General features: G+C 35.3%; 106 protein-coding genes and 1 pseudogene (2 of these 107 running past the window's edge). 41 read left to right on the forward strand and 66 right to left on the reverse strand.

From position 1 onward, the window contains the following. From G3A47_RS01375 to G3A47_RS01385, 3 genes are all read right to left on the reverse strand, one after another. Window positions 1-758, reverse strand: partial view of a PDDEXK-like family protein gene (locus tag G3A47_RS01375; protein ID WP_166919697.1) — the 5' portion only. The gene continues 379 nt to the left of window position 1, outside the view; 758 of the gene's 1,137 nt are visible here — the first part of the coding sequence; it begins with the start codon at window positions 756-758; its stop codon lies beyond the left edge, outside the window. Window positions 759-942: 184 nt separating this feature from the next. Further along, a complete protein-coding gene (gene mobC / locus G3A47_RS01380; protein WP_166919699.1) occupies window positions 943-2,961 on the reverse strand; it encodes a conjugal transfer protein MobC in 2,019 nt (672 codons plus the stop codon). A gap of 248 nt (window positions 2,962-3,209) precedes the next feature. Beyond that, window positions 3,210-4,286 (reverse strand): ligand-binding sensor domain-containing protein, encoded by a 1,077-nt coding sequence (locus G3A47_RS01385; RefSeq protein ID WP_166919701.1) that lies wholly within the window; start codon window positions 4,284-4,286, stop codon window positions 3,210-3,212. A gap of 311 nt (window positions 4,287-4,597) precedes the next feature. Here G3A47_RS01385 and G3A47_RS01390 point away from each other — a divergent pair, with 311 nt between their 5' ends. Further along, window positions 4,598-5,164 carry a hypothetical protein gene (locus tag G3A47_RS01390; protein ID WP_166919703.1) on the forward strand — a complete coding sequence of 189 codons (567 nt, stop codon included), beginning with the start codon at window positions 4,598-4,600 and terminating at the stop codon, window positions 5,162-5,164. Between the two features lie 9 nt (window positions 5,165-5,173). Here the strand turns inward: G3A47_RS01390 and mobB are convergent, their stop codons facing one another. Continuing rightward, on the reverse strand, window positions 5,174-6,469 hold the full coding sequence (mobB, locus tag G3A47_RS01395) for a conjugal transfer protein MobB (protein WP_166919705.1): 1,296 nt from the start codon (window positions 6,467-6,469) through the stop codon (window positions 5,174-5,176). A 2-nt stretch (window positions 6,470-6,471) separates the two neighbouring features. Next, window positions 6,472-6,909 (reverse strand): conjugal transfer protein MobA, encoded by a 438-nt coding sequence (mobA, locus tag G3A47_RS01400; protein WP_166920991.1) that lies wholly within the window; start codon window positions 6,907-6,909, stop codon window positions 6,472-6,474. Between the two features lie 741 nt (window positions 6,910-7,650). Between mobA and G3A47_RS01405 the strand changes: the two genes are divergently transcribed. Genes G3A47_RS01405 through G3A47_RS01420 form a run of 4 tightly spaced genes read left to right on the forward strand, consistent with a single transcriptional unit; the run spans window position 7,651 to window position 9,784 of the window. Next, window positions 7,651-8,418, forward strand: a complete 768-nt coding sequence (locus G3A47_RS01405) for a ParA family protein (RefSeq protein ID WP_166919707.1) — start codon at window positions 7,651-7,653, stop codon at window positions 8,416-8,418. A gap of 5 nt (window positions 8,419-8,423) precedes the next feature. Then, on the forward strand, window positions 8,424-8,861 hold the full coding sequence (locus G3A47_RS01410; RefSeq protein WP_166919709.1) for a DUF3408 domain-containing protein: 438 nt from the start codon (window positions 8,424-8,426) through the stop codon (window positions 8,859-8,861). A gap of 11 nt (window positions 8,862-8,872) precedes the next feature. Then, entirely contained in the window at window positions 8,873-9,145 is a 273-nt protein-coding gene (locus G3A47_RS01415) for a DUF3408 domain-containing protein (protein ID WP_166919711.1), read from the forward strand. 3 nt (window positions 9,146-9,148) lie between these two features. After that, window positions 9,149-9,784 carry a conjugal transfer protein TraD gene (locus tag G3A47_RS01420; protein WP_166919713.1) on the forward strand — a complete coding sequence of 212 codons (636 nt, stop codon included), beginning with the start codon at window positions 9,149-9,151 and terminating at the stop codon, window positions 9,782-9,784. Between the two features lie 45 nt (window positions 9,785-9,829). Here G3A47_RS01420 and G3A47_RS01425 read toward each other — a convergent pair whose 3' ends face one another. After that, the gene (locus G3A47_RS01425) at window positions 9,830-12,967 is read right to left on the reverse strand and encodes a DEAD/DEAH box helicase (protein ID WP_243860367.1); all 3,138 of its coding nucleotides are present in this window, start codon (window positions 12,965-12,967) and stop codon (window positions 9,830-9,832) included. A 99-nt stretch (window positions 12,968-13,066) separates the two neighbouring features. Between G3A47_RS01425 and G3A47_RS01430 the strand changes: the two genes are divergently transcribed. The 13 genes and pseudogenes from G3A47_RS01430 (at window position 13,067) to G3A47_RS01490 (ending at window position 24,533) form a co-directional block, all read left to right on the forward strand. Further along, window positions 13,067-13,372: a DUF4134 domain-containing protein gene (locus G3A47_RS01430; RefSeq protein ID WP_166919715.1), complete on the forward strand. Its 306-nt coding sequence runs from the start codon at window positions 13,067-13,069 to the stop codon at window positions 13,370-13,372. An 11-nt stretch (window positions 13,373-13,383) separates the two neighbouring features. Continuing rightward, window positions 13,384-13,713, forward strand: coding sequence for a DUF4133 domain-containing protein (locus G3A47_RS01435; RefSeq protein WP_166919716.1), 330 nt, complete (start codon window positions 13,384-13,386; stop codon window positions 13,711-13,713). Beyond that, window positions 13,710-15,791: pseudogene (locus tag G3A47_RS01440) on the forward strand (TraG family conjugative transposon ATPase); the annotation flags it as partial. The gene G3A47_RS01435 and the pseudogene G3A47_RS01440, both read left to right, overlap by 4 nt. A gap of 586 nt (window positions 15,792-16,377) precedes the next feature. Beyond that, window positions 16,378-18,156: a group II intron reverse transcriptase/maturase gene (gene ltrA / locus G3A47_RS01445; protein ID WP_243860383.1), complete on the forward strand. Its 1,779-nt coding sequence runs from the start codon at window positions 16,378-16,380 to the stop codon at window positions 18,154-18,156. A gap of 59 nt (window positions 18,157-18,215) precedes the next feature. Then, on the forward strand, window positions 18,216-18,701 hold the full coding sequence (locus tag G3A47_RS01450; RefSeq protein WP_166919720.1) for a TraG family conjugative transposon ATPase: 486 nt from the start codon (window positions 18,216-18,218) through the stop codon (window positions 18,699-18,701). Window positions 18,702-18,727: 26 nt separating this feature from the next. Beyond that, window positions 18,728-19,360: a DUF4141 domain-containing protein gene (locus tag G3A47_RS01455; protein ID WP_166919722.1), complete on the forward strand. Its 633-nt coding sequence runs from the start codon at window positions 18,728-18,730 to the stop codon at window positions 19,358-19,360. A 3-nt stretch (window positions 19,361-19,363) separates the two neighbouring features. Beyond that, entirely contained in the window at window positions 19,364-20,359 is a 996-nt protein-coding gene (gene traJ / locus G3A47_RS01460) for a conjugative transposon protein TraJ (RefSeq protein ID WP_166919724.1), read from the forward strand. Between the two features lie 11 nt (window positions 20,360-20,370). Further along, window positions 20,371-20,994 carry a conjugative transposon protein TraK gene (gene traK, locus G3A47_RS01465; protein WP_166919726.1) on the forward strand — a complete coding sequence of 208 codons (624 nt, stop codon included), beginning with the start codon at window positions 20,371-20,373 and terminating at the stop codon, window positions 20,992-20,994. Window positions 20,995-21,004: 10 nt separating this feature from the next. Further along, window positions 21,005-21,283, forward strand: coding sequence for a nitrogen regulatory IIA protein (locus G3A47_RS01470; RefSeq protein WP_166919728.1), 279 nt, complete (start codon window positions 21,005-21,007; stop codon window positions 21,281-21,283). Continuing rightward, entirely contained in the window at window positions 21,273-22,586 is a 1,314-nt protein-coding gene (gene traM / locus G3A47_RS01475) for a conjugative transposon protein TraM (RefSeq protein WP_166919730.1), read from the forward strand. Before G3A47_RS01470 ends, traM begins: the two co-directional genes overlap by 11 nt. Before the next feature lie 21 nt (window positions 22,587-22,607). After that, the gene (gene traN / locus G3A47_RS01480; RefSeq protein WP_166919732.1) at window positions 22,608-23,498 is read left to right on the forward strand and encodes a conjugative transposon protein TraN; all 891 of its coding nucleotides are present in this window, start codon (window positions 22,608-22,610) and stop codon (window positions 23,496-23,498) included. Window positions 23,499-23,584: 86 nt separating this feature from the next. After that, window positions 23,585-24,079, forward strand: a complete 495-nt coding sequence (locus G3A47_RS01485; RefSeq protein ID WP_243860368.1) for a conjugal transfer protein TraO — start codon at window positions 23,585-23,587, stop codon at window positions 24,077-24,079. A gap of 13 nt (window positions 24,080-24,092) precedes the next feature. Then, window positions 24,093-24,533, forward strand: a complete 441-nt coding sequence (locus G3A47_RS01490; RefSeq protein ID WP_166919736.1) for a DUF3872 domain-containing protein — start codon at window positions 24,093-24,095, stop codon at window positions 24,531-24,533. Window positions 24,534-24,584: 51 nt separating this feature from the next. Here the strand turns inward: G3A47_RS01490 and G3A47_RS01495 are convergent, their stop codons facing one another. From G3A47_RS01495 to G3A47_RS01530, 8 genes are all read right to left on the reverse strand, one after another. Beyond that, a complete protein-coding gene (locus G3A47_RS01495; protein WP_166919738.1) occupies window positions 24,585-25,574 on the reverse strand; it encodes a nuclear transport factor 2-like protein in 990 nt (329 codons plus the stop codon). A gap of 319 nt (window positions 25,575-25,893) precedes the next feature. Continuing rightward, window positions 25,894-26,691 (reverse strand): PRTRC system ThiF family protein, encoded by a 798-nt coding sequence (locus G3A47_RS01500; RefSeq protein WP_166919740.1) that lies wholly within the window; start codon window positions 26,689-26,691, stop codon window positions 25,894-25,896. Continuing rightward, window positions 26,688-27,416 (reverse strand): PRTRC system protein B, encoded by a 729-nt coding sequence (locus tag G3A47_RS01505; RefSeq protein ID WP_208328328.1) that lies wholly within the window; start codon window positions 27,414-27,416, stop codon window positions 26,688-26,690. The genes G3A47_RS01500 and G3A47_RS01505 overlap by 4 nt, the downstream gene beginning before the upstream one ends. 13 nt (window positions 27,417-27,429) lie before the next feature. Continuing rightward, entirely contained in the window at window positions 27,430-28,584 is a 1,155-nt protein-coding gene (locus G3A47_RS01510; RefSeq protein WP_166919742.1) for a hypothetical protein, read from the reverse strand. A 17-nt stretch (window positions 28,585-28,601) separates the two neighbouring features. Next, window positions 28,602-28,820, reverse strand: coding sequence for a PRTRC system protein C (locus G3A47_RS01515; RefSeq protein WP_166919744.1), 219 nt, complete (start codon window positions 28,818-28,820; stop codon window positions 28,602-28,604). Between the two features lie 26 nt (window positions 28,821-28,846). Next, window positions 28,847-29,440 carry a PRTRC system protein E gene (locus tag G3A47_RS01520; RefSeq protein WP_166919746.1) on the reverse strand — a complete coding sequence of 198 codons (594 nt, stop codon included), beginning with the start codon at window positions 29,438-29,440 and terminating at the stop codon, window positions 28,847-28,849. 54 nt (window positions 29,441-29,494) lie between these two features. Then, a complete protein-coding gene (locus G3A47_RS01525) occupies window positions 29,495-30,568 on the reverse strand; it encodes a DUF932 domain-containing protein (RefSeq protein WP_166919748.1) in 1,074 nt (357 codons plus the stop codon). 44 nt (window positions 30,569-30,612) lie between these two features. Further along, complete coding sequence (locus G3A47_RS01530; RefSeq protein WP_166919750.1) at window positions 30,613-30,990, reverse strand: single-stranded DNA-binding protein; 378 nt, start codon at window positions 30,988-30,990, stop codon at window positions 30,613-30,615. A gap of 510 nt (window positions 30,991-31,500) precedes the next feature. On the opposite strand from G3A47_RS01530, the gene G3A47_RS01535 reads away from it, so the two are divergent. From G3A47_RS01535 to G3A47_RS01560, 6 genes are all read left to right on the forward strand, one after another. After that, on the forward strand, window positions 31,501-33,165 hold the full coding sequence (locus G3A47_RS01535) for a T9SS type A sorting domain-containing protein (protein WP_166919752.1): 1,665 nt from the start codon (window positions 31,501-31,503) through the stop codon (window positions 33,163-33,165). A 6-nt stretch (window positions 33,166-33,171) separates the two neighbouring features. Then, on the forward strand, window positions 33,172-36,405 hold the full coding sequence (locus G3A47_RS01540; RefSeq protein ID WP_166919754.1) for an RHS repeat domain-containing protein: 3,234 nt from the start codon (window positions 33,172-33,174) through the stop codon (window positions 36,403-36,405). A gap of 9 nt (window positions 36,406-36,414) precedes the next feature. Continuing rightward, window positions 36,415-40,596 carry a DUF6443 domain-containing protein gene (locus G3A47_RS01545; RefSeq protein WP_166919756.1) on the forward strand — a complete coding sequence of 1,394 codons (4,182 nt, stop codon included), beginning with the start codon at window positions 36,415-36,417 and terminating at the stop codon, window positions 40,594-40,596. Then, window positions 40,583-41,236: a hypothetical protein gene (locus G3A47_RS01550; RefSeq protein WP_166919758.1), complete on the forward strand. Its 654-nt coding sequence runs from the start codon at window positions 40,583-40,585 to the stop codon at window positions 41,234-41,236. Before G3A47_RS01545 ends, G3A47_RS01550 begins: the two co-directional genes overlap by 14 nt. 287 nt (window positions 41,237-41,523) lie before the next feature. Then, window positions 41,524-41,907 (forward strand): hypothetical protein, encoded by a 384-nt coding sequence (locus tag G3A47_RS01555; RefSeq protein WP_166919760.1) that lies wholly within the window; start codon window positions 41,524-41,526, stop codon window positions 41,905-41,907. Between the two features lie 458 nt (window positions 41,908-42,365). After that, window positions 42,366-43,199, forward strand: a complete 834-nt coding sequence (locus G3A47_RS01560) for a tetratricopeptide repeat protein (RefSeq protein ID WP_166919762.1) — start codon at window positions 42,366-42,368, stop codon at window positions 43,197-43,199. Window positions 43,200-43,242: 43 nt separating this feature from the next. Here G3A47_RS01560 and G3A47_RS01565 read toward each other — a convergent pair whose 3' ends face one another. The 3 genes from G3A47_RS01565 to G3A47_RS01575 form a co-directional block, all read right to left on the reverse strand. Then, window positions 43,243-43,989, reverse strand: a complete 747-nt coding sequence (locus tag G3A47_RS01565) for a trypsin-like serine peptidase (protein ID WP_166919764.1) — start codon at window positions 43,987-43,989, stop codon at window positions 43,243-43,245. A 253-nt stretch (window positions 43,990-44,242) separates the two neighbouring features. Further along, entirely contained in the window at window positions 44,243-44,488 is a 246-nt protein-coding gene (locus G3A47_RS01570; protein ID WP_166919766.1) for a hypothetical protein, read from the reverse strand. Window positions 44,489-44,510: 22 nt separating this feature from the next. Then, window positions 44,511-45,275 carry an XRE family transcriptional regulator gene (locus G3A47_RS01575; RefSeq protein WP_166919768.1) on the reverse strand — a complete coding sequence of 255 codons (765 nt, stop codon included), beginning with the start codon at window positions 45,273-45,275 and terminating at the stop codon, window positions 44,511-44,513. 85 nt (window positions 45,276-45,360) lie between these two features. On the opposite strand from G3A47_RS01575, the gene dinB reads away from it, so the two are divergent. From dinB to G3A47_RS01600, 5 genes are all read left to right on the forward strand, one after another. Continuing rightward, window positions 45,361-46,518: a DNA polymerase IV gene (gene dinB, locus G3A47_RS01580; RefSeq protein WP_208328329.1), complete on the forward strand. Its 1,158-nt coding sequence runs from the start codon at window positions 45,361-45,363 to the stop codon at window positions 46,516-46,518. 2 nt (window positions 46,519-46,520) lie between these two features. Continuing rightward, window positions 46,521-49,580: a DNA polymerase III subunit alpha gene (locus G3A47_RS01585; RefSeq protein WP_166919770.1), complete on the forward strand. Its 3,060-nt coding sequence runs from the start codon at window positions 46,521-46,523 to the stop codon at window positions 49,578-49,580. Beyond that, on the forward strand, window positions 49,577-50,953 hold the full coding sequence (locus tag G3A47_RS01590; RefSeq protein ID WP_166919772.1) for an exonuclease domain-containing protein: 1,377 nt from the start codon (window positions 49,577-49,579) through the stop codon (window positions 50,951-50,953). The genes G3A47_RS01585 and G3A47_RS01590 overlap by 4 nt, the downstream gene beginning before the upstream one ends. Window positions 50,954-51,382: 429 nt before the next feature. Further along, window positions 51,383-52,432: a restriction endonuclease gene (locus G3A47_RS01595; RefSeq protein WP_166919774.1), complete on the forward strand. Its 1,050-nt coding sequence runs from the start codon at window positions 51,383-51,385 to the stop codon at window positions 52,430-52,432. 119 nt (window positions 52,433-52,551) lie between these two features. Continuing rightward, complete coding sequence (locus tag G3A47_RS01600) at window positions 52,552-53,691, forward strand: hypothetical protein (RefSeq protein WP_166919776.1); 1,140 nt, start codon at window positions 52,552-52,554, stop codon at window positions 53,689-53,691. A gap of 20 nt (window positions 53,692-53,711) precedes the next feature. Here G3A47_RS01600 and G3A47_RS01605 read toward each other — a convergent pair whose 3' ends face one another. Further along, window positions 53,712-53,945: a hypothetical protein gene (locus G3A47_RS01605; protein WP_166919778.1), complete on the reverse strand. Its 234-nt coding sequence runs from the start codon at window positions 53,943-53,945 to the stop codon at window positions 53,712-53,714. Between the two features lie 228 nt (window positions 53,946-54,173). On the opposite strand from G3A47_RS01605, the gene G3A47_RS01610 reads away from it, so the two are divergent. Continuing rightward, on the forward strand, window positions 54,174-55,946 hold the full coding sequence (locus tag G3A47_RS01610) for a GmrSD restriction endonuclease domain-containing protein (protein ID WP_166919780.1): 1,773 nt from the start codon (window positions 54,174-54,176) through the stop codon (window positions 55,944-55,946). 257 nt (window positions 55,947-56,203) lie between these two features. Here the strand turns inward: G3A47_RS01610 and G3A47_RS01615 are convergent, their stop codons facing one another. The 6 genes from G3A47_RS01615 to G3A47_RS01640 all read right to left on the reverse strand — a co-directional run bounded on the left by G3A47_RS01615 (window position 56,204) and on the right by G3A47_RS01640 (window position 66,200). Further along, window positions 56,204-59,143 carry a hypothetical protein gene (locus G3A47_RS01615; protein ID WP_166919782.1) on the reverse strand — a complete coding sequence of 980 codons (2,940 nt, stop codon included), beginning with the start codon at window positions 59,141-59,143 and terminating at the stop codon, window positions 56,204-56,206. Between the two features lie 435 nt (window positions 59,144-59,578). Further along, window positions 59,579-60,595 (reverse strand): 5'-methylthioadenosine/S-adenosylhomocysteine nucleosidase family protein, encoded by a 1,017-nt coding sequence (locus G3A47_RS01620; RefSeq protein ID WP_166919784.1) that lies wholly within the window; start codon window positions 60,593-60,595, stop codon window positions 59,579-59,581. Then, window positions 60,595-63,126: a GAP1-N1 domain-containing protein gene (locus G3A47_RS01625; RefSeq protein WP_166919786.1), complete on the reverse strand. Its 2,532-nt coding sequence runs from the start codon at window positions 63,124-63,126 to the stop codon at window positions 60,595-60,597. The genes G3A47_RS01620 and G3A47_RS01625 overlap by 1 nt, the downstream gene beginning before the upstream one ends. Next, window positions 63,116-63,967, reverse strand: a complete 852-nt coding sequence (locus G3A47_RS01630) for a TRAFAC clade GTPase domain-containing protein (protein WP_166919788.1) — start codon at window positions 63,965-63,967, stop codon at window positions 63,116-63,118. The genes G3A47_RS01625 and G3A47_RS01630 overlap by 11 nt, the downstream gene beginning before the upstream one ends. Window positions 63,968-63,969: 2 nt before the next feature. After that, window positions 63,970-64,935, reverse strand: coding sequence for a TRAFAC clade GTPase domain-containing protein (locus tag G3A47_RS01635; RefSeq protein WP_166919790.1), 966 nt, complete (start codon window positions 64,933-64,935; stop codon window positions 63,970-63,972). Between the two features lie 2 nt (window positions 64,936-64,937). Next, window positions 64,938-66,200: a GTPase-associated system all-helical protein GASH gene (locus G3A47_RS01640; RefSeq protein WP_166919792.1), complete on the reverse strand. Its 1,263-nt coding sequence runs from the start codon at window positions 66,198-66,200 to the stop codon at window positions 64,938-64,940. Window positions 66,201-67,085: 885 nt separating this feature from the next. On the opposite strand from G3A47_RS01640, the gene G3A47_RS01645 reads away from it, so the two are divergent. Then, entirely contained in the window at window positions 67,086-68,261 is a 1,176-nt protein-coding gene (locus G3A47_RS01645) for a tyrosine-type recombinase/integrase (RefSeq protein WP_166919794.1), read from the forward strand. Between the two features lie 362 nt (window positions 68,262-68,623). Here G3A47_RS01645 and G3A47_RS01650 read toward each other — a convergent pair whose 3' ends face one another. The 18 genes from G3A47_RS01650 to G3A47_RS01735 all read right to left on the reverse strand — a co-directional run bounded on the left by G3A47_RS01650 (window position 68,624) and on the right by G3A47_RS01735 (window position 79,060). Continuing rightward, complete coding sequence (locus G3A47_RS01650) at window positions 68,624-69,463, reverse strand: hypothetical protein (protein ID WP_166919795.1); 840 nt, start codon at window positions 69,461-69,463, stop codon at window positions 68,624-68,626. 5 nt (window positions 69,464-69,468) lie between these two features. Then, a complete protein-coding gene (locus G3A47_RS01655; protein WP_166919797.1) occupies window positions 69,469-69,669 on the reverse strand; it encodes a hypothetical protein in 201 nt (66 codons plus the stop codon). A 100-nt stretch (window positions 69,670-69,769) separates the two neighbouring features. Continuing rightward, a complete protein-coding gene (locus G3A47_RS01660; protein ID WP_166919800.1) occupies window positions 69,770-70,909 on the reverse strand; it encodes a P-loop NTPase family protein in 1,140 nt (379 codons plus the stop codon). 1 nt (window position 70,910) lies between these two features. Then, complete coding sequence (locus tag G3A47_RS01665; RefSeq protein WP_166919801.1) at window positions 70,911-71,393, reverse strand: hypothetical protein; 483 nt, start codon at window positions 71,391-71,393, stop codon at window positions 70,911-70,913. A gap of 12 nt (window positions 71,394-71,405) precedes the next feature. Then, the gene (locus G3A47_RS01670; RefSeq protein ID WP_166919803.1) at window positions 71,406-71,960 is read right to left on the reverse strand and encodes a hypothetical protein; all 555 of its coding nucleotides are present in this window, start codon (window positions 71,958-71,960) and stop codon (window positions 71,406-71,408) included. Beyond that, window positions 71,957-72,301, reverse strand: coding sequence for a hypothetical protein (locus tag G3A47_RS01675; RefSeq protein ID WP_166919805.1), 345 nt, complete (start codon window positions 72,299-72,301; stop codon window positions 71,957-71,959). The genes G3A47_RS01670 and G3A47_RS01675 overlap by 4 nt, the downstream gene beginning before the upstream one ends. Beyond that, complete coding sequence (locus G3A47_RS01680) at window positions 72,298-72,993, reverse strand: glycoside hydrolase family 19 protein (protein ID WP_166919807.1); 696 nt, start codon at window positions 72,991-72,993, stop codon at window positions 72,298-72,300. The genes G3A47_RS01675 and G3A47_RS01680 overlap by 4 nt, the downstream gene beginning before the upstream one ends. 102 nt (window positions 72,994-73,095) lie before the next feature. Beyond that, entirely contained in the window at window positions 73,096-73,734 is a 639-nt protein-coding gene (locus G3A47_RS01685; RefSeq protein ID WP_166919809.1) for a peptidoglycan-binding domain-containing protein, read from the reverse strand. Window positions 73,735-73,843: 109 nt separating this feature from the next. Then, window positions 73,844-74,269: a hypothetical protein gene (locus G3A47_RS01690; protein WP_166919810.1), complete on the reverse strand. Its 426-nt coding sequence runs from the start codon at window positions 74,267-74,269 to the stop codon at window positions 73,844-73,846. After that, window positions 74,269-74,748: a hypothetical protein gene (locus G3A47_RS01695; RefSeq protein ID WP_166919812.1), complete on the reverse strand. Its 480-nt coding sequence runs from the start codon at window positions 74,746-74,748 to the stop codon at window positions 74,269-74,271. The genes G3A47_RS01690 and G3A47_RS01695 overlap by 1 nt, the downstream gene beginning before the upstream one ends. A gap of 12 nt (window positions 74,749-74,760) precedes the next feature. Beyond that, entirely contained in the window at window positions 74,761-74,964 is a 204-nt protein-coding gene (locus G3A47_RS01700) for a hypothetical protein (RefSeq protein WP_166919814.1), read from the reverse strand. Then, window positions 74,952-75,725: a hypothetical protein gene (locus G3A47_RS01705; RefSeq protein WP_166919816.1), complete on the reverse strand. Its 774-nt coding sequence runs from the start codon at window positions 75,723-75,725 to the stop codon at window positions 74,952-74,954. The genes G3A47_RS01700 and G3A47_RS01705 overlap by 13 nt, the downstream gene beginning before the upstream one ends. Next, window positions 75,713-76,072: a hypothetical protein gene (locus G3A47_RS01710; protein WP_166919818.1), complete on the reverse strand. Its 360-nt coding sequence runs from the start codon at window positions 76,070-76,072 to the stop codon at window positions 75,713-75,715. The genes G3A47_RS01705 and G3A47_RS01710 overlap by 13 nt, the downstream gene beginning before the upstream one ends. 14 nt (window positions 76,073-76,086) lie before the next feature. Then, entirely contained in the window at window positions 76,087-76,452 is a 366-nt protein-coding gene (locus G3A47_RS01715; protein WP_166919820.1) for a hypothetical protein, read from the reverse strand. Window positions 76,453-76,530: 78 nt separating this feature from the next. After that, the gene (locus G3A47_RS01720; RefSeq protein WP_166919822.1) at window positions 76,531-77,097 is read right to left on the reverse strand and encodes a hypothetical protein; all 567 of its coding nucleotides are present in this window, start codon (window positions 77,095-77,097) and stop codon (window positions 76,531-76,533) included. A 60-nt stretch (window positions 77,098-77,157) separates the two neighbouring features. Continuing rightward, a complete protein-coding gene (locus G3A47_RS01725; protein WP_166919824.1) occupies window positions 77,158-77,781 on the reverse strand; it encodes a hypothetical protein in 624 nt (207 codons plus the stop codon). 20 nt (window positions 77,782-77,801) lie between these two features. Then, entirely contained in the window at window positions 77,802-78,344 is a 543-nt protein-coding gene (locus G3A47_RS01730) for a hypothetical protein (protein ID WP_166919826.1), read from the reverse strand. 14 nt (window positions 78,345-78,358) lie between these two features. Beyond that, window positions 78,359-79,060, reverse strand: a complete 702-nt coding sequence (locus G3A47_RS01735; protein WP_166919828.1) for a hypothetical protein — start codon at window positions 79,058-79,060, stop codon at window positions 78,359-78,361. A gap of 481 nt (window positions 79,061-79,541) precedes the next feature. On the opposite strand from G3A47_RS01735, the gene G3A47_RS01740 reads away from it, so the two are divergent. Next, entirely contained in the window at window positions 79,542-80,990 is a 1,449-nt protein-coding gene (locus G3A47_RS01740; protein WP_166919830.1) for a hypothetical protein, read from the forward strand. A gap of 13 nt (window positions 80,991-81,003) precedes the next feature. Then, entirely contained in the window at window positions 81,004-81,603 is a 600-nt protein-coding gene (locus G3A47_RS01745; RefSeq protein ID WP_166919832.1) for a DUF6705 family protein, read from the forward strand. 323 nt (window positions 81,604-81,926) lie between these two features. On the opposite strand, the gene G3A47_RS01750 is transcribed toward G3A47_RS01745, so the two are convergent. The 9 genes from G3A47_RS01750 to G3A47_RS01790 all read right to left on the reverse strand — a co-directional run bounded on the left by G3A47_RS01750 (window position 81,927) and on the right by G3A47_RS01790 (window position 87,426). Next, window positions 81,927-82,241, reverse strand: coding sequence for a hypothetical protein (locus tag G3A47_RS01750; protein WP_166919834.1), 315 nt, complete (start codon window positions 82,239-82,241; stop codon window positions 81,927-81,929). A 61-nt stretch (window positions 82,242-82,302) separates the two neighbouring features. Then, window positions 82,303-82,581, reverse strand: a complete 279-nt coding sequence (locus G3A47_RS01755; RefSeq protein WP_166919836.1) for a hypothetical protein — start codon at window positions 82,579-82,581, stop codon at window positions 82,303-82,305. A gap of 96 nt (window positions 82,582-82,677) precedes the next feature. Then, entirely contained in the window at window positions 82,678-82,917 is a 240-nt protein-coding gene (locus G3A47_RS01760; protein ID WP_166919838.1) for a hypothetical protein, read from the reverse strand. Between the two features lie 11 nt (window positions 82,918-82,928). Further along, on the reverse strand, window positions 82,929-83,171 hold the full coding sequence (locus tag G3A47_RS01765) for a hypothetical protein (protein ID WP_166919840.1): 243 nt from the start codon (window positions 83,169-83,171) through the stop codon (window positions 82,929-82,931). 28 nt (window positions 83,172-83,199) lie between these two features. Next, window positions 83,200-83,364 (reverse strand): hypothetical protein, encoded by a 165-nt coding sequence (locus G3A47_RS01770; protein ID WP_166919842.1) that lies wholly within the window; start codon window positions 83,362-83,364, stop codon window positions 83,200-83,202. A gap of 11 nt (window positions 83,365-83,375) precedes the next feature. After that, window positions 83,376-86,333 carry a primase-helicase family protein gene (locus G3A47_RS01775; RefSeq protein ID WP_166919844.1) on the reverse strand — a complete coding sequence of 986 codons (2,958 nt, stop codon included), beginning with the start codon at window positions 86,331-86,333 and terminating at the stop codon, window positions 83,376-83,378. A 124-nt stretch (window positions 86,334-86,457) separates the two neighbouring features. Next, window positions 86,458-86,628 carry a hypothetical protein gene (locus G3A47_RS01780; RefSeq protein WP_166919846.1) on the reverse strand — a complete coding sequence of 57 codons (171 nt, stop codon included), beginning with the start codon at window positions 86,626-86,628 and terminating at the stop codon, window positions 86,458-86,460. Next, window positions 86,628-86,870 carry a hypothetical protein gene (locus G3A47_RS01785; RefSeq protein ID WP_166919848.1) on the reverse strand — a complete coding sequence of 81 codons (243 nt, stop codon included), beginning with the start codon at window positions 86,868-86,870 and terminating at the stop codon, window positions 86,628-86,630. Before G3A47_RS01785 ends, G3A47_RS01780 begins: the two co-directional genes overlap by 1 nt. A 190-nt stretch (window positions 86,871-87,060) precedes the next feature. Next, on the reverse strand, window positions 87,061-87,426 hold the full coding sequence (locus G3A47_RS01790) for a hypothetical protein (RefSeq protein WP_208328330.1): 366 nt from the start codon (window positions 87,424-87,426) through the stop codon (window positions 87,061-87,063). A gap of 179 nt (window positions 87,427-87,605) precedes the next feature. Here G3A47_RS01790 and G3A47_RS01795 point away from each other — a divergent pair, with 179 nt between their 5' ends. Beyond that, window positions 87,606-87,749 (forward strand): hypothetical protein, encoded by a 144-nt coding sequence (locus G3A47_RS01795; RefSeq protein WP_166919850.1) that lies wholly within the window; start codon window positions 87,606-87,608, stop codon window positions 87,747-87,749. Between the two features lie 47 nt (window positions 87,750-87,796). On the opposite strand, the gene G3A47_RS01800 is transcribed toward G3A47_RS01795, so the two are convergent. From G3A47_RS01800 to G3A47_RS01810, 3 genes are read right to left on the reverse strand one after another with little or no spacing between them, the layout of a single operon-like run. Continuing rightward, the gene (locus tag G3A47_RS01800; RefSeq protein ID WP_166919852.1) at window positions 87,797-88,105 is read right to left on the reverse strand and encodes a hypothetical protein; all 309 of its coding nucleotides are present in this window, start codon (window positions 88,103-88,105) and stop codon (window positions 87,797-87,799) included. A gap of 9 nt (window positions 88,106-88,114) precedes the next feature. Beyond that, window positions 88,115-88,465 carry a hypothetical protein gene (locus G3A47_RS01805; RefSeq protein WP_166919854.1) on the reverse strand — a complete coding sequence of 117 codons (351 nt, stop codon included), beginning with the start codon at window positions 88,463-88,465 and terminating at the stop codon, window positions 88,115-88,117. Window positions 88,466-88,477: 12 nt separating this feature from the next. Further along, window positions 88,478-88,924: a hypothetical protein gene (locus tag G3A47_RS01810; RefSeq protein WP_166919856.1), complete on the reverse strand. Its 447-nt coding sequence runs from the start codon at window positions 88,922-88,924 to the stop codon at window positions 88,478-88,480. 170 nt (window positions 88,925-89,094) lie between these two features. On the opposite strand from G3A47_RS01810, the gene G3A47_RS01815 reads away from it, so the two are divergent. Then, complete coding sequence (locus G3A47_RS01815) at window positions 89,095-89,478, forward strand: hypothetical protein (protein ID WP_166919858.1); 384 nt, start codon at window positions 89,095-89,097, stop codon at window positions 89,476-89,478. Between the two features lie 803 nt (window positions 89,479-90,281). Here the strand turns inward: G3A47_RS01815 and G3A47_RS01820 are convergent. The 3 genes from G3A47_RS01820 to G3A47_RS01830 all read right to left on the reverse strand — a co-directional run bounded on the left by G3A47_RS01820 (window position 90,282) and on the right by G3A47_RS01830 (window position 93,176). Then, complete coding sequence (locus tag G3A47_RS01820) at window positions 90,282-91,949, reverse strand: alpha/beta fold hydrolase (RefSeq protein ID WP_166919860.1); 1,668 nt, start codon at window positions 91,947-91,949, stop codon at window positions 90,282-90,284. A gap of 142 nt (window positions 91,950-92,091) precedes the next feature. Continuing rightward, entirely contained in the window at window positions 92,092-92,247 is a 156-nt protein-coding gene (locus tag G3A47_RS01825; RefSeq protein WP_166919862.1) for a hypothetical protein, read from the reverse strand. An 83-nt stretch (window positions 92,248-92,330) separates the two neighbouring features. Next, window positions 92,331-93,176, reverse strand: coding sequence for a hypothetical protein (locus G3A47_RS01830; protein ID WP_166919864.1), 846 nt, complete (start codon window positions 93,174-93,176; stop codon window positions 92,331-92,333). Window positions 93,177-93,757: 581 nt separating this feature from the next. Between G3A47_RS01830 and G3A47_RS01835 the strand changes: the two genes are divergently transcribed. The 6 genes from G3A47_RS01835 to G3A47_RS01860 all read left to right on the forward strand — a co-directional run bounded on the left by G3A47_RS01835 (window position 93,758) and on the right by G3A47_RS01860 (window position 106,213). Then, the gene (locus G3A47_RS01835) at window positions 93,758-96,832 is read left to right on the forward strand and encodes a type I restriction endonuclease (protein ID WP_166919866.1); all 3,075 of its coding nucleotides are present in this window, start codon (window positions 93,758-93,760) and stop codon (window positions 96,830-96,832) included. Between the two features lie 6 nt (window positions 96,833-96,838). Next, window positions 96,839-98,461 carry an HsdM family class I SAM-dependent methyltransferase gene (locus G3A47_RS01840; RefSeq protein WP_166919868.1) on the forward strand — a complete coding sequence of 541 codons (1,623 nt, stop codon included), beginning with the start codon at window positions 96,839-96,841 and terminating at the stop codon, window positions 98,459-98,461. Next, window positions 98,448-99,776, forward strand: coding sequence for a restriction endonuclease subunit S (locus G3A47_RS01845; RefSeq protein WP_166919870.1), 1,329 nt, complete (start codon window positions 98,448-98,450; stop codon window positions 99,774-99,776). The genes G3A47_RS01840 and G3A47_RS01845 overlap by 14 nt, the downstream gene beginning before the upstream one ends. Before the next feature lie 2 nt (window positions 99,777-99,778). Next, window positions 99,779-102,754: an RNA-directed DNA polymerase gene (locus G3A47_RS01850; protein ID WP_166919872.1), complete on the forward strand. Its 2,976-nt coding sequence runs from the start codon at window positions 99,779-99,781 to the stop codon at window positions 102,752-102,754. 85 nt (window positions 102,755-102,839) lie between these two features. Continuing rightward, entirely contained in the window at window positions 102,840-104,837 is a 1,998-nt protein-coding gene (locus G3A47_RS01855; RefSeq protein ID WP_243860369.1) for an McrB family protein, read from the forward strand. Next, entirely contained in the window at window positions 104,837-106,213 is a 1,377-nt protein-coding gene (locus tag G3A47_RS01860; RefSeq protein ID WP_166919874.1) for a 5-methylcytosine restriction system specificity protein McrC, read from the forward strand. The genes G3A47_RS01855 and G3A47_RS01860 overlap by 1 nt, the downstream gene beginning before the upstream one ends. Before the next feature lie 82 nt (window positions 106,214-106,295). On the opposite strand, the gene G3A47_RS01865 is transcribed toward G3A47_RS01860, so the two are convergent. The 9 genes from G3A47_RS01865 to G3A47_RS01905 form a co-directional block, all read right to left on the reverse strand. Next, complete coding sequence (locus tag G3A47_RS01865) at window positions 106,296-106,511, reverse strand: hypothetical protein (protein WP_208328331.1); 216 nt, start codon at window positions 106,509-106,511, stop codon at window positions 106,296-106,298. A gap of 188 nt (window positions 106,512-106,699) precedes the next feature. Beyond that, window positions 106,700-106,927 (reverse strand): hypothetical protein, encoded by a 228-nt coding sequence (locus tag G3A47_RS01870; RefSeq protein WP_166919876.1) that lies wholly within the window; start codon window positions 106,925-106,927, stop codon window positions 106,700-106,702. A gap of 77 nt (window positions 106,928-107,004) precedes the next feature. Then, window positions 107,005-107,145 (reverse strand): helix-turn-helix domain-containing protein, encoded by a 141-nt coding sequence (locus G3A47_RS23640; RefSeq protein WP_208328332.1) that lies wholly within the window; start codon window positions 107,143-107,145, stop codon window positions 107,005-107,007. Between the two features lie 314 nt (window positions 107,146-107,459). After that, on the reverse strand, window positions 107,460-108,767 hold the full coding sequence (locus G3A47_RS01880) for a Fic family protein (RefSeq protein WP_166919878.1): 1,308 nt from the start codon (window positions 108,765-108,767) through the stop codon (window positions 107,460-107,462). Between the two features lie 410 nt (window positions 108,768-109,177). Further along, window positions 109,178-110,938 carry an alpha-keto acid decarboxylase family protein gene (locus G3A47_RS01885; protein WP_166919880.1) on the reverse strand — a complete coding sequence of 587 codons (1,761 nt, stop codon included), beginning with the start codon at window positions 110,936-110,938 and terminating at the stop codon, window positions 109,178-109,180. Window position 110,939: 1 nt separating this feature from the next. Then, the gene (locus tag G3A47_RS01890) at window positions 110,940-112,664 is read right to left on the reverse strand and encodes a flavin monoamine oxidase family protein (RefSeq protein WP_166919882.1); all 1,725 of its coding nucleotides are present in this window, start codon (window positions 112,662-112,664) and stop codon (window positions 110,940-110,942) included. A 549-nt stretch (window positions 112,665-113,213) separates the two neighbouring features. Continuing rightward, window positions 113,214-114,011, reverse strand: coding sequence for a DUF475 domain-containing protein (locus G3A47_RS01895; protein ID WP_166919884.1), 798 nt, complete (start codon window positions 114,009-114,011; stop codon window positions 113,214-113,216). 41 nt (window positions 114,012-114,052) lie between these two features. Further along, entirely contained in the window at window positions 114,053-115,288 is a 1,236-nt protein-coding gene (locus G3A47_RS01900) for a cation:dicarboxylate symporter family transporter (protein ID WP_166919886.1), read from the reverse strand. Window positions 115,289-115,332: 44 nt separating this feature from the next. Continuing rightward, window positions 115,333-115,343, reverse strand: the final stretch of a protein-coding gene (locus tag G3A47_RS01905; protein ID WP_166919888.1) for a CitMHS family transporter. Its footprint extends 1,282 nt past the window's final position; 11 of the gene's 1,293 nt are visible here — the last part of the coding sequence; its start codon lies beyond the right edge, outside the window — the gene reads right to left on this strand; the stop codon is at window positions 115,333-115,335.

Here is a 115,343-nt window from a genome sequence, read left to right on the forward strand (position 1 = left end):
AATACTTCCATTTTAGGGTTAAAGTATTTTTCAGAAAGGTAATCAAACGTTGCAGAATAGTTTTGTGAAATTACTTTAGCAGCACGTAAATTTTCTATTTTAGATAGTACCTCGGTAATTTCAGTTTGGTTTTTTATGCTCATATCTTGGTGCGTTAGTTGCTTTACATGATTGATATATTGAATTATTGTTTCTCTTACAATAGGATGGCGTGACGAAATTGCTACACATTCTTCCAGCCATTTAATTATATGATCTTGATATGAAATTGATAAATAAGAGATTCCTTCTCCACTTTGTAAAGTGGCTTGATCTCCAAATAGTGTCAAATACAGTATTTGGTAGCCATTCCGGTACATTTGAGCATACTTGTCATATCTTTTTAATTGTTCAGGCTGATCTTTTGCATAAATTTTATTTTCTATGATTATAGCATTCTGCCGATTATCCTCAATTAGAATATCGATCCGTCCATGTCGGGTTGAGTGTTCGGTATGAATTCTTGCGCTTTCAAAATTGAAATTTTTGATTGCAAAAAAATCTCCCAGTGTTTCAATAAAACACTTTAATAAATCCGATTTTAATCCGTGTGTTCCAACGGGATTTAAAAACTCAGAAATAATTGCAGAATGTGTGTTTTCATAATGATTGACCCCACATATCCGGAACATATTAAATCGACTACCAGTTGCGTCTAAAATTTCTGTATTTTTTTTATTTATAATCTTAACTTGATTAAGCAAGTTTACTATATCCATAGAATTATCTTTTTCATGTAAAATTTACTGTTCAGAAACTGTCCCTAGTAGAAATAATTTTCCCTAGATCTCCCCAGTATAATTAAATTTATTTTAGTGATAAATATACCCTTTTATAAATAATTGAAAGAATATAATGTAAGAAAATTACTCAGTCAACTTATAGGCTCTGGAAATATTTGTTTTACTTATCCCCTTTAATATTATCCTTTGATACTAAATATTGTAAATCAGGATCATTTTTTATACGCATCATTTCACTTTCCACAATATTCAAAACGTCCGATTTTATCTGCTTGTAATTTGCTTCAATTTCGTGCTTCATTTGATCTTCTCCATACCGATCAACAAACGAGCGAATCTTCGGAATCTTTTTAAAGGTTTTGGTTTCAGCAGCAACCTTATCATTATCTACTACAATTTCAGCATGAAAAATCTTTTGTTCAATACGTTCATCAAAATTGTCTGATACAGATCCTACAAACATTCCTTGCGTTAGGGTTGATATTTTAGAAGCCGGTATCAGACTGTCTAACTGTGTGGAAATAGAAGTAGATTTATCATTTCGATTGATGGTCATACTTTGTCTTTTTTGCAATACTTTCCCAAATCGTTCCGAGAGACTCTTTGCTGTTTCTCCAACAACTTGACCGCTAAATACGTTACCAACGGTATTCTGAATGACCTTACTTTCCTTATCTCCATAATCTCTTGTCAATTGTGAAAAATCCTGAAAACCAAGACATACAGCAACTTTATTTGATCTGGCAGTTGCAATCAAATTGTCAAGTCCTCTGAAGTAAATTGTAGGTAACTCATCAATGATAACAGAACTCTTAAGCTGTCCTTTTTTGTTAATGAGTTTTACAATCCTTGAATTGTATAATCCTAATGCTGCCGAATAAATATTCTGACGGTCTGGATTATTGCCTACACATAAAATCTTTGGTTCTTTGGGATTGTTAATGTCGAGTGAAAAATCATCCCCTGTCATAACCCAATAAAGCTGTGGGGAAATCATCCTTGATAAAGGAATTTTAGCCGAAGCAATCTGTCCTTGCAACTGGTCTTGCGCTCCACCTTTCCACGCATCCATGAACGGGGATAGATAATTTTCTAATTCTGAATAAGTGGTTAGGATCGTAAAAACGTCTTCATATTTTTTATTGAGCAATTCAATTGCGTGTGGAAAAGTGCAATACTTCCCGTCCTGATAGATTTTCAGGTACCAAATGATAGCTGCCAAAAGTATAATTGGGCTTTCCACAAAAAAATCCCCCTGCTTCTGTATCCAAGACCTGTTCAAATTTAACATGATCGTATAAGCTGCCTCATAAGCATCTGAAATATCAGTCATAAAATCAGGATTAAGCGGATTGCAACGATGGCTTTTACGGGGATCATCGAAGTTTATGACATAAAACTTAGGGGCTACATTATACTTGTCGGAATGCTTTAGTAAATGATTGTAAGCGATTGTAGAAAGGTCATCAAACTTAAAATCATAGATATACATCGAGAACCCCTTTTCTATCTGTTGCTTGATGAAATTATTTACGACAGCATATGATTTACCTGATCCAGGAGTTCCCAGTACAATAGTTGCTCTAAAAGGATTAACGATATTGATCCAGCCATCGTTCCATTTGCCTTTATAATAAAATTTAGTAGGTAAATTGATCGAATATTCGTTTTCCATTAGCTTGGTTTCCTGTTGAAAGCTCTCGTTCTCATTATTGAAAACATCCTCCATCAGGTTATTTTTCAATAACCTGCTCATCCATACTCCTGCCATCATTAAAGCGATATAACCTAATGAGATAGTAAAGATATAGAGGAATGTACCTCTTGCTAGAGATAGGTTTAATAACGGAGTGTTAAGAAAGAAAAGGATAAAACCAATGCCCAAAGCCACGTTAATTTTAGACCACGTTACTTTTTCATTCTTTACACCTTTTGTCCCTAAACAGCTCAAAGCAAGCAAAACTAAAGCGAATACTTTGGTATAAAGGGTATGTGAGAACAAACCTGCCGTCTTGTCGAAATTGTCTAATATCTTGTTGATTACTTCCAACGTCCAGTCACGTTGTAAAAAGAAACCGTAGCAAAACCAATAAAGGTGCATCAGTACAAAAAGAATACTTACTGCCCTCATAAAAGCCATTATTTTCGCCAAACCTCTTAAATCATCTTCACCCTGCATATTATAAATACTTTAAAATTCTGGTGTCAATTTAAAATCTTACAGGCATTGCTGTTAGATTATGGCAGTATATGGCTTTATGTGGTATCTTTTAGGTTTTGTACTACATAAAAATATTATCCAAATAAATCGGATAATTCTCTAAATGTTCTCCCCTAATTCCTTTGTAAAGATCAATCAAAACACCGAACTTAAATTTAGTAGAAAAGTCGCTATTTTATCAAATTGCTGTTGTGTGTTCGTGTTTTTTAAAATTGTTTATCAAATGTTTTCCCATTAAATTTATAAACACCACCTTCTGCCATTCCAAAAAGCAAGTTTTTGTTTTGGTCTTTATAAATGCTCCAAATCATTTGAGAACTCAATTTTGAGTCAATTTTGTAATTTGTCAACTTTTTACCGTCATATTTCCAAGCTCCTGAATCTCGATCTCCAAACCAAATGTTTCCTTTAGAATCTTCTTCAATGACAAAAACGGACTGCAATCCCTTATTTTTAGTAAATTGTTGCGTTTTAGTGTTTGCTTCAAACTCATTCATTGGGATTAATTTTCCTTGTTCTTTCGAGAAATGAGTTAAAGAATTTCCCTGTTTAAGTATTACGCCAATTCCATTATTTCCAAACCAAATTCGACCTTTTGAATCTGCTAATACACTTCTTATATGCAAAAGCTCATTATCTTTCAGGTTAAAGGTTTTATGGTCAAAAATAGTTACCTTTTTACCATCATAGTTAAACAGTGCTGCGTAGGTTGCAATCCAAACTTTTCCGTCTTGCTCCATTGATATGTCTGTTACACCATAGGAATTATTCAGATTTACATTTTTAGGCTTTGGAAAGATTAAATAGTTCATATTCTTTCCATCAAAACGACTTATTCCGTCTTCTTCGCCTGCGTAAAACCATAAATCTCCAATGGTTTTATTCCATTCATATTTTGGTTCATTATTTTTTATCGGATAATGAGTCAAAGTTCCTTTGTCATACGCACTTACACCTTTTGAAGTTCCAATCCAAATTTTGCCTTTATTGTCTTCCTGAATTGAACGGATTTGATTGTCTGATAAACCTTCATTGATTGTAAAGTATTCAAATGATGTGCCATTATAGAGACTCACACCTTCACTATTACTTCCAAACCAATAATTACCTTTACTGTCTTGAAAGATAGCACGTATTCCTGAAGTGAATTTCAAGGTGTTAGTTTTTGAAGTCGCAACCAATTCTGGCTTGCTTGTTTCTTTTTCTGTTGATTTCTTTTCAAAACAAGAAAAGTTCAGTTTCAATATGAGTATTAAAAAAATCAATTTTATTCCTTTGTTCATTTTAGGTTTTTGAAATATGATGCACAACAAATTATATGTGTAATAAAAATACACGAATATCTCAAATGTAGATTGGAATGGCGTAAATGCATACCATTTTACAGTTTTTGTTAAATATAAAATTTTAATATAATAGTTGTTTTACTTTAGAACATAATTTATTAAAATAGAAACAATTACGACAATGATTCATTCAGCAAACATTGTTTTTTTCTGATGTGTATCCATTTTTTTACTAATTTTATACAACTGAAAAACAATTACTTAAAGCAGAATACAATTTGATTCATTAATCTCAAAAAACGATACCTATGAATTCGAATTATCCAGATGCATATCCCGGCGAAACTGAAGAAGAGTATTTAATCAGACTGGAACAAGAAAGTAAAAGTTCAGTTGGGCTTATTTTTTTAATCTCTTCTGCACTATACTTTTTCTTAAAAACAGGAGTTATTTATGGTTTGTTTATGTGTGCGGGCTATCTCCTGTCTCAAAAAATGTGGGGTTTAGAAACAGATAAAGTAAAAATCTGGGGTTTTACTGCCTTGTTTGCTTACCTTATACTTTCTTTCGTTTTTTTCCTAAAAGGAGCTATCATTAGTTTGCGATCAAAAAAAAGTCCGTTTTGGATGTTCCTATGGATAGTATGTGTCCTGCCATGTTGTGTCGTTCCCGCTTTTATTGTAAAAACTGCAATAGCCAGTATGTTTCTCATTACAGACCGTGACAATCCATGGTGTCTTGGGCTTAGCTGGGGAGCATTTGTAATTGTTGCTTTATATGTGTACAACATCTATCAGTTCAAAACACCAAATGCACCAAGAATCTTTTATTGGAGCTTTGCTCTGGGAGTTAAAGCTTTTCGAGCAAACAATTAATTTAGAAAACTATCTCGTATTCTTTCTTTCCTTCTTCGTCTTTCGAATAAAATCAACTTCCTGATAATCTTCGTCCTTGTTTAGTGGTAATAATCCTGCTAAACTCTCAATTATTCCGCTTTTTTCGGTAATAAATTCAGATGTATCTTTATTTAGAAAAGCGAACAACTTATGTGGTTCTTCATTTATAAAATCATCTTTGGCCTCCCACTTTAGTGCCTTTGGGAATGGAGCTTTAACTTCTTCATTTTCACTTTTAATATCATGATTCCATGAATTATTAAAAATGTTAGCTGAGAACTCTTTCCCGAGTCTGGAACCGTTCCAAACACTTTTAGAGTTATGGTCAATGAAGGTAATACCATAAACACGTCCAACTTCATTTCGACGAACAACGGTGCTAATCCCTAACTCTATCAGTTGTCTTTTAAAACTCAACTCATCCTTGGTTGAATTGATTGCTTGGTTAACAGCAGCTTTTATCGTTTGCTTTACCGGACTATCATTTAACTCCAATTTTGATTTTATAAAATGCAATTCCAAAGCCACTAATCCCGAATGTTTACCAAATAGAGAGGCTTTAAGTGGATGCCCTGCCTTCTCTCCATTTTCTTTCAAAGCAATATACAATAGCCCTTGTCGCATTTGTCCCTGAAGTTCCCCTTCGATTTTTTCCGTAGTAATATTAAAAAGAGAAAGTAAGGCATTATACTCGCCTAAAGTTTGAAATCGATAATATTTGGGCAAATGCCTTACAACTGAAGCGATTTGACTTTTTACATCACCTGACTTGTAGTCTACAGGCCTAAAGATCTTTTCGTTTTGAGTACGTTCTTTATCAGTTGCGGGCAATAATCCATACTTACTTTCCAGTTCCCGACATATTTTCATGGATCGTCTTTTTTCAAACTTATCAGATATTTTTTTACCCTCTTCATCCACACATACGGACACAATGTGAATGTGAGTACGATCAATATCGGTATGCTTGAATACTACGAAAGGTTGTTCACTGTATCCCATTTCCTTCATATATTGTTCCGCCATTTCCCGAAACCTGTCATCACTTACCTTGTCTTTGGGGTCAGGATTGAGTGAAATATGTAATGTATGTTTTTCTGTATTGCGATTTGCATATAGGTAAGGAGCGAAAGATTGGGCTAATTGTCCAGTGGAATACTGTCCATTTTTAGTTTCAATCATCTTATTTACCAACAAAATTTGGCCTTTCTCCTTCTCTACCTTAAGTTGATTGTAAGCCAATGCCCCGTATAAATTACTACTTCTTCCAATTTTTGCTACCATCTTTAAGGCTGTTTTTTCAGATATTTTACTTCAAATTCCTCTGTCAAACGAACAATTTCGCGAGTAACTTTTACAAGTTCTATGGTTTCTTTTTCTAATTTAAAAAGATATGCTGCCGCTTTTTTCTCTGAGAAATGACGATACAATAGCTTTACAATCTGGTTATAATTTACTCCTATAGAACGAAATTGACTGTGAAACGAGGTCAGTCGCATGTAAAAATCAACTGTTCCTTTATCAATTTTAACTGATCTCATCTCTTTTCCAAACAGCAGAGAAATAATAAACTTTGCTTTATTACACTCTCCCGACATTTCTAAAAGTGACAGCAGTTTAGCATTTTCCTTATCTGTTAGACGAAAAACATGGCGATGTATACTTGGATCAGTTTTAAGTGTTCTCCCTCCTCTATTGCGTTCTTTCTTGTTGTTTTCTTCCATCATAAATCCATTTTTAATTCATACATAAACCCCGACTTTGGAGGGCGTTTTCCAGCTCCATGCAATGGCAAGTTGTTTTGAGGCACGAACGGAGTTTCGAGTGCCTCAAAACACAACTTGCCGTGTTCAGTTGAACACCAAAATCCGTCCGCCTGTCGGCGGAACCGGATTAAAGTAAGCAGGGAAAAACGGCCTCAAGCCGTTGCAGTTACCTCCAGATTTGTCAAAAGTCTTTTGCATAAATGAGTTAATAAAGTTCACTGCACAAATTAAGAGCCTCTTTTGGAATAGTCTGTTATTCAAAACCAGGACAAATAATGCCTTTGAATTCCAAAGACTGCCATTTTAACTAACCTGCACATTTATCTCCATTTATTTGTACCAACAAAAGGATATAGATACATGAGTGATTATTCAGCTACCAACATAAATACCTAATGATCTATTTGGCTCAACAAGCAAGTAAATACAAGAATGAGTATCTGCTTAAACAATTCAATATATAGTTCCGAATAGACAAATCTATATATGTATTCTAATATCCATATGTGTACACATCTGTAAACTGATACAGGTTGGTATTTATGCACTTATGCCCTGGGATAAATAGATAAGTATTTAGTGAGCTAATTGTACAGATATAAACCTATTTAGATCTAATCATGTGTATGTAGTTATCTACTGACTTACATATTTCTGTAGTCAGATAATAAAATATCTAACAATTAAAACAATTTAAAAATGAATGCAAATCACAAAACAGTATTTATCGCCTTTTCTTCTCAGAAAGGCGGTGTCGGTAAAAGTACCTTTACAGCCATCATAGCGAGTACTATGTATTATAGATTAGGCTACAATGTAGTAGTATTTGATGCAGATTTTCCGCAGCATAGTCTGATGAAAATGAAAGACCGCGATCTAAAGATGATAATGGAGAATGAGAATTTAAAAAAACAAGCTTATCATCAATTTACAACCATCAATAAAAAGGCATACACAATTATTTCGCATAAAGCTGACAGTGTACTGGAAGCAGCTCAGGAATATATAAATACGTCTCCGATTCCAATTGATATCGTCTTTTTTGACCTGCCCGGTACCGTCAATACTCCAGGTATTCTAAGAGCATTGGCAGGAATGCATCATATTTTTACCCCCATCACAGCAGATCGATTAGTAATGGAAAGCACACTCATTTTTACCCAACTTTTGAAAGATGTAATTATGAAAGAAGGTCAGACTTCTATAAAAACAATTAATCTATTCTGGAATCAGGTAGATAACAGAGAGAGTACTCCTTTATACGAAGTATATACTACTCTTATCAATCAACTAGGATTTAGCTTACTACATAGTCAGGTCAAAAACAGTAGCCGTTTTCGCAAAGAAAGCGAGGTGAAGAACAAAGTTGTTTTCCGCTCTACACTTATGCCTCCTGACGAAAGGCTGATGAAAAACTGTCAATTAGACCTATTTCTGAAAGAATTTTTAAAAATCATTCAATCATAATTATCATGGAAAGTGAAAACAAGAAGAATGTTACCCCAAATATTAATGAAGAATTAATGATGAATCTCATGGTTGACGGAGTGAAAAAAGAAGGTCTACGGCTTCCATTTAAAACTACATCCGAATCAATTGCCACAGAAGAAAGTAATGTGAATGAAGCATTACCTGAAAAGCCTTTAGCTAAAGAAAAAAGTCGAACAAAAAAGGTCAATGAAGCTCTGTATGAAAATATCTTTTTCAGAAAAACAGATACTAATGCCCGCGATGGAAAAACAGTTTATATCCGACCTCAATTTCACGAAAAACTCACTCGTATTATTCAAGTAATTGGTGAAGACAAGATTTCTATTTATTCTTATTTGGATAATTTGCTGGATCATCATTTTCAGGAATTTAGTGAAGAAATTACTAAAAACTACAACAATAAGTATAAACCAATTTAAATAACTGAATCATGAATAAAAAACAAAAGAAACTCAAGCAAATGGAAGACAAAGAAAAATTTCCCTCAATATTCTTGACGAATCGGTTTCCTTCAGGTCGCAACGGAAAGGTTGTTTACATACGTCCAGAATACCACGAAAGATTATTGCGTATCGTACAGTTAACCAGAGAAGAAAAAACCACCCTCTACTCCTATATTGACAATATTCTGGAATACCATTTTAGAGAATTTGGAGACAACATCACAGATTATTTCAATGAACGTTTTAAACCCATTATTTAAGCTATGGAAACAGTAATTGTAATTTGCCTGCTTATTATTATCGTCCTGCTTTTACAGGATAAAACTGTAATTCGAAAAAGGTCGGAGCCAAAACCACCACAGGAAAAGATTAATCCAAGCGTACCTAGTATTATGGGATTACCCAAAGCTGTAACCAGACATTCAATACCAAATGTTGCCTCTGAATGCCAATCTGAAGAAGCTTTTACAAATCCCAGTAATTTAGACATTGAATACGACGAAAATGAAAACGTCCCAATTCAAATTCCGCAGGAAGAGCTGGACAATGTTTTTAGAAATGTACCTGATTTTGAGCAAGAGGAAGAAGAATGGAAAAGGTACTCGATAGCCAATGATGAATACGGTTTAGCCTTAGGGGTTACCTTTGAAGAACTAAGCTCCGTGGGGATGCTGTTACAACAAAATACACTTGACTCATCCCAAAAGGAAACAGCGCTTGCATTAGTTCATAAAATACAAGGAACCGAATTATTCACCTTATTGGAAAATTCGAAGGAAAGTGTCTCGAGAAAAATAGCCGAGCTATTGGACAACAACCTTTTGACTGAAGCAAAAGCCGGTTCTTCCTCTTCGCGGAAAAGTGATCTGAATAATTTTGATATTCAGGAATTTATTTAATAATGCTTGAGAAAAATTATCTAGTTATAGTTTTTCTCAAGCATTTTAATTTAAAACTTTAGCCATTGAATCAAAGTAGTTACAAGCAGCCCATAATTTCTTATTTCCTATTACATAAAAACGTTTTTTAGCTCTGGTAAGTGCAACATTTAGCATATTGGGCTTCTGTGAGGCCCAATTCCTTGCTCCCGACGATTTAGGATCACTACCTAAAACAAGGAAAACTATATCAGCTTCTTTTCCCTGAAATCTATGTATCGTACCACACGATACTTTTTTATCACCTCTAAAAACACTATCACAATAAGTAGCTATTGATTTGAAAGGAGAAATAACATAAATATCTTCTTTAAATCCTGAATTTCTTAACTCCTGAATTTTCTGTTGAAGCAGATTTATTTCTTCAACAACGACATGCTTATTTACTAATGTTATTTCAGTATTTACATTAAACCAGGAAGATGCTCCAATATACTTTTCTTCAGAGTTTTTATTAATTGCCTTTACCATTTGATCACTGTATGCAATTTTATTTGCAATTGAAAACATAGGATCATCACAACGTCTGTGTGTCCGCAATGGAAATCCTGTCCATATTTTCTGGTCGGTATCACCTACAGTCATATAAGTCCCAGCTCTTGAAACTCTGTCCGCCAACTGCTGTACTGATACCCGATATGGCGACCAATCTACTGGCAGGTTATGCTCTTTTCTGAGCTCTAACATCAATTTTTCCGGCATAGTTACAACTGGTTCTACTTGTAGAGGATCACCAACAATTACGCAACGTTTAGAGCGATGAATTAAACCTGCTGCTGATTGTGGAGTCGCTTGTCCTGCTTCATCAATTAACAACCAACCAATTTGTTTTCTATTGATATTTGGAAATAATCTGCTTGCCGAAGCAAGGGTAGTAGAAACTACAGGAACACACAAGAAAAAAGTATCCCAAAGATTCTGAGATACCTTAGAATCAACTTTAATCCAACCCGCTATCATTTCAAAATATGCATTTAGATTATTTTTAACATTCTTTGCATTAGCGAGAATCACATCATGGTGCAGTTGTAATGCTGATAGCAAAATTTCACTTCTTAATTTAGCTATTTTGCGAGAATGATATGGATTTAAAAGATGAATATCCAGTATTTCTTTTTCGTAAAAAGAGATATCAAATATATTTTGTGTGTCAATTTCGTATTTCTTATTCAACTCATTTTTGAGTTTTTTATAACCCTCAAAAAAAGTTTTCAATTTACTTAATTCTGTATTGAGATCTTTCTTTTTACTGATTAAACTCTGGGTTTTATCATTGTTACCCTTGAGCTTTTGCCTTAAAATATCTAATTCAGAATTGGATTTGTTAAGATGTCCTACGATCTCACCCGCTTGAATATTCCAAATTTTGAAGTTCCGGGTACCAAAAAGCTTTTGAAAAAAGAAAAATGAAGGTTTTCGCGAAGCATGCAATTGCACCGTTGACTGAATTCTCTCAACATCTTTTTTTAAATCGTTTTGCTTATCAACTAAAATTTCTTCTTCTTTTGATAATTCATTTAAACTCTTATCTATCTGTTTTAATTCTTTAAGAATAGTCTTCTCTTGTTTTATATTTTTAATGAATTCAGGCGTTAAATCATGAAATTTAGAAGCTGTTTTTTTAAAGGCTTCAAATTCTGCTAATAGGCTTTTAAACTTTTCATTTTCTTGTTCAAATGCATTATTATATTGATATGTTTTATCATTATTTTCGTCCTTATAAAGGTCGTGTAATACGTCCTTAAAACCTACAATTCCTTCCTCTACATTGTTCATCCAAAAGGACTTCTTAAAATTGCTTCTATTTTTAGCATTACCAAGTGCAGCAGCCAAAATACCCCAACTTTCTTCTTCGATTAGTTTAGTAGAACATTCAGAGAAATAATCCGCATTCTGAAATACAGATTTATCAATCTTTGCTTTTGCGGGAAGTTCTTTAGTGATGTTTTCTACCGCAGCATTGTTGTTACTTGCCACGACAATTCCAAAATCATTTTGTAGTTTAGAACTAAGATTGTAAGTATACAAATCATAGCCAGACTCTTTAACAATTTTATGATACCCTTTATTAAATATACTACTACAGCCAAGCTCCGAAATTTTCTTAGCCCTCTCTACAACAACTTCTGCAATTACATCCAATAATAACGTTGTTTTTCCTGTTCCTGGAGGCCCATTAACCCCTTGTACTCCTTCAGTATTTTTAAGATTTGAAAAAATGGTGTTTACCGCTCCGCTTTGAGCAGTATATAAGCCATGTTCCACATTAGAAGGCCACCTTCCTGCAGTTAATTGGTTTGGATGAATCGCATCAAATAAAAAGTGCTTCTGCTCTATTAAATCCCTTCTATTGTTTTTATTTGGCTCTAAGGTCAAATATTGCTGAAGAGTTGCGCTTAAATCGGCCTTTTCTAAACGGGATAAATAATTCAAATCATCCAGATAAAAACTGTTTAAGAATCCTGTATTAGGCTCACTATCTTTAGGTACTTCTTCCGTTAAGAGAAAAACTTTAATTTCTTGGTTCTTCCACAATGTAAGTTTGTCCAAATAAGTTATTTCTCTTATAATATGTTCCGAATAAACTACATCACCTTTTGGGGAATTTTGCTTTTCTTCAAGTATAACTTTAGGAATGTTGTAGCGTTCCAAAAAATCTTCTTTAACCTTTTCCAAATCAAGCGAAACAGTCGATAGTTCCTTTTTTTTCTCTAAGGCATTAATCCCAAAAATATAACTTGCCGTTACATAATTATCTTGCTGAGGGCGACCTTCTTCATCTAATATTAAAGCTGAAAAACAACTAAAGCCCTGTACCGTTTCTTCCCAATCATTTATTTTATCAGACTTAAGTAATGTATTTAAATAATCAATAATATATTTCTTCTCAATCTTGCCAAAAATTAAAGTATATCTCCATTTGTAATGCTGTTTTGGAGCCCTCACTTTATGTAACCAAGGTAAAACTTCATCACCCTTTAGAAGTGCTGCATCTTTATTTAAATCAGGCAGGTCAAATATCTCTACATCTCTCCAGAATCTTAATATGTCTTGTTGTTCCAAACTATTTGCTTTAATACATTGATAGTTTAGCCAAATTAATATTTTTTTAATTAAAAGCCACTCAATACCAAATAATTCCACTGACTGCCACTTTATTAGACTGCTCCCTTTTCCATAACACCTTTGTTTTTGAAAACTCACAAAGTGTGGGATAACACTAACAAATTAATCCGCTTAATTATGGAAAAACAAAGAAAAAAAAATCTATTTATGATGGTAGCAATACTATCAATGTTTGGGGTCTTTGCCCAGGGAGACGGCGCTGCAGGTATTACCGAGGCTACTCAAATGGTAACCTCCTATTTTGATCCCGCAACCCAACTAATTTATGCCATTGGTGCTGTGGTTGGCCTTATCGGTGGAGTTAAAGTGTACAACAAATTCAGCTCCGGTGACCCCGATACCAGTAAGACTGCTGCTTCGTGGTTTGGTGCCTGTATCTTCTTAATTGTAGCCGCTACAATCTTGCGCTCTTTCTTCCTTTAATCTCTTGCCTTATGAATTACAATATTAATAAAGGCATTGGAAGAACCGTCGAATTTAAAGGACTTAAAGCGCAATACCTATTCATTTTCGCCGGTGGATTACTTGGTATTCTTATCCTTGTTATGATCCTGTATATGGCTGGTGTAAACTCGTATCTCTGTCTGTTTCTTGGTGTTGGTGGCGCTTCTCTGATCATATGGCAAACGTTCTCCCTAAACAAAAAATACGGGGAACACGGGCTCATGAAAATAGCCGCTAACAAAAGGCATCCCCGCTACATCATTTGCCGAAAGCCTGTATACCGTTATCTGAAATTCATCGCTAAACCACCTGTCGTATGAGAAATGTAGCAAAGACCACCACATTGGAAAGTAAGTTTCCCTTGCTCGCCGTAGAGAACAACTGCATCCTTTCTAAAGATGCCGACATTACGGCCTGCTTTGGGGTGCACTTACCCGAACTCTTTACTGTAGCCTCAGCGGAATACGAAGCCATCCATGCTGCCTGGCACAAGGCAATCAAGACGCTACCTGATTTTACGGTCATTCATAAACAGGATTGGTATATTAAAGAGAACTATACCCCTGATTTAGCAAAAGACGACCAAAGCTTCTTGTCAAAGTCTTATGAACGTCATTTTAACGAGCGTCCCTTCCTGAATCACTACTGCTATCTCTTTGTCACTAAAACGACAAAAGAACGCATGCGTATGCAGAGTAATTTTTCTTCATTGTGCAAAGGTTCTTTAATTCCAAAAGAGATCAGGGATAAAGAAGCTGTACAGCATTTTATGGAAGCTGTAGCACAGTTTGAGCGTATTGTAAATGATAGTGGTTTTATCAGACTGCAACGTCTAAACGAAGAAGAAATCATTGGTACGGATGATAAACAGGGATTACTGGAGCAGTACCTAACCTTATCCAGAGAATCTGGAACACCCATGCAGGACATCGCTTTGGGGAATGAAGAAGTTCGTATTGGCAATAAAAGATTATCCTTGCATACGTTGTCTGATACCGATGACCTGCCGGGAACGGTAACTGTTGATACCCGATATGAAAAGCTGTCTACGGATCGCAGTGACTGCCGATTATCCTTTGCCGCACCTATGGGGCTGTTGCTCAATTGTAACCATATCTATAATCAATACCTATTTTTAGACAACAGCGAAGAGAACCTACAGAAGTTTGAAAAGTCCGCCAGAAATATGCACTCACTGGCTCGTTACAGTCGTTCCAATCAAATCAATAAAGAATGGATAGAAAAGTACCTGAACGAAGCCCACAGCTTCGGACTTTCCTCAATTCGTGCGCATTTCAACATCATGGCATGGTCGGAAGATCCTGCTGAATTGAAACAGTTAAAAAATGACTGTGGCAGTGCGTTGGCACTAATGGAATGTAAACCACGTCACAACACTACGGATGTGGCTACACTTTATTGGGCAGGAATACCAGGCAATGCCGCAGACTTTCCAAGCGAAGAAAGCTTTTATACTTTCATTGAACCTGCTTTATGTTTTTTTACTGAGGAAACCAATTACCACAATTCGCCCTCCCCTTTTGGTATTAAGATGGCCGACAGGCTTACAGGAAAACCCATCCATCTGGATATTTCCGATCTGCCGATGAAACGCGGTATTATCACAAACAGGAACAAGTTCATATTGGGCCCTTCAGGTTCGGGTAAATCTTTTTTTACCAATCATATGGTCAGGCAGTATTACGAGCAAGGAGCTCATGTGCTGTTAGTGGATACCGGAAACAGTTATCAGGGATTGTGTGAACTCATTAAGGGAAAAACCAAAGGTGAAGACGGGGTTTACTTCACTTATACAGAAGATAACCCTATTGCTTTTAATCCTTTCTATACCGATGATGGCTTATTCGACATCGAGAAACGTGAGAGTATCAAAACACTAATACTCACGCTTTGGAAACGAGATGATGAACCACCTACCCGATCAGAAGAAGTGGCTCTCTCCAATGCGGTAAGCGGTTATATCGAACGTATCAAGCTCGAAGATATTTCCCCCTCTTTCAATGGTTTTTATGAGTATGTACTAGGAGACTACCGCACAGTACTGGAAAAAAAACAGGTCAGGGAAAAAGACTTTGATATTGCCAATTTCCTCAATGTTCTGGAACCCTATTACAAAGGAGGTGAATATGACTATCTGCTTAATTCTGATAAACAGTTAGACTTGTTGTCCAAAAGGTTTATTGTCTTTGAAATAGACGCCATCAAAGATCATAAAATTCTCTTTCCCATTGTGACGATCATCATTATGGAAGTCTTCATCAATAAAATGCGAAGACTCAAAGGTATCCGTAAACTCATCCTGATTGAAGAGGCTTGGAAAGCTATAGCCAAGGAAGGTATGGCAGAATACATAAAGTACTTGTGTGCGCCCGTCAAGGTGGCTTAATAAATATCTCTGTGGCAAGAGATTAGGTTAGTGTTCTTTAAAAAACCTATCATCAACCGACTTATCTGAAAGGGAAACTGGACAGGGAGTGTAGCATGTCGGTAAAGTCATAAGTCAGTTAGTTATCAAACTGCTACTGAATGGCGAGGTGAAAAGATGGATATGAGGATAAAATCCGAATTGATTGAACGATAGTCCGAGCGGTTCCACTTGAAACTATGACGTAAGATAGCTATCAATCGTCATACTGTAATACTTCCTTAGTGAATAGGTATAAGAGAAGCAAGAACTTATTACAGCGCAGTCACAGTAAGTGTACAAAGGACGGAAGTTGTATCCGACAATCCATCGTGCCAATAGTTATTAAGTCGCAAACGGGGATTACCTAAATCGGAATGCCGTAAGGCTATGAGGGTTTGCCCTCTGAATATTCGACATGGTAACGGAGCTTCCGTAGTAGTCCGAGCAAGGGAAAGCCTTGTACATGGCGAAGGGAAGCAGCTAATTTTTATTAATACAATTAAAGGAAAATGTGAGAGACATTATGAGAAATCCAGAAAGAGTATTAAACAGTCTAATGGAACACAGTAAAACTTCAAGCTACAGGTTTGAAAGGCTTTACAGAATTCTGTTCAATGAAGAGATGTTCTATGTTGCCTATCAGCGCATTTATGCAAAAGAGGGCAATATGACAGAAGGTTCAGACGGTCAAAGTATAGACAATATGAGCCTGTCACGCATTGAGAAACTGATAGCCTCATTGAAAGATGAAAGCTATCAGCCCCAGCCATCGAGGAGAGTCTACATACCGAAAAAGAACGGTAAGATGCGACCTCTTGGCATACCTGCTTTCGATGATAAGTTAGTACAGGAAGTGATAAGAATGATTTTGGAAGCTATCTACGAGGGACATTTTGAATATACCTCGCACGGTTTCCGTCCAAATCGTAGCTGTCACACTGCACTGGCTCAGATTCAGAAGTCATTCAGTGGAGCCAAATGGTTCATTGAAGGAGACATAAAAGGATTCTTTGATAATATCAATCATGATATACTGATAGGCATCCTTAAAGAACGTATCTCCGACGATAGATTTATAAGGTTAATCAGAAAGTTTCTGAATGCAGGTTACATTGAAGATTGGAAATTTCAGAAAACGTACAGCGGAACGCCGCAGGGAGGTATTGTCAGTCCTTTACTGGCAAATATTTACCTCGACAGATTAGACAAGTACATGAAAGAGTACATCACAAAATTCGATAAAGGGGAAAAACGCAGACCAAGTAGAGTCCGTAGGGATTTTGAAAATGCTAGAAGAAGAACTGTGAGAAAACTAAAGTCCGTAGAAGACGAAAGCGAAAGAGCGGTTTTGATCCAAAAGATCAAAGCAGAAGACAAGGAACGTGTAATGTTTCCAAGCTGTGACGAAATGGACACAGATTACAAGAGATTGAAATATGTCAGATATGCAGATGATTTCCTAATTGGGATAGTAGGCAGTAAACAAGATGCTAAAGAGGTTAAGGAAGATATTAAAAATTTCCTTGATGAAAAGCTCAAACTGGAATTGTCAGATGAGAAAACACTCATTACCCACACGGAAGATTCGGCACGTTTTCTAGGCTATGAAATCTTTGTGAGAAAGTCCAACGCACAGAGACGGGATATTGCAGGTCGTTTGAGAAGAACCTATGGTAAAAGAGTCTATCTCAAATTGAGTACAGAAACAATGAGAAACAAATTACTTGACTATGGTGTATTGGAATTCCGATACCAAAACGGCAAGGAAATTTGGAAACCAAAATGCAGGTCTGGACTTATATTCAATGACGACCTTGAAATACTCGACCGATACAATCGGGAAATAGGAGGTTTCTACAATTACTATGCTATTGCCAACAACTGTTCTGAATTGCACAATTTCAGGTTTATCATGGAGTACAGTATGTACAAAACCTTTGCTGGGAAATACAAAAGTTCAACGAGAAAGGTAAATGCCAAGTATCGTAGAAATGGAAAATTCACAGTAAGGTTTACCACTAAATCTGGAGCGGTAAAAGAAAGATACTTCTATGACTTGGGGTTCAGAAGAAAGAACCCGATGACAGACGCTGGCTTTGATATTTTGCCTTACTCCATCTTTGATGCAGGTAGGACAAGCCTTATAGACAGGCTCAAAGCTGAAAAGTGTGAAATGTGCGGAGCTACGGAAAAGCTTGTCATGCACCATGTACGAAAACTCAAAAACCTTGAAGGGAAAAAGAGTTGGGAAAGACACATGATTGCAAGAAGAAGAAAAACCGTTGCTGTATGCTATAGCTGTCATCAGAAAATCCATAACGGAACATTAGACTGACAAGATTAGTGGAGAGCCGGATACGCGGAGACGTGTAAGTCCGGTTCGGGGGCGAGCATTTGGAAACCTACCGTAGTAATACGATAAGGCGCTGGGTGCTTAGCCTACTTAAGACCGTTAGGAAATTTTTCGGAGAAGCTATCGTAGTTACGCAGGAAGTAGATGACATCATTCAGTCTCCCATTGTAAAAGAAAGTATTATCAATAATTCTGACTGCAAAATCCTTTTAGACCAGCGTAAATACATGAATAAGTTTGATGAGATACAGGCCATGCTTGGGCTAACAGATAAGGAAAAAGCACAGGTATTATCTATCAATATGAACAATGATCCTTCACGACTCTATAAGGAAGTATGGATCGGACTCGGTGGCACGCATTCGGCAGTTTATGCCACAGAAGTGAGTATGCCGGAATATCTGGCTTATACCACGGAAGAAACCGAAAAAATGGAAGTGATGCAGCTCGCCTCAGAGCTTGGTGGAAATGTAGAGCTAGCAATCAAACGCATTGCTTTACAGCGACAGGAAAAAGCAAATCAATAATCAGTTCTAATTTAAAAATTATAAAAATGAAAAGACTAATCTTAATGGTGTATACGATGCTATTGTTAGCCGTAGCACCTTGCGCAAAAGCCCAATGGGTTGTTACAGACCCGACAAATCTGGCCTCAGGTATTCTAAATAGTGCCAACGAAATTGTACAGACCTCCTCTACTGTTTCCAATGTCTTTAAAAATTTTAAAGAAGTAGAAAAAGTCTACAAACAGGGTAAAGAATATTACGACAAACTGCAATCTGTAAGCAATTTGGTAAAGGATGCCCGTAAGGTACAACAGACCGTGCTTCTGGTTGGTGACGTATCGGAGATGTATGTATCCAATTTCGGCAAGATGATGAACGACCCCAATTTTACTACACAGGAACTTGTGGCTATAGGCAATGGCTACGCATCACTTCTGAATGAAAGTACGGCGCTATTAAAAGAACTAAAACAGATCGTTACGACAACGAACCTTTCTTTTAATGACAAAGAACGTATGGAAATTATTGATCGTGTCTACAAAGAGGTAAAAGACTATCATAGTCTTGTCCGTTATTACACCAATAAAAACATTTCGGTGACTTATCTCAGGGCAAAGAAGAAAAATGATGCCAAAAGAGTCCTTGACCTCTACGGATCTGCTAATCAAAAATACTGGTAAGTTATGCAATGGGATAACCTACACGACGTATTACGTGCGCTCTATGACGATATGATCCCACTAGCGGGTGAAATGGCAGCGGTGGCAAAAGGTCTGGCAGGACTCGGAGCCTTGTTTTATGTAGCCTACAAGGTTTGGCAGGCACTGAGCCGGGCAGAACCTATTGATGTATTTCCTCTTCTACGCCCTTTTGCTCTGGGGCTTTGTATTATGTTCTTCCCCACTATCGTATTGGGCAGCCTTAACGCAGTACTTAGTCCAATAGTAAAAGGGACTCACTCCATACTGGAAGAGCAGGTTTTGGACATGAACAAATTGCAGCAGCAAAAGGATCAGTTGGAATACGAAGCCATGATCCGAAATCCGGAAAAAGCCTACATGGTCTCTGACGAAGAGTTTGATAAAAAACTTGATGAACTCGGCTGGTCGCCCTCCGATATCGGGACAATGGCAGCCATGTATATGGACAGGCAAACCTATCAAGTGGAAAAAGCTTTAAAGGAGTGGTTTTTAAATCTGTTGGAAATTCTGTTTCAGGCAGCAGCATTAGTAATTGATACCATAAGGACATTTTTCTTAATCGTCCTGTCTATACTTGGTCCAATTGCCTTTGCTATTTCGGTCTGGGACGGTTTTCAGTCCACGCTCACCCAATGGTTAACGCGATATATCAGTGTTTACCTCTGGCTTCCTGTTACGGATCTTTTTAGTTCTATGCTGGCCAGGATACAAACGCTCATTTTAGAGCGTGATATCGAAATGCTCTCCGATCCTACCTATATCCCTGATACTTCCAATACCGTGTATGTGATCTTTATGATCATAGGTATTGTCGGATACTTTACGATTCCCACAGTAACAGGCTGGATCATTCAGGCCGGCGGAGCAGGAAACTTTAGCCGTAATGTTAATCAAACCGCCATGAAATCCGGCAATATTGCAGGAGCCGGTGCCGGTTCAGCTGTTGGAAATATAGGCGGTAAACTACTCAATAGATAAAAACAAGTACTATGGAATTTAAAACACTCAGAAACATCGAAAACAGCTTTAGACAAATACGCTTGTATGCGCTATTGTTTGCCGGGATTTGCCTACTCGCATCGGGATTTGCCATCTGGAAGTCCTACCGTTTTGCTGAACTTCAAAGACAAAAAATCTATGTTCTTGACAATGGTAAATCGCTGATGCTTGCTCTTTCGCAAGATGTCACTATCAACCGCCCAGTAGAGGCCAGAGAGCATATACGACGCTTTCACGAACTGTTTTTTACCCTTGCCCCGGATAAAGAGGCTATTGAAAATAATATGAAAAGAGCTTTTAATCTTGCCGATAAAAGTGCCTTTGATTACTATACAGACCTATCTGAAAAAGGGTATTACAATCGTATCATATCAGGAAATGTTCAGCAACGTATCGAAGTAGATAGTATACTGTGTCATTTTGACGCTTACCCCTATGCTGTTCGTACCTATGCCAAGCAGTTCATTATACGTTCAAGTAATATAACCAAGCGAAATCTCGTAACCTCCTGTTTCCTGGTAAACTCTGTCCGATCGGATAACAACCCGCAAGGCTTTAATATCGAAAAGTTCGCTGTAACCCAAAACAACGACATTGAGGTCATCAATCGCTAAAACCTATCGGATGAGAACAATAAGAATAAACCTGGAAAAATGGTTTGAGGGACAGGATAAGCGTTGGCGCGCTTTGCCCCTACACAAACAGCACAGCTATACCCTGCTTTTATTTACAGCCTATCTGTTGCTTACCGCCGGAGTTATTTTTAAAGTGTGGTATGATACCACTGATGCCTACACCTATATGGTAATCAGACCTATCGGAAACCCCGTCTTTAAAAAAGAAAATCTTAAAACAAAAGATACACCATCAACTTTTCTAAACGATACGATTTATGAAAAATAATGAAAATAAGGTCAATATTCTCATGGGAGAAAATAACCCAACCCGATCCTCTAATCTGCCTCAAGATAAAAAGAGCAGTTTGGAGAGACTCAAAAAGCCCCTGATATTCGTTTTAATGGGAATTGTATTTGTAAGCTGTCTGTACCTGATCTTTAAACCAACTTCAGATCAAAATGAAACGCAAAATCTCGGTTTAAATGATGCTGTGCCACAGCCTGCAAAAGCAGAAATGCAGTCCGATAAACAAAAAGCCTATCAAGAGGAAATGCTTGAGCAAAAAGAGCTGCAAAAACGAAATGCCCTGACTTCGCTTTCCGATTACTGGAATGAGGACAGCTCCTCAACTGATTCTCCTAACAGACTCTCCGATGAAACGGGTCAAAACATTAATTCCGGGAATAGTCCCGGCAGACCTGCCAACGCTTCGTTAAACAGTTATCGAAACACCCAAAGTACGTTAAGCTCCTTTTATAATGACGACAACAGTCACACCCACGAACTTCGTCGTCAATTGGATGATTTAAAAGAGCAATTAGCCCAAAAGGATGTTCCCAAAGTCTTAACAGCAAACGATCAGATGGCTCTGATGGAAAAATCGTATCAGATGGCAGCTAAATACCTCCCGAGTCCTGTCAATGTTACAGAAACCAAACCTGCTAATGTCACGACTGCTGCTGCTGCGCCTTCGAAAAAAGAATACTTTCAATCCTTCACTCCGGTAAAAAAAAACACCGTATCGGCGCTCTATCGTGAGCCAACCGACAGTACTCTTTCAGAGCATAGGAATCGAAGCTTTTCTGCAGCCGGCTCAAGTTCTACAGCTGTACCGCCAAAAAACAGCATTAAAGCCTGCATACAGGAAACACAAACCTTTATTGGTGAGGCAGGTGTACGACTTCGTTTACTAGAAGCTGCCCAAACTTCCAATGGTAAATTTCCAAAAGGCGCCCTTTTAATGGCAAATGGTAAGTTTCAGGCAGGTCGCTTGCAGTTAAAGGTTACCTCAATTGAACTTGATGGTCATATCATTGCGGTGGATCTTACTGTTTATGATCTGGACGGACAGCAAGGTTTGTATGTTCCATATTCTGCTGAAATGAATGCCGTCACGGAAATGGCCGGTAATATGAGTCAGACTTCCGGAACAAGCTTTATGCTTACCCAATCGGCAGGGCAACAAGTGGCCGCTGATCTGAGCCGTGGTGTCATTCAGGGAGTCTCAGGTTATTTCTCCAAAAAGATCAAGACGCCAAAGGTCATCTTAAAAGCCGGACATCAGGTGTTTCTTGTTTCCAAAAAATAAAAAACCAAACTCTCTTTCAAAATGAAAAATCAAATTAAATCCTTCTGGATAACTATGATGATAGTGGGCTGTACTTTTTTAACATCGGCGCAGGTTACAACAAAAAATGCACTGAGTCTTGACAAAATGGAATCGTATCGTCTGGAAGTCACTTACGATAAAACGTCACATCTGATCTTTCCATCGGCTATACGTTATGTCGATCTTGGTAGTGATTATCTGATTGCCTCCAAAGCAGAAGATGCAGAAAACGTACTGCGAGTAAAGGCATCGGTAAAGGAGTTTGAAACCGAAACCAATTTTTCGGTCATTACCCAGGAGGGACATTTTTATAGTTTTAATGTCACTTACGATTCCTCTCCAAAAGTCCTGACGTATGATCTGTTGAGTATGCAAAAGACTGTAGATAAAACTAGTGGTAAACATGTCTTTTTTGAGGAACTTGGTAAGTCTTCCAATCTTGCCGATCTGCTTTTGGAAACGATCTATAAAAAGGATAACAGAGTGATCAAACACATTGGAGCTAAAAGTTTTGGCTTACGGTTTATCCTTAAAGGAATTTACATTCATAATGGCAAATACTATTTTCATACCCAGCTTGTCAACCGCAGCAATGTTCCTTTTTTAATTGACTTTATCAATTTTAAAATAGTCGATAAAAAAACGACTAAACGTACTGTCGTGCAGGAAAGGCTTCTACAACCACTTCGTACGTACAAGCCTCTAAATGAAATTAACGGAAAATCCACTGAGCGAAACGTCTTCCTGCTGGATCAGTTCACCATTGATGACGACAAAGTACTCCGAATTGAGGTCTTTGAAAAAAACGGCGGCAGAAACCAAAGCTTTGAAATTGAAAATGTTGATTTGCTCAGAGCCCGTCTGATAAAAGACACGCACCTGAAATTTTAATAATCTAAAAAAGATAAAAAATGAAAAGACATATTTATATCCTAATGCTGCTTTTGATAAGCAGCCAAACAGTGCTGGCACAACGCATGCTACCCCGGCAAAAAGGGTTGGAATTAAATGTTGGAACCCTCTCCAATGAAAGTCCCGGCAGGAACTATTACCTGAATATCGCAGCAATTGTAAATGGTAAAAATGGCAATTACAAAATCTGGGGGGTCGAGTATGCTCATCAGTATTACCAGTACAAAGGTCTTCGTATACCTCATCAAACTTTCAGCGCTGAAGGGGGATACAGTTTCTACCTCATCGGAGATACGTATCGAAATATTACCCTAAACGCAGCCTTAACAGCTATAGCAGGCTATGAAAGTATTAATAAGGGAGAGGCTGTTTTATTTGACGGAGCCAAAATCGTAGGTGAGGATAACTTTATCTATGGAGCCGGCGCCAGACTTTCTTTTGAAACCTATCTCTCTGATAATCTTGTACTGCTTCTTCAGGTGCGTCTCAAGGCTTTCTTGGGTACTGATATGGAGCAGTTTCGAACATCTGTGGGTATAGGACTTAGATTTAACTTTTAAAAAAATAGAAAAAATGAAAACAATTTTTAATAAACGTACAATAACGCTATTGCCAGTACTGGTTCTGGTACTGCTAGTTTCTCTAAATTGCGTATCCTGCGCAAAAGACGATCTGGAAACACAAAACAATTTTCCTTTTGAGGTTAGTGTCATGCCGGTTCCCAAAGAAATTGCTAACGGTGAGACCATAGAAATAAGGCTCGCTCTTGAAAGAGCAGACCAGTATAGTGAAACTAAATACTTTATCCGGTATTTTCAGAATGATGGTAGAGGATTTCTACTACTTCAAAATAGACGTGTTCTTGTCCCTAATGACTTATATCCATTAGCCCCCGGACCATTTCGTTTGTACTATACTTCCGGCTCCAATGTATCACAATCTTTTACGATTTGGATTTCGGATAATTTTGGAAACGAAAAAGAGTTGACTTTTGATTTCAACAGTGCCAATTAAATGTAAAAGTCCTGCTAGAAGTAGCAGGACTTTTTTATCTACTAATGATTTTTATTTTTCATCTACGATACTGATGATCTTAGCTTCTTTGAGTGTAAATCTTAGCTGTTTGAACTTCTGAGTACTTTTTATTTCCGGATCTGAAGTCTGGGGAAAATATTTTAGCCCAATGGTTACTACAGGCCCATCAAAGTACCATTTGGATCTGATCTTGAAATCTTTTGCACATAATTCTTGTTTTGAAGAGCTTAAAAAATCTTTTAATTCTTCTATTGTTGTAGTAGCAAAAACTGTTTTCCATCTTTCCCATATCTCGAAGACAACATCTTCACTGAGATTTTTCAGGATTCCATCCAGATCGGATCGGTTGCAGGCATTAACAAAATCTCTTACAATCTTTCGGGGCATTTTTTGTACTTCTCTTATTTCTTTCTTTTTAGTCTCCAAATACGCAGCAAAATCACGATCAACCACTTCGCTTAATTTATGGTATCCAAAGTGAAAAGCTTCTAAAGGAGATTTGTAAAGCCTGTCTTTGAAAAAATCAGTGTCATCATTCACATTATTTTTAAACTCATTTAGTAAGAGAAACCCTTTTTCATTAGTAGCTTCATTTACACCATCAATAATGTTCATTTGATAGAAGTGTTCTTTGCCTTCAAATAAAACTTTCACTTTGGGATTAAATTTCGGAGTTTTTTGAACCGATTTCTTTACAAGGTACTTAGTTTCATTTAATGGATTTTCAATTCGCCTGCCCCATCCATCAGTAGAAAATTCCGATTGGTATCGTGATATTTGAACCCTTATTTCTTTTCTTCCGCTTTCCAGGTCATCTGTATACTCATAGTCGTCAAAACAATTTAAAATGGCTGTATCGAGTTCCCACTGTTCATAATCACTGGTAAAATCAATTTGAAAGCTCTTTTCATATTCCCGAATGTAAACAGGAGACTGTAGGCTGCTATTGATAATTTGCTGCTCTATGGCAGTAAGGTCTGATTTTCTATTGACTGTTATTACAATCTGGGTTTCGATCATTGGACGATTTGTTGTTTACTATTGACTGACAAGCTTCAAATTTAATTATTTAAGATGTTATTTTACTTTTGAAAACAAACAAAATCCAACTCGTTTGGCGGTCTTCTTTTGCTTTTTTTCTTTGGACGCTTTTAAGGAAAGAAAAGAAGTCTTCCTTAAAAAATAAAAGGGATCATAATATCCCTTACAAAATATCCGCAGCCTGTTTAATAAAATGGAGGAAGATTCCTTTTTTATTAAAGTGGCTGCATCCGCTAAGACGCAAAAAGGCTGTCCCGACCTTTCGAAGGGAGTGCCTTTTTGCCGCCCGAAATTGCTTTTAATCTATTTTCAGGGGTTGGCTTTGGAAGTTCTTCAGATTGAGAAAAAAGCCCCTGTTTTCAATCATTCCATAGCGGAACATCGACCATAAGAGCGAGCAACCCATTTGAGCCAATGTGGCATTGATATACAAATCCTGCTTTTCGAGTGCGCAGGCTAAACTACAACTTGGCGCATCGTCTGACTCTTCAGACTCTTTGAGCAGTTTACCAAATTCATCGGTAACCATTGGCAGGCTTGCCACAGGCTGATACTTCTGCGAATCAGGCTGTTTTATCTCTTTAATGGTGGAGAGTATAACCTGCCCTGTTTGCTTACTGTTCCCGAAGTCGAGCCAATATTTAGGTTCGTTGCGAGTGGCTCTGTGTGTGCTCATTTCTTTAAGCATTTGTGCAATTTCAAACCTTCCCTCTACCGTATCCACACAACTAATGTAAAGGGTGGCTTTGGCATTTTCAGCAATGCCCCCTATCGTATTGTACTGAAACTTTTGGGTTTCCGCTTTCCAATTTGTTCCCATGAACCTGTTGACCCTGTTTATTAAAGCTACTGACTTATATATTCCTGTTTCGCTAGGTGCAAACCGCTGTCTGCCCAAATTGGCTTCTGTGATGATGTCATCATCCCACAGACGTACCTGCAATCCTGCGTGTCCGAGTTCCGTAAGGCTATGATTCATTTCCATTAAAGCAGTTAAAACCTTTGAGCCTGTCCCTCCCGCCCCTATCAAATTGACTTCAATAGGATTGGTCGGACTAATGAGATAATTGTCGGTAAAATGTACTTTGGTTTTCATAACAATAAATGTTTAACGGTTTTGTTACTAGATTTCAATACTTCTTTCGGAAAGGGTTTATCGGTATTGACAAGACCTTTCCATAGTGCCACACAATTGCCTTTTACAGGGCTGTTACTACCTAACAAATGGCTGAAATAGGAATTGAAAAAATAGTGTTCCCATGCGCTTGTAAATTCTTCTACGGAAGCGGAGTTTTTAATATCCACACTTACCGTTCCCATGCAAACTTTACCGTCTTCATAAATATTGAAATAAGGCGCATGATAGAGTTTTGTCTTTATTGTTGGTCTTCTGTCTCTTGCAAGAGCATATACGGCAAGACTGTTTTTACTGGCGTACCAAATCATTGGCGGTACAGAGGTTTTACCACTGGGGATTTGCAGACTCTCTACAAAATACAACTGTCGTTGTTGCGCTTTGGTGTACCAAACTACCGTACCTTTTTCCATACTTGGATTGATATGTAAAATATTGCTTGGTAATATCCCTTCCGATTTCAAATAAGCACTATTTTTCTCTTTTTCTGTTTGGAGCGCTTTTGCCAATACACTGGCTTCTTTCACGGTCAACGGGTGGGCATTGACAGGATTGCCGTTTTTGTCCATGTCAAAATGTTCTACATAAACATCTGAACTGCTTCCTTTGCTCTGATAAAAAACCAAAGCCGATTTGGGATGGTACAACGCCCCAAAATCTTTTGTTATATCGTTCATGGTTTCCATACGGTTTTGTTTTTTAAAAGTCATTTAAAATGTCACACAACTTATGCAGTAGTTCAAACAAACGGTTCTCAAAGCAAAGATTAACGCCTGTCATATCCTTGCCATCAAACTGCTTTTCAATAATGGGTTCTTCCATCTGTCCGTACTCCTGCATTTCATTGTTGACCGCGTCAATAAGTGTATCATTGAGCCAGCCTTTATGGTCAGCATAAAAGGATACATATTTTTCCATTCCGATGATATTTTCTATATCTTCCTCTGATGCCTCCCCGTTGGGTCTTGCATTGCGGTATATTTTTTCATTTGGATAGAACGTACAAAGGTCAAAGGCTTCTTGGGCTATTGCTAAACATATCCCATCAAATTTGTCTCTTATTCTAAATCTCTCGATACGTTGCTCAAAGAGAGTCAGGTTGGTGGGATTGTATATTTTTTTCTCTATACAATCCCCTATATATTGGGCTTGCACAATCTCCGATAGGCAGACTTCTGTTTCTTGGGTATAGTCGTCCTCTTCTATCCAATCGTTTAACATCTCGTACATCCAATACAAATAGCTCTCGTTATCCCTGTAATACGCAATACCCGCCACATGATACAGATAAGCGCAAACAGAGAGTAACAAATGAGCATTTCTTTTTCGCTTAGGCTTACGGAGCATTCGATACAATGAAGCCACAGGAATGTAAAAGAGTGTTGAACCTGTACTATAACGTTCCTCCGTTATAAGGTAGGTTTTCTCAGTATCCTCTACCAAACGAATCTCGTCAAAATTGGGAACACTCTGCTTTAGCTTTTCCTCCACATCCCACATTGCCAATGCAATATTGTAAGAATAGTCTAAATGGTTGGTCGGCATGGGTTCTATCTTATAATGTTCTGCCAGTCTGCAAAGGGATTTGTAAAAATCGCTCTGCATTTTATCCGATTCCTTACAAGCCTGTACCGTTTTAATTTCGTTCAGTTTAGGCAGGAATGTACACTTTAGAATACCATCGGAAGCATGGTCGTAGGTACTGACTTGCACTTGTCTTTTTGTATTTGGCTTGCGTCCTTTGGCTTTTGCATCCAATCCATAAATTCGCTGAGTTGTCGGTGCAATTGTTGTTGCCTTTGGTGCTGGGGTAGCCTGATAGTTCCCGATATAATGTTGCGTTGCATAATTCATCGTTTTTGATTTTTGATTTAACCTTTGGTTCCCATCACGCTCTCGAATTTGTACTCTACGGTATCGTCCTTAATTTGAGGGGCAGATACTTTTGCCGTTGTGAGTATGGGGTACATATTGGCGTAAAAATTCATCACGGCTTCCACGCTCCAACGGGGTTCGGGGTCGGTTAGTCTGATGTCCTGTCCTTTCTCTTTGAGTATAAATACCCGTTCTAAATGTGTTGCTACTAACATGACTTTTCTTTTTTGAATTATTGCTTTTATTCTTCTTCTCCTTCTGTTTCTTCACTTGGGTAATCTTCTGTCCTTTCAGGTTCTGTAATTGCTTCCTCCATTGCTCCAAAAAGACTTGGTGTTGAGAACTTGTCCGATAAAGATGTTCTTCGTTTGCGTATCTCGTCTGCCTTTTGCGGAAATTCTCCCATATCAGGAACTTTCATCCACGCTTCACGGAACTTGCCTTCTTTTTCAAGTTCGTCCACCTTTGCCATAGCCTCTTTGTATTTTTTGTCTTTGCCTTCGAGTTCTTTCTTTTGCTTATCGGACTTTTCTTTTTCCATTGCCGATTGCTTTTTGGCTTCATCCAACTGTTTCATAAAACCTTCCATATCCACCATTAATCCTGAAGCCTTTTGTATAGGCGTAGTGATCTGCTCAAAAAAACCCTCGTCAAATTCCTTCGCTGTGGCGTTAAAAGTTAAGGGAGGAATTAGATTTTTGGCATTATCGACACACCCCTCGTTACTCAATAGTACCGATACGATAAGATGCGTATCGATGCCTTTGGCTATTGTCAGTTGCAGACTTCCTGTAAAATCCAACTGTGCTATCTGATTGAAAAAATTTGTGTTCATATCCATTGTTTTATAAGAGGCTACCACCTGTAAAGGCAGTAGCCTTTTGTTATCTTAATTAAGGATTAGGGTTTGTGCTCCTTCTGTTGCAAAAGCAGTACACAATTCAAATGCTTTTTGAGATTTGAGTTGGGCAGTTCCTCCCAATACAATACTTTGTAATTTGGCTTCATTGTCTTTGTAATTGCGTACATTCTGATAGTAGCCCGTCACAGCATTATATGCTCCGAATAAAGTTCCTTTAGTGGTGTCCATTTGCTGTGTATCGCTTACCATAGCATAAGCAAAGGCATCTTCTACCGTATTTTTAAAGAGCGTGGAAACTTCATCTTCTGCCCCTTTTTTGAGTAAATCAAAGGTTTCTTTATTCGGGCATAAAGCCAACTGGATTAACTTTTTTACCTCTTGGTCGGTAACTTTTACTTTTGCCCAATCATTAAATATACCCTCCAACTGATGGCTTAGTGTATTGGCAAGCCCCATAATTTTATGCGCATTTTCGATACGTTGTTTTGCTCCCGAAGTGTGTTTGATGCGTACAACGTTGGTCATACAGCGCAGGGAAGCATTAAGTGTGTTTTGACACACTATACGAATTGGAGTAAAAGCGGCTGTGATACTTCCGCTACCATCGTGCGAAGTGGTCAGGAAAATATATTTTTCTGTTACATCATCGCCATTACCTACACGGATATAGTCAGGTAGTTTGGCTGTAATAAAGATACGTTCCCCGTTGCCTAACGCTCCTGCGGTTTCGTAAAGAATGCCGTGCTCACCGCCAACTATAGCATCAAAGAAGTTAAAGACTTCACGGTTTTGTACAATGTGGTAGTCCTTGCCTACTACGCCCAATACCGTATTGTTATCGGTACGGATGTTGGCGAAATAATTAGGTACATTCAATTCGTTACTGCCAATCTCTATGCCTTGCGAAGTTTCGATTATACCTGAGCCTTTGGTTAACAGTGGGGATTTTACCACTTCATAATTGAGTCCTGCGTATTTAATAGCTTCCTCACTTGTAGGGTACTGAGTTACTATCTGCCCCAAACCGTGCCATGCTTTTTCTTTTACGCTAAAAAAGGAATAACGCCCTGTGTTCTGATTGAAATTGATATTATGTGCCATGATATTTAAATTTAAAAGAGTTAAAAATGTTTTGAATTTTGTTGTTAGAATGGCAGGTCTTCGTCTGTCTTGCTGTTACTGTTTTCTGTAGAAGCTTGTACCGTTTCTGTCTTTTTACCACCCCCATGCAATTTGATTTGCGAGGTATTGAAATTCAGTCCTGCATGTACTTCGCCGTTACTGCCTGTCCACGCCCTTGCGCTTGCTCTTCCTGTGAGTTCCACGAGTGCCCCTTTTGTGAGTATGGTGGCAACCTTGACACTAAGCCAATAGGCGCAATCAAAATAGGTTGCCTGTTCTATGCGCTCGCCCTGTTTGTTTTTGTAACTGTCGTTGATGGCTACTGAAAAGTTTACGACTTGTTTGTTGTTTGACAAAGTGCGTACCTGCGCATCTTTTGTCACTCTACCGATAATGTTCATAGTTTGATATTTTAATGTTAAACAATCCTGTTTTCTTCCCTTTACCTGCCTGACTCAAAAAGCATTTTTCCAAAAGAAAAAAAGGAAAAAAAGAAAGCCATTAGAAGGTATGGACAAAGCGGAAAGCCAAAAGGAAACGGAATAATTGGAGGGGCACCCTTTAGGGGAGCAAACCGTTTATGCCGTAGTCTTTTGGTGGCGGGTGCGGCGGGTGTCCATAATACCTTAGCTGCCTTTTTATCCTTTTCGCATTGGAAAATAAGCAGCCTCGATTATTTGATTTCTATTGTTTTTCAGGAGTTCAATAGAAAGTTGTGACCATAAAAAGAGCCCTGGTAAGGGCAGTAATGTTTATTTTTTTGAGATTTTATGGGCATTAAGGTATTGTTTCATTTTTCTGCCATATACAAATAAAAAAGTAAAAAAAAGTACGGATTATCCGTAAAATTTAGCGATCAGCGTCGATTAATTTTGCGCCCCCAAAATAATTTATAAGCCTCGAAAGTATCTATGAAAAAACATTACATTCTATTGCTTTTTTTTCCTTTTGCTATTTATTCACAGGACGTATTTTGGGAAAAATCGTATGGCGGAAAACATGCCGATTATCTTTTTGATGCCCAGCCAACAGCCGATTACGGTTTTATCCTGGCAGGGAGTTCTCTTTCGGACAAAACCGGAAATAAAACAGACGACAATCACGGTGATGTAGATTACTGGCTCTGGAAAATGGATGAAAAAGGCGATTTTGAATGGCAAAAAAGCTTTGGAGGAACCGGATTTGATTTACTACAGAGCGTAAAGTCTACCCGTGACGGAGGTTTTATACTTGCCGGTACTTCCTCTTCTTCCGACGGATTTGAGAAAGGTGAAGCTTGTAAAGGCATTACTGATTTTTGGGTCATCAAACTAACCGCTGCCGGTACACAGCAATGGCAGAGAACTATCGGAGGTAACGCACAGGATGAAGTATTGTGCGCCTTTCAGACCAAAGACGGTGGTTACCTTGTAGCAGGCTCTTCCGCTTCAGACCTGCCTTTGATTTCTACTACAGCTAACAGTCCTATGAAAAAAGGACTTACCACAACCAAATCAGATCTGTATTCCAAATCCGAAAAAAGTCGCGGCAATATGGATTACTGGCTAGTCAAACTAAGCAAAAACGGAGATATCCAGTGGCAAAAAACCTATGGCGGACAATACTCCGATTTATTAAAAGGGATCGAACAAACTACCGATAATGGTTACATTCTGGCGGGATACTCCAATTCGCCTCTGTCAGGAGATAAAACCGCAAGTGAGAAAGGTCAGGGAGATTACTGGCTTATTAAAATAGATGATGCAGGAAAAATCCAGTGGCAAAATACCTATGGTGCTGAGGGTGATGATCAGCCTGCTGTCATTCATCAAACCGCTGACGAAGGTTATATTTTGGGTGGCAATTCCAACAGCCGAAACCCTTTAACACCTCTTGGTGGTACTGTGAGTAATGGTACCGATTACTGGGTATTGAAGCTGGACAAACAGGGTGAAGTACTTTGGAGTAAAACCTACGATTTTGGTAAAGCAGACTTTTTAACTTCCCTGGTTATTAATGAAGACAAAAGTTATTTAATAGGTGGCCATGCTAAAACCCAGAGCAAACCTTCTCTCTTAACTACTCTGGCGAGTAAAGTAGGGATAAACAAAGAAAAAGAAGGGATAAACGATTATATAGCCCTGAAGATCGATGAGAAAGGTGAAGAACTCTGGAGTAAAATCATTGGGAGCAGCGGAGAAGATATACTTAGAAAACTGATCGAAACCCGTGATGGCGGGTATTTAATGGCCGGGACTTCCAATTCTACCTCATCCAAAGATAAAAACTCCAATATCGGCTCAAATGATTTCTGGGTGGTCAAACTTAAAGACAAAGCCAGAGCAGAAAAAGTAAAAGCCGGTATTGAAGTCATGCCTAATCCTGCAGCAACTTATACCAATGTCATTATTGGGCATGATTTTAAAAAGGGAACCGCTACTCTGGTGGATATCTCGGGACGTATCCTGCAAAATTTTAGCATTACAAGCCGTACCGTACCGGTAGATTTAAGTAAATATTCCGAAGGAATCTATATCATCAATATCAAAACGGATGTAAAAACCCAGTCCGTTAAAGTAATCAAATCCATTAACTAAAACCGTATGACTTTATTACAAATCCAAAGCCGGATAAGCGGTCTGCTTTTCCTGCTGCTTCTTTTTATTGTTTTACCAACTGCAGCTCAAACCGATAACAGTAAGTTTTTACCCAATATAACACCGCCCTCACCGACGGCCGGGGAATTGGGAAAATTTGGAAATGTTCCTGTGGGGCTCTTTACCGGTGCGGCCAATCTTTCGATTCCGTTGCTTAGTTTTAAAACAAAAGATTTAGAATCGCCTATATCTTTGTATTATGGTTCTAATGGGATAAAGGTCGATGAAGTTTCCTCTAATGTCGGACTGGGATGGAATCTTAATTTTGGAGGGGTCATTACACGTACCGTGAGGGATAAGGATGATGAGAATACAGTGCCTCTTTATCCACCTGATGATTTAGCAGGAGCTACAGAAGCACAAAGAGTAGCATTTTATAAGGCTGCCGGTCAGGAGAGCGCTGATACAGAAAGCGATGTGTACTCTTTTAATTTCAACGGGAATTCCGGAAAGTTTGTTTATGACAAAAACAACCAGCCTGTTTTAGTAAACAATAAAAAAATTAAAATAGGGCGAACCGGAATCAATAATGCTGATTTTGTGCTGACAGATACCAAGGGAATTAAGTATTTTTTTACCGAAAAGGAAACAACCACTTTTAGAAGTTCAGGGGCAGGCCATTCTGTAATAAGCGCTAGTGTAACGGCTTGGTACTTAAGCAAAATAATCCATCCCAATGGTTCTGAAATTTATCTGGCCTATGACAATTATACCATGGAATATGTTGCTTCTAACGCTCAGTCCTTGGTAATGTCGTATCCTCAGATGCAATTTAGCTGTAATAATTCTGTTTATTCTACACTACCCACTCTTAGCGGAATCACTGCTTCGGATATGACTGTGACGGGGAAAAAAGTTGCCAAAATATTCAGTAACAACCCAATAGATGGATACATTACTTTTGGTTATCATGATCCGACAACATATACAGATATAGATGGAAATATTAAAATAGAAAACATAACATTAGTTGCCACTGTAACTGATACTATTGAAAAAATTAAGTTCGATTATTTAAAAACATTAAATCAAAGAGTTTTTCTTCAGAATATCACTTTTCGCGATCCTACTAAAAATTATAAATTTGAATATACAAGCCCAACCGAATTTCCCAAAAGGCTATCCTTTAGTCAGGACCATTGGGGATATTATAACGGAAAAGAAAATTCAAATTTAGTTCCGAAAAATGTAAACGAATACGATCTCAATGATCTCAATTACGGGGGAGCTGACAAAGAACCCGACGGCAATTTTGCTAAAATTGGATTGTTGAAAAAGATTTTTTACCCCACAAAAGGATATACCGAATTTGACTATGAAAGTAATACGTTTTGGGGAGAAAAAACGACCTATCCTTCTAAAACGAATATACGATTTAAAAGAGGAGAAAATGATCTTGATGAAATTTTAAAAGGAGGTGTTTTTACCTCTCCCATTGATCAGAGAATAGAATTTACGGGTTATGTTAGCTATGTAAAAGGACCGGCGCCACCCTTAGGACCGGATGGTAATCCGCTTCCGAATCCCGGAGACACAGGACATTATATAGCCTCTGCACAAATAAGTAATAGTGCTATGCCGAACGAATTTCTTGAGATTTATACCATTAGTGACCGGGGCTTAAGAATGAACTATACGGATTATAGATTTACACCAAGACAAACCAATACTTTCTTTTTCGATGCAAAAGCAGGTCAGACTTATAATTTCTGGCTCTATAAAGATGGTTTTAATACTTCAGCAAGTATCAATGTTAATTATTATGCTACTGCCCCTACAACTATTAATACAAATATAGCAACCGGTGGAGTTCGAATCAAGTCTACCAAAGATTTTTCAACTGAAGGAGTTGTGCCGGTTTATAAACGCTATTATTATGGCAATAAAGACGATATCAATCGCTCTTCGGGAAATAAAGGCAGAACACCTCTTTATGTAGATCTTACCATGCAACGAAATCCTTGTCCACCGGGAGATGGTGAATTGGGTGTAGCCTGTTCGTATAGAGACTTAACAAATTTGACATTAAGTTCCAGTAGTATGATTTCCTTATTTGATACCGGCAGCAGTAATTGTTTTTACAAATATGTTACCGTTAGTGAAGGTGGAGACGCCTTTGAAAACGGTGGAGAAATGAAAGAGTTTGCAATTCGCAGAGATAATTTTGGACAATCTCTTACAGGTACCAACGTCAAAAGCGCTCCTTTTACCAATTTTGGTTGGGATAACGGATTCGAGATACGATCGCAGGTCTTTCAAAAAAAAGTAACAGGTAAACCTTTTGTAATTATCGCAGAAACGCAAAGCAATTATAAATTGGATCCTTCCTATACCAACGAAATAAAGGGATATTCTGTTCGAAAAGACTATAATGAAATTTGTCCTAATGCTCAAACGGTCGAGAATTTAAGTATAATGGAATACAAAACAAAGTCGTATTGGTCTTATCTGGAATCTACTGTATCGAAAAGTTATGACCTGAACGGGCTCAATCCTATAGAAACTACTACCAATTATGTATATAACAATTCTGCTCATTTGCAATTGACTTCGCAAAGTAGCAAATCTTCTTTAGCAGAGACTCTGGAAACCAAATTCTATTATCCACAGGATCTGCCAACAGAACCTTTGGTGGCAGATATGATTGCAGCAAACAGAATTGATACCCAACTAAAAATAGAAACCTTTAAAGCCGGCACAAAGATGTCTGAACAAAAAACAGTTTATGCTAAAGATGTTACGACCGGTAATCTGTTACAGCCTAAATTTATTTATGCTGCTAAATTTCCCAACATCCTAACGAATTCTTTAGAGAAAAAAATCACATTTGATAAGTATGATGATAAAGGAAATATCCTTCAGTACACTCCCGAGAATAGTATGCCGGTGGCTATAATCTGGGGCTATGATAAAACAAAACCTATTGCGAAAGTAGAGAATATAACCTCCTACGATCAGGTATTTGCAGCGTACAATACCAACGATACTACTTTTAGAACCAATTTGCCTAGTGCACTGATTACCACTTTTACTTACAAACCGCTGGTGGGCGTAAGCACGGTCACCGATCCTAAAGGCTTTACCACTACTTATCACTATGATGATTTTAACAGACTTGTGGTAGTGAAAGATAATTTGGGCAATGTCGTGACAGAAAATCAATATAACTACAAAAACTAAATAACAATAATGAAAAAATATATATTTAGTTTGATATTGATCTTATTGGCCTCATTAGGACAGGCACAAATAGCACAACCTAGAGCTGCCCCTCCCGGAGGCGGTGGTGGGGACGACAGAATGTATACTTGGTATGCCGATGAGGATGCCGATGGCTTTGGCGATCCCAATAACAGCATTTTAAGAACGACTAAACCTACGGGTTATGTTTCGAATGATACCGATTGCGATGATACTAATGTCTTCATAAATCCCAATACACTCTGGTATCGCGATGTGGATGGCGATGGATTTGGCGCAGGAACCACAACCATAAAAAGCTGTCTGAAACCCGCAGGTGGTTATATTAACAACAATACCGATTGTAACGATGTCGATGTTGCCATAAAACCCACGAACGTTTGGTACAGAGATGCCGATGGTGATGGATTTGGAGCTACTACTCCAACCTTAACCCAGTGTGCGCAACCCGTTGGTTATGTACGTAACGCATCAGATTATAATGATACTACAGCTAACATTACCAATATAGCCCCGCAGACGTTTTACCGGGATGCCGATAATGATACCTTTGGCAATGCTGCTCTAAGTGTTTCATACAGCGTAAAACCCGCAGGTTATGTAACCAATAAAACCGATTGTAACGATGCTGACAATACGATTCATCCCAACACCAGATGGTATGCCGATACCGATCTCGACGGAATGGGTGACCCTGCTGTTTTTGTAACCCAATGTACTGCTCCTGCAGGAAACTATGTACGAAACAATACCGACAATTGTCCTTTGTTAAAAGGCACAAGTCCTGATTGTTCGACTATACTGGCGCCATCCGGTGAAAATTATATCATCAGCAAGACCTATAAACAAGAAACTACTACTGTCATAGAATTTCCCAGTGTCGATCAGGCGCAGACCGGCATTACCTATTTTGACGGACTCGGGCGACCGATGCAACAAATAGCCAACAAACAATCAGCATCTGGAAAAGATATAGTAACCCATATAGCCTATGATGCTTTCGGGAGACAGCTTCGCGAGTACTTACCTTATGAGGCTTCCTCTGTCAATATGGCTTTAGCAGATAATGCAGAAGCTGCTACGGTTGCGTTTTACAATTCGGCTACTTATGAGAACACGGCAAACCCTTTTTCAGAAAAACAACTCGAGTCCTCGCCTTTAAACAGGGTTCTAAAACAGGCAGCTCCGGGGACATCCTGGGCTATGGGTCAGGGACATGAAATAAAACTCGATTATAAAACGAATACCGCTACAGAAGTAAAACTATATAAAGCAACCGCTACCTGGGATGCTGCCGCAGGCTTGTTTGCCACTACTTTTTCAGATTCCGGGAATTATCCGGCCAACAGCTTACTGAAAACCGTTACGTATGACGAGAATACCGCAGGCTCTCCAACAGAAACTGCCGGTTCAACGGTAGAATTTAAAGACAAAGAAGGCAAAGTAGTTTTAAAGAGAACCTATGAGTCCGGGAACAAACACGATACGTATTATGTATATGATTTATACGGAAATCTGACTTATGTGATCCCGCCAAAGGCAGACGGTACCATTACGGCTGAGGTATTAAACGGTTTGTGTTACCAGTACAAATACGATTATCGCAACCGACTGGTCGAGAAAAAACTACCGGGCAAACAATGGGAGTTTATTGTATATGATAAACTCGATCGTCCCGTAGCCACAGGTCCTGTCCTGTCTCCTTTTAAAGACGATGCAGCAGTGGGTTGGATCATCACCAAATACGATGCTTTTGGTCGTCCTGTTTATACCGGATGGAATAATGTGAGTGCTACTTCTGCTTCCCGAAAAGCACTTCAGGATGCGCAAAATGCTGCTACAACTTTATTCGAGACCAAAACGACTTCGGGCACTATAGATGGGGTTAGTGTCAATTACAGCAACACCATAGCGCCTCAAACTTTTAAGTTGCTGACGGTGAATTATTATGACAATTATGTTTTTCCAGGCGTTGCTGCTATCCCTGCTTCCGTCGAAAGTCAGACGGTTTTGACCAATGTAAAAACGCTGCCTACCGGAAGCTGGACCAGAGTACCAACCTCAACCACAGCAATACCGGCAGAGATAAGTACTACTTTTTACGACAACAAGGCCAGACCTGTACGATCGCATACACAGAATCATTTGGGTGGCTATACTTATACGGACAGTAAACTGGACTTTGGTGGAAAACCGACTTATACCATAAGCAGACACAAACGTACCAGTGGAAGCACAGAAATAAACATCAGAGAAGATTTTACTTATTCGCCACAGGATCGTTTGCTGACCCATACCCATCAGATAAACGGAGGTACTGTCCAGCTTTTGGCCGACAATACCTACGATGCTTTAGGACAATTGCAGAGTAAAAAAATAGGAAACACCGCAAGTGTTCCTTTACAAAAAGTAGATTACAGTTACAACATAAGAGGCTGGCTTACGGGAATCAACAATACCGCTAATTTGCAGCAAGGTACAGACGCGAAGGATTTGTTTACTTTTAAGATCAATTACACGACCGTTGCTACCGATATTACCGATGTAATCCCTCTATATAATGGCAATATAGCCGAAACCTTCTGGAGAACGGGCTCTGATAATATCGAGCGTGCTTATGGCTATCAGTACGACAAACTCAACCGTTTAAAAAATGCGTTTTACGTGAAAAACCTGTTGGCTACTGATGCTTACAACGAGAGTTTGACCTACGATAAAAACGGAAATATTCTGTCTTTAGCCCGAAACGGAGACATTGATCCTCAATTGGGTCCTATACAAACCGATAATTTGGCCTACACGTATCCGGCCAATTCGAACCAACTTTCTAAGGTGGTAGACAACAGCAACAATACCAGCGGTTTTAATGACTTTAATAAAACCGGTGATGACTATACCTATGATGCCAATGGTAATCTGATTACAGATAAGAACAAAAAAATCACAACTATTAGCTACAACCACCTCAATTTACCAAAGAAAATTACATTTGGTACAACAGGCAGTATTGAGTATATTTACAATGCAACAGGGCAAAAACTCGAGAAAATTGTAACGGAAACAGGAAAACCAACTGTAACGATCAATTATCTGGGCGGTTTTCAATACAAAGACAATCTATTAGCGTTTTTTCCAACGACGGTGGGATATGTAAAGAGTACCGGTGGTGCACTTTCTTATGTATTTCAATATAAAGATCACTTAGGAAATATAAGAGTTAGCTATGCTAAAAATCCGATTAGCAACGTTCTTGAAATTATTGAAGAAGATAATTATTATCCTTTTGGGCTAAAGCATAAAGGGTATAATATTGCTGCCACTTCTACAAATTCAGCATCGAAATATAAGTACAACGGTAAGGAGCTTCAAGACGAGCTGGGACTAGCTATGTACGACTATGGTGCAAGAAATTATGACCAAACTATAGGTAGATGGATGAATATTGATCCGTTGGCTGAAATTTCAAGAAGGTATTCACCATATGTTTACGCGTTAAATAACCCTGTCAATTTTATAGACCCTGATGGAAGAAAAGCTGAAAAGGCTCAAACAGCAAATATTTACTATGACTGGGATGAGAATAAATATGTAAACAAATCTACTGGTAGTGAGTCGACTCAAGAGGAAGCATTGGCTTCAAGTAATTTTATTGACCCCCCAACTACTACTATCCCTGCACAAACTTGGTTTGGACTAGCAAGTTCGATTTTTGGAGGTCCTGCAAGTTTCTTGAAATTTGCAATAATTGGTACATTTTCTTCTGCACACACACCAGATTGGAGCAAAGGACCATTCGTGTCCGAAAAAGCATCAGGGACATTTTCAATTGAAGATGTTAAAACAGAAGCAAAAAGTATAAATGCAACTGAAAAAAAAGGAAAAGATGGCTCCTATACAATAACATTTAGTAATAATAAAACTTATCATGGGAAAGGACCAATTAATAGAATGTTTGCATCTGCATTGCAAAAAATGACATTATTTAATGTAACCGTTAAGAAATTTAACTGGAGTCCAGCAGAGTCAAGTAGAGAAGCATTTAAAGATGAATACCGAAGACTACAAACAGAGTCGACACCACTATATTCAGAGGGCTATATAAACCCAGTAAATTATAATATAATACAATCACCAGGAAAAAAATACATTATACAAGATGGAGGACTTTAACATATATTTCAATGTCAACGAAAAGGGATTGATAGTAACTAATAACTTTGAAGAAATTCAAAAAAAAATGGATTTAGGCATACGCCCTAAATCCACCTACATAAAAGTTGAAATACAAGATTTATTTAAATTTAATTTTCTGACAATTACCTTTAACGATATTAATCCAATTAATTTTCAAACTTTTAAAAGCATATTTTCTAAACATTCATTTCAAGCTATAGCATTCTATAATTCAATTATAGATTTGGAGGACGTAATAATTAACACTAAACATCTAGTCATTGGAGACAAAGTTAAAGTAAACTTGCTAGAGCGAAATTTTATAGGACTAAATGAAATAACATTTGTATCGGTTAAGACCTATAAAGGAATAATTCTTGAATCTTTTATGAACGTTAAAAAATTGATTTTATGGTACGAAAATAACAAATCAAATGATATTTTAAATCTGTTCCCAAATATAGTCGAACTTCAAATTTATAATGGAAGCTTAGTTGATTTATTTTTGACAGAAAATCGAAAACTTAAAAAATTACAATTGCATAATCTTCCTAAATTACAGCGGGTAGAAATAAAACCTGACGATTTAGAAGAATTAATAGTGGAAAGGTGTAAAAAGCTTACTATTATTGGATAAGATTGGTAATGCATCAAATGTGTTGGCGATTAATGGAGGAACTGCCTATATTCTATAGAAAATACGTATGATTCTTTTTGCAAATATCCTCAAAAACATGAGATTGGATTTCTAATGTTACTGTGACTTCTACAAATTCAGTGGCTAAATACAAATATCAAGAGCGTTAAGATGAGCTAAAACTAAACTGGGACAGCTTCAAATAGACAAACTATGACTTTGCTCTTGGTAGGTTTATGCCACAAGACTCAAAAACACATTAACAACGTAAAGTTTAAAAAATAGAAATGACAGATAATTTATTAAAGGAATTGAAACTGAATATTTTTTATAGAGCAAAAATATTTATAGAAAATTTACAGGAGTTTGCTCCATTTGGAGCTAAATTAATCGAAGGTAATATAAAAGATGTTGTTTATTCTGACGATGCTGAAATTATTGATTGTATAAAAGGTATAAAAATTCTTCAAGATAATTTTTCAGAAGAGATAAAAAATAAAACAATAAACGCTGGTGCTATTGCTTTTGATGTTACAGCTAATTTTAAAAATGGAGATGGAATATCTGAAAAGAGAGATGCGCTTTGTCTCAAAATATCTACTAATGGAGAAATTTGGAGTGAGGATTATTTTCCTTATATGATTATAGATGGTGAATGTGTATGGAAATAATTGGTAATGCATCAGATGTCTTACTAATAATTTAACCTAACATTTATAGATAATCAGTAACTTATAGTAATATCGTACAAAAAGTAGGAGGCTGCCCGAAAAGGACAGCCTCCTACTTTATTGAGAATGTAATATTACTTGGAGCTTTCCCGTTTCATGAAACGATTACAAGATTACTATTTCTTTATGCATTCGTGAACTCAATCAAAACAAAAAGCCATTCTTGACGGAATGGTTTTGGTTTTTATGGAGTTGAGTATCGTTAAGTTAAAACAGGTAAAATTACCTACATCTAATTTGCGTAGTAAATGTAAATTAGCGCGAATTTAAATCAATTCCTCCCTTAACCTACCCTACCCTTTAAGATGAAAAAATATTGCATCCTAATCTTACTTATAGTTTCTAGCTTTACTTTAAAAGCTCAGACAACAATCAAAGAGAGGAAAATTGTTCAGGTCATGGCACCTCAAACCTTTTATCTAAATGGTGGAACTAGGGCTGCAGTTGGTGGAAAATCCAGAGTTTGGTATAATATTGAGCTCCCAAAGAACACCATAGAATGGTATTATGCATTCTCTACTACCAAGGGAAAAAGTTCTTCTTCAGATATTAAGTTAGTTGCGCAACTTACAAGGCTATATGATCCGACTGGAATGACAGCCATGGCGATGTCAGCTCTATTTACACCAACAGGGGCAGGAGTCTGTGATATCTATCTTATGGATCGTAATAATGCGGATAAATTTATGGATAAGGTCGATAATTTTGGAGGCTCATATCAATACATGATCAATGGTTCCCGACTGAATTTCAGAGATGGCATCGTTCAAATAAATGATAATCTTTCTGGACAACTCTGTCTCGGTTTTAAGAATCCTTCTGCTTCAGAAGGAATTGCTATTACTTTAGAGGTAGCAGCTATTGTTGAAGTTGTAAAAGCGGTAGAGAAAACCGAAAACGAAACTAAAGCTGAACTTTTTGGCAATCTGGGATGGAAATCCTATGAAAAAGGAGAATATGAGAAGTGTATGGAATTAAGTAAAAAAGCCTTAGAACTCAACCCTAAACTAGGATGGGTACACAATAATATTGGTTTAGTGCATCTAATAAAAGGCGATTACCTTTCCGCCATTGATAGCTATTCTTCAGCCATTACATTATTCAAAAAGACTGATAATCCCAAATATTGGTTTAGCGAGGCGATTAAAGATCTGAACGCTTTGATTAAACAGAAAGGATCTCTAGAAGGGGCAAAAGACATAATGGAATTGCTCAACTCTGAAAAAGGATAGTACTCTTTATCAACCTCATGTACCTAAATAAACTAAAATTCGACTAGTCTAAAATAATACCTCCTTCTTTACACCAGGCTCTAATCTGTTGCTGGACTTCTTCATTAAGAAATACTGCTGCATTACAGTCACCCCATTTTCTTGAATGTACACCAAGTGCATAATAGACACCATCTTTCTCAGACCAAACTGGTGAGCCACTGTTACGTACTTCGGTAAATAAATCATATGTAATCTTGTCAGATTGTATATTAAAATTTACAGTATTGGCTGTCCACATTTCAAAAAAGTCTTTATCTCCAGGTGAGCCAGTAATGTTTAATGTCTTAAAATCATTAATTTTATTTGGTTTAGGAAGCTTAAATATCCCTTTTACTTTCTTATAAACAGTCGAATCAGGCAAAATAACAACCGAATAATCCCTATAAATTTTACCTTTCGCCCAATAGCCAGATTTAAAAAACCTATTTGTATTATTTAAGGTAATAGTATCTGATATGGCATAGTTTGAGCTATCAATTGACCCAAAAAAAACTTTTACTGTGTTAACGCTTCCATTAGGATACCAAGCGAAATTATGGCCAGCAGATAAAATAACACGTGGATGTATTAAAAAACCGGTGCCATAACGTTCACTACCTCCTCTATTCATCACCATATAGCAAGTGTACATGTTTGGTATATTATTCTCTACAATTCGAGTTCTTGTATCAATTAACTCACAATTGGTATCCTGACTATAAAATAGTTGTGGCATCAACAGAAATAATAAAAATAAAATATCTTTCATATTTCATACTTTAAAAGAAGGTTATTTCTCAAAGATAATGTTTCATTTCATGAAACATCACAGTATAATTGCCTGTTTTTAGCAGATATTTAATTTTCTGACTACAATCAGTTTTAATAATTCTTTAATTTCAAGTAATTAGTAAAAATCAGAATTGATATTTAAATAGTTCATTTCAATTTCTATAGCTTTCACAATAAAATATTTTTGCAACAATAGAGTAAAGTTGTCTGCATTTTATAGACTTTACAGATTACAGTAGTATAATAATGTCTTTAAGATTATTCTCTTCTGAAAAGGTTTTGATAAAATCAAAGGCTTGTGTGCTTTTAGTCTCACTTGATTGAAAATAGTGCATATAAAAATCTTCCCCTTCATCTTCAAAGTGAATGATGTCAGTATAAGATTGTGCAATAAGACTGCCCTTCAATTTGAGAATTTTTCTGGCTGTAGGAGTATCGACCTCTTTTCTGATCCTAAAGCGTATAGTGGTATACATAATTAGCTCTTCTGTCTTTTTATTATTTAATATGTTTTAGGGCTTTCACTTCTTCCCGAATCCCATACAGCAGTTCCCGGATACTCTGTGGTTCGAGATTATCTGGTTCAAATTCTTTAGTAGCAATACTTCCCGCATATTCCCATATTTCTAATATTTCAGAAATTTGTACCGGATACGACTCATAAAAACTGTTGTCAGATATAAGCATAAAGCTGCTCTTGTTGATTCGCTTGAGTCGTTTATATACGATTCCTTCATTTTTCGTAAGAAGTACATAAGTTCGGCCATCTCTAACATCCTGCTCATTTTCTATATATCTGCCCACTATAAAAGAACCGTCCCTGTGAGGAGGCATTGAATCTCCTTCTACCGGAAATGTCCTGAATTTTCCAGTACCTAGAAAAGGTAATGAAATATGTTGCAGACTCTCTACAAATTCAGGATCGCTATACCCGTTCAGATAACCCGCTTTTGCTTTATGGGGAATAATCTCAATGATGTTTGCTCCTTTTGTATCTACTACAATGGGCAACAAGATGCGGTTGTCATCAAGTTTCATCAGTCCGTCAATATCGACTTTTCTAATATCAGCGGTCAATAGAAGGTCAATACTCACATGGTAATAATGCGATAATTTAATTAATATTTCAAAAGGAGGCTGCGACTTTCCTTCTTCATATTTTGCAAGTCTGTCCCGGCTTATAGAAAGGCTGTCAGCTATATACTGCTGCGAAACTTCCTTTTTTATCCTTAGGTGTCTGATGTTGTCGGAAAATAAAGACATAATGTTTTTGGGATTATTTATCTCAACAAATGTAATAATTTTTGAGAATATCTATCCTAATTTTGTTTCATACAAAAATGAATTTATGGAAAGGGCAATTGTGCATATGGATTTGGATACCTTTTTTGTATCCTGCGTAAGGCTGATGGATTCCAAACTCAATGGAATTCCTTTGATCGTTGGCGGTGGTGATCGTGGCGTAGTAGCTTCCTGCTCTTATGAAGCCCGTAAATTTGGAGTGCACTCTGCCATGCCGATAAAATTGGCATTACGGCTCTGTCCTGATGCCAAAATTGTTAAAGGAGATATGGAACTCTTCTCTAAAATGTCGAATAATGTCACTGAAATTATAGAATCAAAAGCTCCTATAGTTGAAAAGGCCAGCATCGATGAATTTTACCTTGATATAACGGGAATGGACCGATTTCATGGTTCGTATAAATGGACCAATGAACTTTCATCCATGGTTACCAAAGAAACCGGATTACCCATTAGTTTTGCTCTTTCTGTAAACAAAACTGTTTCTAAAATTGCAACCGGGGAAGGAAAACCTAGAGGGAATCTTGAAATTCCACAATCTATGGTACAACAGTTTCTTAACCCTCTTTCTATTCGTAAAATCCCGATGGTAGGTGATGCTACCTTTAAACTGCTTTCCCGCATTGCTATCCGAAACATACAAACCTTAGCAGAGATGCCTGTTAATGTATTGCAGGAAATGATCGGTAAGAACGGAATTGAACTATGGAAGAAAGCTAATGGCATAGATAATAATCCTGTAGAGCCTTATCGTGAACGCAAATCACTGTCAACAGAAGATACTTTTTATCAGGATACCACAGATTTAGTGTATTTACGTTCGGTACTTTCAGCTATGGTTGAAAAACTGGCTTATCAGCTACGCAGTGAACAATGGCTGACTTCTAATATAACGGTTAAAATTCGCTATTCCAACTTTGATACTGAAACCAGACAGGTTACCCTACCCTATACCTCATCAGATCATACCCTTACAAAGGCCGTTTTGGAAGCTTTTGAAAAGCTTTATCAGCGACGTATGAGCCTACGCCTTGTAGGAATCCGGTTTGGTAAATTGGTGCGTGGAACTTATCAGATTAACCTCTTTGAGGATACTCAGGAAATGATGGCTTTGTATCAGGCAATGGACAAAATTAAAAACCGCTTCGGGGTTCACGCAGTGATGCGTTGCAGCGGTATTTATCAGTCTCAAAAAACAATTTGATTATGTACTTTAACTGCCACTCTTTCCACAGTCTGCGTTACGGAACTATTTCGATTACCGATTTGATCCTTCAGGCAAAAACTTCGGGCATAACTGCTATGGCTTTGACAGATATCAATACAGTCACTGGTATTTATGAATTCTACAAAATCTGTAAGGAAGCTGGTATCAAACCGATTGTTGGGATGGAATTTCGAGAGGATCATAAGTTGTTGTATATAGCACTGGCCAAAAGTCGCCAAGGTATCGGGCAGATAAACCGCCACAGAACCAAATTCAATCTAGAAGGCCTGCCAGTGCCGAGTACTGCACCGGATTTCAAGGATGTAATTGTCATCTATCCGATAGAAAACCTGCCCGATACGCTAAAAGATTTTGAATACATAGGAATTAGAACAGAAAACCTTTCGCTTTTAATTCGTCCGCAATGGAAGAACAAAATTAACAGAATGGTTGTACTGCATCCGGTTACCTTCAGCAGCAAAACTGAGTATAGTCTACACCGCGTGCTCCGCGCTATTGACCTCAATACGCTTGGAACCAAGCTCACTGCCGATGATTACGGTAAAGCTGATGAAATGATGATATCTCCGGAAGAAATCACAATACGCTACAGCCAATATCCTCAGATATTAGAAAACAGTTTTTCAATACTAAAGCAATGCTCATTTGAATATGAATTTGGAGTACCCCGCAATAAAAAGCATTATACGGAAAACAGGCAAACCGATCTGGAACTTCTCACTAGTCTGGCACAACAGGGACTCGTACGACGTTATGGCACTGATAACCTTGCAGCTAGTGAGCGTGTAAAAAAAGAGCTTAGAGTTATTGATGAACTGGGTTTCAGCGGATATTTCTTAATAACCTGGGATATTATACGTTACAGTAATTCTATGGGGTTTTTACACATCGGACGTGGCAGCGGTGCTAACAGCATCATTGCCTATTGTCTTGGAATTACCGATATTTGCCCTTTGGAACTGGATCTTTACTTTGAGCGCTTTCTAAACCTTAATCGTAAGACTCCACCTGATTTTGATATTGACTGGTCCTGGAAAGAACGTGACGTGATACTGGATTATATTTTCAAGAGATATGGCGCGGATCATGTAGCCTTTTGTGGAACTAATGTAGAATTCAAATACAAATCTATTTTTAGAGAAGTTGGAAAGGTCTTCGGGTTACCCAAAGAAGAACTTGATGCCTTGTCCGGAACAGCTATCGATCAGCATGATCAAAATAAAGTTATACAGCTGGTGCATAAATACGGTATGATGATGGAAAAATATCCTAATCAACGTTCAATGCATTCCTGTGGTATTCTGATCTCTGAAGATCCTATTACTGATTTCACAGCATTGGAGATGCCTCCTAAAGGTTTTCCTATAGTGCAGTTTGATATGCATGTTGCTGAAGAAATTGGGTTTGACAAATTTGATATCCTTTCGCAAAGAGGAATCGGACATATCGATGAATCTGTAAAACTGATCAAAAAAAACCAGGGTATCACTGTCGATATCAGGGACACTGCTCTGTCAAAAGATGAAGCTTCCTGCAATGAGTTTCTTCAAAGTGGAAAAACCATTGGTTGTTTTTATATAGAAAGTCCGGCTATGCGTGGACTTCTTCGCCGTTTGAAATGCGACAACTATAAAGTATTGGTCGCTGCCTCTTCTATTATCCGTCCCGGGGTTGCTCAGAGTGGTATGATGAAAGAATATATTTTCAGACACAATCATCCCGATAAGTTCGAGTACTTCCATCCCGTGTTTGAAGAACAATTAGGCGAAACCTATGGTATTATGGTCTATCAGGAAGATGTAATTAAGATTGCTTTACATTATGGTGGTGTTGAAGCTGCAGACGGTGATATTCTCCGAAGAGCTATGAGTGGTAAAGGACGATCACTTACTGCCCTGCAGAAAGTAAAAGACAATTTCTTTGCTTCCTGTGCTTCCAAAGGCCATCCTGAACAATTGAGCGCTGAGATATATCGTCAGATAGAGTCTTTTGCAGGCTACTCTTTTTGTAAAGCACATTCTGCTTCCTATGCTGTAGAAAGTTATCAGAGTCTGTATTTAAAAGTACACTATCCTATTGAGTTTATGGTAGCTGTAATCAACAATCAGGGAGGGTTTTATAGAACGGAAGTTTATGTACATGAGGCTCGCATGTCCGGGGCAGTCATTCATAACCCATGTATTAACAAGAGTGAAGTAGAAGCAACTCTTTACGGAAAAAATGTCTATTTGGGACTTATGCATCTTCAAGGGTTACAAAGTGAAATTGCACAACACATTATAGAAGAACGCAGAGCACATGGAGAATACATTTCATTAGAGGACTTTATCAAACGGGTGCCTATAGGAATTGAAGGAGTTCAGTTGCTAATATACATTGGAGCCTTCCGTTCAACAGGAAAAGCCAAGAATGAGCTTTTAGTAACTGCCAGAAGGATCATGATGCATTTTAAACCCGAGCATCGTCAACCTATGCTGCTTCCCGAACCTGTAAGACAATACAAGCTTCCAGAACTTAAACGTTCTCCTTTTGAAGACGCCTTCGATGAAATTGAACTTTTAGGATTTCCTGTCTCTGTAACTCCTTTTAATCTTTTGAAAACCAGCTACCGGGGTTCCGTGATGGCATGCGATTTGATTAAGTATCATAAAAAACAGGTCAAAATGCTGGCCTACCTTGTTTCTAGAAAACATGTACCTACCAAAATGGGAGCTATGTATTTTGGAACCTGGATTGATGCAAAAGGAGAATTTTTCGATACGGCACACTTTACAGGTAGCCTAAAACAATATCCTTTTAAAGGAGGTGGTTGTTACCTTCTTTTAGGTACAGTGGAAGTAGACTATCACTTCCCTACCATTACTATTTCTAAAATGGAAAAAATGCCTTTTATATCTGATCCCCGTTATAGAGAAACTGATGAGGAAAGCACCAGAACCCAGCAGAAGTTGCGAGAGGATGTTTCCATGACTCATCGGGCACCTTATCCACAAGAACAGGAGATTGGACTTCCCAGACATAAAATGAAAACAGGATGAAAAAGACAGAATATGCCGTCGTAGATATAGAGACCACAGGGGGTAATGCTTCCGGTAGCCGCATTACGGAAATTTGCATTATTATCCATGACGGAATAAATATAATTGACCGTTGGGAAACTCTTGTCAATCCTCAAAAAGAGATACCACTGCCTATCTTTGCTCTGACCGGAATAAATAACGAGATGGTTGCCTCAGCTCCTATCTTCGATGATATATCCGAAAAAGTTCTGGAAATGCTTACCGATCGAATTTTTGTAGCGCATAACGTAAATTTTGATCACTCATTTATCAAAAATGAATTGGAGCTGTCAGGATTCAAATGGACTACCAGAAAACTATGCACAGTGCGTGCTGCTAGAAAAATAAAACCTAGTCTTTCTTCTTATAGCTTGGGTAATCTTTGCCGTGCTCTCGATATTCCCTTACTTCAGGCACACCGCGCTGGTGGAGATGCTGATGCTACAGCTATATTACTATCACGTCTATTATTATGGGATACCGATGGTGAGATTGTGAAAATGATAAAGCGTAATTCCCATGATCAGAATCTGCCTCCTAACCTTCCTCCTTCTGACTTTGAAACGTTACCGGAGAAACCCGGTGTATACTATTTTTATAACCGGTTGGGAAAAGTGATTTATATAGGCAAAGCCAAAAATATCAAGAAACGTATTGCACAGCATTTTAGCGGACACAAAATTACCCCGCAAAGACAGCATTTTATGCGTGATATCTTCTCCATATCGTATGAGATCTGTGCTACGGAATTTATTGCACTACTACTAGAATGCTGTGAGATTAAAAAGTTATGGCCAATATATAATAAAGCTTTAAAAAGGTTTGAGCCTAAGTTTGGCTTATACCATTACGAAGCCCGAAACGGATATCAATATCTTGCCATAGGAAAACTGGCTAAAGGACAAGCTTCAATAGAGCTTTTTTATTCTCAATATGATGGCATCAACTTATTGCTCTCTCTGGCTAAGGATTTTGGAATTGACCATAGGTTTTGCCATTATACAACATCTGATAAGTGCGAGTTTATAATCGAAAAAGATATGAGTTCTTTACCTGATGTTTCTTTGCATAATGAATCAATTGACAAAGCTATAGATTTTCTCATATCAGGTAAACCAAGCTTTGCGATCATTGATAAAGGTCGTTCTCACGACGAGCGTAGCTGCATTTGGGTTGAGAATGGTCATTTCTATGGTATGGGCTACATCTCATCGGATATTGGGTTTACTCAAGCTCATGAGATAAAAGAATATATGACACCATATAGCAGTAATCAATATATTATGCAGTTGATTTATGCATATGCGGACAAATATCCTGGCAAGGTGATGAAGCTTACTGAAAATTATTAATTCAAGAACCAGAGACAAGACAAAATAAAAATCTTAACTTTTCCCTAATTTTTGTTTTTATATCCATTAGCATACGCTCAATCAAAAATCATAAATAACAAAAGTATAGTAGATTATCTGGATCATTAAATTATATCCTAAAATGCAAATTTTGTTATACTGCTTAAAGGCAATTGGGAACCGAAAGACATTTTTCATAAAAAAATTAATTGAAAACTGGTCAAAGCAAAGCACACTAGATTATTATTATCTTTATAAATATTTTTTTATAATCAAAAAATATACTTGTACCCACGGGAATTAGGGCGCAGAAAAAATATTAGAAAATTATAATAGTATTATTAATAAACTAAAAACAAAGAATCAAAGCTACTTTTTTTTACCCCAAATCCTCATTTACTCGTTATAACAATACACCAAATTCAATTTATGCCCATAGAAAAACATATCGATTTTAATCAATTAACCCCTGATCAGTTTGAAGAATTATGTTTTGAACTTATAATTAAAAATGGCTTTACATCCGTAGCATGGCGACAGGGTGGAGCCGATAATGGTAGAGATATAGAAGCAGATTTTTCCATTTCAAATAGACTGCTTGATACATTTAACGAAAAGTTCTTTTTTGAATGTAAGAGATATGAAAAAGGAGTTCCTCCTACTGAATTATATTCAAAAATAGCATGGGCTGATGCAGAAAAGCCTCAACATCTTGTATTTTTTATTTCCTCATATCTAACCAATAATGCGAGAGAATGGGTTGAAAAAATTAAGAAAGACCGATTTTATAAAATTCATGTAATAGAAGGAAAATCATTAATCAAAGTTCTTGCTCAGCACGATGACTTAGTTTTAAAATATTTTATAAAAGACAAGTTTATTAATCTTTTGGATGAAACTATAAGTAAGTGGAGTTTACATAACCTTATCCCGAATTTTTGGACCTACTATTACCTTTTAGAAAATCTCGACAAGGAATCTTTAACTACTAATCAGTTAGTTTATCTTTACGTGCTGTATTTTTCCAACTATTCTAAATTAGAGGAGCTTGAAAATGAAATTTATCATGGTATCATAATATCGGATCACATAAATGAACTAAGCCAATTACTAAAGAAAAAACATTCATGCGACCAATCGGTTTTAATTGGCGAATTTGATTTTGATATGCTAAGTGATGAAGGTTATCTACAAGCGGATGAGGAACGCAACCTAAAATTTAACTATGACTTTATTGCTGCTCAAGCTTCAACAAAAAAAACAGATGGAAAAAGTTATAAACTATGTTACTATTTATTTAGACGTTTATCACCAAATGAAAGCATTGAAATAATACTTCATCATACCTCGTCATTAGATTTTAAAATCCGATATTCCGACTGCTATACTTTTGAACAATATAAGGAAATTTTAAACTTAACCAATTTACGTAAACAATTTCGGGACGAAGTTTTGGAACTTAGCATCAATATGAAATAGAATCATCTTCTTAGTCTCTATAACTTATCTGAATTTCACTGTAAATCATGTCAAAACAGAAGACATGACTATAAAATTTTTATATTTAATTAACAGATTTTTAAAAACTGATTCAATAAATGTTATACGATTACGACAAAATAACTTTAGAAAAAATACAGGGTCTCCCTCAGGGATTTTATCTGAGTTATGATAAAGAAAAAAATGTTGTTCTTACGCTTAAAGTACTTCCAGGTGAAGTCTCATCTATTGTTAAAGGCATCCCTATCACTTTGTACTTAATTAAAAATGAAAAACTGATTACCTTATACATTCTTGACCATCCTGAAATGCCTTTCTTTTTCAAGGGTATGAAATTTAGTAGGCAAGATAATGAATACAAAAATTTTGAGGAAGTTGTAATTGACCTAATCAAAGCAGAAAGTTTCAAATTGGTAGTGATGAACGAAACACATTATCAAATTATAAACTCAAAAATCAGCAAAGAAAATTCAATCAATCTCTTTAAAGAATGGCTCAACAACAAAGAACAGGTATTTGAGATAGTATTGTCGGACAGTAGCTTCAGGACTGATAATAATCCCATGTACATTGATTCTTTTAAAAATCAAATATGGGATAATAACCTTATTGATAACAAGCCATATTTTAAATTTGATGAATATACAAAAGATGGAAAACACGGATATCATCAAGAATTTTCTTTAAGGAATATACTTTCTCAGTATTATGAGCCTAACAAAGAATTATTTCATTCTGTAAAAAAATCAACTGGAGAAGAATTTACAGATTTCGTTATAATATATGAAAAAACATTAGTTCTTATAGAGTCAAAATATACTGTAAGTACCAAGCAGACGATGTTTAACAAAGCCATAAGCAAAGCAGTAAAACAGCTTGATACGGCAGAAAAAACAGTATTAGATCATCCTGAATTAATCGATAATTCTGCTCTAAGCGAACAACTGCCAAATTTTGACACGCTATTAAAAATGTGCATTTTTTACAATGACGGAAGAGTTTTATCCAATGCTTTTAGTAACATCTCACAAAATCATGATCCGCAAGCCTTACCTCTCTTTATCACAATAAGCACATTCTATCAATTTGCATCTTATATACAAATACAAAATGAAAACTACAGATATCTTATAATTCAAAATTTGCTTAAAATCAGAGAAGAATATTTTAAAAAAAATAAAATTGTCATAATTGACTCCTTTGATATAAATACTGGAGCTATAGGTCTGCTAAGATAAATCTTTCGCAGTAAGTATTCTTAATTGAGTGTTTCGTAAATGAGCTCTTTATCTATTTCCCAAAGTCCACCTTTTGTGTGGCATAATATATCTAAATGTTCTTTTACATTTTCTTTAAGCGCTACAAAGCATAGTAAATGTGTAGGTCTTGAAAAACCAACATACATCATCTTTAATTTTTGTTTAGCGTTGGGGTCTTGACCATCCCTATATGAATGATTTTGATTTAGAAAGGGATATGTTGAAATTATCATGATAATAAAAATATTCTCCGAGTAGACTTAAACATTATCAAAAACACCTCAACAATTTTTATCAAAATATAATCAATCATATTTAGACCTGATTAAAGACAAAAACCATTCAATTAGAAAACTTACATCAATTACCAATTTATCAAATAATACTATCGTCAAGATTAGATAAATATTAACAAACCCAATAATAAAATAACTAAATTAGCAAATTTAAATTGATAATTTATGATTGAATCACCTAGAGGAATGACAATAATGGAGGCTTATGAATTGTATAGGAATAATAAACTATACATTAATAGGCGCTACCAAAGAAAACTCGTTTGGAGTCAGCAAGAAAAAAAAAATTTAGTAGAATCTATAATTTTACAATATCCAATACCATTAATTCTACTTGCTACACAAACTGATAGGTACGAAATAATTGATGGTATGCAAAGGTTAAATTCAATTTTTGGTTTTATTGAAAATCATTTTCCTGTATATATTGATGGAACTGATAAATATTTTAACATTCCTGACTTTACTTTCGCGCAATCACAAGTAAATAAAGGTATTGTTTTTCCAAAAAGTAATGTTCATACTTTAAGTCAAGAACAAGTTTCATCTTTCATACAATATCCTTTTCCTGTCACAATTTTTAAAACAGGTAGTACAGAAGAAATAAATGAAACATTCAGAAGAATAAACTCTACTGGACGAAAGCTCTCACCACAAGAAGTAAGACAAGCTGGAAATGTATCTAAATTTTCATTGCTGGTTAGAGAAATAGCTTCTGAGATTCGAGGAGATGCTTCTCGAGAAATACTTTTGCTTCAAGACATGCCAGAAATAAGTATTGATTCAAAATTATCAAAACATGAATATGGAATAAATGCAGAAGAAACATTTTGGTGTAGGCAAGGCGTTTTAAATGTTTCAGATTTAAAAGAGAGTGAAGATGAACAGGTAATTGCGGACATAATCTTATCAACTTCGTTAGGCACTCCCTTTCCTGCAAGTAGAGTGGCTTTTGATAATTATTACGGAAGTGGAAACATTGATAAATCAAAAGACATAGATATAAAAATAAATACACTTGGCGAGAAAAATGTTAGGGAAGAATTACTTATAGTCTTTTCTGAAATAGTTAACATGGTTGATTTTCATTTTGATGGCGAAAAACTAAAAAGTGTACTAAACCCAAATGCTGGTGGGAATCCTGTGAAGGAGGCATTTTATACTTTGTTTCTTGCATTTTATGATTTAATGATTAAAGAAAATAAAGCTCCTTTTGATCACAAAAAAATTAAATCTTCTCTAAAAAATTTACATTCTAAATTAGTTAAATCAAGAAATTACACAACTACTGAAGACAGAGGAAATAATATTAATATTTGTAAAGGACTAATTCAAGATTCATTCAAGAAAACTAGTACTACATTTAGAAGTACTACATCTTATATAATCGATTTTCAAGCATATATAATGAAATCTAAGTCTGAATCAGCAGTTTATGACTTTAAGCAAGGTTTCTATACTCTTAATCCAACTAAAAGAGAATTTGACGAAAAAAGTTTCAACAAAATACTTTGTAATATTTCTGCATTAGCAAATTTAGGTAAAGACAGAACGGGCTATTTATTTATAGGAGTAACAGACAAAGAAGCAGATACCTTACAAGTTGAAAAAATTGATAGATTAAAAAACCTCCCAAGATATCATGATTTTGGGGTAGTTGGACTAGAAAGAGAAGCTCTTTTAAAAGGTGTTTCTCTTGACCAATATATTAGTTATATAACAAGCAGAATAAGTGCTTCAAATTTGGAAGTGGGGCTGAAAATAAGAATTACCAAGGATTTAACACCAATAACTTACCATGGTCAAACAATTTTGATGATTAAAGTCACTACAGGTTCAGAACCAGTATATTTTGATGAAAAATTATATCAAAGAGAAGGAGCAAATTGTGTTGAAGTAATTGGCTCAAAACAAAAAGAGATTTTCAAATTGTTCTAATATAAGTATTCTGTTTGTAAAAACTATACTTTTTAAGTTTCTGTACTGATTGGTACCCCGAAAAATATGACTTTACAAAGTATTGAATTTATTGAAACGAGGATAAAAAAGAGAGTAACTCTTTCTGTTCCGCATTAAATATAAAAATCATTAAATCTTACGATTTAATGATTTTTTGCTTTTTTGATTGAGTGTACAAGTCGATTTAGCTTTTCCATCAGATTATGGAACGCTAATGAAGATGTCATAAAAAGTTATCAAACTTCACTTGCAGTAGCATAAAAATCAAATATTAGTTTGACTTTTCTAACCCGTCTTAAATCTACTTGAGGATTTACATCCTTATTAATAGACAATCGCCAATTTGCGAATGGGCTCACGAGTGTGTATTTTTTATTGGAATCTTCAAAAGTACCAGTAATATTATTTCTGTAACTTTCAAGGTCATACTGGTCATCTTGGTGTTCATCATATTTATAATCAAGTAAAATGGGGACTTTATCATGACAAAAATCATGTTTTTTCCCCCTACGGGAAATTATTAAGGAATTTCCTAAGTGTTCCAATTTCATGGAAACAGCATTTCCTTTATTTCGTATTCCATCCAGGTAAACTCTCACATTACGAATCCTGATTTCGGCAAAATCCCCTTTAAGATCATCTTCAGGCAATAATGAAAAGTTTAGAACATGTCCTGTTTCATCGCCTTTAATAAAATCGGTAAACATTAAAGGATACCTTTTAATATCAATTATAACCTCCTTATTCAGATAAGGGTTGAGACCATTGCTAAGGGCATTTTCATTTTCTATATCATCTATAGTAGAATTTATCAAATTACTTTGAAGGGTTGCTATAGATGCATCAAAATATTGCATTTCGTTATGTTTAAGGCTATAAAACTCCATTGATCTCGTAAACAGGTACAATAGGTTTATTATTTGTTTTTTAACGCTATAGTATTGGTTGACCATAAGCAACTGCAATTCTCCGGGTGCCTGTTTGGCGGCGTTTACTATAAGGGGATCCGAAAGTTTCTGCAAATCTATTTCTACTAGCGTTATGTCGCTTTTTAATTTGTCTAATTCATGGATACTACTACTATACTCTAAACGTTTTTTATTCCTGTTATTAATAACGTTTATATACTGACGCATTTCTGCTTTATAGGCTCTTGCTTCAGGCATATCAATATATTTGTTAATAGTTTTTTCAAAGTCTTCATATTCCATTTCTATAAGAGAAGTTGTCAGGGAAGCATCATTTTTGGCTTTGGCAAAAAAGTCACCTATCTTGTCTTCCACCCGTTCTAATGCATTAGCTGCATTGCCAAAACTTGTACTTGCTTCCTTGGCAATCTTACCCACTTCCTTAACAACTCCCCACTGTTCTTTTAGTGTGTCAGCAGTCTCGCTAAGCTTATTGTAAGTTTGTATGGCTCCTACAGTAGCGCCAATTCCCGCCCCAAAACTTGAAACGGCAACACCCACTGAAACAATGATCTGGGCACAGCTTATAACCTCTTTAAATCCGCATTTTTTTTTATTCCTTTCCTTTAGAGCATCCTTGAATCTTTTTTCAGCTCTTTCAAGCTGTATAACCCTTTTGTCTATATCAAGATTCAATCCTTTTATCTCATCCTGAAGTGCATAAAATGTGTAATTATATTTGTTCTGGTAATTCGTTTTTAAGATGCTTAGACCTTGCATTATCGAACTTTGAGATTGCTGGATGGATTGCACTTCTGCGTCAGCCAACGTTTGCTGATTGTAAAATTTGAATACTGTGCTTTCAAAACTGACTGCTAATGTAATTAGCTGATTTATTTCGCGTTTTAAATAATCCTTCCTTAGTCTGGGAACATAATTAGCGGACCTAGCCCAGAAATTCAATCCGAGATTGATTTGTGACTGATATACCTTTGCCCGATTTACAATAACATCTGATTCTGTAATGTCGGCAAAAGTAAAATTGCAAAGCGAAAAATACAGTCTGTTAACAGGATTGTCTAGTAAAGATGTATTCACCCTGCTTACTACATTAAAAAGTTCAACCGCCTTGGCTAAATCAGAATTTAAATAAAAGCTTTCGGCTTTCAATAATAATAATTTTGTATAGCTGGTAGTAAGCTGGTTTGATATTTCTTTTATAACAGCAAAACTTTGACTTACGCTACCTGTAATACCTGCTACACCTTCCGCACCGTTGCCTCCAGTATCTCCAATACTCCCCTGAGCCCCCGATTGAGCTCTGTTGTTCGAGAGCCTCCAGCTTTCTGAGCCAGAACCATGAGGCCCTCCTCCTGAACCTCTCCATGACCCATATTTACCTCCGGCTCCGCCTGCTCCTCCGGTTCCGCCTATGCCACCTTTTCCACCAGCTCCACCTTTTCCCCCTATTGATAAAATTTCAACAAAGTCATGAATTATTGGATCTTGTTCAACATAGTCTAAGTAATAGCGAGTAATATTAATGTCATTCCCTTTTCCACCGGCACCACCACTTGCACCATTTCCTCCATTTCCTCCTTTTTGACCTACGCCTCCTGCTTGAGGCTGACCATCAGTTTTGGCATTTGCTCCTACAACACCGACAGCTCCAGTATAACCATCTCCTCCATCTTCACCCTTACCACCATCTCCTCCTAGTGAATATAGTTTTATCTTATTAGCAGATGTTGCAACCGAATAAGTTAAACTAACCTTACCGGCGTCTCCACCATCAACAAAAACTTTTCTTGTAGTATCAATTTCATTGTTTCCAGCTTCACCATGCTGACCAATTTGTTGTGCATTAGGAGCTTTAGCTACATTTTCACCACTTTTACCACGTGATACTATGATGGTATCCCTAACTGCTTTTATACTATAGCAGAAAATAGAAATGTTACGTCCATCAAGGACTTCTATATCATCTTCAATTATTAATTCGTGACACAGAATATGGATGTTCTTTTTGAAATTTTTCAAAAATCCATTCTTAACCGTGTAACTATAGGCCTGAATTAGAATATCATTTTCTCCATGCACTATCAATATAGGGTCGCCAAACATTATGTCAAAGACTTTATCTTTGGACTGATTTTTAATCGTATCCTCCGAAAAGTTTTTTAAATTGAAAAGCATTATATCGGGTAAGAAGGCTACACTTCCCAAAACAATACTAGAGTTTTTAATGAAATGGCGACGTGATGACATATATATAAAGTTAAATTATAACATTTAAATCTTCAAGATAGATATTATTACTAACAGGCAATTTAACACCTTATAAATGATATCAAAATACCTATTAATAGGTATTTTATAATAATGCCCTAATAAGTCATATTTTCGAGTTTTACTTTTGCATTACTAATTTTTTTACATCAAGAAATGGAATTTACTTTTACAGACTACTTAGTGAAAAACAAATAACGGCATGGTCATTAAAAGACTTTTTTAAACTTGACTTCACTATACCTGCCTAAACAAATTCCATCCACTTTTTGCTTGGATATGCAAAAGCTTTTCATACTAATTCTCAACGCGAATAAAATTGACTATAATAATTTAAAAAATTAATAACATTGTATGAATCAAATTGCAAACAGCATTCATAATATCTGCTGTGTGCAATTTCAATTTAAACGGCTAAAAAAGATCCGTAATAAGCTGAGGATAATCACTTTTAATTTCATTTATCAAAGAAGCAGAGGAAATATTTTTTCCACCTCCTCCAAGAGAAAGTTTCTCAATTGCGCTATACCATTGTGATCGTCGACTTGAACTATTAATTATAATAGAAACATCACCACCAGCGCGTTTCCAAATATCGTCTTGCTCTGGACCTTGTGGATAGAGTTTCACCAACTCGTCAACGAATTTCTTTTTGAAATCTTCCGAGTCTGTACTTTTTTCAAGCTTGTTGTAAATTTTTAGAGCATCTATCATTTCGAATGTAAATGCTGCAGCATTGGCAGCTGCAACCGGTTGTGACCCGGCGGCGTCAGATTCTTCCTTATTTTCAATTAAATCTGAAATACCGCGAACTTCAATACCATGAGCTTGAAATGGTCTAGCAGCGATTAAATATCCATTTCCTTCCATATCTACTGCTGCTGCATCGCTACAATAGCGCTTAATGTAATTGAAAGTTGTGGCACGGGTTGAAGAAACCACTTTTTCACCTGCGGCAATTGGGAGTACAAAAGAATTTGGTTTATTATCTTCAGTAAGTTTATCAGTCCATTTACCTTCTCTTTTTACATGTTTTGCAAGCTGCTCTAAGATATAGGAAGAAGGCACAGTATCAAACCTCGGCTTAAACTCCTCATCGTCTTTGCCGACTTCAAAACCTATCACTTTAGAGGACGCAACTACATCTCCAAGAGCTACATCTTTTATACCTCCGGCAATACCCACAAAGAAAGTATAATCAGGATTAAAATATTCTATAGCCCTGCCAGTTTCATCGGCAGCGCGAACATTACCTGCACCGGTTTCAACCAGCAAAACCGAAAAAACTTTATCACCAGAAATATATTTTCCAGAATTATATATAGATCCAGTTGAAGGATGCGTTTCAACTTGTACATTACTTATGTATTTTTTAACTGCTTCAAATTCCAATCCTAAAGCCGTCATTATAAGTATTTTATTTTTTTCCATTATTTAAAGTATTTTTTTAATTCCATCAATTCATAATTTTGAGGATAATCCTCCAACATTATTTTCAACAAAGATCCTGCAGAAAGATTTACTCCGCCACCGCCATTTCTTAATAGTGAAATACCATATTTCCAATTTTCCTCACGTGATTTTTGATTTATAAATTTACTAATGTCGCCACCAGCTCTTTTCCATATGTCACCATGTTCCGGACCTTGAGGATACATGGCAACAGCCTTTTTCAAAATTTCAGAATAAACAGCATCTTCTGATACTTGCCAACCAAATAAGTGTCCGCTTGTAAACATTTCATAAATGCTTAAACTTAAAATAGCTTTACAATTGTTTAGTGCAATCAAATATTGTTTATTATGTTTAGCTTTTTCGAAAATCTGGCGGGCAGACCTTGCAAATCCCTTCTCAAAAACAACGCTTCCTAATTTAGAGGATTCAAGTTCTGTTAAATTTTCTTTATAATAACAGATGTAGTCGGAAAGGTGTGTGTCTTTTAGCCCCTCTATACTAAAAAAAGCAACCAGAACAGCACTCATATTAGATCTGTTTTCACTTAAAAAATTAGTAATAAAATCATCACTAGAAATAATAGCTGATATTTCGCTTTCCAATTTATAAGTAGTTAATACACCTTCTAAAATTTTTTCCATGCAACCAATTGCCGTTGCTTTCTGAAATGTTTTAAGATAAGGTACCGGAAGGTTATTCCATATATTGTGTCGATTTTCATATCCTGATAGATCTGAGAATTTACTTTCTGAAAAAAGTAATAGTATAAGATCTGGAATCGCAATTCCTTTCTTGATCAGGTTGACAACTTTTCCCAGAATAGAACTCAATTTTTCTACTCCGTATGCCAAATTTTTAGTTGTTTTTAAGCTTTCAGACCAAATTTTCAACCATACAGAATGACCTGCATCTAATTCTTTTAATAAATTTGGTTTTATTAGTGCCCTGTCTGCATATTCTTTAATCAGCAAATCATCCGCTACATCAAGAGCTAAAGTCAGGAGCTCAGCATCACTTAATTTCTTTAATAGCAAATTGGAACCTTCAAATAAAGTTGAGTGGGCATTTCTTTCATATTCGATCTGCATCTTTGTTGCTTCTGCTGCGCTTAAATAGTGCAACAGTAAATGGGCATGCAAAAGAAACCAGTTTTTATCACGAATACTAAGTGCAATTTTTTCTGCAGTTTTACTATTAATTGACTTAGGCATACATTCAATAAATACCTTTTCAATATCTTTATCTGCGGCAATAAACGACAATAGCTTAACCATAGAACTTTCCGGTTTAAGAAAAATTTTCCATGCATTGATGCTGCTTACAGATTTTATTTTATTAAAAACTGCAGAAAAGCCGTTCAGTACGGCGTTACGCCACCATTCGCTTTTGTGTTCATCTGTAAGCTTAAGAAGTTCATCCATAGAATCACATTGAAAATCGTTTTCACTATGGAATGCCTTATTGATAAATTTTTCTATTGCACTGCCGATACTATTTTTACCCTCAGAGAATCCATCCAAAACCAAATTACTCAAACTTTTAATATTACTATTTTGATCCAATGAAATCACATCGGAAAACTTGCTAATAATTTTATTTTTTATCACTCGGCCTGATGAAGATTCAGGTGATAATTTTGCAACATTCCTTACCAATAATCTAATTTCATCTTGAGATAGATCTAGATCAATTCTCTGGTAAAGCTGAAATGTCTTTACTGCAAGTCTCACTGTAGACCAATCGGACAATTGAATAGACAAATCATTGATAAACTCCTCAAATAAATTATCCGCATTTTTACAAAACACAAATTTTTCTATTTCAGACTCTATCTTTACATTTTGCAATTGCTCATCGTCAATAAATGCAGAGTTTCTGAGAATTGGTTTTAAGTTTTCCTGAAAATAAATTATTGTTTTTGTGGTGTCCAATGATGATGGAGAAAAACCGGCAGTAAAAGAAAAATTCTTTCGTAATTCCAAAGGCAGGCCTGGCCAGATTGCACCAAGAGCTTCTTCAAAAGAAGAGAGTCTACCGCAAAAAACAACCGGTTGGGTATCTGCAATAATGTTATTTAGAATCTTTTGTATATAAAGCGGAACAAACTCTTGTATTTCATTAGTTTTATCTATTGATGGGGCAAACGTAATTAGATCTAATTCCCTTTGATTTGAAATAGCTCCAACAAAATATTTCAGTACATCCCTAAAATCTTTTAAATAGGCTATATCGCTTAACTCCACAATAAGGACATGGGTAAACACCATCCCACCACGTGCAGCCGTAGGGTCAGGAAATGTCTTGGTAAAAATGTATTTACTACCAAATCTAATTCCCGATAGATAAGGCTCCATAACCATACCTGCAGCTAGGGCACCTGGCCTATCAGTAAAGGCAGTTAAAAATGAATTTAGGTCACTATCCCTAAAAGTCGATGCAATGCATCCATGGGATTTTCCAATATCCCCATAATATGCTTGTCCTATATTAAAGTTTTTAGTGTCCAATGAATGATGCAATTGATAATGTTAAATCAGATTCTTTCCTCCCCTCGGGTGTTACTATGTATCCAAATTTTTCAGGCCCTTTTTTTACAAAATCTCTATCCGCTTCTTTTCTATCCAAGCTTTTTTCTGTTGAAGATAGTCCTATTACATCAAGATACTCATCAATCCAGGTCTGCGTTAGGTAACTGTAAAAAGATGGTAGTTTTTCTTGAAGCAGTCCACTTGGCAATCGGTCGCCTACATGTGCTTCTAACAAATCCCAACAGGATAAAACGACCGTCAATTTCGGACTAGCAATCCTTTGCAGAGAAGCTGTTTTTTTTGCATAAAGCAGCATTTGCATTAATTCTGTAAAATACGCTGCATCAGATAGCTTAAGAGTAGTCACTTCTTCATTTCGCTTGGCAAGAACTTCTAGATCCGGAATTCCACGATTTATGATGTCTTCAAGTGGAAGTATTTCGTCCAATCTAATAAACAACATCCATGAATCACTTTTTTCAATTTGATCTTTCCATACTTTTGTAATACGCCTATCATTAACTATTGCCTTGACTTGCTCTCCTCCATAATCCGGAAAATTAAATGTTATATGTTTTCCCGTTTTGTCCTCAATTTGAAGCTCAAGTGTTTCATTTGAATTAACATTTGTATGGTCAGCTGCTTTACCATCATTTAGGCATTCAAGGACTTCTTTGAAAATGCTTAAATTCTCGGGAGGTGAAACAATTTTATAAAAACTTTCACGAGTTAGAAGTCTGCCGTAAAGCTGGCCCCCGAAATGTGTCTTACCAACATTTGGACCTCCAATTATCAATATATTATTTTTATTTTCTGACATAGTTATCGTTTTGAAAGGAACATATCATCTGCGCGGTGCCGATCAACTGCAGGCAATTTATTGACTTGTTTTGATAACGTAGCTAATATCCACGAAATACTTTCAAGTATATTTTGATAAAAGATACCACCTAGACCCTCATGTACACTTGTCTTAAATTCAGAATAATTCTCTATAACTGAATTTGTAATATATCCTGAGATTTGCTCTGTAGTCTCTTCATCAAGTTCAATGTCAGACTTCGACCAAATCAGTCCAAATGGTCGACTTCCCAGATTCTGTTTTATTCTGTCCGAAACCTGCCTTATCTGTCTGCGGGCTTTACCAAGACCTTCTCCGGCCAGCATTTCACAATCCGAAAATAAGAGAAATGCATCTCCATTTTGATGAATCCAAGTCGCTCCTTCGGCATTTGGGTCATTTTGATTAATAGTCCAACTATCAAACCATTCACCAGGGGCATCTGTAAATACCAGCTCCTTTTTTTCTCCAGCGCTATTTCTTAAAGAAAGATGCAGCAGACCTGGAACCCTACCTGAATTACCGCTGGTATGAGGAGGGAATTGAATATTATTATTTTGTTTCCAGCTTAGATACCATGCAATATTTTCCCATCCACTTAAAGTTAATGAACCAGAAAACTGATAATCGCCTATTTTGTGGCCGTTCCTTAGTAGACAATACAAAGTTGCCAGGAATGTTGTTTTTCCCGCACTTGCAACACCTGTGATGCCAATTAGGATTACTTTGGAGGTCGAGGACAAAAAGTTTAGGTCCTGCATTCCAAAGGTATTTCCTGTCCAGGGAATACGCAGAAAGTACTCCGAATCAATTTCCTCAGTGCTTTCAATTTCTTCCGTATTGGAACTCTTTTTATAATGCAGGCACTCTTTTAAAACTTCACAACCTTCATAATTGCATCCTGTTTCTTCAGGATAACAATCTTCCTTGCTACAATTTCCAGCCATTGCTAAAGGGTAGTTAAATGTTGTGCCATAAAATCATTCAATACAATTACAGCAATATCATTGAGGGATACTATTTCTGCCTCATCAACTCCTGTATATTGCTTAAATGTATCAACTGTGGTTTTTCCTGCGAAAAGCAAACCAAAATAATCTGATAAAGAAATTCTTCTAGCTATACTATCTACATCCCTAAAATGATCTTTTAGTGTAGCCTTGTGTTCAGTAGTACTACTAAAATTAAGGATTTCAGAGAATGGTCTTTTCTCATCTGCTGTATCTTCTAATATTAATATAGTGTCTCTCAATAAAAAATTGACACTAACAGGAACAATTGCTGGTAACTGCTGATAAAGGTCACCTGCCATCACGAAAGGCTGAATGTATTTATCAATTGTTCTGTAGCTGTTCTCTAATGAAGTAGAATATAAAGTTTCTTTCCACCAAAGTAATTTACTTCTTCTTTCTACAGCCTGGATTGATGTAAATGAAGCTTTTAAAGTTTTGTCAAGAGATGTCTTAAAATCTGTAAAGAATTTATTTATTGGGGTTTCAATCGAAGTTGGAGATAAGCCATCAGCAAAAGATTTAAAAGTAGCCATCAAAAGATCTTCAATAGCGTTAGTTGCATTTTCTGCAAAGTGAGTTGACCACTGATCTGGATGATGTACAGGTTGATAGCCATCAGGAGAATTACTCGCAGCAACTTTGAGTTGCGCTTTCAAACTAGTGCTATCAATCTTAACTTCATTGAATTTCAATCCGCTAACTTTTAATGCGGAGATTTTTAATTCTGGTAGTTCCGTTGTTAATGACCATTCATTAACTGCATGCTTTTCTGCTATATTTCCAAGTTCATATAGCATTTTTTCAATAATATCTTTTTCTCTGCCTAATTTTGCATAAGGATAAAAATTCGCACCTGTTAAATATATAATTCTCGCTATAAAGGCATCTTGACTTCCAAGGTCATCCAATGCACATAATATAACGGCTCTCAATAAGGGAATAGGCCTTTCAGTAAACTTAGAACGCAATGCTTTCCAATGTTCTGATACTATTGCTTCAGTTTCAACTAGAACGGGTTCAGTATCTGAAATCGAAGGATCTAAAGCAACTAAAGTATAATTAATAAGTAAACCTTTGTTTGCTTCCAATTTAGTACGCAAATCTTCTATTGACTTTGTAATATGTATCAGTCTTTCATCACTATCCCCTAAATCCAAAAGTCCAGCCTGAAGAAAAGGCTGTAACAACTTACTTTCCATATTTTATTTTTTTTCTTTTTTGTAATTGACTTTTTGTAATTCCATTTCTAAGAAAATATACCATTACCTAATATACTGTGCTTAGCCATTTTTAAAATTATTTTAATTAAGATAAATATTATCTTTTCATTTATTTTTTATTTAAGGGAAACCTTATTTTAAATATTTAACAAACTATTTCAAATATATTAATTAAAACGACATCGCTTAATACGTATTTATACCTGTTTACTTAAATTATTATTATAATACATACTTTTTTTTAAAGATTTAAACAACAAATTACCACGCAGCCATTTATTTTGATCAAATACAAAAAATGTTTAAACCGCTTCGTGATAAATTAGAGCATTTGGAAAAAACTTATTGAGAGAAAATCTATTACTAGAGAAAATCAAAATGAACTGCTTAAAATTTAACAAGCATCAAAACTTTTAACTTACTTGGTATCCAAAATCTACAGATAAGTATATAAAATAGAAATTCCAACCTATAAAAAAGAAAAAAACACAAACATGAGTTAATGAAATTGATTAAATCGGACCAAGTAAAAACTCATTGAGAAATCCAAAAGTGCGCCATAATAACTATAAAAAATGGTACTTTAAAAAGCTAATATTTCCTAAATTTTATATATTTGTATTATACTATTGAGAGTCCGATTTTTAAAAACGGACCTATAGGTGTACCTAAGCTTACAAAGGACTGAAAACACCAGTAATTGCTGGGATCTAGATATTGGTTGCGGTACCTCTTTCTCCGCTGAAAAACCCGCAACCCTTACAAACATTAGGCTTAGCGGGTTTTTTCTTTTAAACCCTGTGTCAAAAATGTGACACCTCTATTTGGTTCAAAAAACACTGTTTTTTAGAGCTAAATAAAAAAATGCAAAATCTCAAAGAAACCTCTCCTTCACGTAAAAATGCAGCAATTGCATTTGTAGATTACAAACCTGCAGAACTAAGAACTTGTAAGACTTGGATAATTGTTTATTATGCCAGAAATCCAACAACGAACGAAATGGAACGATTCCGTAATCGTGTTCCAGTACTAAAAAACTTGCGAGAACGAAAAGAATACGCCCAAAAAATAGTATTTGAACTAAACGAAAAGCTCAAGAATGGATGGCTACCTTTTTATGAAGTCTCAGATATAAAGGAATTTAAAACAACATCTTACTGCGTGGATTTGTACATAGAATATCTCGAAAAAGATTTTAATGCAAACGAAAAAAGATACGACACCCTGCGATCTTATAAAAATGTAACAAAAAAATTCTATGCCTATCTGTTAGAAAAAGAACCAAAAACGAAATTAATCTTAGAAATAAAAAAAGATATCATTGTTCGCTATTTAGATTATCTCTTTTATGCTAAAGAAGTTAAAGCCGTTACATACAATAATAACCTTATTCTTTTAGGTATATTCTTTAAATGGTGCGTTGAACGTGGATATCTAAAAAATAATCCAACAGAAGGGATTTTAAAGAAGAAAAAGCAACCTAAAGTTAGGCAAGTACTAAATGCAGAAGTTAAAGCCAAACTCAAAGCATACGGAGAAAACAATACAGCTTTTTACGCTGCCTGTATGCTTGCTTACTATTGCTACATACGAACTACGGAGCTGACTAAAATAAAAGTGCGTGACGTTAAATTGTTTGATGGCTATATAATATTGCATGGTAGTAACACCAAAAATAAGAAAGATGAAGCAGTTACCATTCCAAATCAATTAGTGAAATTGTTAGCCATTCATTTAGAAAAAGCCAACAATCAGGATTACCTTTTTGGTTATGATAATTTCGCATCCGGAACAAAGCAGTTAACAGCTAAAAAAATTACGGGTAAATGGAATAATTTTAGAACAAAACACAAGGTGGCAAGCATATATCAATTTTATTCTTTAAAAGACACAGGCATTACGGATTTGCTCAATAGCGGTGTTCCTGCTATAAAAGTGCGAGATCAAGCCCGTCACTATGATTTAAAAATTACTGAAGGATACACCTCACGAAATAAATCTTGTGATGAAACGGTTAGGAATTCTAATTTTAATTTTTAGCACACACCAAGGGCGGGTATAGAAAAAAAATGTAAACATTATAAACAATTGATTTTTTAACAACAACGCACTAACAAACAACACATTAACATGTTTACAAGTCGTTTACAAACTGTTATTTTAGCAATTTTTATTTATAAACTCGAATGGAAAAATTTATAAACATTGAAGGGATTAGGGTAAAAAAACGTTTCTCCCATAAAGCTAATGCAAAAACAAATGTAGATTTTTCTCAATCAGATCCTTTGTTCCGGATTTTCCTGGCACGCAAAATAATCTACATTTGAAAAAACATAAAAAAACCGTCACAAAACTTTTGCGACGGTTTCTAACCAAAATTAACTAACTATAATTATCAAAACCTATTCAGGGGTATATTGAGGAATAAACATTACTTCAGCGTTATACATAGGTGTTTTTATAACCAGCCCGTTATTAATACCAACAGCATCATTTTGTTTGAGAAAATAGCATCCTGTTGGATGATTGGGATTAACCTGAGGTCGCCCAAAACATTTATCATGTACAAAGAGCTCATTTGTCCTCACGTCTAAAAGAAAATCAACAGTTAACATTTTCTGACCGTTTTCGGTTGGTATATTGGACAATTCGGGCTTAAATGCAATATACATATCCATAAAACGGGTATAATCCCAGAAAGAGCAAATTTTAGGGTTATCACCGTAGAAGTTGACAAAAGGCTTTTTCTTTCTGTTATCAAATGTTTCATTGACCACTACTTTAGATTGATACTCCATAACATTTGGATCAAATAAAAAAGAGCATCGCACAATATAAGGGTTCTCTTCCTGCAGAAAATAACTCCCATCGCACAAATAAGGGTTAACATACTTATGCAAATAAGCAGGTGTTGGAAAATCCTTTATAAATACTTCCTGTACAGCTGGTGCAGTTGATTGATAGAAAAAAAGCGTTGATAACTTCGTTAGAAATTCATTGAAACTCGAAGCTTCAATAACAGGATCACACAGCTCGCAATTTATTTGTTTATAATCCAGTACTAAAGGATTCTCTCCAAAGATAGAATTCGACTGAATTTTGAACTTGTCTTTACTCTCAGGGATTATCAGTAGATTCTGAGCAGGATTAAAAGAAGTAATCAGCGTATTATCCAATTTCTTGAGTAATACATTGCCGTTACTTTCCTTTATGAATTTTATGATTCTTTTATCCTCTGACATCTTTTTTACTTTTTAGATTTTGAAGCCTTTTTTACCGTTTTCTTTTTTACGGGCTTGGTCTTTGCAGCTTCTACTTTGACAATTTTACCACCTTTAACATATTTAAAACCTTTTTTTAGTGTTCCATCGGTTTTAAGCCCTGTAGATTTTACAACACTTCTACATACTTTTTTTAATCCTTTTACTGTTTTTTTTGTTACTGCCATGATGTATTGATTTTTGATTGATGATTTATTGAATTGTAGATTTTTTTTAACCGGATCTTCGCCTGCAGCTTTTCCTGGTTCACGAAAAAATCTACTTTTATTAACTTACTGTAAATGATAATTTTTTGTTTTTTGGTGTGGGTTCTGGCGATGCTTCGGGTTCTTCCCGCTGCAGCTTCTTATTGAAAATATTAAATTTTAAAGTGTCAAGAGGTTTACTTTGATAACGGTTCTTATCGGCATAGATGTAATTTTCTCTATAGTCGGATTTCTTTTCGGTAAATAAAACCACATCGGCATCAAACTGACTTTTACTGCCTCCTCTCATTTTGCCGTCTGTGGTTTGCTGAAAAATGACAATAAACAATTTACCGTTGTATTTCTTTCTTAAATCCTTATCCACTTCAAAACCTTTGCACATTTCCTGCATTTTAGAAAAACTATCGATAATGATAACATCGCTGTTTTGTATGAGTTTTTCTAAATCCGAAATACTTTTAATTTCGGGAGCTTCAATGTTTTGCAAAGCCTTTTGATTTAAATATTCTTCCGCTTTAGCATAGTACAAACTACTCTCGGGATGCTCTTCTATACTGGCATGCCCTACTTTGTAATTCTGAGCCAATGCGTTAATAAACTGAAAACACATTCGGGTTTTCATAGAGCCCTGACCGCCAGTTAAAGAGATCACAACACTTTCTTTTTCTTTAATCTCAATTTCTCCAAGAAACTCGGCAATGTCTTTATGCTCTACTTTATAAAAATCAACCTGAGTCGGTTTGTTTGCCATCTTATAAGCGAGAGAATTTTTATTTACCGTTTCTTTTAAGGCTGCAATCTTTGGCTTTGCAATGGGCTTTGCAATGGATTTTACTACAGTTTCTGTTTTTTTAATTGGCGTTGCAATTGGCTTTTTTACTTTTGCAGCTTTAGTCAAACTATCAGACAAATTCAATTGTTTTGTATTCGCTTTTACTTTTGTCTTTCTTTTACGAATCGTTTTTGCAATTACTTTTTTAACGGGTTTGAAAGCCTGTTTTACACCATTAAGCCCATAAGGTTCTACCAGATTGTTAATTTCAATTAGAAAAGTATCATCTGAGAAAGCCTGCAGCACTTTTATAACTCGCTTTGAGATAACGGTATGCTTTTGCTTTTCAGCTCGCATAAGTAAATCTTCGAGTGTTTTTCGGGACACAATGAGTCCGTTAAGGCTGTTAAATTCTTGCGCTAATGTCATTTTAATTAATTTTATGTTCTGCGCCTAAAACACTTACAATAGCTTCAATGCGAATATCACTACTCTTAAAGTTACTTGTAGCCATTGCAGCCAATACATTTACAATGGTGGTTTGCAAATCCATTTGAACCGGAACGTTTGGGATTACAATACTGGAATTAGCGGCAATAGTGATGGCATCGACATTCACGTTTGCGCTTCCGAGCAGCATATTTTTTTTATCGTAAAACAAGATTCGTTTAAGCCTTACAGCGGTGATCTTTGCACTGAAATTCTCTGAGGTAGGATTAGTGAGTTTCAAATCTAAATTGAAAGTGATATAAGGTCTTGCATCATTCCACTTGGCATCCAATTTTTTAAAAGCCACCGGATAGATTCTGACATACTGAAATTGTTCAATTATCTTTTTCACTCTGTGCTGTAAAAAGAAATAACCTGCAATGGCTACTATTCCCGTTCCGATAACTATTTTTTTAAGACTCATTTGCTTGGTTGTTTAAATAAAAATTCGTCCAATTCGCCACGATAGAAACACTAAAAAAGCGCCCCCTAAATACGCTAAGATTTTAACCCAAAAAGGAATAAATTTTACTTGAACATATTCTATAGATTTATCCCCTTTGAGATAGACGTATTCTTTACTTATGGCCGTGGTTTCGTTTTTGGTTTGCGCTATTTTCTGCCACGCTATGATTTGATTCTTTAAGCTATCGTAATAAATCCCCGTCTCATTATCCCCTGATTTTTTAGAAGTGTTCAGTAATTGCAAAACCCGCTCTACTTCTGCTTTGGTAATGCTGTCACATTCGGGTTTAGCGGTTTGAATTTTGGGCACTTGTATTTTTAAAGTGTCATTCACGGCGTTGTTTACAACCGTTATTTTAGTGCTGTCTTTCTTATGAGTAATAACCTTTTCTATAGTACGGTTGTTCTGAATTGGTTTAGAAGCGCAGCCATGCAATAAAATACATAGCGCAAAATAAATAAGCAGAAAAGCTATTACTTTCAGGAACAATTTGAAAGGATTTTGAGGGGTGGTGCTGCTTATCATGATTTCTTTAGTTTAAGTTTTAACATTGTTTTTAAACCATCAAAAAGGCTGCTTATTAACTCCTCTACTTCGCTATGAATAAGGGTTGATAATGAACCGCCCCAAGCGCAGATTACATAAGTAAACATCTTGTTAATGTTTAAATACTGATCGCAAACCGTATAGACGGAGAAGGCAACAAAAAAGCTTATGAAGGCTTCAGCCAGAAACCAACTAAGTCGTGGTTTTTTGCCTTTTTGGATGGCGAAATAGATTTTCATAAAAACCCCTGCCAGTACTACAATGAGGAATAAAAAATAATCCTGATAATATTTAAGTTCGTTTATTATTGTCTTTATCATGTTTGATGTTGTTTATAAGGTGAAAGCCAATTCCAAGCGTAAGTGCGGATGCTATTAAAATCAGGTAGTGGTTTCGCTTTTTTTTTTAATAACTCAATACTGATGTTTTGAGTTCTATAGTGGTTGAATTTTTTAATCCGATCGGTTAGCCCGTTAGTCGCTCCGTTTACTTTTATGGTAATGGTGGTCATTAAATTAGCATCTGCAAGCGGATTTAATTTTTTGTAAACCGAGAAAAACCAAGCTGCACAGTCCACCGCAATAGCTGTTTGAAAAAGTAAATCCGGATTTTTTACCACATCATGCCCCGAGTATCTTCTATAGGCTTCGTAAGTTCCCTTTCCTGTCAATTGAATAAAACCACGCCCTCGGTATCTCCACCCGTCACCACTGGCAATGTTTCCGTTTCCGTTGCGATTGGCATACCCAATATTGGCGATCATTTGTTGATTGGCTTTTTGCGTTGGGGTTCTTCCGTATTTTTTTACTTCGGCAAGAGTTAAACGGGATTTAAACGGACTCGTTGACAAAAGCCCCTCGGGGGTGTAATTCAGATTCTCAACCATTCGGGTAAAATTGCCTGATTCGTGGGCTAACTGAGCTAAAAAGTGGGCTATCCGGAGTGGTGTGTTTATGTTGTATCTCTCAAGAACATTATAAAAAATACGGCTGTTATCTAAAATAAAACTCATTATAAAATCACTTTTTTAGGGGTTACTTGGGGTTTTGCCAGTAGGAAAAACAAGCTTGTGAGGGCTACTGCTCCAATGATTAATTTTTCTGTTGTTCCCATCTTAGTAGGTTTTTACGGCAGAAGCATTCACAAAATAATACGTGCCATCACGGTTGATTAAATACTGAGCGCCTACTTTAGCACCCACAAAAACGCCAATGTGCTGGCCATAATCAAAAGTTCCTCCGATAAAGGGTTTTGTTCCGGTGTTGAAATACAAACCGCTTGCCGTTTTCTTGGCGTTGTACAGGCTAACGTTATTCTGACTAGCCATTAGTTTTTGTCCTTTTCGGGGCAGGGTGAGCACAATAGGTACGGCATCGAATACCTTTTTTAAATTGGTCTTAGCTTTGGAATAAGCGTTAAGGCTAATTCTCGAAACTCCTTTTTTGCTTTGCAGGGCTGTTTGGGTAATGCTACCGAAAACCCCGTCTATAGTAACTCCTAAAAGGCGTTGCAACTCTCGGACTTCAACTCCTTTACTGCCTTTAGCCAGTACTTTGTTTTTGTTTAAAACAGCTCCGGTACTTGGAACTTCAATTGGGATATCTGCAGGGATTGTGGTTTCGGGTTCCGGTATATCGGTTAAGAGCTCGTCTTGTTTTTGCTTTTGTTTTTTCCTCCAATACAAATAACCTATACCGCCAACGGCTACCAGTCCAACCCCAATAAGTACTTTATCTTCATTTTTCACGTTCATGCTTTCCTTTTTTAATTGTAGATTTTTTTTAACCGGATCTGCAGCTGCAGTTTTTCCTGGCACGCAAAAAAATCTACTTTTTGATTTGTTATTTTTGCCGTGTGCCCTTTTAGAGATAGAGCGGGAATTTCTTTCTTAGCAATTTGTAATCAGCGCTGTTTAATTCCTCTTTGAGCCATGTTTTAAGCGGCAATTTAGTTCCGCCAATGGTGTTGTAACCTAAAATGCGATTGTAGTTTTTGATTCCAAAAACTTTATTAATAAGCCCAAACTGCGCCTGTGTCACTCCTGTCAGGGTCTCAAAGATTAAAGTTTCATCCGTGCCATTGTATCGGTTCATTGCCTCATACAACAAAGCGGATTTTTGGCTCGGAGAAAAAACAGGCGTTAAATTAACGTCACCCTCGTCGATATACTTTTTATTACCCCCTAAGAGTGATTTTCCGTTTTTATTGGTTTTGGTGAGCAGGTAAACTCCAAGTCCTAAAATCACTACCGAAACCCCTACAATGATTATTTTCTTTTTGTTTGTCATTAGAAAAATCCTTTTATTAAAAATCGCAATTTGGCAATATCATCTTCTTTAAACTGGTCTTGTAGCCATTCTACTAAATTCATTTTTACCAGAGTAGTGCTCCTGCGTTCTCCAAATTCATTGTAAACCCTGATAAAGCCGTTGTGATTAAGCCCCGTTAAATTATTTTCAACAGTGGCGAAATTGGCTCCGAAACCCAAAAGTGCCGTATAAATGGCTTCTGCTCTTGCTTTTGCTTCTGTTACGCTGATTTTACTAGGTCTATAGTTTGACTTTTCTTCAAGTCTGGAAAATCCTTTGAGCACCTTGTAATAAAAAAGTGTTAAGAGCCCTCCAACTGCTAAAATCTTAAAAAACGTGAGCCCTACGCTGATTCCTTTTCTTGCGCTTTCCTGAGATTGAGCAATCGCCTTTCGTCCTTCGGGGCTAGATAAGACAGTTGCTACAACGGCAGGATTAGCCAGTCCTCTCTTTCTCATCTGCTACGTTTTTTAGTTCGATAAAAAGCCTTTTATCATTGGGAAATTGGTTTTAAGCTGCGTGATCGCTTTGGGGCTTTTGGAGAGTTCAGCCAGTTTGTTAAGCGCTTCGTTGTCGAGCTCAGAGAGTTCAGTAAGCGCTTTAGTTTTTGCTTTTACTTCAAAAGGATTATTTGCTTTTATCTTTAGTGTAATTGGTGTTTCTATGCTTCCCATAACTGGTGTTTTTTTAATAATTGTGCTAATTCGCTTGAAAATTGGGTGTTGGTATTCAGTCCGTTTGTAATACTTTCTAACACGCCCACAACGGTATCGTCAATGCTTTGCAAAGCCGTTGCAAAGTTTTGTTTGGCTTCGCTTGAGTACTGTTCCATTGGCGCAGCAAGACCCACAGCAGGAGAAACACCTTTAAAGGCAGCTAATAAAGCGGGGGCATTTTGTACAGCTCCCTGTACTGCTCCCCACAAACCGCTTTCTTTGTCTGCGTTGTACTTAGATAGTAGTTGCTCTTCTCTAATGTCTTCATACTTCTTTTTGTATTCCTTGTTTTCCGCTTTTAGTGTTTCTACTTCAGTAAACAATCTTGAAGCATCATTTTTAGCTACCATCAAATTCATAATATCAAGAGTTCCAAGTCCAAAAGAGTTGGAGAACATATCTACTTGCGGTGCTTTGATTTGGGGTAAGTGTTGCACTTGTGGTTGTGGGTCTTGGTTTACTTTTGAAAAATTCACCTCAAAAGGCTGCCCGTTTGTTTTATACGAGCTTCCATTTTTACGCTTCAAAGTCAGGCTTAAACGACGATGCCCTTTTTCAAAGAGTGACTCGAAAAATTCTTCTGCGTTTCCGTGCTCTGCAATGATCTCAGCATGTGTTTTGTTGCGGAAAAGAAATAAATCAGTATCCAAATCAACAACAGTTACAGCCGAATACGTATCGATGTTCAATTTCTCTATAAGGTTGTCTAATTGCTGCATGTGATGAATTTTTTATAAATGATGTCTATTTCTTTTCTGTTCCAAGTGAAAATTGAAAAATCATTTCCGCCCATACTGTAAGTCAAATCCATAGTAGGATTAGTGTCTACTACTGATGAGTTGTCAATTGACGCAAAACGAATGTTTAATTCTACTTTCGAAAGTGTGCCGTCGGGAGCTACTAGGGTTATTTTTTCCCCGCTTGCAATTTCAAAATCGTTAACAAAGACATTGACAAAACCGCTGTTTATAACCTGCAAAGTGGTTACGTCATCAATTGTAAGTTCTTTGTCTTCTTTTATTTTCAAAAAAACTACTCCGGTGTTTACTCGTATAATGTCTTTCATTTTTTGATCTTATTTTAAGTGCAGCTTCCGGGTTTAATTTTGTACATCAAAATCAAATGAAAATAGGTTTCTTTGTCTACGGCTTTTTTTGTCTTTGCTTTGAACGTGAATGTCTTAGATTCGGTTTCAAACATCAAAGGTTTGTAACTCTCTTCAAATCCTGAACCTTCTCGACGTTTCCAATGGTTGATGTGGGTGGGCTTTGAAAAGGCAGAACCGCTGTCATCCTGAATGCCATATTCTGCAAAATTTTCTATGTCCGTGTGATTGGTATGTAATTCTGCTCCCATGATAAAACCGACATCTAAGGCGGTGGTAAACAAGGCTTCCGTTTCTCCTTGTTTGATTGTTAAATGAATTACTTTTTCTCTAACTGCCATTTTCGTATGTTATTTGAAAAAAGCCGCAACTTGCTTACGGTTAACGGCTTTTTTTATGAATACTAAACCTTTTTTTGATTATCGTTTTGCTTGGTGAACTCTAAATTCGAATCGAACATTTGTATCTTCAGCCGATTGAACAGAAACTCCTTTAGGGTATTCGATCTCAAATTCAAATTCCATGTTAGAACGGATTAAAGGAGAAGTGGAAAGAGGTCTAAAAATTACTGTTTTATCTCCTGTAAGGTCAGTAATTGGCATATCTACCAAAACGTTACCGTCTTGTTTGATTCTAAACTCTGCATTTAAAAATGCGGGGTCAATGAATACGTTTTCATCTCCCTGTAAAGCAGACCAAGTCTCACTTTTTAAATCAGCACTTTTTTTAACGCCTTTTAGCAATCGTATTCCGTCTATGATATAATCACGACCGGCATTTAATTTATTCCCGTCAATGTTGGTAATACCTACCTCACGTTTGGTATTAACATCGACAACACCAACAGTACCCGCCTGCCCTTTAATGGCAACATTCAAATACAGGGTTTTATCTGTTAATTCTACTTGTCCTACTCTTGGAACTCCTCCGTTACTTTTAGCCTTAATTGTCGCTACCGCTGACGCTAATTCTGATCTTCTGCTCATTGTGATTGTTTTTTGATTAATGATTGAAAAGCCTGTTACAGCCTTATTTTAATGTTGCTTTTACTGATTGTACAATTCGTCGTATAACTCTTCTGTTCCATTTAAACCGTGCAGGTCTTCTTCGCCGTATACATCTGCTTCCGCTCCGTTTAAACCGTCATGGTCTTCGTAGAACTCGTCATACTCTCCGTTTAATCCGTTTTGATCGTAAAAAACGTTTCCTTCCTCGTCTACAAAAGCACCATTTAAACCGTCTTGCGAATGGAAAATATTTCCGGCTTCGTCTATGAAAGTACCGTTTAAACCTTGCTCGTCGTATTCGTAAACATGACCGTCACCACCCATAAACTGACCGTTTAATCCCTCATCTGGACAGGCTAAACCGACCACGCCTTTAGCGAATAACGCTCCTTTACCCGTTCCGGTGAATTTGGAACTCAGGTGTTTTTCTGATACTTTTCTAACAGCAATTAAGGCTTGCACTATGGTGCTCCCCATTAATGCTCCTCTTAAAAGATTGTCTTTTGTGCTAATCCCGCTTACTTTTGTTGCACCAAAGGCAGATACACCCGCTAGTACAAAATTCATTAACGGGCTTTCGGATTCTGGTAATAATGTACTCGCACCATTTGACAGCATACCGCCGACAATTCCCCCTCCAATGACTACTACTTCTTTATTCATTTGTGATTGATTTTAATTACTTACTTCTTTTTTGTGGCTAAATAAATACCGCCCCCCACAACTGCTGCGCCCAGTACATACAAAAGAGTATTGTCTTTTTTAGGGGAGACAATAGCGGGTTTTGCTGTAACGGCTTTCACGGGAGTTAATTCGCCTACAGGCTGCTCCGTTACGATACTTTCGGACGATTCCTCTAAAGAACTGCTCTCGTTTTGTCCGGCTGTATCTGTAGGCATTGGGGCGTAGGAGGCAGGAACTAAACTACTCACAGGCTCAACTTGTGGTCGAACAGCGCCTACAATTTTTTTCCCGAAGTTGGTCTTAGAAAGGGCTACACCTTTTCTAACGACTTTGGACTTCGCCACTTTTTTTATCAGTTTTCCTCCTTTTGAGTTCATCACCTTAGATAATACACCTCCACCAACTGGAACAAATCCCGCTGCTATTGGAGCTGCAAACTTGGCGACTTTAACTGCGTTTTTTAAACTCACATTTCTAAGTCTAATTTTTTTCATCCACTTGGGTTTTCCTAATCCCGTGTCTTCTGCATTTATTAGTATCATACTTCCTTGTTTAATTAATTATTCTTTAAAAATAAAGCGCTAAAGAATGCTCCAATTCCTAAGTAAACAGGAAGGTTAGAGCTTTTCTTTGCAACGATTGGGGTTTTCTTTGCAAAGCCTTTGCGATTTGTTTTGGGAGCGTTTAAGCCGTAATGCGGTAAATTAACTTCTGTGTCGTGTGCCATAGTATAAATAGGTTCTCGGTTGGTACTGGTTGTTCCGTCTATGACAAAATAGCCTTGTTTGATATCGCCTGTTTCTTGATTCAGCGGGACAATTACATAAACATGTGTAAACAAATCGGGTCTTAAACTGGGTTGCTTGATTTGCCTAATAAAGTGTCGTATTCCCATATTCACCAGAAAGGAGCTTGCAAAAATGGAATAGGTTTTACAATCTACCCCCTCAGCTCGCTTTTTAAAAGCGCAGGCAGGGCTTCGAAGCATTTGTTCCACACCGTCGGCTTTGTACTGGATATGGTTGTATAAAAACCAGTATATTTTATCACAGGTTTCTTTAAGGGTATTTTGTTGCAAAAGCTTTGCAACTTCCGTTGTCTGATAGTTATACTTGACAACCATTTGTTTTATCATTCTGACCGTATCAAAAGTATTGCCGTTGCCGAGGTTAGTCTTATCACAGCTAACCTCTGGAAACAACGGCTCATACTCCTGACCGCCTAAGATGTTCCTTTGTAACAAGTTATCAATATCCATTTGTCTCGTTTTCGTTCTTGTGTTAGGTTGTTAGGCTTATCGATTACAAATATGCGGAGCTTATTTCGGTACGATTCAGGATTTACAAGGGTAACGGGAGGTTTCATAGCATTGCAAAGCTTTGCAAAGGCTTTGCAATGGTTTTGCAATGGAGCACAAAGACTTGTTACATAAAAGGTTAGAAAATCTACTTTTTAAAATAAAAATCTACTTACAATTGTTTTTGTAGGATAAAATGTATACTTTCGTTTTTTTTTAAGAAAAAACTGTAATGTTAGCCCCATGCCTTACAGAAAATAGTACACAATACTACAATTTTGTAAAAAGTAAGTAGTAATGAGTAATTATTTAAGATTAAAGAATTTGTTGAATAATTACATTAGTAAGATAATTTACGGATGATTTTGAATTAAAAACGGGAACTAACCAAATCCAATTCAGCCCTGCAAAATGCGAAATGAAATGGTAAATAAGCACAAGAATGAAAATTAAAAATGCGATTAAAGCTGTTTTTATTTTTAGTATTGCAATGCTCACGGTCAATTGTGAAACTGAAAAGTTAGCCATTGATGAACAAGCGCATCAAACTAAAACGATCTTATCAGCTAAAAAATGGTTTAAGGAGTATGAATCCAGTGGTAAAAATTATGAATTAGTCCAAAACTTAAATTACGATTGGGCAGAAGCAAACTTTACAAAATCAGAAGACGGTACACCCACTATTATTGTACCTGTTCTGGAACTCAAAAAAGATGAGCGAGAATTTTGGGAACAAAAATTGTATATTTATAAATTAGATGATAACAAGTTTAAAGCTCTTGTGTTTGAAGCGTATTCTAATAAAAATGTGAAACCGGAGAGTCAAGTTGTAGACGGGGGAGATTTTACGGGTTATATGACGGTTTGGGATTTAAAAACGGGTCCGGTGCGAGCTGCTAAATTTGAAAGTAATCATTTAGTTGAAGAGGGAGTTGCTGAATTTTCAATTAATAGAAATATGACAGGTAAAGCTCCACCTGATGCTCCATGTGTTTATGCTGATTTTGGTGATGGTGGATGCGGTGGTTTATCAGGTGGTGATGGTCCGGCAATTCCGCTAAGACCGGTTATTGTAACAGGGCCAAGTACGGGAACTCCGGTGATATATAATCCACGTCCTCCTATACCAACACCAACAGGTGGCGGTACAACTCCGGGCGGTTATACAAATCCGGGTGGTGGAAGCAGCAATGGCGGAACACCTCCACCTCCTGCTACAACTCCTTGTAATCAACTCAAAGGGCTTACAGATGTTCATAAAGCCGGGAATATGAAAATTCATATTGATTGGTTAAAAGGAAAAGTAAAAGCTCCTGTTAATAATGTAGAACATACTGTAGAAGTAGAAAGAAGAATGAATTATGATGCAACATATAGGTACGAATATACTCAGATAACATCGCAAAATGAGTTTAATTCTCCAGCGACGACAGGTGAAAGATATGTTGGTAGTGCACATTCGCATCCCGAAAGAGGGGTTGCAATGTTTTCTTTTCAGGATGTACGACTTTTAAGGGATACTTATGAGCAAGCCGGTTCAGAGATAAAACAGGATACTTTTGTAATGGTTGTTGTTAAAGATAAATCAAACAACGTACATACTTATGCTATAAAAGTAAATGATTTTAATGCATTAAACACCAATGTAAATGCGGTATGGAATAATACCAAATATTCCAGATATAGCACAGAAGGAGAAAAACTTGATAAAATTCATGAAGACCAAGCAATTACATACAGTAAAAGCGATGGAGAACTAGAAAAAAGTTTTCTTCAGCAATTTGCCTCTTTCGGAATATCTATTTACAAAGCAGATGAGTTGCTTACCAAATGGGATAAGTTAGAGATCGATAAAACAGCAAATAAAGCAACCGCAGTACCTTGCGCTTAAACAACAAATAACTATGAAAAACTATTTTAATTTTGCAGTATTCTTTATTCTTTTAAACAGCTGCATGGCTCAAAATCCTGTACGTGATATAATGGACGTATCATTTCCGCCTAACGATAAAGATAAAGGGGTTTATTTTAAAGATACTAAAAATGTACTAAACGGTTATGACGGTACTTACCTTTACACCAATGGCACTAAGTTATTTAAAATAAAACTGCAAAAAAATGTTATGATTAATAATGGCTATAATTATGAAGATTTAATAGTCGGAGAGTACCAATTAATTGAAAACGGAGTTGAAAAAGTTAATACGTTAGACCGGTTAACGTCAACAAGTTTCAATAACAATATAAGCGGCTCACTGGTATTAACTGGCACTAAATGGGGATGTAACGATTGTAGAGCTGATGAAAAGAGATTAAGACTTGGTTTTATCGAAGCGACATCTCCCCATATAGGAGAAATTGAAATTAGAAAGACAACCGTAGGTGGTAAAGATGCCATTTTAGTAAATCTTTGGTATAGCGGACCTATTATTGTTAAAGAAGGTGCTCCAAAGCCAAAGGATGGAGTTGTTAGGGCTGGTGAATATATTATGATAAAACAATAATAATCTAAAATATTAAAATTTCATAAAAAAAGCAGCATTTCAATATTTTGAATGCTGCTTTTTTACTTTAAAAGTTATTTTGACTGAAAATCGATTTTAAGGCGGTTTCTTATTAGAAAGGTATATTTATCCTTCTCGCCCTCTAATACCTTCTTAAAAAGCTTTATTTTAATTTCTTCGTCATTTAAGTAGCCCGAAAGCTTGTTTGCAGAGGTTAATTTTGTATTTTTGATTGGATTTGTTTTGTGATTTTCCAATACACGAATAATAAAGCTGCGATTTATTAAAGCGTTTGTTTGGTTACTAGATTTTACTGCCATCGTTTATAGTATTGTATTTGATAGTTGCTTTTGTAATGCTTTTTCCTTTGCAAAGGATTTGCGATATTCATCCAACTTAATTTTTAATTCCTCCGAAAGTATAAAGCCGTCAGGAACTCCATTGCGGTCAATAAATACAATAGCTTCAAAAGTGGATATGTTTTTAGCAAATAATCTTGCGCCTTCGGTTACATTTTTTCGGGTCTCTTTTAAAATTTCGTGTATTTCTTTTCTAATATAATCGGCTGTAAATTGGCTAATAAATAAATCTTGTAACTGGGCTTTGTTTCTTATATAATTTAAAGTTTTGAGATTCATAAATATTAGGTTTTGAGTAGTTGGTCGATTTGATTTATTGCTCGTTTTTTGATTGATGATTTTATTTTTTTTCTTTTTTCAGGAAGTCACTTAATTCATGTATTTTTTTTGAAGCTGATTTAAAAAAATCAATTTTTAAATTCAGTTGGAAAATTTCTTGTTTTTTGGAATCAATATTTTCATTTAATTTTTCTATTTCTTTTTTTTGTTCCAAATATTTATCCAATGCAAAAAATAATATTTCAGGAGTAGTTTTAAAATTCTGTTCTTTTGCAACCTTCTCAAGTTGTTTTTGTTGTGATGGTGTAAAACTTCGGATGTAAGTACTTTTCTTTATCATGTTGTTATTTTTTTAGTGTAGATTTTTTTTGCTCTGATCCGCAGCTGCAGTTTGTTCCGGAATCGAAATAAATCTACTTTTAGTATTAGTTTATATTTAATAGCCAATTATTAGACCGCCTCCGATATACATAATTGGAATACCGTCTTTTTTTTCCTGTGGTGTCCTAGTAACTGAAACACTAAAATCATGATCGTTTGTGTTTTCATCTCCATAATCCCATGTGGTTAAACTTGTGTATTTTTTGCCGTTTCCTGCAATGGTTATTTTTTCAGGTGGTATATTTTCTAAATCGGTTATGCAAATAGATAACCTGCGTAATCTTGATGTTTTCATAGTTGCAATTTTTATTGTGTTGTGGATTGTTCTTTTTCTTTTACTACTTCAATTTCATCGAAAAGCCCTAACGGCACGTATATCTGATTATGCGTGTACAACTCCCGGAATGTTAGCAAATCTGTTTCCTCTGTAAAATAAAACGGTTGCGTACAAATAGCACCTGTAACAGACTGTTGAAAATAAATTGCACCAATTCTTTTGCGTCCCCATTGGTCGGCGAAATCTTCTTTTTTTGCCTCTCTTAATTTCATAAATACATACGTTGCCATAATGAGAAAATCAGTATAATTGTTGTTCAATTATTTCTTCCAAATCAAAACCGTCTTCATCTTGAAGAATATCGGGATACATTCCATTTGTGTACCATTCAAGTACTATCTTTAGCACCTGATTTCTTGTTAGTCCCAAAATTTCAATTGTGTTGTCATGAATTACTTCTTTCATAATATTTTGTTTTAAAATGGTAAATCGTCTGGGCGTTCGCCTAATTGCAATTCTCTTTCTTTAGGTGTTTTTACTTCAACATCATTGGTTCGCACATAGAAAAATTCAAGAATGTTTCGCTTTCCTTTTTCGTTGGTATGTGGCTTTTTAATTGTTTTTTTATCGGCACTTAAATACTCAACAGGATTGAAAGTCCACTGTTTCATATCGCAATATGCCTGTAAGCTCTTTTTAAAGTTTGTTGCAGTTTTTTTGTACTTTTCGCCCGCATGCAGGGTATAAGCCTTTTGTACTTCGTCACGCAATAAAAATTGATTTAGAGTGCCGTTTACAACTTCTTTAGTCTCGCTATCTTCATCGATCATTGAATACGTAAAATAGCCCTCACACCAGTTCATAAAGTTTTCACCCATTGAAGCCTGAATATTGGTTAAATGAATATTGTTTTGTGGGGCTTGCAATTCATTGTCTCTATTTGACAAATACAACTGACAGCATTCCATTAAGAAAAAGTAAAATTTGTTCCATTGCTTTTCATCCCAATAGCTTGAAAACAAATCTTTATTATTGAAATCATGCGAGATTTTACGCTCTTCATTGTATTTATCAGTTTTTACGTGATAGTAATCTGAAAAAGAAATAAAGAACAAACGTCCCAATGTAGATTGATTAATTTTACCGATACCAAAATTTGAAGTTGCAGCCATTTTTCCCGCATCGTGGAACTCAACATTGTAAGGCTTCTTTGTTTTTGGATTTACAGAAATTGGACCCGTAACCCAGTTATAGAAAAATTCTACGCCTAAATATTGGTCAATATCTTCAATTCGCAAATAATCGTTTTCTTTTGTAAAACCGTCCAGTAAGTGCGAATTTGTAGTAATGTTCTTTGACTTTCCATTGATGTAATAATGATTATTTAATAGCTTATCTATACCATTTAATAAAACTGATTTACCGGAACGCCCGTTACTGTCTTCTTCACTTTCTTTTGGTGCATCATCCATTATGTAAATGAATTTTGCAAAAGATTCTATTTTGTAACGATGTAACAAATAGCCGATGCCAAAGCATTTATTTAAGAAATGCTTTTCCTGTATTAATCGCTCATTCTCTGTCAAACATTCAGCCGAAAGATTAAAGCGGTTTTCATTATGATATTTTTGTTTAGCTTCCTTTAGCTCTTTATTATTTGTAAAATCTCCGAAAGGTTCTTCTAACTCTTTTCTCCAAGACATGCGAGAACCGTTAATTAGATAATTCATAAAGTCGCAATCGTGTTGCAATATTTCTACACGATCATTGCAATTGTCATCTTTGTAGTGTCTAAAACTTGATTTTTCGGCAAAAATAGTTTTATCAACTATCCTGTAATCCCAAACATAATTTTTCAAATCCTTATAAGGTTTCAATTCGATACCATCTTTAGAAATAGTTGCAAATTGATTTTTATAAAAGAATGTTTGAGTTTCTTCTGTATAGTTTTTGAAATCCAAAACTATTTTATCCATCGATAAAAGCTTTGTTTCATTGAATTGGTCGGTATTTTTAATAAGGTCAATTACCTCAATTGGCTGTCCTTTTTCGATAAGGTACATTTCAGAAAATTTACGAATATCGTTCGGGAAATATTGTTCTACAATATGTTCGTTTATTCGTATAAAAATGAACTCCTGAACTCCCGTTTTTTCAGTGTATTTTTTCTCTGGGTAATACAAATGAAAACCTTTGATTTTAAGGAAATAATGCAAGTAAGAAGTTTTAACAGACCAACGTTTTGTTTTTTCGTGTTTTTCAAAAAATTTCATTTTTAGCGCACCAGTAAGCAGGTTTCCAAACTGGAATTTTACAGCGCTTAAATCGGCTTTTTTGTAGAATTTCATCCAGTCCCTAAAATCCTTTCCGTTGCTACCGAGTTTTTCTTTTGGCAACCAAATACTTTTCATATTCCAAAATTTCTCAGCGACTTCATAGCCGTATTTAACGCCATTTTCGTCAAGGTCAGGAAGATTGTATATGTTTTTACAGATTTCCTTTAACTGGCTGTATTCTGCATAGTTGATTTGCTCACTCTCGGAGTTGTACCAAATCGGATCATAATCTAAACTTGCAACGTTTAGACCATCAGTACCGCCAGAGGCAACAATACAATTAGGTATTTTGTAAGCGTCACGTTCGTCAATTAATCTATTTGTAGTTTTATCGTCTTTTGATTTTTTTATTTGCTTGTTGAAATCATCAATTTTTGCATTGTATTTATTAATAATTCTTTGCAATCCGTAAACGTGTCGAACAGGTTTTTTACCTAAATAACCGTGTTTGAAACTTTTATCCTTAGAAAAAGGTGCATAGGTTTTGCACCATGTTTTTTCAGGCATATAGCAAAAGATCGGGAAACTTTCGGTTGCCGAAACTTTGATGTAATTTTTTTGATTTGTCTTTTTGTTGATGAATATTTTCTCGTAATATTCAACGGTAAAAAAATCATATTCTTTGGCTAATTCAGGCGTAATATAAGTGCCTATTACATCTAGTTGCGTGTGTTCTTTTGTTACAACATTAAACCAATCTAGTGGGCGTTTGTCTTTATCGGCAAGAGTTTTTATTTCAACAGTAGCAGTAAAAAAAGTATTATTTCCGTCAAGGTTAAAAAATTCATACAACATTTTTAGACACGGATAAAAATCTAATCCGCTTTGCTCCATTGCAATTCCGATAGGTGTAAAAAAATCGCCTCCAAAATCCTTGACACGCCAATAATTAACACCAATACTACCCTTTAAGCCTTTATCATTTTTAACTAAATAGCAGGATGCAGTTTTATCTGTGTCCCTGTATCTAAAAGCGTTTTTATCATTTTCTAACGCTTTGCTAAAACCGTCACAGTTGTTCAGATATTTTTTTATAATATCAAGACCATTATCGGTTTTTTCGTAAAGGGTTTCAATGTTAAATTTATAGTTAGCCATGTGGTTTAAAATTGTAGATTTTTTCTGCTCAGATCCTCAGCTGCAGTTTGCCCAGGAATTAAAATAAATCTACTTTTGAGGTTAGGTAAATCTTAAATAGTTATAATAAAGTTGTTTCTGTCACTTACTTTTCTTTGGCTATGGTTGTGTAACAGATTTCTAATATTTGATTGTATAGACTATCTAATTCCGTTTTTTGGTCTGAGGTAAAAATTGGGGAAAGTGGTAAAAGCTCTTTTTGCAATTCAATTCTTTCGACGTAGGTTTTCAATTGTATTGGGGTAAATATTGCCATTATTTCAAAAGTTTATTTAAAATTTCTTTTTGCTTTTTAACCTTTGCAACAAGCTTTGCAATTTCCAATTCGACAGTATCGTTTGGTTGTTTTCCTGACACAATTTTTTGAATAGAACTTGTAGAGTAAATATGCCCGTCTGAGTTATATATATTCTTACTAGATAAATGAGAAATTATTTTTGGAGAATATTGTTTCCCAAGTACCTCAATTATGGTCTGTTTTTGATTGCAGGTTATCATTTATGATGGTATTTCAAATTGAATTGAATAGTTGTGATTTTCGGATAACTCACGGAGATACTTATTTGTAAGATCGTCCGGGATTGGTACATAAATTATTCTTGAACTAGATTGATAGCGATAAATACCCTTTATCATTTGGTGTAATCGGTATCTTCTGTATTTCATCTTATTTATCATGAGACTCCTTTTATTCATTCTTTAATGCTGTCATTTCAGCGTTAGAAGCTTTTTCAATTCTTTCAATATAAATTTGAATACCTCTTACTGTATTTTGGTTTCTAGGATAATCATATTTATTTTTTAAATTGTGATCTAATTCATGATTATATCCTTCACGAATTGCCCAGCGATAACGAAGTATAAGTTTAGAAGTTAGTAAATGCCTGTCTTGGGTCACTTTGTCCACTTTTTCAAGTGCTACAATCATGTACCAGTCGTATTCTAACTTTTCGTAGATAAAAGGAGTTGGTTGTTTTAAAGTGATTGTTTCTATCAGGGTAAACTGTGTTTCACGCTCACGTTTGTAGACTTCATTTTCTTTTACTAAATACATATCAACTGGTTTTAGGTTAATTATCATTATCGCAATCCTTTGATGACTTGTAGATTTTTTTTGCCGGCGCTTCATTCTGCAGAAACTACCGGTTGTTAAAAAAATCTACTTTTTGAAAAAAGAAACCCTTATATTCGCTAAACGCTGCAATGAAGCTTGCGTACTTAACCATTTATTATATGAAAAACGAACCAATCCAAATGAGCGTTTGGAAAGGCAATGCTGTTGTGAATTTCAAGTTTAACGAACCTAACTCTTTACTATTAAGTATTGCAATTGGGCTACTCGCTTATGCTTGTTTAAGTACAAAAAGCATTGCTTAGCGAAATGTGAGGGAGGTAAAACTCCCTCTTTTTAAGGGTTTCATAACTTAATTTTTATTACTTGTACTTGTAAAAAAAGATTCCAAATCTTCATCAGATAATGGTTTGTCCCTCATTTCCCAAATTTGTATACTCCCAAAAAATCCTTTTTTAATAGTGACTTTAAAAAACTTCACCTTTAATCTAAATTCTTTATCTTCCTGAGTGAGATTATTATAGGTTTCATCTTTAACATCTTGTCTTTTATCAGGTCGCTTTTTTCCTAATAGATCATACACCTGTAAGCCAAGACCACCAATTAATAAGTCCATAATTTTAGTATCAGAAGAGTCTTTTTTTTCTTGTAATTTTTCCATAACAAAATTTTATTGTTTGTACTTTTTTTTAAATGGTTTTGATGTTAAGTGCCAATTACTGCACTTATGGCATTCATACGCTCTAATTGGTTTTTTATGCCTTTGGGGATTATTCTTGATTTCAAGTAATTTTTGTTTTGCAATTTTCTGATTAAAATAATCTTGCTTATTGCAAACAGTATTTTCAATAGTTTCAACTTTGTTTTTTATACTGTCAATATTTGCATTTACATATTTCAATAATTCCGGATAGAATGGATTTTGGTTTTCGTAAATAGAAATTAAATACTCTTTCGGTACATTTTTGAGTAATTTAAACTTGAATTTCCCAAGAGTTAAAATTGATTTTTCCGTATACATTGCCACAAAAAATTATTCTATAAAATCTTCTTTGATATCATCATTATTTTCAAAAAAATCTAACATCCTAAATACAGCTAATGCGTCAAATGTGTTTCTTTTTAATTTCCCTATTATTTGCTTTTTATCCAGCAAAACCCCAAAGAAGTCATTGTTTACCTCTTTATCATGAAAGTCATAAATTTCACTATCAATGCACCACAACCAAGTCTTATTAAATTCATTAATCAGTTTTTGATTGTAGTATTTATTGTGTTCTTTAATGAACTTTTGTAATTCATTAATATCTAAATTCAATAATTGACAACGATAACTAACGGGTAATTCCAATAGCTTAAAATAAAAATCTTGAACATTTTTACCTATCGATATAGTATTGCCATCGAACATTTTTAACACCACTGGGAGAGCTTCGCCGTCAATGAATTCTACTTCTAAAATTTCGTTTGTACTTTCCATAATTGGCACTCGTTTTGAATTATAAATTATTGGAGTATTGTACTCCAATAATTTGTAACTTGCAGGTTGGTTTTGATCTGTTTTTAAGCGGATTTCTATCCGCTTTCGATTACAAAGATTACAAACATATTTGAATTATACAAACTTATTTGAATTTATTATTAATGATAATGAATAATTTCTATAGTAGACTAGCACAACTATCTGAACATAAAGGCTTTAAAAGCATTAATAAATTTGCTTTAGATGGATTGAATTATTCGTCTAGCGAAAAATTAAATAGATTAAAGAAAGAAAACACAAACCCATCAGTAGATATTTTACTTGATATTTCAAATAAGTTTGAAGATGTTAGCATTGAATGGCTTTTAACTGGAAAAGGAGCGATGTTACGAGTTGATAATACTAGTACAAAACTTTTGCAATGTGATTGCAACGAAAAAATTAGCGAACTAGAAGACCGAATAAAGTTTTATAAAGAAAAAATAGAATTTGTCGAACGAAAATTAGAGGAGTGCGAAGACGAAAAAAAACGTATCAAAACTATTAGCTAAATGGCTATGTCGTAATTGATTATATGGTTTTCTATTCTGTCTAATTCTTTTGTCTTTTTAAATGTTTATATTTTTTTTGTAAACAAAAAAATATGTAAACAAATTTATAAACAGGGCTAAAGCCTTGTTTTTGTTACTTATTTTACAATTGTTTATAATGTTTATATTTTTTTTTTATAAAAGAAAGAATATAGGATATAAAGGAAAAAAAGACAGAGAGAGAAAAATCGGGAGTTTAGGAGATAAAAAGGGGTGCGGGGTAAAAAATCACTCTACGAGGACGTACAGTAGGTGTGTTGAATGATCTTTTTTCAGGGTTATTAAAATAAAGGTTTTTAATAATTACTGGACGAGGGCGTAAAATAGAAATGTTGAATAATTACAGTACAAGGGTGTTTAATAAGGAGTCAGATAAATAAAGAGGGCTTTTTATACAACCACTTCGCTATTGTGAGACTTGAAAATACTGGAACTTTTAACGGTTGACACTGTGTCAAATCTGTGTCAAAATATAAATATAACAGTGTTTATTGTAACGTAAATAGAGGGCTCAAGTGGTATTATTAGAGAGTTTTTTAGAAAAAAGTATCCCTCTTTCTCCGCCAGTAGAAGCTTCAAAAGAAACTTTAAAAATTAAAAGCCTTTAAATATTAGTATTTAAAGGCTTTTTCGTTTTTACACACTTTTCAAAAGAACATGTTTTTTTATTAAAATCATGAGTACTGGAGTAATAATTAGTATGAAAAACATCATCCGATAATTATCATAAATAATGAAATATTTAAAAAGCGGTAATGATCAATCTACAGTGATATAACTATTTTTCTTAAGATCCATAAGTACAAAAAAGCTAGTAATAAAAATTCAGTCCCATTGGTATTTTTATAAATCATACAAAAGCAAAAAAATAATAAAATTAATATTATCAAAAAAGGTAATGGCGCAATTAAACCAAGTATTTTCATGTAAACTGGTCTTTTGTGAACAGCTTGCTTTGCTATTGAAGCAGATGTATAACCATTTACAATAAAATGCGCAATGTCATCCCAGTAATCTTCTTCAATAGCAGATCCATGGCCACCCTTTACATATTTTAACTGATAGTTGTTCGTTAATTGGTCCGTAAAACCATCAAAGCCACCACTTCCAATGTCCTGTAATTTTAAAGTTTCAAATGCCTTCGGAAACATTGCAACAACCCAATCAGATGATGCTACCAAATTGTAAAAATTACAAATTCGTTTATTTGCAATCATTTCTTTCCATTCAAATTGTTTATTTACAACACTCCCCGCAAAAACAACATTTTTGAAAGTGCACATTGGATATTCTTGTAAGGATTTTGCAAGCAAATATGTTCCATTGCTATGTCCAACAAATGAGAATGCTGCGTTAGGATAAATTACTAGATTTTCAGTATATTGATCCATTAGCCATTCTACCTTACTCCTTCTTTCAAAAGGAAATAAAAACGGAAGCATTGCAAAATATCCATAGGTAGATGTTTCCGTAGCAAATTTTCGATTTGGCCCGTCTCCCACCGACTTAACTCTTCTTGCAATTTTTTGTGTCCAATAACCTGTGTCTCGTATACCGTGAATAACAAAAACAACATCCGTAATTTCAAGATTTATTTTCAATGAAATATCATCAATAGGACTCATGCTTTGAGTTGAAAGCACTTCTATTGGAGTTGATATCGCATTTTCAAATACTATTCTTCTTTTAAGTGCATCATCTCCACTTAATACCTTTAATACCGATATATGATCTGACTTTGGAACTTCCAAATAAATAAAATTACTTCCAGTCAATACATCGATATTATCTTCTGGAGATATTATGTCATCTTTTGTCCCCAGCAACTGTATTACAGGAACATTACCAACACCTTTCACTAATGAATGTTTAACCATGGAGATCCATTGAATTCTCAATTGCGTTATAAATGGAGCCCCGCGTCTTGTTTTAAAGACAAGTGGTTCGTGACCCACTAATTTCATTAGATTGCCTAAAATGACTCCAACCCTCATTAAGAAAGCTGTTTTCGAATATAAATGTGGATTTATAGTCCAACCTCTATTCATTCCTGCCAGCAGGACAATGCGGCAAACATATTTGGACCAAACTTTGGGTCTATCTTGATCTCTGTAAATATTCCCTAAAGGAGCGTCTTTATTTTCACCACACGCCACAACATATAGTTTTCTAGCTAGTAAAGCCCCCGTACTGTGCCCAATAATTATAATATTAACATTATTAGGATCTTTTTCTTTAGCCCATTCTATATCAACAATTTTAATAGCGGATGCTACAATATTGTCTGGGGACGAAGTAGCAAAGGTAGTAAGTTTCAAATCTGGGAAAACAATAGTTGCATCTCGATACTTATCTTTAATTACTTTTTGTATTTCACAATAAACTTTTGGAGCTTGTGTGTATCCACTCATTATTATTACAAAATATTTCATAGGTTGATTTTATTACTAAATTAATAGATAAAAAATCTAGTAATTTAGATAGTGAGTTTATGTAATTTATTTTTTCGCTCAAATTCGAATAAAGTATTAGATTTTCCAAAGTTTCTTAAATTAGGACTTGATATCTTTTATGCTACAAAAAGCTAAGACGAATTTTAAAGACGTTAACCATTCTAAGAAAGAGATCATCTAAAAAATAATAAGGGTCTAAAAATTCAGTCATATCTCCTTCTCCAATTTTCGTCAGCACATCCAAAACCTCGGCGTTGGCTGATTTAAAACAACTCATAATATTAATTTTATAATTAAGCTAATTTTACACTTTCAGCCGGCCTATACTGGAATTGGTATACTTTTTTTTAAAATTAAAAATTATTGGTTAAGATTTCTATCGTTATTTTTGGGGCAGAGTAATCCTTCTTTCTTTTCCTGTACTGTGGCATGATCAAATTCGTTAATGATTTTTATTGTCAGCAGTAGATCTAGCAGACCCTTTTGCTTTACTTGAATATCCGCAGCAGAACTTTCAAGGGACATCATTTTAAATGCCACCCCAAAATCAGTATTTGTAGGTTTTCTTTTCAAATCTTTTCCATTGGATTTCAGTCCGATTACCTTCTTAACATATTTTGAAGAACCAGGATAGATGATATATACGAACTGATTACTGTCTAGACTAATACCGAACTTTTTGTACACTGCAACACTGGACTCTCCAGGCTGGTTTTGAGGACCACGGTCAAAAACTACCCCTATAATGGAATCAACAACTTTATTATTCTTATCTACCTTATAGGTCATAGTCAAATCTCCAGTGCCTGCTCCATTTCTCATTAATCCATCAAAATGATTCTGGCCCCTGTGATTTGCTGGCAGTACTGTCCCATATAAAATATGAGGATTAAATTCAATGCCATACGCAGTTTCAAAACTGTTGCCTGTCTGTGTGGTACCGCCCGGTGTTGCACCAGACCAATCATCATCTTTGTCACAATCAGCTCTGAAAGCCATTACCAAAGAGTCACCGTAAATGGTCAGATCATATTCTTTTTTGTAATAGCCGTGAAGTTTATTACTTGTTACATTCACCCTATAGCTGATGGGTGCTTTTGAAACAATAGAAATAGAATTTGGAACATTTTGAGCGGATTGTCCATAACTTAAAAAACAATTCCCTGCTGCTGTAAAAATTAGGAAGATAATCACTCTGCTTTTCATAAGATTTCGGATAAAGTTAAAGGACCAGATGAGGATCATCTTTTTTTCCTGTCTTTACAATTCCTTAGGGCTGAGAGAATTGATGTTTGCATGTACATTAAAATACACTACAAGTTTATAAAATTAATTCTAAAACAAAATAGGTATAAACACGTGTTTTTCAAACAATTAAACAAAAAAAGTAATAGTTTCAACAAACGATTCACAGTAGTAAATTTTTATAATTAACGTCACTTATACTACAAAAAATAAGATAAATTTTAAAAATAATTGATCCATTGTGATATCAGTGGCATAATCGTGGCATATTTAAAATTTAAAATCAAAAGTGATAGAAACCGCATCTCAGACTTATGGTTCGAATCGCAGTGACTCCGCTGATTAATTATAAAACCTTTAGATCTCACGATTTAAAGGTTTTTTGTTTTTGGACTTTAGTGTATCCCTCTTGGTATTAATGCCACAACTTTGACTTCCATTTTGTTGGTACAGCTAACTTAGGTCTATTCGATTTTTATATAGGTTATTTTATAAAAATCATCTACTTTTAGCATCTAGACTGATCTTAAATCAAATCCTGAATGAAGTTTAACGAAGATTCCCGAGTAAAAATTCCCGCCTTATTACACTTGATTCGATTAGGGTATAAATACATACCTCTTAATGAACAAAATAGAAATGAAGATAACAATATCTTTTCTTCTATTTTCATCCCAAAAATTGCAGCATTAAATGGAATTCCTGAACAAGAAGCGCAGCGTTTATTAGACGAAATTAACTTAGAACTGGATTATGAAGACCTTGGCAAGAAGTTTTATGAACGGTTAACTGCTACTTCTGGAATTAAACTAATTGATTTTGAAAAATTCGACAATAATGACTTCCATATTACCACTGAATTAACTTGTAAAACGGGCGATGAAGAATTTCGACCTGATATCACTGTTTTAATAAACGGAATGCCATTGGCTTTTATTGAGGTAAAAAAGCCGCATAACAAAGAAGGTGTCATTGCAGAAAGAACTCGAATAAATACCCGTTTTAAGAACAAACATTTTAGACGTTTTGCTAACATCACACAATTACTGGTCTTCTCCAATAATATGGAATACGAAGATGGTATAGTAGAACCTATTTTTGGGGCTTTCTATGCCACGCCGGCTTATGATCAAGTTCATTTCAACTATTTCAGAGAAGATGTTGATTATCCTGTAATCCAAAAGCAGAAAGAAATTGACGAAAAAGTAGAAAACGAACTATTGAAGGATAACAACCTAATTGTTATTAAAAACAGCCCGGAATACATTACTAATAAACAGACAAACACCCCAACTAACCGTATATTAACGTCTCTGTTTAGTAAAGAACGCTTGAAATTTATATTGCAATATGCTATTGTGTATGTAGAAGAAGAGGCAACAGGTAAAATAGCATACCAAAAGCACATCATGCGCTATCCCCAGTTATTTGCCACAAAAGCTATTGCGTCAAAATTAGAGGCAGGACAAAACAAAGGAATTATTTGGCATACTCAGGGGTCTGGAAAAACAGCATTGGCGTATTACAATGTAAAACATCTCACAGATTACTACGCTAAAAAACAGGTAATTCCTAAATTCTATTTTATTGTCGATCGTTTGGATTTATTGATTCAGGCATCGAGTGAATTTGCTAACAGGGGCTTAAAAGTAAAACAGGTTAATTCCAAACAAGATTTTATTGCAGACCTTAAAGTGGTTGGTGCTATTCATAATGATAGTGGCGTTCCGGAAATAACTGTAGTCAATATTCAGAAATTTTCTGAAGATGCAATTGGCATGAGTAACATCAATTACGATATCAACATACAGCGAGTATATTTCTTAGACGAAGCGCACAGGAGTTACAATCCTAAAGGTAATTATTTAGCCAATCTGATTAATTCTGATCGTTCTGCTGTAATTATTGCTTTAACAGGCACGCCTTTATTAAAGGAAGTCGCAAAAGAATATGATTCTAAAATGTTGTTTGGTAATTATTTTCACAAATATTACTACAACATGTCTATTGCCGACGGCTATACCCTACGTCTAATTCGTGAACAAATTGAAGGAAACTTCAAGATGGAAATGAAAGAAGTGATGGATCAGATTAAAGTATTACAAGGCGATATTAATACACGTAAAATTTATGCACATCCAAAATTTGCCAAACCTTTATTAAAATATATCACTGATGACTTAATTAAATTTAGGCGTGTCGCAGAAGATGCATCTTTGGGAGGTTTGGTAGTATGTGACTCTGCTGATCAGGCCAAAGAATTGTTTAGTTTGTTTCAGGAAAAATATGGTGTTCAAGAAACTGATTCTAGTATTTTAATGGCAGCTGAACCGCCAACTAAATATGGTAATCATGACGAACCTATTTTAACGGCAGCTTTAATATTGCATGATGAAAATGACAAAACTATTCGTAAGGAATTAATCAATACCTATAAAAAAGGGAGAGTTGATTTACTCTTTGTGTACAATATGCTACTCACAGGTTTTGATGCCAAACGCTTAAAAAAATTATATCTTGCCCGTGTGATTCAGGATCATAACTTACTGCAAACCCTGACCCGCGTTAATCGTCCGTACAAAAAGTACCAATACGGTTATGTAGTAGATTTTGCAGACATTTCTAAAGCTTTTGACCGTACCAACAAAATGTACTTTGACGAATTGCAGGAGCAATTGGGAGATGAAATGGAAATGTATTCGTATCTGTTTAAATCGGAGGAAGAAATACAGCAGGAAATTCAGGAGATTAAAGAAACTTTATTTCATTACGAAACGCAGAATCGGGAATTGTTCTCCCAGCAGATTGCGCAATTAACTGACAAAAAGGAATTACTGCGTTTGATTAAAGCTTTGCGTACTGCCAAAGAATTAAAAAACATTATTGCAGTAAATGGATATGACGCTTTAGACGGCATTGCTGATTTTGATATTTGGAACCGTTTATTACTGGAAGCACAAAACCGTTTAGATAATCTTAATTTTGTAGAAAGTATTGGTAATGAAGAAGCTTCTGCCAATTTATTAAACACCGCCTTAGAAGATGTGATTTTTCAATTCATCAAAGTAGATGAAAGCGAGTTAATATTAGCTGATGAGTTTAAAAATATTTTACGCAAAACAAGAGAATCATTGCAGACGAATTTTGATCAGTTTGATCCACAATTTGTAAGTTTGCGTGAAGAATTGGAGCGCATTTTCAAAAAGAAAAATCTAAGCGAAGTGACACAAGCCGATATGATAGAAAACATGCATTTACTGCAAAAAATCTATGACCGTGCCAAAGAACTCAATCGTAAGAATGCCTTACTTAAAGCAAAATACGAAAACGACGAAAAATATACCCGTATTCACAAACGACTGAGTGAAAAAGAAACATTGAATGCAAAAGAAATGCAACTGCACAAAGCCTTAATGCAGGTAAAACACCAAGTAGATAGCAAACTGGAAGGACAGGAAGATGTTTTAAAAAACGAGGCTTTTTTTAAACGGTACCTCCTCCAATTAGTAGTACAGGAATTTAAGAAAAATGAAAACATACCGTTGGATTTTCCAACGACAGAAAAGATTAATAATTTAATTGTAAACGAGTACTTACAACAATATCAATACCGATAATAGAAAATGACCCAAGACATCAACTTCATAACCAAGACCAAAGCGCTTATTGATAATTTAAAAAGTGTTTGTGCCAATTATGGTTTGGGAAACTCACCTAAAGAATTTGAGATTATAACTCAAATATTTCTTTATAAATTTTTAAATGATAAGTTTCGTTATGCAGTAAAACAAGAAATGCCTGCACTAGCTAAAACTAAGAACTTCTCGGAAGCTTTACATAATTTGAAAGAAGAAGAATATCAGTTTTTGATTGCTTCTTTAGATCCAAATATTCCGCGCTTGCAGCCAGAACACCTCATTTCACATTTATTTTCTATACAAAACAAACCAGATTTTGGAGTGACTTTTGACGATACCTTACGTCAAATTTCGATAGATAATGCAGATGTTTTTTCTATCAAATCATCTACAGGTGAGAAAGATACTTTATTTGAAGAAATAATTGAATCTTTGAAAGAAAAGTCTAAAAGAGATGATTTTGCTAGGGCTTTGATTAATAAATTGTTTGAATTCTCTTTTGAAGATATGTTTGAGCAGAAATATGATTTTTTTGCTACAATCTTCGAATATTTAATTAAAGATTACAACAGTGATTCAGGAGGTAAATATGCTGAATATTATACCCCTCATGCTGTAGCACGAATTATGGCCCAAATCATGGTTCCAAAATCGATAAAAGGAGTTAAAGTATACGATCCAAGTGCAGGATCAGGAACTCTTTTAATGAGTATTGCGCATGAAATAGGGGAAGAAAATTGTACCATTTACTCCGAAGATATATCTGAAAAATCGAGTAGTATGTTGCGTTTGAATTTAGTGTTAAACAACCTGACACATTCTATTCCGAATATCATTAAAACTAATACGATAGCACACCCCTCCTATTTAGATAACAAATTTGATTATATCGTTTCGAATCCTCCTTTTAAATTAGATTTCTCCGATTTTCATGCTGAATTGGATAAAGATACCTTCAAAAAACGATTTTTTGCTGGAATTCCGAAAATCCCAAATAAGGATAAGGATAAAATGGCCATTTATTTATTGTTCATTCAGCATATTATGCACAGCTTAAGTGATACGGGTAAAGCAGCTATTGTTTTGCCTACTGGTTTTATTACAGCACAAAGTGGTATTGAGAAGAAAATTCGCGAACGTCTTATTACAAATGGATGGTTGCGCGGAGTAGTAAGCATGCCTTCAAACATTTTTGCTAGTACTGGAACCAACGTATCAGTTTTGTTTTTAGACAAAGAAGCCGATAGTGAGCATATTACACTAGTGGATGCTTCTAAACTTGGAGAAACTGTAAAAGAAGGCAAAAACCAACGTACGGTATTAACACCTGTCGAGGAAAATTTAATTATCAAAACATTTAATAGTAAAAAGGCTGTTGAAAATTTATCAGTAGTGGTGACAAAAGAGGAAATTATTGCCAAAAACTATTCCTTTTCAGCTGGACAATATTTTGAAGTTAAAATTGTATATTCCGATATTACACAGGAGGAATTTATAAATAAAATAAAAACATTTGAAAGTAACTTAAATTCTTTGTTTGAAGAAAGTAACACGCTAGAAATGGAGATTCAACAAAATTTGAAAAATTTGAAATTTGGAAACAATTAAATTAAAAAAAATTGCTAAAGTAATTACAGGTTTTCCATTTAAAGGTGAATTATATTCAAGTGAAGGTATAAAAACTGTTAGAGGTGAAAATATCACTGAAGGTAAATTGAGGTGGGACACAATAAAGTGTTGGAATCATAAATTTGATAAAGAAGAGGAGTATCTTTTAAAATCAGATGACATTGTAATCGGAATGGACGGTTCTAAAGTTGGTAAAAATAAAGCTAGAATAAATAAAGATGATTTACCCTTACTATTAGCCCAACGTGTTGCTTGTCTGAGATCACTAGGTAAAAATGATCAAGTTTTTTTGTACTATTTAATTAACAATCCAAGGTTTGAAGAATATGTTTTTAAAACTCAAACAGGTTCATCGGTTCCACATATAAGCAAAAATCAAATAGAAGATTTTGAGGTTCCAAAAATAGAATTGATTACACAACAAAAAATAGCCAAAGTCCTTTCCGATTTAGATGCTAAAATTGATTTTAACAACAAAATAAACGCTGAGTTAGAAGCTATGGCCAAGACTTTCTATGATTATTGGTTTGTACAGTTTGATTTCCCTGATAAGGATGGAAAGCCTTATAAATCTTCTGGTGGTAAAATGGTTTGGGATAATGCGTTGAAACGTGAAATTCCTGAGGGTTGGGAGGTAAAAAAATTAGAAAATATTATTGATAGAATAATTGATTACAGAGGTAGAACTCCAAAAAAATTAAATTATGAATGGTCAGATAATATTAATGATATTATTGCTATTTCAGCAAAACATATAAAAAAAGGGAAACTTGTCAATTTAAATGAAGCAAATAGAGTCAATTGCGAACTTTATTCTAAATGGATGAAAGAAGAATTATCAGAAGGAGATATCTTAATGACTTCAGAGGCTCCTTGTGGTGAATTTTTTTATTTAATAGGAGATCCCAAATACTGTTTAAGTCAAAGAGTTTTCGCTATTAGATCAAATAATAAAATAGTTAATCATTCTTATTTATATTTTGAACTTTCTTGTGGAAACGGTTATTCGCAAATTATGGGAAAAGTAAGTGGAAGCACTGTTTTTGGAATAAGACAAGATGAATTAAGGACTGTTAATGTTTTAATACCTGATAAAAATTTACAAAATAGATTTGAAGAAAAATCATTTCCAATATATAAAAAAATAAGAATTAATGAAAAGCAAAACCAAGAACTTGCTGCGCTTCGTGATTGGTTGTTGCCAATGTTGATGAATGGGCAAATTACTGTTGGTGAAGTTGAAGGAAAACTGGGGATGGTTGCGGAGAGAGGTGTTGAATATAAAAAGAGTTAAGAATGAGAAATAACTTATTTACCAAAGAAGAAATTTTATATACCTATCGTAAAGTTAAACGTGAACTTTATAATGAAAAGGAATATATAGTTCTTGAAGATATCGTAGAATTTGAAGAAAATCTATTAGAAAACATCGATTATTTATTTGATATATTGAATGGGGATTCTGATGAATTATTAAATCTTTTTTTAGAAAACATTGATCATATAGGAACTTCCAATTTTATATTTAAGAAGGTAAGGTTTACTTCAACAGGTAATTTTAAGGTTAAAAAAACTATCGAAAATTTAAATAGAAATCTTTTTAATTTTGATTCAAATGAAAATGGGGATAGCATTGAATTTAGATATATTAGTCATATCTCTATTTTTTTTCAAATAATTGGGGGTTTATGGATTAATAGAATAGGGTATAAATTAGATAATTGTTTTCCAGAGAATGTCTATGGCTGTAGACTGAAAAAGTTTGACGACGAGTTAGACTTACCATACTATAAACAAAACCATTCCCTATATAAGCCATACTTTAATGATTATAGAAAGTGGCAAAATGATTTATTCGATAAAATTGAATCTTTTGAAAATAAAGATATAGTAGTGATCACTTCTGATTTAAAAAAATACTACCATTTAATTGAAATTGAATATTTACAAAAGAAAGTTGAAACCTTAATTGAAGTAAATATAAAAGACTTATCTAAAAAAGACAAATTTTTGAACGATTTGGTATTCCTGATGCTAAAGAAATTCAATAAAGCTAATAATCCTGACTACAAGGATTTTTATGATAGCGAAAATATTAATTTTCGATATTTTGGATTACCTCTTACTCTTAACGTATCAAGAGTTTTGGCTAATATTTATCTGATAGATTTTGATAAAGATATATTACAAAACGTAAGACCAATATTTTATGGACGTTACGTTGATGATATGATCATTGCTGTTGAGTATAATAGTGAGAAAGATAATCTTGAATTTGAAAAAGTAATAAGCTCTTTAAAAGAATTTAAACTTGATAAAAGTGGTGAATTAAAAAATTTAAAAGGTAAAAGCTTTAAACTTTCTTTTAATTCAGAAAAAGAAAATATTTTCCTTTTTAACAATACTAAAGATAAGGTAGAACTAAATAATATAAGAAAATCTATTAACAAGAGTTCAAGTGAGTGGAAGTTCTTGCCAGACACTTCTGAGTATGATGAAAATAGTGATTTAGATTTGTTTCAAAGTATAAATAAACAGTGTGACGAAGTAAATAGTTTAAGAAAATCTGAGGGCTTAATTTTAAAAAGAAATAAATTTATAAAAGAAATTTTAAGTTTTGAAAGTGATATTAAGAATTATGAAAAAACAGTTTGGCAAATTAGACTTAATAATTTTCTAAATATTACGTATGATTTTATATACGATATTCAAAACTTTATTGATTTAAATAAATATGTACCTAGGCTATTTGGGTTAATCATACATTCAAGTAATGATGAATTAATTAAAAAATATTTTGCTGAATTGAATCTTGTTTTTGAAGTTTTAGAAAAGAACACAAAAAAGGATAACAGTAATAAATTTAAAAAAGCAAAAGATTTTATTTACTGGAAGATCTACGAGAATTTGATTTGTTCAAATTGCTTACATAAAACTAATTCAAAATATGCATTAGAATTATTGAGTTATGAAATTCACTATAATGAAAATTTTGAATACAATGTAAAAAGGTATTTCAACACAGACTTACATAGTATACCATTTAAAAATTGCTATTTCAAGTATGAAGAATATGTTACATACATATCAAGTAATTTACAAGAAGAAGATTTTGAAGATTTAACAAATACATTTTTTAATGAAAATTTAAAGAATTTTATCAGTAGTAACATTCAATCTACGAAGTGTAGTTGTGAAGAAGGAAATTGCGATGAATATTGTCATAAAATTTTTGAATCAACTGGCTTTTACTTCTTTACCAGAAGAATCACATTGTTGGAATTATCAGTTGCTTTTAAAAATAAAGTAATATTTGATCCGGATAATTTTTCAAGACTTGCAAAACAATATTATCACAGGTTTTATATTAGTACTGAGCGTAATGGTGATCAATATGAGTGTATTGATTTTATTGAAGCTAAAAATCATAACAATCCGAGAGTTTGTAATACTCATTTTCTAACGAAGGATGAGTCATTTGATGCGAGGATTCGTCAATTGATTGAGCCTGATAAAAATAGATTTGATAGACTAAAAAAAATTGTCAATAATTTAATTCGTAACAGTAATGATATAGATTATGTAGTTTTTCATGAATTAGCTCTTCCGAGACATTTATATGTGCAAATCGCCGAAAAATTAGGTTTTGTTGGCATTAATTTAATCAGTGGACTTGAATATAAAATTGATAAAAGTAAAAATGAAGCTGATAATCAATTATTATATGTATTAAATACTGGTAATAAAACTGGTGGAAGTATAGCTCTTTATCAATCAAAAATAATTGGAGCTATTCATGAAAGTGCAGAAATTTTTAATCGTGCTAATTTAAAAATAAGTCCCAATTTTGAAGAAAAATTATTAATAAATCATAACAATTTCATATTTAGTGGCCTGATTTGTAACGATTTGTTAGATATTAATAACAGAGCATTCTTAAGAGGCAATATTGATGCCCTTTTTGTTATCGCTTGGAATCCAGATTTAGAAACCTATCAGCACTTAGTTAAATCAGCTACTTTAGATATTCATTGTTATGTTTCACTATGTAACAATAAAAAATATGGCGATACTAGAATCCGTGCTCCATATAAGGAAGAATGGAAAAGGGATATGCAAAAAATACATGGAGGCGAATTAGATAATTTTATGATTTCAGAATTACCTATTTATGAACTTAGAGACTACCAAACCAATAATATTCCTCCGAGCAAACCTTTCAAACCTTTTCCAACTGGTTTTAAAATTTCTAAGGAGAGGGAAAGAAAATAAGATATTTAATAGTTAGGATGGATTTTTAAAATTAGGGATTGTACTTAATTTTAAAGAATAAAAATGTAATATTATATTAAATTTTATGATTAAAAAGCTTAATTTCTTAACAAAAGTACTTGTTGATGAAGCTGCTTCAATAATTAGTAAAAATGGAATTCCCATTAAAAGGCAAGGTAAAGGATATGCCATTTCAATTGGAGAAAAAGAATATCCATTTAAACTTATTGTGACTGAAGCTGCAAAAATTGCTGATATCGATTTAACTTCTAAAGATTTTAATAGCAATGAAACAAACCGAAATGATTTTCGAAAGTTAACAGGCTATTCTGTTATTAATCTAGGAGGAGAAATGGAATATTTCAATTTAAAGCAAATTGCAGAATACAAAAATCATGTAGGTAAAATATATAATTCAAATAGTCTAGGAGCTAGTTGTTACAATGACACCCGTTTAAAACTGCAATATTTAGGTAAGCAATTAGGAGAATTGTTTAATATTGATTTAATAAATAATTACAATGAAAAGCCAAATAAAATGGCTAGACAGGGTAAAGGTTTTGTCCAAAAAGAATATATCCTTACAGGTTTTCTGCCAAAAAAATATCAAAAACAAGTAGGAAATCAAATTTTTATTAAAATAGTTTTTGCTGGATTTTCATCCAAAATACATTTTGGTATTGATATCGACGTTAATTTTTCAGACGAGAATAATCCATTTAATCGAAATCGTAAGTCACTACAAAAAGAGTCACATTGGGAAATTCCAGTTGATGATAATTTCCCAACAAATTGGGAGGACTTAATAGATATTCTTTCTCATATCTTTGAAAAGCAATTAAAAATTATAGATACTTTTTTCTCTCAAAAAGCTAAACGAATGGATTTAAATGAGCAAGTAAATATTTTGCGATACAAAAAACAAATTATATTACAAGGGCCTCCAGGAACTGGTAAAACACGTAAAGCAAAGATAATAGCCACTGAAATGTTACATTTGAGTGATGTAGAAGATTTAAAAAACAATAACCAATTTAAGTTAATACAATTCCATCCCAGTTACACTTATGAAGACTTTGTACGTGGGATTATTGCAAAACCTAATGAAGAAGGCGAAGGTATTTTGTATGTAGCGGAAAATAAAACGTTAGGGCAATTTGCAATGCTAGCTTTTAAAAACTATATTAAAAGTAGTAGTACTATTGTTCATAATTCAAACGATAGTTTATTCGATTCTTTTGTAAATGAAGTAATTATAAAAATTGATGAGAATGAAAAATTTATGATCTCGGATAAAGTCTATATTTATTCTATTGAAAGTAATCGTTTCAAATACAAGGGCGATAATTGGGTAACACATCCTAATGGTCTAAATATGAATTTCAGCGAGCTTAAAAAGATTATTAATTTAGACTTAAAATCTCGTCAAGAGATTAATAAAAATGAAAATTTAAACTCATTAACTAGGCAGCATGCTACTTATTATCAAAATGTTATAGAATTATACAAACAATTTTCCAACCAAAAATTCTCAGAAAGGGTTGAACCTGTAAAAGAGAAAAATTATGTTCTTATAATCGATGAAATCAATCGCGCCAATCTGTCTTCGGTTTTAGGAGAATTGATTTATTCTCTAGAATATCGTGGTGAAGAAGTAGAATCAATCTATGATGTAGATGGAAAAAATTTAACACTTCCACCGAATCTTTATATTATCGGCACTATGAATACAGCAGATCGTTCTGTAGGACATATTGATTACGCCATTAGAAGAAGATTTGCTTTTGTAGATGTTTTGCCAGAAAACTTAAAGGAAACACAAAGTTTAGAAAAATTTGATGATAAACTATTTACAGAAGTTGGTAAATTGTTTGATACTAATCTTTCTCCTGAATTCGAGAAAAAAGATGTACAACTAGGTCATTCGTATTTTATCGATAAATCAGAAGAAAAAGATGGTGTTTCAATGAATATTCGTTTAGAATATGAAATCAAACCAATATTGTTAGAATATGTTAAAGACGGTGTTTTAATCGGTGATGGAATCAAGAAAAAAATTCAAGATCTAAGTAAAATAAAATAATGGGGATTCGCCTATCTGAACATAAAAGTATTTTAATTCCGCTTGAGGAAACCATAAATGATAATATTAATCATGAAAAATTAGCTTTACTTGAAACCGTTCAATCCAAACTTTTCAACAAGACCAATCATTGTTTTATAATCACTCAAACTGAAGTAGCTTTAAAAATACAAGCCGATTATTGTATTGGACTTGATTGGTTGGGCAAAACAGGAAGATCATTATATGTAGAGCCAAAAATAAACAGTTCTTCGGCACAGTTGTTTAATCTAAAAACAGGTAGCAAATTCGAAGAAAATGAAGTTAAAGAATCTCTCAAGAATAATACTGAAACTACCTTCGAACTAGACTATCTGAAAATGCTGTTTCAAGTAAATTATATTCCCGAGAGTAATTCCGAACTAAAAGATCTAATAAAAATTGATTGGAATGCCAAACATATTGAAATTGAGCAACAAAAGGATAAACTTACTCCTTTTTTGATAGTTCGCTTTTTACAAACACTAAAAGCGATTGTTCGCAAAGGACTGAAGAGAAACTATTATAAAGTACAAAAGAACCTAAGTAATCGTGTCAAAGGTAAAATTCTTATCAGCCAACATATCAAACAAAATTCTTTCAAAAACCGCTTTACAAATACCTATTGCGAATACCAACATTTTGGTGAAGACCATGTGGAAAATCGTTTCTTAAAGAAAGCCTTGCAATTTGTAAGTGCATATGTAGAAAATAATAAAGTCCTTTTCGGAAATATTTTCACGGATTTACAACACTCTATTAATTATTGTCGTCCTGCCTTTGAATTGGTTTCAGAAGATGTTAACGAATATGAATTAAAACATCGCAAACACAATCCGTTCTATCAAGATTACAAAGAAGCTTTAAAAATAGGGAGTTATATATTAAAACGATTTGCTTATAACATTACTCAAACTTCTGCTCTAAAAATAACCACCCCTCCTTTTTGGATTGATATGCCACGTCTATTCGAACTCTATGTTTATAGCAAGATGGTAGAAGCCAATCCCGTGGATAAAAAAAATATTCATTATCAGTTTTCTACTTATGGTAATGCCTTAGATATTTTGGTGTCAAAATCAAATAATCATATGATAATTGATGCCAAATACAAATTACATTATCAAACTGGTCATTTACATGATGACATTCGTCAGGTAGCGGGTTATGCTCGTTTGAAGAAAGTTAGAGAACAGTTAAATGTTACAGATGATAAGAATATTGATTGTTTGATTATTTATCCTGATATGGAAAATGGTATATCTGTATTAACTTTAGAAAATATTATACAGTTTCGTCAAGAAATAAAATCATATTACAAGGTATTTAAATTAGGAGTAAAATTACCCTGGATATAAATAACGATAATTAAAATATTTTAATTATCGTATCTTAACAGAATATTTTAAAAATCACCTCATTTTAAACCTAACATAAACTCTAGTTTTTATACAGAAATTCATCCCCTCCAGCCTCTTCTGTCTTATAAGCAATTACTTCCGTAATAGACGCCTTAGGTATGTTTACACGTACAAAGGTATTTTCGGTAATGCTGTCAAACTGTTTCAAAACTTCCTGAAGTTCTTCTAGGCTGCTGACTTCAAAATATTTACCTCTAAATACATCAACGAGTTTCGCATATTTCCAACGGTGCATTTCGTTGTAATAATAAACGTGGTTTAAATCGGTAACACTATATTCTATCTTGTCTGCACAACAGTGACACCAATCAACTAAACAGGACCTCTTATTAAAAACTAAGTATCATTAGTAATATTGGCATTAAAAGGGATACATCTTCAATCAAGAAAATTCAAAATACACAAAAAAGGATCATACTGAATTTAAAACCTCCTTAATCGCTCTTGCAAAAGCTTAAAATACTTCTCCTTCATTTCTTCAGTCAAAAAAGAAATTTCAATTAACTCATTCCATTTTACCGCACTTTCAAACATCCTTTTTAAGATCTGATTGATAATTTTGTCACTCAGCCCTAACCTTTCTTTTCCAAAATAATCAATAAAATCATTAGCTTTAAAATTATTTTTTTTGCCTTTTAATTTTAAGACCATTTCTTCTTGCGTGTTTTAAATGGACTTATAAATTGAACCTCAATATTCAAAATATTTAGAACCGCTTTCAGATTATCCTATCTTACTGATTCTTTGTTTTTTTCAATATCAAATACAGTTGTTTTGCCAATACCTGCTAAATCTGCTAATTGCAGCTGCGTCAGGCCAGAGGCTCTCCAGTGCTCTTTAATAAACAGGCCCAAATCAAAATCGCTCATAATTACTGTTTAAACGGTAAATCCAATCATTTACACATGTAAATTACTCAAAAACAACATCTTATACAACATTTTACCGTTTTAGCAGTAAATATTTACGATTAAGAAAAAAACATAAGTTTCAGCAGTAAAACAAAGATAAATTACCGCTAAAACAGTAATAAACTAACAAACATAGATTCATTAAAAGAGCCAGCTCATTTTTAATTACTTAGCCAGCTCTTTTGTTTATCCTAACAGAATGTTTTAAAAATCATCCTGATCTTAAGCACCTATCGAAACACTTTAGAAACATCACTATTTAAAAACAAAAACTAACGATTTAAAAATTGATCCACTGCTACTTTAGAAAGTATTCTCACCACTATATCTCTTCCCAATTTCTCTTCACCGATCAGCCCAATGTGTATAAGCTCGTTTAAATCTTTTCGAGCGGTCTGTCTTACCACACCATTTTTCTTCGAATAGGATGAAATATTTACAAATGCATTTTCTTTAGAATACAAATGAGATACAAGCTCTGCCTGGCGCCTGTTGAGTCCTTTGTTGAGAAGTTTATAGGCAATCAAATGGCTGTTTTCTGCCTCTGTCTTCTTCTTATCTCTGTAATTTATCAGACTTTCGAATGCGACCCTCAGACTTTTAATAGAATAATTGATAAAGTAGGTCAGATCATTCTCGTCATTCTCTGTTTTTAAGAAAGCCTTATCATATTGGATTCTTGAATTGAGGATGGCTCTGGATATAGAAATATTCTTTATCAGGGAGTATTCTTTCTTCAGCAGAAACCAATAAAATAAGGCACGTGCCGTTCTCCCGTTCCCATCAAGGAAGGGATGAATATACCCAAACATAAAATGGATGATCGATGCCTTTATTATCGGATGGATGAAAGGTTTTTCCGAATTTGCAAAATCGCATAAATCCTGCATATACTGCTCTACGTCGCTGGCATCTGGTGGGACATGCGCAACTTCCCCATCAACATGATCCTGAACATAGATCGTCTTTTTGCGAAATGATCCCGAACAATACTCAGCACCGGTATTGGCTGTCATAATTTTATGAATCTCTACTATAAATTCGAAGTCCAGCTTTTTATCCAGTTCTCCGGTAATAAATTTTATAGCGCGAAAATTATTCACGATCATCTGCTCAGATTCGGTTCTCGGCTTTCGATCCGATTTCAGCATTTCGATGGCCACTTTTGTGGTAGTCGCAGCCCCTTCAACCTGAGAACTTGCAATCGCCTCCTCAAGCACAGAACTTTTCAGATATTCTAACTTATCAGACTGGGTTATCGGCGATTTGTACAGACCGCCAATCAGTTTTAAATCAAACTCATGCAGGTTTTTCTGGATATTTTCAGTTACATTATAATTGAATTCCTTCCCGCCAAACTTCAATTTTTTATAACTTCCCTGTCTATGGAGTTTTATTAAAGCCCATGATTTTTCCAGATCGTCCGGGAAAGGAAGATTTTTTCTGTACTTTAATTCATCCCAATAAAAATAGCGGTCGTCAGTACTTCGCAGAGTCGTTTCATACTTGCGCTTAACGTAGTCGTCTATTAATGTTGTTGTAATAAAATCCGTTATGTTTGGAGGGCTTTCTATCTTCATAACCGCAAAACATGTTAATTTTGAACTCAAATTTAACATATTTATCTATAAATTCAAATTTAAAAAAGCTTTTTCTTACAAAATAATATTACTTTTCTTCCTTCCTCGCTATTCCGATTCGTCTAAAATCTAAAATCTTGCCCCTACAGCATGATTGAACGGCAAATTATTTGCATGCCAGTGGTCATTCCTGCTTTATGCCGCATTTCTGCAAAGCAGCTGTCTGGCAAATTATACAAGCAAATTCAGAAATAAGAGTAGAACTTAAGTTTTCATTGACTTTCTCTTACTCTGAATATGCCTGAGTAGACATAGTTTCATTAAAAAAGCCGCCTCAGAAATTAAAACTGAAACGGCTCTTTTTTTGCTTATCCTCACGAAGTATTTTAAAAATCACCCCATTTTAAAACCTAACACAAACTCCAGTCTTTATATAGAAATTCATCCTCTCCAGGCTCTTCTGTTTTATAAGCAATTGCTTCCGGAATAGAGGTTTTCGGAATGTTTACATGTACAATGGTATTTTCGGTAATGCTTTCAAGCTGTTTCAAAACCTCGTCGAGTTCGTCAAGAGTGCTGACTTCAAAACCTTTGCCTCCAAATACATCAACGAGTTTGGCATATTTCCAACGGTGCATTTCGTTGTAATCATACACGTGGTTTAAATCGGGAACTTTATATTCTACCTTGTCTGCACCACGAAACGGATTCGGATTCACAAGCATTTGTTCGATACCATAAATACCATTATCCAAAACAAAAACAATGGTGTCGTGTTTCAGTTTATTCTGTGTCGATATCGCCTGACAGGTTTCCTGAAAAGCACCGTCTCCAACAAATACTACAGGTCTTTTATCCGGTCTGGCACATTTTATTCCGGTTGCGGCAGGAACAGAATATCCTATTGAAAGCCATGAAGCTTGCGCTATGAATCCGTTGGGTTCTGCGATACGAATGCCCTGAGCACCCAATAAAGGGAAACCCGCATCGGCAACCACTACATGGCGCTCGTCTATAAAATCATCAATTCTCTTGAAAAAGGTATCATAAGTAAGTTCTGGTTTCACTTTTTCCGTTAGGCTGTCATCGGCTAGAAAAAAGGATTCAGGCAGTATTTTTTCATCATACATTTCGTAGGCACTAAAGTTAACTGTGGTCAGTTCTTCTTTCAGGAATATTATAAAATCCCTTAGCGATACATTGGCCACATAAGAAGCACCGATTCTTACTCCACTATGATTGGCGAGTACGGTATCTTCTTTCCAAACATCAAAACCACCCAGGTTTTTGCCGGTCGTCCATACGCCGAGGCCAATTTTTAGCTGGGCTTTTTCGAATTGCTCCTTGACATCTTTTGGCGACGCCTTGCCATTAAAAACACCTTTGAACTTAGGATGGTTTTCGGATACGATGGATTTCCCGAGTATGGAGGTCACAAATTCGGTATCGGTACTTTCGATCAAATCAAGGAATTCCTTTTGAACACCGTGACGCTGAATTTCAATGCCACCCCAGAAAATAATTTCTTTTCCTCGTGCCATATCAGCTACTTTTTTAGCGGCCTTGCGGGCACTTCCCTGACATTTAGAAATCTCTCTTTCTGCCAATGGAGCAACAGGCGGATTGCATTCCATTCGCCATGCATCTTCAAAAACCTCAAGATAAACCGGTCTTCCATATAAAAGACAGGCATTCAGCACGGCATCAATTTTATAAGGGGCATCTGAGGAACCTGTGATTTGTTCTGCCGCAACGGTCACGTTTCGGAACACATTGATGTTACTGTACATATCCCCTGTCATATGGGATGCCAGCATGCCCTGAACGAGGCTTCGCTGCTGGTCTTTGTTGGTCGGAGCTCCATTAATGACAAGCACAGGACAGTGCTCTACATAAGAACCTGCAACCGAATTGAGCAGCGTAAATGCCCCTACTCCATACGTTACTGCTACCGCAGCGAAACCGTTTTGGCGTGCGTAGGCATCTGTACAATGCCCGGCATTTATTTCATTCGTGTCGTTAACGATTTTAATTTTTGAATTTTTGTCTTCATGAATCGTATTTAAAAACGGCGCAGTGTAATTGCCTGCAATTCCAAATAAATGCGTGAGTCCTAATTGTTCCAGACGTATTTGCAGGTATTTTGCAACGGAGATTTTTTCCTGTGCCATCTTAAATTGGTTTATTTAGGTTACCGATATTTTCATTGACTTCAAGTGCGGTGCGGATTCCGGACTCGATAGCGCCTTCAATCCAAGCATGTTTCAGAGAAGTATGCTCTCCGGCAAAATGTGCTTTTCCATCCCATTCAGTTGAAATGATATGAGGCTGCAATAAGTGCAACTGCCCCGGATTAAAGATGGCCGCTTCACCAAAAGCATAGGGGTCACGCATCCAACTTTGTGTTGCACCACCGATCAATTTTCCGCCTTTCTTTTTATAGTCCTTGATACTCGAGCTAACTACGGCAAGGTCAATAATACGCTGCTGCTCCTTCTCATCATCGGAGTGCATGATGGCCAGATTTTTAAGGGCATAAAAATACCTGTCGTCATCGTCCATAGAATCCCAGCGGCTTGCTTCGTCAGACCAACAATAAGAGGCCAGAATAAGACCATGTCCTTTACTTCCCAAATCATTGCTCGGATAATAGGTGAAACGGTTGGAAAAATCAGTAATCGTGCCGCCACCAACAATATTATAAGGTGCTTCCTGCCACCATTTCTCACGAAATTCCAGCAATATTTTAGTAGCAGAATCGTAGTGCAGCTCCCGGATTGCTTTTCGTTTCTGCTGCTCGAACTGTGGTGTTACATACACATGTCTTAATGCCGAAAAAGGAATGGTAACAATTACTTCATCAAATTCCAAGTCACTGACCGGCGTATCTAAAACTTTGAATCCTGCGTCTTCATAAAACTGAGCGTCACGCTGCACTTCAATATCTACATCTATCTTTACCTTGCCATTAACGAGTTTCATTTTGGTCATCCTGCAATCAAAATAGGTGTTTTCTTCGAGCTTATGTGCTTTAAAAAATGCATTTGGCAGCAGGTCGCTTCCGCCAACAATTTCCTTAAACTTAGTAGAATCCTTGATGATATTTTGCTCAATAAAACTCTGGATAAAATCGTAGGCCATTCTGGATTCCAGATTTTGCATAACCCCAATCATCTCAATGGCATTCTCTGAATACTTCGAATTTTCCTTTAAGAAACGACGCATCGAATATTCTCCGTAACGCTCGATCAGCAAAGGCCAGTTTTTCTCCGGATCTTCTGCAATAAAAGTCTTAAGCGGATTAATGAGCTTGGCCATCAACAGATCGGCACGCATATTTTCGGTACTGTCCAGATTAAAGTCCAGTAGTTTGTTTACATCGACAACCGTAGTACTATCTTCCGGGATATATTGATTCTGGACAACACGCTTGCGATTCACATAAAAAAGGGAATTTCTGGTAACCTTCGGATCCGGTTCATCGGAATCTGCCTGATGCGCAATTGCCTGATCCTTATCGACAGACAGGTAATAAAAAGGCTCGGTTTTGAGTCCAAGTTTATCAATGTATTTGAGCACCATCTTATGTATGGTCGGGATACGCATTGCACCTGCTTCGCCATAAACGGTATCGTCTTCAAAATATTTTTTGTGCTCCGAATTCCTGAAAGTCTTGATCCTGCCACCAACACGGGTGTTTGATTCGACTATCGTAACCTTATGACCAGCCTGTTTCAAGAGACTTGCAGCTACCATTCCGGCCATTCCGGCACCAATGATTAACACATTTTTTTTTGGTTTATTGGTACGGGGGATTCCATCGTCAATGTATTTTAAATATTGCTGAATAATAGGATCGTTGTCTTCGTCGAGCAAGCCGTGTAAATAGTTTTCCATGATCTGGTGGTTTTGTTGTGGGTTTATTCTTTTTGCGAATGAAATTCTTTAACAAATAAACTCAGTAAAATTGGTATGCTTACGCGTAATTCTACCTGTTTTTATATTGCAGAATTTGGAATTTTTAATTCCTCAGATCAAAGACACTGTTTTTTGGTTTCTTAGAAATTGCAAATTTTATAAAAGTCTTATTGCTTTTTACATTTTAACTTAAATCAAAAAAGCCTCAGATTTCTCTGAAGCTTTGTCTTTACTTTGCGTTTTAAAAATTGAACCGCAAGGCTCGCTAAAATTTACGCAAAGGGCTCAAGGTTTTTTATTCACGCTGATTCTGCAGATTTTGCAGATATTTTTATTTTTGGCTCGGATAAAAACAATCTGAATAAATCTGCCAAATCTGCGTGAAAAAATTTCTACGTAAACATAGGAATACGCTAAGAGTGGAAAAAAAATTGTGCAAAACTTTTTATTCACGCTGATTCTGCAGATTAAGCCGATATTTTTATTTTTTGCTAAAATAAAAAACATGCTTTTAAATACAATCCGGATTTATTCTGATGTTTTAGTCTTTTTTGCAGGATAGTTTAAAAAAATGCTCGTCATAATAGGTACAAAAAATATAGCTACGGTCAATGCAGAGATTCCTATATCTGCCGCATGACTGCCTAAAAACACACTCACCGGACTCGTTGGGTAAAAATGTTCATATAAGGAAACGGTCAACTTTAGACCTAATATGGCAATAACAATAAAAGCAGCTGTTTCTAAAAACGGATAAGCCGCCATAAGCTGCACAAACCATTGTGCTATAAATCGCATGGCCAAAATACCAATAAACACACCGATACAAACCAAAATAATATTGGGTGTAAAAGCAACTGCAGCAAAAACATTATCGATAGAAAATGCCATATCCATAATTTCAACCAGTACTACTGTTGTCCAGAAAGTTCCTAATGAACCTACGGTCGCTTTATAAAACCAATTGTTTTCTTTATCAACCGTTTCTTCCTCATTTCCCTGATTTTTCTTGGCTTTGTACCAATCAAATACTAAATACAAAAGATACAAACCACCCAAGGGTTTTAGCCACCAGATTTTGATTAATGCGGCTGCAAACAGCATGGCTAAACCTCTAAAAAAATAAGCTCCCCATATTCCGTATTTTAAAGCTCTGTTTCTTTGCTCTTTTGGTAAATCCATAACCATTGTTGCTAATACGGCGGCATTGTCTACAGAAAGCAAACTCTCTATGATAACAAGATTGGCAATAATGGTAAGCGACACGCCTGGGTTGTTAATAATGTCCTGCCAAAGGACTGCAAAATGGTTCAATAAATCTGTCATGAGTAATTGATTCAAGTGATTAAGTTTATTTTTAAATACTATTAGGTAATCGAAAGATCTACTTCCGGATTAGGGATAAAATCCTTCTCGACCTTAGAAATAACTATTGCTGCGGCGGCATTTCCAATAAAATTAGTAATGGTTCTGGCTTCATTCATAAATTTATCAACGCTAAATAAAAGAGCCAGTGCTTCTACAGGAAACTTATGTAAGGTGGTAAAAGTAATGGTTAGGGCAATAAAACCTGAACCCGGAACTCCGGAAGCTACTTTTGAAGTAATTATAATGACCAGCACAATAGTCACAATATCATCAAACGATAAGGGAATATTAAAAAGCTGTGCTGTAAATAAGGTGCAAACCGGCAAAAATATAGAAGCTCCTGTCAAATTAAAAGAATAGCCTAGTGGTATACATAAACCTACAACCGCTTTACTGCAACCAGCTTTTTCGAGCTTAGCAACAATAAGAGGAAAAGCCGTTCGGGAAGAAGAGGTACCAAAAACAATCAGCAGTTCTTCTTTGATATAGCGCAAAAATTTCCAAAGACTGATTTTATAATATCTTAGAATTAATCCCAAAATGGCAAATATAAAAAAGGCCATTGTGATGTAAATCGTAGCCAATAATTTTCCTAAAGGCAGCAGCGAATCTATTCCAAATCTGGACACTGTATAAGCCATACCTCCAAAAGCCGCAATAGGTACCAGATAAAACAAATACAGCAACAATTGATACAAAAAAGTTGTAATTCTTTGCAGCTTAGTGACTAAAAACGCTCTCTTTGATGAAAAATTAAGCAGTATGCCCAATAGTATTGCTACTAACAAAAGAATCAAAGGACGATTGAGGAGTAAAAAATCATACCAATGCTCATTAAATGTTAAACTCGCCGTTTCTGCCGGAACTTCAATGGTTTTAAAATGACTTTTGTCAATTTTGCCGGGCTCAATAAACCAAGCACTTACCACACCTATTAAAATAGCCAGCGTTGTAATCATTAAAAAATATACAATCGTTTTTATACTTATACTACGAACTTTTTTTAAACTGCCCACACCACTTAAACCGAGTATAATGGTTAGAAAAATTACTGGCTGAATAAAAGGTTCTATTACATAAAGAAAAGCGGTACCTAAAAAATCTAATTCAATTCCTTTTTCAGGAAAATAATGGCCTACCGCAACTCCGAGTAATAATGCTACAAATACATAGGAGGCCAAATTCTTTACAAATTTGCCTGATACAGCTGTATTTCCGGAATATTCATTCTTCATTGCATGGTATTTTGATAGTAGACAAAGATACTTATAAAGCTTTTTTAAAAAGTAA

Source organism: Flavobacterium poyangense (assembly GCF_011751075.1).
In the GTDB taxonomy this organism is placed as follows: Bacteria; Bacteroidota; Bacteroidia; order Flavobacteriales; family Flavobacteriaceae; genus Flavobacterium; species Flavobacterium poyangense.

Coding starts and splice junctions, on each gene's coding strand:
- mobC (WP_166919699.1), bottom strand. CDS start 2,961: ATGCAGGGTGAAGATGATTTAAGAGGTTTGGCGAAAATAATGGCTTTT.
- G3A47_RS01385 (WP_166919701.1), bottom strand. CDS start 4,286: ATGAACAAAGGAATAAAATTGATTTTTTTAATACTCATATTGAAACTG.
- G3A47_RS01390 (WP_166919703.1), top strand. CDS start 4,598: ATGAATTCGAATTATCCAGATGCATATCCCGGCGAAACTGAAGAAGAG.
- mobB (WP_166919705.1), bottom strand. CDS start 6,469: ATGGTAGCAAAAATTGGAAGAAGTAGTAATTTATACGGGGCATTGGCT.
- mobA (WP_166920991.1), bottom strand. CDS start 6,909: ATGGAAGAAAACAACAAGAAAGAACGCAATAGAGGAGGGAGAACACTT.
- G3A47_RS01405 (WP_166919707.1), top strand. CDS start 7,651: ATGAATGCAAATCACAAAACAGTATTTATCGCCTTTTCTTCTCAGAAA.
- G3A47_RS01410 (WP_166919709.1), top strand. CDS start 8,424: ATGGAAAGTGAAAACAAGAAGAATGTTACCCCAAATATTAATGAAGAA.
- G3A47_RS01415 (WP_166919711.1), top strand. CDS start 8,873: ATGAATAAAAAACAAAAGAAACTCAAGCAAATGGAAGACAAAGAAAAA.
- G3A47_RS01420 (WP_166919713.1), top strand. CDS start 9,149: ATGGAAACAGTAATTGTAATTTGCCTGCTTATTATTATCGTCCTGCTT.
- G3A47_RS01430 (WP_166919715.1), top strand. CDS start 13,067: ATGGAAAAACAAAGAAAAAAAAATCTATTTATGATGGTAGCAATACTA.
- G3A47_RS01435 (WP_166919716.1), top strand. CDS start 13,384: ATGAATTACAATATTAATAAAGGCATTGGAAGAACCGTCGAATTTAAA.
- ltrA (WP_243860383.1), top strand. CDS start 16,378: ATGGAACACAGTAAAACTTCAAGCTACAGGTTTGAAAGGCTTTACAGA.
- G3A47_RS01455 (WP_166919722.1), top strand. CDS start 18,728: ATGAAAAGACTAATCTTAATGGTGTATACGATGCTATTGTTAGCCGTA.
- traJ (WP_166919724.1), top strand. CDS start 19,364: ATGCAATGGGATAACCTACACGACGTATTACGTGCGCTCTATGACGAT.
- traK (WP_166919726.1), top strand. CDS start 20,371: ATGGAATTTAAAACACTCAGAAACATCGAAAACAGCTTTAGACAAATA.
- G3A47_RS01470 (WP_166919728.1), top strand. CDS start 21,005: ATGAGAACAATAAGAATAAACCTGGAAAAATGGTTTGAGGGACAGGAT.
- traM (WP_166919730.1), top strand. CDS start 21,273: ATGAAAAATAATGAAAATAAGGTCAATATTCTCATGGGAGAAAATAAC.
- traN (WP_166919732.1), top strand. CDS start 22,608: ATGAAAAATCAAATTAAATCCTTCTGGATAACTATGATGATAGTGGGC.
- G3A47_RS01485 (WP_243860368.1), top strand. CDS start 23,585: ATGCTACCCCGGCAAAAAGGGTTGGAATTAAATGTTGGAACCCTCTCC.
- G3A47_RS01490 (WP_166919736.1), top strand. CDS start 24,093: ATGAAAACAATTTTTAATAAACGTACAATAACGCTATTGCCAGTACTG.
- G3A47_RS01495 (WP_166919738.1), bottom strand. CDS start 25,574: ATGATCGAAACCCAGATTGTAATAACAGTCAATAGAAAATCAGACCTT.
- G3A47_RS01500 (WP_166919740.1), bottom strand. CDS start 26,691: ATGAAAACCAAAGTACATTTTACCGACAATTATCTCATTAGTCCGACC.
- G3A47_RS01505 (WP_208328328.1), bottom strand. CDS start 27,416: ATGGAAACCATGAACGATATAACAAAAGATTTTGGGGCGTTGTACCAT.
- G3A47_RS01510 (WP_166919742.1), bottom strand. CDS start 28,584: ATGAATTATGCAACGCAACATTATATCGGGAACTATCAGGCTACCCCA.
- G3A47_RS01515 (WP_166919744.1), bottom strand. CDS start 28,820: ATGTTAGTAGCAACACATTTAGAACGGGTATTTATACTCAAAGAGAAA.
- G3A47_RS01520 (WP_166919746.1), bottom strand. CDS start 29,440: ATGAACACAAATTTTTTCAATCAGATAGCACAGTTGGATTTTACAGGA.
- G3A47_RS01525 (WP_166919748.1), bottom strand. CDS start 30,568: ATGGCACATAATATCAATTTCAATCAGAACACAGGGCGTTATTCCTTT.
- G3A47_RS01530 (WP_166919750.1), bottom strand. CDS start 30,990: ATGAACATTATCGGTAGAGTGACAAAAGATGCGCAGGTACGCACTTTG.
- G3A47_RS01535 (WP_166919752.1), top strand. CDS start 31,501: ATGAAAAAACATTACATTCTATTGCTTTTTTTTCCTTTTGCTATTTAT.
- G3A47_RS01540 (WP_166919754.1), top strand. CDS start 33,172: ATGACTTTATTACAAATCCAAAGCCGGATAAGCGGTCTGCTTTTCCTG.
- G3A47_RS01545 (WP_166919756.1), top strand. CDS start 36,415: ATGAAAAAATATATATTTAGTTTGATATTGATCTTATTGGCCTCATTA.
- G3A47_RS01550 (WP_166919758.1), top strand. CDS start 40,583: ATGGAGGACTTTAACATATATTTCAATGTCAACGAAAAGGGATTGATA.
- G3A47_RS01555 (WP_166919760.1), top strand. CDS start 41,524: ATGACAGATAATTTATTAAAGGAATTGAAACTGAATATTTTTTATAGA.
- G3A47_RS01560 (WP_166919762.1), top strand. CDS start 42,366: ATGGCACCTCAAACCTTTTATCTAAATGGTGGAACTAGGGCTGCAGTT.
- G3A47_RS01565 (WP_166919764.1), bottom strand. CDS start 43,989: ATGAAAGATATTTTATTTTTATTATTTCTGTTGATGCCACAACTATTT.
- G3A47_RS01570 (WP_166919766.1), bottom strand. CDS start 44,488: ATGTATACCACTATACGCTTTAGGATCAGAAAAGAGGTCGATACTCCT.
- G3A47_RS01575 (WP_166919768.1), bottom strand. CDS start 45,275: ATGTCTTTATTTTCCGACAACATCAGACACCTAAGGATAAAAAAGGAA.
- dinB (WP_208328329.1), top strand. CDS start 45,361: ATGGAAAGGGCAATTGTGCATATGGATTTGGATACCTTTTTTGTATCC.
- G3A47_RS01585 (WP_166919770.1), top strand. CDS start 46,521: ATGTACTTTAACTGCCACTCTTTCCACAGTCTGCGTTACGGAACTATT.
- G3A47_RS01590 (WP_166919772.1), top strand. CDS start 49,577: ATGAAAAAGACAGAATATGCCGTCGTAGATATAGAGACCACAGGGGGT.
- G3A47_RS01595 (WP_166919774.1), top strand. CDS start 51,383: ATGCCCATAGAAAAACATATCGATTTTAATCAATTAACCCCTGATCAG.
- G3A47_RS01600 (WP_166919776.1), top strand. CDS start 52,552: ATGTTATACGATTACGACAAAATAACTTTAGAAAAAATACAGGGTCTC.
- G3A47_RS01605 (WP_166919778.1), bottom strand. CDS start 53,945: ATGATAATTTCAACATATCCCTTTCTAAATCAAAATCATTCATATAGG.
- G3A47_RS01610 (WP_166919780.1), top strand. CDS start 54,174: ATGATTGAATCACCTAGAGGAATGACAATAATGGAGGCTTATGAATTG.
- G3A47_RS01615 (WP_166919782.1), bottom strand. CDS start 59,143: ATGTCATCACGTCGCCATTTCATTAAAAACTCTAGTATTGTTTTGGGA.
- G3A47_RS01620 (WP_166919784.1), bottom strand. CDS start 60,595: ATGGAAAAAAATAAAATACTTATAATGACGGCTTTAGGATTGGAATTT.
- G3A47_RS01630 (WP_166919788.1), bottom strand. CDS start 63,967: ATGTCAGAAAATAAAAATAATATATTGATAATTGGAGGTCCAAATGTT.
- G3A47_RS01635 (WP_166919790.1), bottom strand. CDS start 64,935: ATGGCTGGAAATTGTAGCAAGGAAGATTGTTATCCTGAAGAAACAGGA.
- G3A47_RS01640 (WP_166919792.1), bottom strand. CDS start 66,200: ATGGAAAGTAAGTTGTTACAGCCTTTTCTTCAGGCTGGACTTTTGGAT.
- G3A47_RS01645 (WP_166919794.1), top strand. CDS start 67,086: ATGCAAAATCTCAAAGAAACCTCTCCTTCACGTAAAAATGCAGCAATT.
- G3A47_RS01650 (WP_166919795.1), bottom strand. CDS start 69,463: ATGTCAGAGGATAAAAGAATCATAAAATTCATAAAGGAAAGTAACGGC.
- G3A47_RS01655 (WP_166919797.1), bottom strand. CDS start 69,669: ATGGCAGTAACAAAAAAAACAGTAAAAGGATTAAAAAAAGTATGTAGA.
- G3A47_RS01660 (WP_166919800.1), bottom strand. CDS start 70,909: ATGACATTAGCGCAAGAATTTAACAGCCTTAACGGACTCATTGTGTCC.
- G3A47_RS01665 (WP_166919801.1), bottom strand. CDS start 71,393: ATGAGTCTTAAAAAAATAGTTATCGGAACGGGAATAGTAGCCATTGCA.
- G3A47_RS01670 (WP_166919803.1), bottom strand. CDS start 71,960: ATGATAAGCAGCACCACCCCTCAAAATCCTTTCAAATTGTTCCTGAAA.
- G3A47_RS01675 (WP_166919805.1), bottom strand. CDS start 72,301: ATGATAAAGACAATAATAAACGAACTTAAATATTATCAGGATTATTTT.
- G3A47_RS01680 (WP_166919807.1), bottom strand. CDS start 72,993: ATGAGTTTTATTTTAGATAACAGCCGTATTTTTTATAATGTTCTTGAG.
- G3A47_RS01685 (WP_166919809.1), bottom strand. CDS start 73,734: ATGAACGTGAAAAATGAAGATAAAGTACTTATTGGGGTTGGACTGGTA.
- G3A47_RS01690 (WP_166919810.1), bottom strand. CDS start 74,269: ATGACAAACAAAAAGAAAATAATCATTGTAGGGGTTTCGGTAGTGATT.
- G3A47_RS01695 (WP_166919812.1), bottom strand. CDS start 74,748: ATGAGAAAGAGAGGACTGGCTAATCCTGCCGTTGTAGCAACTGTCTTA.
- G3A47_RS01700 (WP_166919814.1), bottom strand. CDS start 74,964: ATGGGAAGCATAGAAACACCAATTACACTAAAGATAAAAGCAAATAAT.
- G3A47_RS01705 (WP_166919816.1), bottom strand. CDS start 75,725: ATGCAGCAATTAGACAACCTTATAGAGAAATTGAACATCGATACGTAT.
- G3A47_RS01710 (WP_166919818.1), bottom strand. CDS start 76,072: ATGAAAGACATTATACGAGTAAACACCGGAGTAGTTTTTTTGAAAATA.
- G3A47_RS01715 (WP_166919820.1), bottom strand. CDS start 76,452: ATGGCAGTTAGAGAAAAAGTAATTCATTTAACAATCAAACAAGGAGAA.
- G3A47_RS01720 (WP_166919822.1), bottom strand. CDS start 77,097: ATGAGCAGAAGATCAGAATTAGCGTCAGCGGTAGCGACAATTAAGGCT.
- G3A47_RS01725 (WP_166919824.1), bottom strand. CDS start 77,781: ATGAATAAAGAAGTAGTAGTCATTGGAGGGGGAATTGTCGGCGGTATG.
- G3A47_RS01730 (WP_166919826.1), bottom strand. CDS start 78,344: ATGATACTAATAAATGCAGAAGACACGGGATTAGGAAAACCCAAGTGG.
- G3A47_RS01735 (WP_166919828.1), bottom strand. CDS start 79,060: ATGGATATTGATAACTTGTTACAAAGGAACATCTTAGGCGGTCAGGAG.
- G3A47_RS01740 (WP_166919830.1), top strand. CDS start 79,542: ATGAAAATTAAAAATGCGATTAAAGCTGTTTTTATTTTTAGTATTGCA.
- G3A47_RS01745 (WP_166919832.1), top strand. CDS start 81,004: ATGAAAAACTATTTTAATTTTGCAGTATTCTTTATTCTTTTAAACAGC.
- G3A47_RS01750 (WP_166919834.1), bottom strand. CDS start 82,241: ATGAATCTCAAAACTTTAAATTATATAAGAAACAAAGCCCAGTTACAA.
- G3A47_RS01755 (WP_166919836.1), bottom strand. CDS start 82,581: ATGATAAAGAAAAGTACTTACATCCGAAGTTTTACACCATCACAACAA.
- G3A47_RS01760 (WP_166919838.1), bottom strand. CDS start 82,917: ATGAAAACATCAAGATTACGCAGGTTATCTATTTGCATAACCGATTTA.
- G3A47_RS01765 (WP_166919840.1), bottom strand. CDS start 83,171: ATGAAATTAAGAGAGGCAAAAAAAGAAGATTTCGCCGACCAATGGGGA.
- G3A47_RS01770 (WP_166919842.1), bottom strand. CDS start 83,364: ATGAAAGAAGTAATTCATGACAACACAATTGAAATTTTGGGACTAACA.
- G3A47_RS01775 (WP_166919844.1), bottom strand. CDS start 86,333: ATGGCTAACTATAAATTTAACATTGAAACCCTTTACGAAAAAACCGAT.
- G3A47_RS01780 (WP_166919846.1), bottom strand. CDS start 86,628: ATGGCAATATTTACCCCAATACAATTGAAAACCTACGTCGAAAGAATT.
- G3A47_RS01785 (WP_166919848.1), bottom strand. CDS start 86,870: ATGATAACCTGCAATCAAAAACAGACCATAATTGAGGTACTTGGGAAA.
- G3A47_RS01790 (WP_208328330.1), bottom strand. CDS start 87,426: ATGTATTTAGTAAAAGAAAATGAAGTCTACAAACGTGAGCGTGAAACA.
- G3A47_RS01795 (WP_166919850.1), top strand. CDS start 87,606: ATGAAAAACGAACCAATCCAAATGAGCGTTTGGAAAGGCAATGCTGTT.
- G3A47_RS01800 (WP_166919852.1), bottom strand. CDS start 88,105: ATGGAAAAATTACAAGAAAAAAAAGACTCTTCTGATACTAAAATTATG.
- G3A47_RS01805 (WP_166919854.1), bottom strand. CDS start 88,465: ATGTATACGGAAAAATCAATTTTAACTCTTGGGAAATTCAAGTTTAAA.
- G3A47_RS01810 (WP_166919856.1), bottom strand. CDS start 88,924: ATGGAAAGTACAAACGAAATTTTAGAAGTAGAATTCATTGACGGCGAA.
- G3A47_RS01815 (WP_166919858.1), top strand. CDS start 89,095: ATGAATAATTTCTATAGTAGACTAGCACAACTATCTGAACATAAAGGC.
- G3A47_RS01820 (WP_166919860.1), bottom strand. CDS start 91,949: ATGAAATATTTTGTAATAATAATGAGTGGATACACACAAGCTCCAAAA.
- G3A47_RS01825 (WP_166919862.1), bottom strand. CDS start 92,247: ATGAGTTGTTTTAAATCAGCCAACGCCGAGGTTTTGGATGTGCTGACG.
- G3A47_RS01830 (WP_166919864.1), bottom strand. CDS start 93,176: ATGAAAAGCAGAGTGATTATCTTCCTAATTTTTACAGCAGCAGGGAAT.
- G3A47_RS01835 (WP_166919866.1), top strand. CDS start 93,758: ATGAAGTTTAACGAAGATTCCCGAGTAAAAATTCCCGCCTTATTACAC.
- G3A47_RS01840 (WP_166919868.1), top strand. CDS start 96,839: ATGACCCAAGACATCAACTTCATAACCAAGACCAAAGCGCTTATTGAT.
- G3A47_RS01850 (WP_166919872.1), top strand. CDS start 99,779: ATGAGAAATAACTTATTTACCAAAGAAGAAATTTTATATACCTATCGT.
- G3A47_RS01855 (WP_243860369.1), top strand. CDS start 102,840: ATGATTAAAAAGCTTAATTTCTTAACAAAAGTACTTGTTGATGAAGCT.
- G3A47_RS01860 (WP_166919874.1), top strand. CDS start 104,837: ATGGGGATTCGCCTATCTGAACATAAAAGTATTTTAATTCCGCTTGAG.
- G3A47_RS01865 (WP_208328331.1), bottom strand. CDS start 106,511: ATGCACCGTTGGAAATATGCGAAACTCGTTGATGTATTTAGAGGTAAA.
- G3A47_RS01870 (WP_166919876.1), bottom strand. CDS start 106,927: ATGGTCTTAAAATTAAAAGGCAAAAAAAATAATTTTAAAGCTAATGAT.
- G3A47_RS23640 (WP_208328332.1), bottom strand. CDS start 107,145: ATGAGCGATTTTGATTTGGGCCTGTTTATTAAAGAGCACTGGAGAGCC.
- G3A47_RS01880 (WP_166919878.1), bottom strand. CDS start 108,767: ATGAAGATAGAAAGCCCTCCAAACATAACGGATTTTATTACAACAACA.
- G3A47_RS01885 (WP_166919880.1), bottom strand. CDS start 110,938: ATGGCACAGGAAAAAATCTCCGTTGCAAAATACCTGCAAATACGTCTG.
- G3A47_RS01890 (WP_166919882.1), bottom strand. CDS start 112,664: ATGGAAAACTATTTACACGGCTTGCTCGACGAAGACAACGATCCTATT.
- G3A47_RS01895 (WP_166919884.1), bottom strand. CDS start 114,011: ATGACAGATTTATTGAACCATTTTGCAGTCCTTTGGCAGGACATTATT.
- G3A47_RS01900 (WP_166919886.1), bottom strand. CDS start 115,288: ATGAAGAATGAATATTCCGGAAATACAGCTGTATCAGGCAAATTTGTA.